Source organism: Microbacterium oxydans (assembly GCF_026559675.1).
GTDB classification, from domain to species: domain Bacteria; phylum Actinomycetota; class Actinomycetes; order Actinomycetales; family Microbacteriaceae; genus Microbacterium; species Microbacterium oxydans_D.
Window position 1 is genome coordinate 793104 of record NZ_CP092891.1, and the last position, 114328, is coordinate 907431.

The following is a 114328-nucleotide window of genomic DNA, read 5'->3' on the forward strand; positions in this document are numbered from 1 at the left end:
ATGAGTCCGGGCCGACCGGCGTCGGCCTGGATGGCGCCCTTCCGCGACACCCACACCTGCCTGCCGTAGTGCTTCTCCGACTCGGTGAAGTTGTGGTGGCAGTTGATGCGCTCCTGCTCATCGACCGGGCGGTCGAGGAACTCGGACACCTGCCGGATGACGCGGTCCATCATCTCCTCCCGGTTCAGCAGGGCGAAGTGCTGTGCCCAGCGGAGCTCCCGGATGTACCGGGTGAACTCCGGAGTCCCCTCGACCAGGTACGCCAGGTCGGGGTCGGGGAGCTCGATCCACCACTGCTTCGCCAGCCTCTGGGCGACGGAGATGTGGTGTCCGGCGATCCGGTTGCCGACACCCCGGGAACCCGAGTGCAGGAACAGCCACACCCGGTCGAGCTCGTCGACCGACACCTCGATGAAGTGGTTGCCCGAGCCGAGCGTGCCCAGCTGCAGGCGCCAGTTCCCCGCATACTTCTCGGGATCGAACTCGGCCGTCTCGGCGAGTGTCTCGAGCTCGGCGATGCGCGGCTCGGCGGTGGCCACGATCTTGCGGTTGTAGCGTCCGGCCGAGAGCGGGATCGCACGCTCGATCTGCTCGCGCAGCTCGGCGAGGTCGCGCCCGTCCAGGTCGCCCCTCGTGAACTGCGTGCGGACGGCGATCATGCCGCAGCCGATGTCGACGCCGACGGCCGCGGGGATGATCGCGCCGAGCGTCGGGATGACCGAGCCGACCGTCGCCCCCTTGCCGAGGTGCGCATCCGGCATCAGCGCCAGGTGCGGGTGGATGAACGGCATGCGAGCCGTGGTGTGCGCCTGATCGAGCGTCTTCTCGTCGATCAGGGACGCCCACGACAGCAGCCGTGCGGAGAGCCTCTCCATGATTCCTTTCCTTGTGGTGATGTGCAGCCACAGGTCAGGGGTCCTCTCCAACGGAAAACGCCCCGGACCTGTCGGTACGGGGCGTTGCGAGAGCGGGTGCTGTCACACGGCGCGTGCCGGAGGATACGACTCGTAGCGGTCATTGCGCTTCGGCTGAAGCTGCAACACCGCTGCGATGGGAAGATTCCGCTGGGCGGTCATCCGTCGACTCCTCGGCTGGCGTGCTGCGCCGGTCGGCACAGCTTTGCCACACTAGGGCCCGACACGCCCGGGCGTCAAGCCGTGTCCCGCGGTGGGTTGTACATGAACTCGACGCGGATGCCGTCCGCGTCTTCGACGAACGAGGCGTAATAGCGCTCCGAATAGCGCGGGTACTCCTTGGGTTCGCGGACGGGGGTCCAGCCGGCGTCGACGGCGACCGCGTGGAGGTGCTCGACCTGCTCACGCGTCGGCACGGCGAAGGCGATGTGCTGCCAGCCGATGCGGCCATGACGATGCGGAGTCGAGTCTTCATCCCACGTGTAGAGGATGATCTCCGTCTCCTCGCCGTTGTGCCACGAGATCGAATGGTCGTTCGCGCCTCCGCTCTGGTATCCGAGAGCGGTGAGGACCGGGTGGAACTGCGCCCGGCCGCGTTCGAGGTCGTCGACGGTGATGCCCAGATGATCCAGAAGAGCCATGCGGCCCAGTCTTCCAGAAAGGGTCGACGACGTCAGGGCGCGATCCGCCCGAATGTGGCGGGGTCGACGGGCCGTTGCCGCCGGGGGAGGTTCTCCACGACGAGGAGGTACGACTCCGTCACCAGCTCGCGGACGAGATCGTGCGGCAGCTTCCCGCCCGGCCGGAGCGTGATCCAGTGCTTCTTGTTCATGTGATAGCCGGGGATGATGTCATCGAACTGCCGGCGAAGCGCGTCGCCGTCTTCGGGCGCCGCCTTGAGGGTCACGATCTCCGCGCCGGTGGTCGACGTGAGCAGCATGAAGACCTTGTCGCGCACCTTGAAGACGTCCCATTCGGGGCCGAAGGGATGCTCGAGCCGAGACCCGGGCAACTCCTCGGCGCGATCGCGCGCGCACTGTTGCAGACGGTCGCCTTTCATGGCACTCCAACCTCGAGACAGCGAGAACCGTGATGCGACCACGGTACCCACGCCCACGGTACCCACCCCCACGGACAGAGCCGCTAGTGCGGGGCGTGGTACTCGGCCTCGCCGCGCTTCCAGTAGCCCTTCACCACGGCGTTCGCGGTGTCGACGCCCCAACGGTCGAGCAGTGCGCGGCCGGGCTTGACGATCGACTGCTCGGCCGCGATGAAGACGAACGGATCGGACCCCACCACGTCGTCGGCGGTCAGCGTCTCGAGGAAGGCGATGAGGGCGGAGCCGGAGGGTGCTTCGCCGCGGTGCAGCCACTCGATGTCGACCGGTGCTTCGATGTCGATCTCGCGGCCCTCGTTGACCGTCTCGATCACGATGCGCGCGGGGGTGCCCTCGGGAATCAGCGCGGCGAAGCGGCGGATCGCGGGGATCGCGGTCTCGTCGCCGACCAGCAGCCAGGAGTCGGGCTCGCCGGTCAGCACCGCCGACCCGCGAGGGCCGCCGACGCCGATCATGGAGCCGAGTGGCGCGGTCGCGGCCCAGGGGGCGGCGACGCCCTGATCGCCGTGCACCGCGAACTCGACGTCGAGCCAGTCCTCGCCCCACGCGAGCGGCGTGTACTCCCGGCTCGGCGAGGCGCGAAGCTCGTCGACGGAGTCGGTGGGGCCGGCGGGGAAGAACAGGCGCATGTGGTCGTCGGAGCCGAGGGAGTCGAAGCCTGCGAGGTCGGAGCCGGTCAGGCGCACGCGCACGAAGTCCGGTGCCAGCCATTCACGGGCGCTCAGGGTCACGTTGCGGAAGCGCAGCTCGAGGCCGCGACGCTCGATCGAGAAGCCGGATTTCGTATCGCTCATGAAGTAAGGCTAACCTAAATATGACGAGGGAAGGTGACCCTAACCTCGTCCTTCCGGCGCCCATGTGTGCGCACCGATCCCGCAGAACAGGAGTCTCTCCATGTCCGTGCCCAGGACCCTCACCGCCACGAGCGCCGCGCTCGTCGGCCTCCTCGCCCTCGCCGGCTGCGCCTCCGGCGGCACCGCCGAACCCGAGAAGACCGAATCCTCCGCGGCATCCGTCACGATCGAGGACAACACCGGCACGCACGAGGTCGCGACCCCTCCGAAGTCCGTCGTCGCCCTCGACAACCGCACGTTCCAGACGCTCTCCGACTGGGGCGTCGAGCTCTCCGCCGGCGCCGTCGCGCTGATGCCCGAGACCGTGTCGTATGTGAAGGACGACGGCATCGTCGACATCGGACTGCACAGCGAGCCCAACCTCGAAGCCGTCGTCGCGGTCGAGCCCGACCTGATCATCAGCGGTCAGCGCTTCACGCAGCACAACGCGGCCATCGCCGACCTCGTGCCCGACGCCACGATCATCGACCTCGAGCCGCGCGAGGGCGAGCCCTTCGATGAGGAGCTCAAGCGCCAGGTCACCGTCCTCGGCGAGATCTTCGGCAAGCAGGACGAGGCCGAGAAGCTCGTGAGCGACTTCGACGCCGCGGTCGAGCGCGCCAAGGCCGCGTACGACGACGCCGACACCGTCATGGCCGTGAACACGTCCGGCGGAGAGATCGGCTACCTCGCCCCGACCGTCGGTCGCTCGCTCGGACCGATCTACGACATCCTCGGCCTCACCCCCGCGCTCGAGGTGGAGGACGCGAGCGATGACCACCAGGGTGATGAGATCTCCGTCGAGGCGATCGCCGCGTCGAACCCCGACTGGATCCTCGTGCTCGACCGCGACGCCGTGTTCGCCGCGGACACCCCCGACTACGTGCAGGCGGCCGAGATCCTCGAGAGCTCCGAGGCCCTGACCGGCGTCACCGCGGTCAAGGAGAAGCAGATCGTCTACATGCCCACCGACACCTACCTGAACGAGGGCATCCAGACGTACACGACGTTCCTGAACGACCTCGCGGACGCTCTCGAGAAGTGACCCGCGCTCGGTCGTCGAGGGAGCGGAGCCGGACGAGACGTCCGTTCGCCCGCTCGACGGCCGGGCCGTCATCATGATCTCCACCGACATCATCCGGCCGCCCCGCTCCGCCGGGCGGCTCTTCGACGTGAAGCTGCTCATCGGCGTGCTCGTCGTCGCCGCGCTCCTGGTCCTCTCCCTCTTCACCGGTGTGTACGACGTCACGGGCGCGGAAGACGGCGCCCAGATGTTCCAGATCACACGCGTCCCCCGCACGATCGCGCTCGTGCTCGCCGGTGCCTCGATGGCGATGGCGGGTCTCGTGATGCAGCTGCTCACTCAGAACCGCTTCGTCGAGCCGACCACCACCGGGACGACCGAGTGGGCGGGGCTCGGGCTCCTGATGGTGATGATCCTCGTGCCGCAGCCGTCGCTGCCGCTGCGCATGGCCGGCGCGGTGCTCGCGGCGTTCGTCGGCACGATGGTGTTCTTCGCGTTCCTCCGTCGCGTCGCCCTCAAGTCCTCCCTCATCGTCCCGATCGTCGGCATCATGCTCGGCGCCGTGGTCGGCGCCCTGTCGACGTACCTCGCGCTGGCCACCAACTCGCTGCAGATCATCGGCGTCTGGTTCGCAGGCAGCTTCACCTCGGTGATGCGCGGTCAGTACGAGATGCTCTGGATCGTCGCGATCATCGGAGTGATCATCTTCATCGTCGCCGACCGCCTGACCATCGCCGGTCTCGGCGAGGAGATCGCGACGAACGTCGGCGTGAACTACAACCGGATCATCCTGCTGGGCACCGTGCTGATCGCGGTCACCACCGGCGTCGTCACGGTGGTCGTCGGCAACCTGCCCTTCCTGGGGCTGATCGTGCCGAACATCGTCTCGATGGTGCGCGGCGACGATCTGCGCAGCAACCTCCCGTGGGTGTGCCTGCTCGGCATCGCGATCGTCACGGTGTGCGACATCATCGGACGCACGATCATCATGCCGTTCGAGGTGCCGGTGTCGCTGATCCTCGGCGTCGTCGGTGCCGTCGTGTTCGTGCTCCTCCTGCTCAGGCAGCGTCGCCGTGGGTAGCGGCGCGATGAGTCGGATGGCGACGGCCGGCCCGGCGCGGTCGGCGGGCGCATTCACGACCCCGCGCGCGCGACGGCGCTATCTGATCGTCCTCGGCGTCCTCCTCGTCCTCGCCGCGGGTTCCGGCTTCGGGCTGCTCGCCTGGGGCAACCCGATGCCGCCGGGATCCACCGGGTTCTGGCGCATCGCTCAGCACCGCGCGACCGACGTCACGGTGATGGCGCTCGTCGCCGTCGCCCAGGCCGTCGCCACGGTGAGCTTCCAGACCGTCACCAACAACCGCATCATCACGCCGTCGATCATGGGCTTCGAATCGCTGTACCGCGTCGTGCAGACCTCGACCGTGTATCTGTTCGGGGTGGCCGGCATCGTGGCGATCCAGGGCATCGGCCAGTTCGCGATCCAGGTGGCGATCATGGTCGGCCTCGCCGTGGCCCTGTACGGATGGCTGCTGTCAGGACGCTACGGCAACCTGCAGATCATGCTCCTGGTGGGCATCGTGATCGGGGGAGGACTCGGGGCGATCTCCACGTTCATGCAGCGTCTGCTCACCCCCAGCGAGTTCGACGTGCTCGCCGCCCGGCTGTTCGGCAACGTGTCGAACGCCGACGCCTCGTACCTGCCGCTGGCGATCCCGCTGGTGGTCGCGGCGTCCGCGCTGCTGTGGCTCCGATCTCGCCGGCTCAACCTCATGGCCCTGGGCCCGGATGCCGCGCGCTCGCTCGGCGTCGACCATCGGCGCGAGCTGTTCATCGTGCTGTTCCTCGTCGCGGTGCTGATGGCGACGTCGACCGCGCTGGTCGGACCGATGACGTTCCTCGGCTTCCTGGTCGCGACGCTCGCGTATCAGTTCTCCGACACGCACGACCATCGGCTGATCTTCCCCGTCGCGGTGCTCACGGCCTTCACGATCCTGGCCGGGGCGTACTTCGTGATGAAGAACATCTTCTACGCGCAGGGCATGGTGTCGATCCTGATCGAGCTGGTCGGCGGCACCGTGTTCCTCATCGTCATCCTCAGAAAGGGCAGGCTGTGATCGCACTCGACGGCGTCCGCCGGGACTACAGCAGCGAGGTCGCGATCGGCCCCGTCGATCTCGAGATCCCCACGGGCGGCATCACCGCCCTCATCGGCCCGAACGGCGCGGGCAAGTCGACGCTGCTCACCATGATCGGACGCCTGAGCGGCATGGATGCCGGTGCGATCGAGATCGCCGGACTCGACGTGGCCTCGACCAAGTCGAAGGACCTGGCGAAGGTCGTGTCGATCCTGCGCCAGGAGAACCACTTCGTCACGCGGCTGACCGTGCGTCAGCTCGTCGGCTTCGGGCGCTTCCCGCACTCGAAGGGCAGGCTGAACCGCGGCGACGAGGAGATCATCAGCCAGGCGATCGACTTCCTCGACCTCGGCGCGCTGGAGGGCCGCTACCTGGATGAGCTCTCCGGCGGGCAGCGTCAGCGGGCGTACGTCGCGATGGTCCTCGCGCAGGACACCGAGTTCGTGCTGCTCGATGAGCCCCTGAACAACCTCGACATGCGGCACGCCGTGCAGATGATGAAGCACCTGCGGCGTGCGGCCGAGGAGCTCGGACGCACGATCGTCATCGTGCTGCACGACATCAACTTCGCCGGGCATTACGCCGACCACATCTGCGCCATGAAGGACGGCGCGGTCGTGGAGTTCGGCCCGCCCGCCGAGATCATGACCGACGAGGTGCTCACGCGCGTCTTCGACACCCCGGTGCGCGTGGTCGACGGCCCGTCGGGACCCCTCGCCGTGTACTACTGAGCGTTCCGCGTGGGCCGGTCAGAGTTCGATGCCGTGGTCCTCGTCGTTGACGCCGGCGTTGTTGCCGCGGCGCGACTCGTAGCCGAGGAACCAGCCCAGCCACACGATCGCGGCGAGCAGCACGCCGAGCCAGACGTTCTGGAAGATCAGCCCGAGCACGACGCCGACGATCAGCAGGCCGACGGTGATGGAGATGCGCAGCGCGGTACGGGACATGGCCTCAGCTTAGAGGGACCGCTCAGCGGTCGCGATGGTCTTCCGGCGCGAGGCGAGGGCCGCGGCGCGGCTCCTGGATGCCGGTGGCGAAGATGAGGCGGATCACCCGCTGACGCTGACCCGCCCACGGCGCGAGGAGCTCGAGCATGCCGTCGTCGTCCGTGCGCTTCCCGGTCAGGGCATGACCCACTTCGTGCGCGAGGTGGTAGTCGCCGACGCTCACCGCATCCGGATCGCCGAGCGCGCGGATCCGGGTCTCGGCCGACGTCCAGACCCCCACGCCGGGAAGGCTCGTGAGGATGCGGTCGCGGTCGGTACCGGTCGCAGCGGCGCGGACGGCCCGGGCGATGCGATCGCCGCGTTCGGCGGCGCGGACCAGGGTGCGCGATTGCGGCGGCTCGACGCCGGCGCGGTGCCACGCCCAGGACGGGATGCGGTGCCACTGCGCGGCGGAGGGCGCGGCGAACATCGGTCGTGGCGTCGGGCCGGGCGCGCGTTCGCCGAATCGGGAGACGAGCCAACGCCACGCGCCGAAGGCCTGCATGCCGGTGACCTTCTGCTCGATGATCGCGCACGCGAGCGCGTCGAACACCTCGTCGGTGCGGGTGAGGCGGAGGCCGGGATGGCGGCGGGCGGACTCGGCGATGAGCGGATGCTGCGACGCGTCGAAGTCCGTGGCGTCGTCGTGGGCGCCGCAGAGTGCGGGCACGAGGTCGAGGGCGTGGCCGGCTCCGGGGCCCCAGGCGCTGGCTCTGACCTCATCGCCCACGGCGCGCAGCACGAGGGTGGAGGGGCCGGCGGGCGTGCGCACGGCGCGCCAGATCGCGGGTCCGTCGATCACGGTCGTCGGATCGCTGCCTCCGCGTCGGAGCATGCCGACGGTCCGGCGGAGATCGAGGTCGTGCGGAGGGCGGTAGACCGTGTCCCGACGGACATCCGCGGACGCGGCATCGGCCGGTGCGGAGTGCGCGGTCAGGGTCATGCGCCCACCCTACGCGCAGGTCCTGACACGGACCCGCGGGCGCTCAGAAGCGGTCGGGCGAGGGGGTGCCGTGACCGTAGCGGATCACGACGTCGGCGTGACGGTCGAAGCGGTAGCCGATGCCGCGCACCGTGCGGACGATGTCCTCGTAGCGGCCGAGCTTGGCGCGCAGGCGACGCACGTGCACGTCGATCGTGCGCTCACCGGGCGTCTCGTCGTCCTGCGCCTGCCAGAGCGCGGAGACCAGTTCGCTGCGCTCGATCGTGCGGCCCTCGCGGAGCACGAGGTACTGCAGCAGCTCGAACTCCTTGTACGTGAACGCGGCGGACTCGCCGTCGATCAGGACGCGCTTGCGGGAGATGTCGACGGTGACGCCGCGCTCCTCGTCGACCGTGTCCTCCTCGGCGGCGGCCTTGGTGCGCGCGATGGCACCGGGCTCCTGCAGGGCGAGGCGGACGACGTCGAGATCGCGGCCTCCCGAGCCGTGCGGGGCGAGGGCGACCGTGGCGTGGGTCTCGGCGCCGGGGGCGAGCTCGGCGAGCGTGCGGCGCAGGGCGTCGACGAGGAGCGGGAGGCTCACGCCGGCTTCGGCGGCCTTGATCTCGTCGAGGCCGACGTACAGGGCGAAGCCGCGGGGGGAGCGGACGGCGGGGAGGTCGGCTCCCGACGTGGGCAGCGGAGCGGCGGCTTCGGACTGCGTGCGGATCGCGGCGGTGGTGGCGGGACGCTCGAGAAGTGCGGTGTTCGACATGATGATGAAGTCCTCAGGACGTGAGCCCGAATCGAGCGGGGCTCTGATGCGTTGCATGAATGACCGGCGGAGCCGGGAAGCGAGCAAGGGTGGATGCTCGGAGACTCTGACCTCGCAGATGGCGAGGAGTCAGGTCAGGCGGGGTGGCTGTTCGTTCAGCGACACATTCGGCAACACATGCCAACGCGACCGGGCATCATCATCCCGGCAGTCCTGTTCGCCTCCTGGGCGGACAAAGGGCTTGCGTTGGTGGTCATGGGGGGATTATGTCCGACCATGACCCCTCATGTCAAAACGCCCGGGCGTCCATGGGCGGGCGTAACGTGGATCGAATGACGATCTCGCACACTGTCGACGGCTTCATCCTGACCGATGAGAAGGATGCCTCGCGCTACACGCTCATGCGCGACGGCAAGCTCGTGAGCGTGCTCGACTATCGCGACGACGGTCACACGATCGCGCTCACCAGGGCCTTCACGGTCCCGACTTTCCGGGGCAAGGGCTATGCCGGGAAGGTCGTGGAGGGGGCGGTGGCGGAGATCGAGGAACGCGGTGATCGCAAGGTCGACGCCGTGTGCTGGTACGTCGCCGACTGGTTCTCCGCACACCCGGAGCATGCCGGGCTGCTGCGGACTCGATGACTTCCTCGTCGTATGACGCACTGTTACGCCCGGTTCCTGCCAGGATGAGGGCATGAAACTCGCCGAGGCCCTCACCGCACGCGCCGATCTGCAGCGCCGCATCGAGCAGCTGCGTGCGCGCATCGTCGCGAACGCCCGGTACCAGGAGGGGGAGGAGCCGGCGGAGGACGCCGCGGCGCTCATCGTCGAGGTCGACGCCGCTCTGACCGAGCTCCGCGAACTCATCCGACGCATCAACGCCACCAATGCGCGCCTCGACCTCGGTGCGGACGGCACCATGACCGATGCGCTGGCGGCCCGCGATGTGCTGCGCCTGCGGCACTCGGTGCTGACCGATTCCGCGGCAGCGGCATCCGGCGCCGGCGACCAGTACCTGCGCCAGATGCGGTCGGAGCTCCGGCAGATCTCGGCGCTTCCGGTCGCGCAGCTGCGATCCAGGGCGGATGCCGTCGCGCAGGAGCTGCGCGAACTCGACAACCGCATCCAGCAGGCGAACTGGTCGAACGACCTCGAGGAGGAGAGCGGAAGTCGGTAGTCGCGACGAAGCGGGCACAACCCTCAGCCGGCGGGGCAAGTCCGGCACCTGTGGGCGGAGGGCAGCCCTGATATCGCATCGCGCAGCCCCGCACGCCGCACAGGTGATGGTGCACAGAGCATCTCGCATCACCACGTGCCGATCGTCGTGGCGAGGGTGGGTCAGGGGACCTTCCGCTTCCTCCTCGAACACCATGCGATAGAATGGAGTTCTGCTCAGCCCCGTTGGCTGAGGTGGTCAGGCGCCCAGCGGGCGCGCTGATCCGAGGCTCGAAACCTCCGGCATCCTCATCAGACACCGGAGGTTTTTCCATGTCGTCTTCCCTGCGTGCCCGTCCCCGTTCCCGGTGGTGGGCGCTCATCGTCATCTCCCTCACTCAGTTGGTCGTCGTCCTCGACGGGACGATCGTGAACATCGCGCTGCCCCGTGCCCAGGCGGCCCTCGGCCTCAGCGACGGGCAGCGTCAGTGGGTCGTCACCGCCTATGCGCTGGCGTTCGGCGCGCTCCTGCTGCTCGGCGGCCGGATCGCCGACTACGTCGGACGCAAGCGCATCTTCCTGGTCGGCATGGTCGGCTTCGGTGCGGCATCGCTGTACGGCGGTCTCGCACAGCAGGGGTGGGAGCTGATCCTCGCCCGCGGACTGCAGGGCGCCTTCGCCGCACTGCTCGCGCCCGCCGCCCTCGCCCTGCTCACCGTGACGTTCCCCTCGGGGCGCGAGCGGAACACGGCGTTCGCCGTCTTCGGAACCGTCGCCGGAACCGGAGCGGCCGTCGGACTCCTCCTCGGCGGGGTGCTCACCGAATTCGCCGACTGGCGCTGGTGCCTGCTGGTCAACCTGTTCTTCGTGGTGGTCGGGGTGGTCGGCGGCGCTCTCTTCCTGACCGAGAGCAGGGCGGAGGGTGACAACCGCTACGACGTCTGGGGAGCGCTCTTCGTGACCCTCGGCCTCGGTGCACTCGTCTACGGCTTCAGCCTCGCCGAGAACGGATGGGGCGAGCCGCTGACCATCGCCTTCCTCGCCATCGGGCTCGCGCTCCTCGGGATCTTCGTGTGGGTGGAGAGTTGGGTCGCGCAGCCGCTGCTGCCCCTTCGCGTGGTGGCCGACCGGGTGCGGGGAGGAGCTTTCCTCATCCAGGGCGTCGCCGGCGCGATCATGATCGGCGCGACGGTCTACCTGACGTTCCACCTGCAGTTCGTGCTGGGGATGGGGGCGCTGCAGGCCGGTCTCGCTAGTCTGCCGTTGCCGCTCGCGACGATGGCGCTCGCCCCGGTGGCTACCAAGCTGCTTCCCGTGATCGGTCCGCGGCCGCAGCTGATCGTCGGGCCCGTGGTGGCCGCGGTCGGCCTGTTCCTGCTCTCCGGCATCACTCCAGACGGCGCCTATCTCGTGCAGATCGCGCCGGGGCTGGTGCTGCTCGGCATCGGCATGGGGTTCATCTTTATCCCGCTGCAGAACCTCGCGCTGTCCGGCGTCGCCCCGTACGACGCGGGGGTGGCGTCGGCCGTCGCGAACTCGGCGATGCAGATCGGCGGATCGATCGGTCTGTCGGTGTTCACGGCGGTCTACGCGGCGTCGGTCGGCGGCCGCGCGCAGGGTGAGGTCTCTCCGCATCAGCTCACCGACGCCTACGGCTGGATCTTCCTCGTCGCCGCGATCCTCATGCTCGCGGCCTCGGTCATCGCGACGGCCATGGTGCGCGGCACGAAGGAGGAGCTGCTTCCCTCGCAGAACGCCCCTGTCGTCGTCGCCGGGCACTGATCCACCGGCCGCGGCGGTCGCGATCCTCAGCCCAGGAGCGACTGCCGCGGCACGCCTCGGACGGAATGTCGGAGGTCGTTCGTACCGTGTGAGTATGCGAATCCTGCACACCTCCGACTGGCACATCGGCCGGACGTTCCATGGCAACTCGACCATGGACGCGCTGGCCGAGGTGCTCGGGGCGCTCACCGTGCAGGTTCGTGAGAACGCGGTCGATGTCGTGATCGTGGCGGGCGATGTGTTCGACTCCGCGACTCCGTCCGGTGCCGCCTACACACTCCTCGGCGACGCCCTGGTGGCGTTGCACGAGACCGGCGCCCGGGTCATCGTGACGAGCGGCAACCACGATTCCGCCGCCCGGCTCGGCTTCCAGGCCCGGCTGCTGCGCGAGGGCATCCACGTGCTTACCGACCCGCTCGCGGTCGGCGTGCCCGTGACCATCGCCGACGCGCACGGACCGGTGCATTTCTTCGGCATCCCCTACCTCGAGCCCGCGATCGTCCGTCAGCACTGGCCGGAGGGCGACAGCGAGGGGCGCCAGCTGCGCACGCAGGCACAGACCATGGCCCACGCGATGGATCTCGTCCGCACGGGCATGCAGGAGCACGAGGGGCGCTCCGTCGCGATCGCGCACTGCTTCGCGGCCGGTGTCGACGCGACGGCCGGACTCGAGCGCGAGGTCCGCCAGGGCGGTCTCGACGTCGTTCCGCTGAGTGTGTTCGACGGGCCCGACTACGTGGCGCTCGGCCACATCCACGGCCGGCAGCAGCTCAGCGACCGCGTCCGCTATGCGGGCGCCCCGCTGCACTACAGCTTCGGCGAGCAGCACAAGCCGCGGGGATCCTGGCTCGTCGACATCGGCGCCGAGGGGCTCGCCGCGGTCGAGTGGCTGGAGCTGCCGGTGCCGCGCCGTCTCGTCACGCTCACGGGAGCGCTCGACGAGCTGCTGTCGCCCGACCTGGTCGCCGAGCATGCGGGGGACTGGGTGTGCGCCGTCTACACCGATGCGGTCCCGCAGACCGAGCCGATGCGACGCCTGCGCGAGAGCTACCCCTACTGCGCCATGGTGCAGCATCAGCCCACCGTCGTGGCCGAAGCCGACGAGCGGTCCTATGCGCAGCGGCTGCGCACCGCGGTCACCGACGCCGACCGCATCGAGGCCTTCCTCGAGCATGTGCGCGCGGGGCACGGTCCGACCGAGGCGGAGGGCGAGCTGATCCGCGCCGTCCTCGACGACCGGGTGCGGGCAGAGGCCCTCGTCTAGATGCGTCTCCATCGCCTGGAGGTCGAGGGGTTCGGCCCGTTCCGCTCGCGGCAGATCGTCGACTTCGACGCCTTCGCCGACGACGGCATCTTCCTCATCGCCGGTCGCACCGGTGCCGGCAAGTCGAGCATCCTCGACGCGGTGTGCTTCGGCCTCTACGGCGGGGTGCCGCGTTACGACGGCGGCGAGAAGCGCCTCCGCAGCGACCACTGCGAACCGGACGACCCGTCCGAGGTGGTCGTGGAGTTCAGCACGCCGGCCGGGCGGTTCCGTGTGACCCGTTCGCCCGAGTACCTCCGCCCCGCCAAGCGCGGCGGCGGCATGACGAAGCAGGCGTCCGCCGTGGCGCTCGACGAGTGGACGGATGGCGGGTGGGTCGGTCGCGCCGCGCGGGCCGTCGACGTCGGCAACGAGCTCGACGAGATCCTGCAGCTCAGCCGCGAGCAGTTCCTCCAGGTGATCCTCCTCGCGCAGAACCGGTTCTCGGAGTTCCTGCTCGCGGGGAGCAAGGATCGCCAGGCGCTGCTGCGGCGGCTGTTCGGCACGCAGCGCTTCGAAGACGTGCAGGCGCGGTTCGACGAACGTCGCCGCGCGGCGGAGCAGGCCCTCGGTGCCCGACTCGCGACGGTCCACGCCCGCGTCGAGGAAGCCGAACGTCTCGTGACCGCCGGCGGGCTGTCCGGCGACGCGGAGGGCGACATCGAGCCGCCGGCGGAGGCTCCATCGGCTCCGCTCCCGGTCGACGAAAGACTCGAGGAACTCCGGCGGGCGAAGGCACGCGCCGACTATCGCGCGGAACGCCGTGGCTCGGAACAGGCCGATGCGGAGAAGCGGTCGGCGGCGGCGGACACGCAGCTGTCCGCGACGCGTGAGGAGCAGCGCGCCCAGCACGAACGCGACCGCGCCCGCGCCGCGCTCGAGCGGCTCGACGCGGAGACCCCGCTGATCGATGCGGCGAGAGCCGAGCTCGCGGCTGCTCGGGCGGCCGAGGCCCTGCGGTCGACGATCGCCGCCGCCACACGTGCTCGCACCGCGCTCGCCGACGCATCCGCGGACGAGCAGCGGGCGCGCGAGGGCTGGGAGGCCCGGGGGATCCCGGTCGACGGCGACCTCGAGACCTGGGCGGCCGAGCGCACCAGGGAGAGCGGTTCCTGGGAGCGGGCGCGCGAGCTCGAGGAGCAGGCGCCGGCGCTCGATGTCGCTCTGCAGTCCGCGGAACAGGCGGTCGTGGCCGCGACCGCGCGCGTCGACGCCGGAGAGGCGGAGCGGTCGTCGCTCCCTGCCGCGGCGGCCGACCTGACGGCGGAGCGCGACGAGACACGGCGCATCGCGGACCGTGCGGACGACCTCCGGGCGGCTGCAGATGCGGCAGCGGCCCGGCACGCGGCGGCACGCGAGGAAGAGCGGCTGCGCGTCGCCCAGGCGGCCGCCGACCGCGATCTCACCGAGGCCACCGCCGCCCACGCCGCCGCGCAGACGGCGCTCGCCCAGCTGCGGCAGCGGCGGACCGACGGCATGGCCGGCGAACTGGCCTCGACCCTGCGCCCGGAGCACCCGTGCCCCGTCTGCGGTGCTCTCGAGCATCCGAGTCCCGCCACGCACGTCGATCCGGTCTCCTCGGACGACATCGCCGATGCCGAAGCCGTCCGCGACGCCGCGGCACAGCGGGAGCGTGAACTCGCCACGGTGTCCGCGAACCTGCTCGCGGAACTCGCGGCAGCCACCGCCCGCGCGGACGGACGGAGCGTCGAACGGGCCGAGCAGGAGCTCGCCGAGAGCACTGCAGCGCGCGCAGGCAGTCTCGCTGCGGCGGAACAGCTGAAGACCCTCGACGCACGGCTGGGCGAACTCGCCGCCCGCGTCGAACGGCTGGAGACGCAGAAGGCGGATGACGCTGCGGCCCTCGCGGAGGCGCGGGAGCAGCACGCCCTGATGCGGCAGCGGAGCACGGAGGCACGCGAGCTGATCGCCGAGGCCCGCGGCGGCTTCGACACCGTCGCCGCCCGCCTCGCCGATACGGCCGAGAAGATCGCCGCGGCGCGCACCCTCGCCGAGGCGATCGCGGAGCGCACCCGTCGCGCGCAGGTTCTCGCCGCGGCGGAGGCCGAGCAGGACGCGGCGCTCGCCGACTCCGCGTTCGACGACGCGTCGGCCGCCGAGGAGGCGCTGCGTTCGAGCGCAGCGCAGGACGCGCTCGACGCGCGGATCGTCCAGCACGCGGGGCAGCGGGAGAAAGAACGCGCCATCCTGTTCGACCTCGAGCTGCGCACGCTTCCCGAGGAGCCGATCGACCTCGCCCCGGTGGAGGAAGCAGCGGCCGCCGCCCGCGCGGTCTGGACGGCCGCTGTCGACGAGGCCGCCCGCGCCGCGAGCGTCGCCGAGCGGCTCGGCGATCTGATCGAATCGGCCGCGACGGAGCATGCACGAACCGCCGCCGAGGCCACGGAGTTCGAGGTGCTGCAGAACCTCGCCGACACGATCGCCGGGCGCGGTGCGAACACCCGGAAGATGACGCTGGAGACCTTCGTCCTCGCCGCCGAGCTCGAGGAGATCGTCGAGGCGGCGAACCGCCGGCTGCACGACATGTCGACGGGGCGCTACCAGCTGCAGCACTCCGACGCCCTCGCCGCCCGCGGTGCGGCCTCCGGCCTCGGCATCGTGGTCTCCGACGCCTTCACCGGGCAGACCCGCCCGCCGCAGTCACTGTCGGGCGGTGAGACCTTCCTCACGTCGCTCGCCCTCGCGCTCGGCCTCGCCGAGGTCGTGACGGCGCGAGCCGGGGGCATCCGCCTCGACACGCTCTTCATCGACGAGGGGTTCGGCTCTCTCGACGGCGACACGCTCGACGTCGCGATGCGCACACTCGACGAGCTGCGGCAGGGCGGCCGGACGGTCGGGGTGATCAGCCACGTCGAGGCCATGCAGGAGCAGATCCCCGCTCAGCTCACGGTGCGCGCGCTGCCCAACGGGCCGAGTCTGATCGAGGCCCGCTGACGCGCGGAGCACAGCGCCGAGCGCCGCTGCTCAGACCCCGTACTCGTCGCGGATGAAGTCCCGCAGCTGCACGCTGCAGCGGGCGACGGCCTCGCGCCAGTCCGTGAGCGCGCCGTCCTCCGCCTGATCGGACACGGCCCGGAACACACGGATCGGCACACCGAACTGCTCGGCGACCCAGATGTAGGCGTAGGTCTCCATGTCGACCAGCGCGGCACCGGAGGGACGGATCACGGCGGTGACCTCGGCGTCCTCCACGAAGTGGTCGCCGGTCGCGATCAGCACGCCCTCGCGCCCGGTCGAGACCCGCGCCGGCAGCGAGACGTGCTGGCCGGCGACGCCGTCGAGGTCGGTGACGTCGTGCTGGAAAGCGGTGCCGACCTCGTGGACCGTGGCCTCGAGCTCGGGGTCGATCGCCCCGGCGGTGCCGACCACCACGATCTCGTCGTAGACCTTGGCGTCGAGCGCACGGGTGAGGGCGAACGTCGCCTGCAGCTTGCCCGGACCGCTCACGAGACGGTCGAAGCCCTCGAGCTCCTGGGGGAAGGCGGACAGTTCGGAGGCGAGAGCAGCGAGGAGGAGTTTCACTGCCCCATTCTCTCAGGTCCGACCTGACAGGATCGCACGCGCCGCGGCGTCACCCGCCCGTAACACGGAGGGGCGATACTGATTCGAGGACAAGACGGAGGATGACATGTCGTTGCAGCAGCAGATCTCTGAGGACCTCGGCGTCAATCCCGAGGTCGAACCCGAGGCCGAGGTCGAGCGCCGGGTCGGGTTCCTCGCCGACTACCTGCGCGCGACCGGCGCGAAGGGTTTCGTGCTCGGCATCTCCGGCGGACAGGACTCGACCCTCGCCGGACGTCTGGCGCAGCTCGCAGTCGAGCGGGTCCGCGCCGAGGGTGGCGAGGCGAAGTTCCTCGCTGTGCGGCTGCCCTACCGCGTGCAGCACGATGCCGCGGACGCCGAGGCGGCGCTGGAGTTCATCGCCCCGGATGCGTCGGTCGAGGTCAACATCCAGAACGGCGTCGACGGGGTCGAAGAGGACATCGAGTTCGCGGTCACGAGCGACATCAGCGACTTCAACCGAGGCAACATCAAGGCCCGCGTGCGCATGGTCACGCAGTACGCCCTGGCCGGCCACGACGGACTCCTCGTGATCGGCACCGATCACGCCGCCGAGGCGGTGACCGGCTTCTACACGAAGTTCGGCGACGGCGCGGCCGACATCCTCCCGCTGTCCGGGCTCAGCAAGCGGCAGGGCCGTGCGCTGCTGAAATTCCTCGACGCTCCGGATCGATTGGCGTTCAAGGTGCCGACGGCCGACCTCCTGGACGGCCAGCCCGGCCGCGCCGACGAGGACGAGCTGGGCCTCACCTACGAGCAGATCGACGACTTCCTCGAGGGGCGGCCCGTCGACCCCGAGGTGGCCGGGCGCATCGAGGCGCGCTACCTCGCGACGCAGCACAAGCGGCACCTCCCGGTGACCCCCGACGACTCCTGGTGGCGCTGACCCCACGGCCCCTGAGGAGCGTCGCTTTCGCCCGTGTCGGATGCCGCGGATAGTGTCGAAGCATCCGACAGAACGGGAGCATCGTGCGGATCGACACTCAGGCGCAGCGCGTCATCTGGAGCGCGAGCGACCTCAAGGCGGCCGCCGAGTGCGAGTTCGCGTGGTGTCGGGCGATCGACGCGAAGCTGGGGCGCGTCCCCGCGGTCGAGGAACCGGAGGACGCGACCCTCAAGCGCGCCGCCGAGCTCGGCGATGTGCACGAGCAGAACGTGCTCGCCCGCTACATCCACGACCTCGGCGACGCGGAGGTGCATCGCATCGAGAAGGTCTCCTCGGTCGACGCCGAGGCCCTTGCCGCAGCCGTCGACGAGACCGTGGCGGCACTGCGCTCCGACGCGCTCGTGGTCTTCCAGGCGGCGTTCGCGACCGAGGAGTTCGTCGGCTTCGCCGACTTCCTGCGCAAGGACGACGACGGGCGCTGGCGGGTGCAGGACTCGAAGCTCGCGCGCAAGGCTCGTGTGACCGCGCTCATGCAGCTCGCGGCATATGTCGATCAGCTCGACCGGCTCGGCATCCCGCGCTCCGACGAGGTCGACCTGATCCTGGGCGACGGCACGCTCAGCACGCACGCCGTGGACGACCTCCTGCCGCTCTTCCAGGTGCGGAGAGCGCGACTGCGCGCGCTCATCGCCGACCGGCGCATCGCCGAGGGGTCGACCGGCGCGCCGCTCGCCTGGGGCGATGATCGGGGCGACCTGCAGGTCGTGGCCTGCGGTCGCTGCGCGACATGCGAGGAGCAGGTGCTGGCGCACCGCGACCTGCTGATGGTCGCGAGGATGCGCCCCGTGCAGCGTGCGCGTCTGCGTGCTTCGGGCATCGAGACGATCGATGCGCTGGCTGCGGCCTCCGAGGCGCCGGAGGGGATGAACACCGACACCTTCGAGAACCTGCGTGCCCAGGCGCGGCTGCAGCTCCGTGCCGATGCGGAGGGCGCGCCGACCTACGACGTGCACTACGCCCAGGCGATCCACACGCTCCCGCTCCCCAGCCACGGCGACATCTTCTTCGACTTCGAGGGCGACCCGCTCTACACCGAGCCCGCCGCCGACGGCGAGGCGCACTGGGGGATCGACTACCTCTTCGGATGGGTCGACAACGCCGACCAGTACTCGGAGCTGTGGGCACACACCTTCGCCGACGAGAAGCGGGCGCTGGAGACCTTCCTCGACTTCGTGAACCTGCGCAGAGCCGCGCACCCCGGCATGCACATCTACCACTACGCGCCGTATGAGACGTCGCACCTCGTGGCGATGGCGGCGCGGTACGGCGTGCGCGAAGGCGAGGTCGACCGGCTGCTGCGGGAAGGCGTGTTCGTCGACCTGTACCCGCTGGTCCTGCGGACGGTGCGCGTCGGGTCGCGCTCGTATTCGATCAAGAAGCTCGAGCCGCTCTACATGGGCGACGACGTCCGCACCAGCGACGTGCAGAAGGGCGATGACTCGATCGTGCAGTACGTCGCCGCCCGCGAGCTCGCGGCGGCGGGGGAGCAGGCCGAGGCCGACGCCGTCCTGGCCGACCTCGCCGACTACAACCGCTACGACTGCGTGTCGACGCGGCGGCTGCGCAACTGGCTCATCGACATCGCCCGGCAGAAGGGCGTGACCCCCGCGCCGCCCGACGACGCCGACGAGGTCATCTACGAGCCGTCGCCGCGGTCGGTCGCGTTGCTCGCCGACGCCGAGCGTGCCGTCGAGTCCGGCGGCGACGGGCTCGTGCACCGGATCGCCGCCGCCGCCATCGACTACTTCCCTCGCGAGGCGAAGAGCTTCTGGGTGTCGCACTTCCAGCGGCTGCGCGAGCCGGTGACGATGTGGGACGGCACGCGCGACGTCGTGCGGGTCGATCGTCCGTCCTCGGTCGTGCGCCGCGACTGGAGCGTCGGGGAGGGGCGCCGGGTCATGTCCCGCGACGTCGAGATCCGCGGCGAGGTGTCCCCGGGGACGACGCTCGGCGTCGGCGCGCAGCCGTTCGCGCTCTACGAGGTGCCGGCACCGTTCGACACCGAGGTGCCGTCGAGGGCGGTCCATGTGCCCCACACGGTCACCGTGGCCGAGGTCCTCGACGACGGCTACCTCGTCACCGAGTCGGCCGTGCAGGGGCAGACGTGGGATGAGCTCCCGCTCGCCCTCACCCCGGCCGCGCCCCCGCGCGTGGTCTCGCTGCAGGGCGCCATCGACGAATGGGCCGACGCCGTCCACGCGGCGGCCCCCGGCTTCCCGGAAGACGCGGCGACCGACATCCTCCGCCGCATCCCCCCGCGCACGGTGTCGGGGAGCGCGCTGCCCGCCTCCGGCGACGACACCATCGACGCGATCGTGCGCGGCATCCTCGACCTCGACCGCAGCTACCTCGCGGTGCAGGGCCCTCCGGGAACCGGCAAGACCTACACGGGGTCGCGGGTGATCGCGCGCCTGGTGAACGAGCACGGGTTCAAGGTCGGTGTCGTCGCGCAGTCGCACGCGATCATCGAGACGCTCCTGGCGCGGGTCGTCGCCGACGGGGTCGCACCGTCGCAGGTGGCGAAGGCCCCGAAGGATCCTCACGCGGACCCGCCCTACACGGTGATCCCGAAGAGCGGCATGGCGTCCTTCCTCGGCGAGCACGCGGGCGAGGGGGCGGTGGTCGGCGGCACGGCCTGGGACTTCAGCAACACCCAGCGCGTCGAACGCGCCGGACTCGACCTCCTCGTGATCGACGAGGCCGGGCAGTTCTCGCTCGCCTCGACCATCGCCGTCGCGGCCGGTGCGAAGCGGCTCCTTCTCCTCGGCGATCCGCAGCAGCTTCCGCAGGTGAGTCAGGGCGCCCATCCCGAGCCGGTGGACACCTCGGCTCTCGGCTGGGTGATGGACGGCGATCCCGTCGTGCGGCCCGAGTACGGGTATTTCCTGGCGCGGTCGTGGCGGATGCACCCGTCCGTGGCCGCCCCGGTGTCGAAACTCGCCTACGCCGGACAGCTCGCGTCAGCACCCGGCACCGAGCTCCGATCGCTGGAGGGCATCGATCCCGGCCTGCATGTCGTGCCGCTCCGCCATCGCGGCAACGCCACCCAGTCGCCGGAGGAGGCGGCCGAGGTCGTGCGTCTCGTCCGCGATCTGCTCGGACGCACCTTCACCGACAACGATCCGGCCGCCTCGTCCCGTCCGCTCGGACAGGCCGACATCATCGTGGTGGCGCCCTACAACGCGCAGCGGCAGCTGATCCTCGACGCGCTCTCAGACGCCGGCTTCCCGGATGTCCCCGTCGGAACGGTCGACAACTTCCAGGGCAAGGAGGCCGTCGTCTCGATCACCTCACTCGCCGCATCCAGCGGGCGGGACGCGCCGCGTGGTCCGGAGTTCCTGCTGCTGCAGAATCGTCTGAACGTGGCGATATCGCGCGCGCAGGTCGTGGCGTATCTGATCCACTCGCCGGCGCTGCTCGACGATCTGCCGTACACGCCGGAGGGCGTCGCCCGGCTCAGCGCGTTCGCCCGCCTCGTGGGGGCGGCGGACTGACGGGTCAGACGGTGCCGTAGAGGCGGTCTCCGGCGTCACCGAGTCCGGGCACGATGTAGCCCTTCTCGTCGAGGCGCTCGTCGAGGGCGCCGAGCACGAGCGTGACGTCGCGGTCGCCGGCCATCGCCTCGATCGCCGCGACGCCCTCGGGCGTGCCCAGCAGGCAGATCGCGGTGACGTCCTTCGCCCCGCGGTCGAACAGGAACTGGATCGCCGCGGCGAGCGAGCCGCCGGTGGCGAGCATCGGGTCGATGGCGAAGCACTGGCGGTCGCTGAGGTCGTCGGGGAGGCGCTCGGCGTAGGTCGTGGGCTCGAAGGTCGTCTCGTCGCGGACCATGCCGAGGAATCCGACCTCGGCGGTCGGGAGCAGCTTGACGAGGCCCTCGAGCATGCCGAGACCGGCGCGCAGGATCGGCACCACGATCGGGCGGGGCTCCGAGATCTTCACGCCCATCGTCGTCGTCACGGGCGTCGTGATCTCGACGGGGCTGACCTTCACGTTGCGCGTCGCCTCGTACGCGAGCAGCGTGACGAGCTCCTCCGTGAGCTGCCGGAAGACCGGCGACGGCGTGCGCGCGTCGCGCAGCACCGAGAGCTTGTGAGTGATGAGAGGGTGGTCGGCCACGTGAACACGCATGGATACAGGGTAATGCGCCGTGCGGCCCGGCACGACATCGGCGCTCCTGCCGGGTTCGGCGGCTGTCGTAGGCTCGACCCATGACCGCTGCCGACGACCTCGCGATGCGGCGTGCGCTCGCGCTCGCGGCGGAGGCGGCGGAGGCGTCGGAGATCCCCGTCGGCGCGGTGGTCCTCGACGCCGACGGGCGCATCATCGCCGAGGGTCGGAACACCCGCGAGGCCACGCACGATCCGACCGGTCATGCCGAGATCGAGGCGCTGCGGGCGGCCGCGCAGTCCCGCGGATCCTGGAACCTCGAGGGCCACACCCTCGTGGTCACCCTCGAACCCTGCATCATGTGCGCGGGGGCGATCCTGCAGGCGCGGATCGGCCGGGTGGTCTTCGGCGCCTGGGACGACAAGGCGGGAGCGGCCGGGTCGATGTACGACGTGCTACGCGACCGGCGCCTGCCCTATCGCGCCGAGGTCGTCGGCGGCATCGAGGCGGAGGCGGCGACGTCGCTGCTGCGCGCGTTCTTCGAGCAGCGGCGCTGAGGCCCGGTCGCCGGGATCACCCCTCGACGGTCCACCACGCGACGGCCACGAGGCACGGGCCGTCATCCGTGTCCTGGTAGAAGACGTCACCGGGGAACTCCGCACCGGCGGCGACCTGCTTCTCCGCGAACGACAGGTTGATGCTCCAGTCCGGGTCGTGCTCGGTCATCTCCGGCCAGTACTCGGGGACGAAGCGCTCCGGCTCCTCGGCCGAAAGCCCTTCCCAGTCGGTCGGTTCGCGGAGCTCCGGTTCGTATCCGGCGCACACGAACGAGTCGGCGTCGCCGGCAGCCGCAGCATCGATGAGTCTCTCGGTCGTCTGGATCACGCCGGCACCGTCCGCGCCCCAGATCACGGTGTCCAGCGAGCAGCCCGACATCGTGACGACGAGCGCCGCCGCTGCCGTGACACCGAGGAGCCGTCTCGGGGAACCCACGGCTTCCTCAGTCCGAGGACTTGAGCACGAAGACGTCGGTCGACGGCTCCGGGTCGATCGCCGGGCGGTACACGTCCGGCTCGATGTAGACGACGCGTGCGACCGGGACGGCCTCGCGGATGCGCGCCTCGATCGCGTTGATGTCGTCGGCCGCCTCGCGCAGCGGCTTGTCGGCGTTGAGCGCGATCTTGGCCGCGACCATGAGCTCGTCCGGCCCGAGGTACAGGGTCTTCATGTGGATGATCTTCTCGATCTCGTCACCGGCGTTGATCGCGTCGACGATCCGGTCGTGATCGGCCTGGGTCGCGCCCTCGCCGACCAGCAGGCTCTTCGTCTCGACGCCCAGCACGATCGCGATGAGGACCAGCAGCACACCGATCATCACGGTGCCGAGCGCGTCGAACATCGGGTTTCCGGTGATCAGGGTCAGACCGACCCCGAGGAGCGCGAACGTGAGGCCCGTCAGCGCGCCCACGTCCTCGAGCAGCACGACCGGCAGCTCCGGAGCCTTCGAGCGGCGCACGAACGACACCCACGACTGGCCCTTCTCGCGCACGAGGTTGCTCTCGCGCACCGCGGTGCGCAGCGAGAACGACTCGAGTCCGATCGCGACGACGAGCACCACCAGCGGCAGCCACCACCACGTCTTGTCGAGCTCGTGCGGGTTCGTGAGCTTCTCGACGCCCTCGTAGATCGCGAAGAGGCCACCGACGGAGAAGAGGATGATCGACACGACGAACGCGTACACGTAGCGCTCCCGGCCGTAGCCGAAGGGGTGCGCGCGGTCGGCCTCGCGGCGGGCCTTCCGTCCGCCGAGCATCAGCAGCAGCTGGTTGCCGGAGTCGGCGACCGAGTGGATCGCCTCCGCGAGCATCGACGCCGAGCCGGAGAGTGCCCAGGCGATGAACTTCGCGAGCGCGATGCCCATGTTCGCCAGGAACGCCGCGACGATGGCCTTGTTGCCTCCGGATGCACTCATGGGACGAGTCTAGAACCGCCTGCCCGGGGAAGTCGGAGTGCCCGCCGTAGGATGACGACATGGCTGACTCGCTTCCCTCCCTCGCTTTCCTCGGTGCCGGCTCGATGGGCGGTGCGATCCTCCGCGGGGTGGTCGCCTCGGGCATCCGGATCGACGGCGGGATCACCGCGACGAACCGCACGCCGGAGAAGGCGGCGGCGTTCTCGGGCCTCGACGGCGTCACGAGCATCGCGCTCGCCGAGCGTCCGGACGGCAATGCCGAGGCCGCGGCCGCAGCGCGCATCGTGCTGGTCGGGGTGAAGCCGGCGATGGTGCCCGACCTGCTCCGCGAGATCGCACCGCACCTCGCCGCCGACGCGATCGTGGTGAGCGTCGCGGCCGGTGTCACGCTGCAGACCTTCGCCGAGGTGCTCGGCGCGGATGCCCGCGTGATCCGCTCCATGCCCAACACGCCGTCGACCGTGCGAAAGGGGGTCACGGGCCTCGCCGCCGGTGCCGCCGTCTCGGACGATGATCTGGCGCTCGTCCGTCGCCTCTTCGAGACCGTCGGCGCGGTCGTGGAGGTGCCGGAGTCGCAGATCGACGCACTCTCCACCATCTCGGGCTCGGGCCCCGCGTATGTCTACCTGCTGATCGAGGAGTTCACCAAGGCCGCCGTCGGCATGGGCTTCGACGAGGCGGATGCCCGGCTCATGGTCGAACAGACGTTCATCGGGGCCACCGCGCTGCTCGATGCCTCGGGGGAGGACCCGGCCGAGCTGCGTCGCCGTGTCACGAGCCCCAAGGGCACGACGGAGCGGGCGGTCGCCGTGCTGCAGGACGCGCACCTCGATCGCACGTTCGCCGATGCCGCGGCCGCCGCGCTCGCGCGTGCCAGGGAACTCGCTGCCGGAGCCTGACCATGCGACTGCGCATCGAGGGCGAGATCTGGTACTGGCGCGGACCCGCGCCGTTCCACTTCGTCACCGTGCCGCCGCCCGAGAGCGAGATGATCCACGAGGTCGCGTCGGTCGTCACCTACGGGTGGGGGATGATCCCGGCATCCGTCACGATCGGATCGACCACGGTGACCACCGCGCTCTGGCCGAAGGACGGCGGGTACATCGTGCCGATCAAGAAGGTGCTGCAGGACCGGGAGGGCCTCGGCGTCGACGACGTGGTCGAGCTCGTCCTCGACATCGACGCCTGAGGCTCGCCCGTCAGCTCTCGCTGGCGACCTCGGCGAGCACCTCGGGCCAGCGACGGTTCAGGACGCTGCCGCCGAGTGCCGTGCCGCCCCACACTGCCAGGGCGCCGATGACGACACCGCACGCGAGGCTCACCCAGCCGAGGGCGGGGTTCCAGATCGCCGCGATGGCGAACCCGAGCGCCGGGGCACCGAGCACGAGGGTGATCGGACCGATGATGATCATCGCCAGCAGCGACTGCACCCCGCCGGACGAACCGCGTCCGAACGGGTTGGCCTCCGGTGCGGGAGCGCGTCCCGGGAGGAAGCTGCCCACCCAGGCTCCGGCGCCCGCGGAGACCGCCGTCAGCCCGATGGCCGACCCGATGCTGGCGGGCAGCAGGTCCGGGCGCCCGGCGACCAGGCAGGTGGCCACGCACAGCGCGAGGGTCACGGGCACGGCGATCAGCCCGAAGCCGAGCAGCCTTCCCGCCCGATCCGCGGCTCCGCTCACGCCGCCCAGGATGTGGGCGGCGATCGCATCGTTGTCGTAGGCGATCGCCATCTGCATGATCGTGCCGGTGAGCAGGGCGTTGATGGAGGGGATCAGGGTGATCGCGGGCGCGAACCCGACCGATTCGTCCTGGAGACCGTTCATCAGCGCGAGCCCGATGAAGATCGCCGGCAGCAGCAGGAGCATCACGATGTTCACGACCTGCCGAGGGTCGCGGCGGAAGTACCGCAGCGTGCGGGCGGCGATGGCTCCGACCGGGGTGGCGGGGAGCATCCGATCCAGGATGCCGCCCGAGCGGACCCGGCCGCCACCGCTGCTCTGGATCGGCGAGACGAGGCGTGCGGCCAGCAGGGCCTTCGACGCGAACCACAGGGCCGCGACCGTCGCGAGGGCGATCAGCAGACGGAGGGCCGCCGCGACCAGGTCGCCCTGAGCGACGGATGCGGGGACCCCGAACACGGCGCCGACCGGCGTCCACGCGGCGATGTCGGCGACTGCGGCGAAGGCTCCGCCCACATCGCCGACCCGGGTGAGGGCCCCGATGCCGAGATTGAGCAGCAGACCCGACGACGCGGCGAGCACCACCCCGAGCGTCAGCACCAGGTCACGGGTGCTGCGCCGTGCCAGCCACCCGGCGAGGATCCCGCTCACGACGCGGGCGCCCAGCACGCAGGTGACGACAGCGACGGGGATCATGACCAGGGCGGTGAGCAGGGCGGGGAGGCTCACGGACCAGCCGAGGAGCATCAGCACCAGGGCGAAGGTCGTGCCGATGCCGCCGATCGTGGTGGTCCCCGCGACAGTGAGGCCCGGGAGCAGCGACCGGGCGGTGACCGGCAGCAGGGCGAACCGCTCGGGAGCCAGCGAGTCGTCACCGCTGACCAGGATCGAGCCGATCCACCAGCCCAGGACGATCACGGAGCCGGTCAGCACGATCGCCGTGACCGCGGCGTCGGGGGCGGCGAAGCGCAGCGCCACGAGTCCCGCGGTCAGGCCGGCGAGGAAGCCCAGGGCGATCATGCCGGTGATGATCAGCGTGACGATCATCCACGGGTTGCGCGACAGCTGATGACGCAGCTGCCGCCAGCGCAGGCTTACGAGGAGCGCAACCACGCGAGCGTCTCCGTCCCGAGATCGTGTGCGCCCACCAGCGCGAGGAACCGCTGCTGCAGCGACAGGCCCGCCCGCACCTCGTCGAGGGGACCGTGCGCGAGCAGCCGCCCCTCGGCGACGATCGCGACCCGGTCGCACATCGACTCGACGAGTTCCATCACGTGGCTGGACAGCACCACCGTGCCGCCGCCCGCGACGAACGCCTTCAGGATCTGGCGGATCGTCTCGCCCGAGACCGGATCCACCGCCTCCAGCGGCTCATCGAGGATCAGCAGTCGCGGCGCGTGGATCAGCGCGCACGCCAGACCGATCTTCTTGCGCATGCCCGCCGAGTAGTCGACGACGAGCTTGTCGCTCGCATCGGCGAGTCCGAGCGCCACGAGGAGCTCTTCGCTGCGCGCCGTCACCTCCGCCTCGGCCATGCCCCGCAGCAGGCCCGTGTACCGCAGCAGCTCCGCCCCGCTGAGCCGGTCGAGCATGCGGATGCCGTCGGGGAGGACGCCCATGTGCGCCTTCGCGGCCGCGGGGTCCTGCCACACGTCCGCGCCGAGGACCCAGGCGGTTCCGGCGTCCGGGCGCAGCAGCCCCGTCGTCATGGCCAGAGTCGTGGTCTTGCCCGCGCCGTTCGGGCCGAGGAGACCCAGCATCGATCCGGCCGGCACGTCGAGCGAGAGGCTGTCGACGGCGACTTTCGGCCCGAACTGCTTGCGGAGCCCGCGAAGGGCGAGGACGGGCGGAGCCGCGGTGGGGTCGGTCATGGCTCCATCCCACCACGCGGCCGGGGTGGAGGACATCCGCCGTGAGGGGGATTAGTCGATCCCGGAGCGGCCGGAGTCAGCGGGCGCGGTCAGCGGTCGAGGGCGGCGAAGCGCTCGATGTCGCTGTTGGTGCCCGACACGATGATGAGGTCGTGGTTCGTGACGATGGTGTTCGCCTCGGCGTAGCGGAACGGCTTGCCGGGGCTCTTCACGCCGACGACGGTGACCTTGTACTTCGAGCGCACGCCCGACTCGTTCAGGCCCACGCCGCGGATGAACTTCGGCGGGTACATCTTGGCCAGCACGAAGTCGTCGTCGAAGCGGATGAAGTCGAGCATCCGCCCGCTCACGAGGTGCGCGACGCGCTCTCCGGCCTCGCGCTCCGGGTAGATGACGTGGTTCGCGCCGACGCGGGCGAGGATCTTGCCGTGCGACTGGGAGACGGCCTTGGCCCAGATCTGCGGCACCTTCAGGTCGACGAGGTTCGCGGTGATCAGCACGGACGCCTCGATCGAGGAGCCGACCGCGACGACGGCGACCTGGAAATCCTGGGCGCCGATCTGGCGCAGGGCGTCGATGTTCTTCGCGTCGGCCTGCACGGTGTGCGTGACGCGGTCCGACCACTTCTGCACGAGCTCGAGGTTGTCGTCGATCGCGAGCACCTCGCGATCGAGGCGGTCGAGCTCCCCGGCACAGGCGGCGCCGAATCGGCCGAGGCCGATGACGAGGACGGGCGCGTCGCCCCGGAGGACTTCAACCAACGATCGGCCTTTCCACGGGCAGTGAGTAGTACTGCGTTCGCGATGTCGCGGCGACTGCCGCGGCGAGAGTCACTGTACCAACGCGCCCCATGAAGATCGTGGCGGCGAGCACGTAGGAGCCGGCGTCCGGAAGCTCGGCGGTGAGACCCGTCGACAGGCCGACGGTCGCGAACGCGGAGATCACGTCGAACAGGACATGGCTGATGTCGTCTTTCGTGATCTGGGCGATGACGATGGTGGACAGGGCGACGATCGTCGCTCCCCACGCGACGACGCTGAGCGCCACGCGCTGCACGTCGCTCGGGATGCGGCGACCGAACGCCTCGACCGACTGACGGCCCTTCGCCTCCGACCACACGGCGATCGCCAGCACGGCGAGGGTCGTGACCTTGATGCCGCCCGCCGTGGAGGCGGAGCCGCCGCCGACGAACATCAGCATGCTGGCGGCGAGCAGGGACGAGCCGTTCAGGTCGTCCATCTCGATGACGTTGAATCCGCCGGATCGGGTCATGGCGGACAGGAAGAACGCCTGGAACGTGGTGTCGGCGGCGTCCATGGAGCCGAAGGTCTTCGGGTTGTCGAACTCGAGGATGACGAACACCGCGGCGCCCAGGATGAACAGCAGCACGGTGGTGACGATGGTGAGCTTGGAGTGCAGCGACCACCGCTTCACGTGCCAGACGTGCTTGGCGAGCGTGTAGATGACCGGGAAGCCGATGCTGCCGAGGAACACGCCCACCATGAGGAGCGAGAGCACGAGGTAGTCGTCGGCGAACACGGCGACGCCGCCGTCGTTCGGCGCGAAGCCGGTGTTCGTGAAGGCCATGGCCGCGAAGTACGGCGCCTCCCAGAGCGCGGCGATCGGATCGACCTTCGCCATCACCAGCGCGGGGTAGAGGAGGACGGCGAGGGAGGCCTCGATGATGAGCGCCGAGACGGCGACCGTGGTCAGCAGCTGGCCGACCTCGCCGAGACGGACCGTCTGGCTCTCGTTGACCACGCCGCCGTGTGCACGCAGCGGGTTCGTGTCGCCCGCGGCCATCAGCTTCGCGCGCAGGCCGAGGCGCTTGGAGATGAGCATGCCCATCAGCGACGCGAGGGTGAGCACGCCGAGAGCGCCGATGTTCACACCGAGGAAGACCAGCACGTGTCCGAACGGCGACCAGTGGTTCGCCATGTCGACGGTCGACAGGCCGGTCACGCAGATCGTGGAGACGGCCGTGAACAGCGCGTCGCTCAGCGGGGTGACCGTCCCGCTCGCCGAGGCCATGGGCAGCGACAGCAGGACGGTGAAGACGAGGATCAGGAGGGCGAAGACGACGATCGCGAAGCGGGAGGGCGAGGAGGTGACGAGGTGCTTCACCCAGCCGGCGGCACTCTTGAGGCTCTGCCGTGGGGACGACGCCGAAACGATGCCCGACATCGCTTCCCCCTTCTCGTTTCTGCCTCACCCGCGCAACGCGGTCTCACGACGTCTGCCGCAGAGCCTTCGTCATGGTACTCCGTGCCGGGGACGACTACCCTGATCTCATGACGGACATCTTCGACGTGATCGCAGACGGTACGAGGCGAGACATCCTCCAGCTCCTGCTGCGACGCACGGCCGAAGGTGAGACCGGCACCAGCGTCAGCCAGATCGTCGCCGATCTGGGCATCAGCCAGCCCACGGTCTCCAAGCATCTGAAGGTGCTGCGCGACGCCGAGCTCGTCACGGTGCGTGAAGACGGACAGCGCCGCTTCTACAGCCTCGCGGTCGAACCGCTCGAGGTCGTGGACGACTGGCTGGTGCCCTTCCTGGTCGACGCCTACGGCGACAGTGCGCCGGACATCGACTACCACGCGGTGCCCGACAGTGCCGCGCATGCCGCCGAGGTCGTGGGCCGCGCGGCCGCCTCCGCGAAGCACGTCGTCGCGAACGCGCTCAAGCGTCTCGGGGCCTGACCCTCGCCCGCGGGCGCAGCATACGGTTTGCCATTGCAGCTACTTAGCTAAGGTGCTAATTTCGGGGCATGACCGATTCCCGAGTGATGCGCCCCTCGTCCGTCGACGCCCCGGATGTCGTCCGGTCCGCGGCCGGCCTCGACACCCTCCGCGGCCGCATGCGGCGCCGTCTCCTGCTGACGTACCGCGTCGATCCCGACGTGGCCCGCGCGATCATCCCCGCCCCGTTCCGGCCGCAGTTGGTGGACGGCAGTGCCGTGGCGGGGATCTGCCTGATCGCGCTGACCCGGCTCCGGCCCGGATGGTTCCGGCCCGAGATCGGCATCTCCACGGAGAACACCGCGCACCGGTTCGCCGTCGAATGGGATGAGGATGGCACCACGCGCACCGGGGTGTACGTGACCGAGCGCCACAGCTCCGGCATGATCCCGGTCCTCGGCGGGGGACGGCTGTTCCCCGGGATGCAGCACCGAGCGCGGTTCGATGTCGAGGAGAGCGACACGCGCTTCCGGGTGCGGATGCGTGCCGACGACGCTGCGGTCACCGCCGATCTCGAGGTCGCCGACCGATGGGACAGCACGCTGTTCCCCACCGTGCAGGAGGCCTCCGACTTCTACCGGTCGGGGGCGATCGGCTGGTCGCCGCGGCGTGGTGGCGGGGCGGCGGAGGGTGTGGAGCTGACCGCGTCGCGCTGGGCCGTGCAGGCCGTACGCGTCAACGAGGTGGCCTCGTCGTTCTTCGACGGCCTGCCGCCGGGGTCCGCGGTGTTCGACAGCGCGCTCGTCATGCGCGACCTCCCCGTGGTCTGGCGTCGGCCGGATGCACCTCGCCCCTGACGACAGGGGGCGTGTCGTCAGGGGCGATTCGCGGATCCCCAGACCCGCGCGGACTCGGCGGTGCCGCACGAGTCCTGGGAACACACTGTCAGTCTCGGCTGGGCGAACGTCGGAGAATGCCTGTGCCTCGGCTGAGATCGGGTGCGGTCGGGGGGATCAGCGGCGCCCTGCCTTGCGGCGGAAGAGCCAGGCGCCCCAGACGACCGCCACCAGGAGGATGGCCAGGCACCAGCCGATCGCCCACCACGCCTCGCCTTGTGTCGGTGCATCGGTCAGCAGCCCGCGGATCGTCTCGACGATGGGTGTGATCGGCTGGTTGGCGGCCACCGGCTGCAGCCAGTCGGGCATGCTCGCCACCGGGACGAAGGCGCTGGACAGGTAGGGGAGGAAGAGCAGCACGAAGCCGTAGCCGTTCGCGCCCTCGGGGCTCCTGGCCGCGAGACCGATCGCGGCGAACAGGTACGTGATCGCGAGGATGTACAGCGCGATCAAGCCCGCGAGCGCGATCCACTCCCCGGCGTTCGCGTCGGGGCGGAATCCGACGAGGACGCCCACGCCGATCACGATCGCCGTGGCGATGAGGTTGCGCAGCACACTCGCGACGACATGGCCCGTCAGCACCGCACCCGACCGCACCGGCATGGTGCGGAAGCGGTCGATGATGCCGGTGCGCATGTCGTTCGCGACATACACCGCCGTCGAGGAGGCCCCGAAGCCGGCGCAGGTGAGGATGATGCCCGGGACGACGTAGTCGACGTAGGCGCCCGAGGGATCGATCGCCCCGCCGAACACCCACGTGAACATGAGCATGAGCATCACGGGCAGCATGATCGCCATGAGCAGTGATTCGCCGTCGCGCAGGGAATGGCGCAGGCTGCGGCCGACGAACACCGCCTCAGCGGTGATGCCACGCAGGCGGGGGCGCGGAGAGGGAGTCGGAAGGGCGGGCCCCGTGGTCCGAGGCGCGGCGAGCGTGATGTTCATGCGGGCTCCTTCACAGTGCGGGTGCTGTCGTCGGGGGAGGTGACGGCGAGGAACACGTCGTCGAGAGTGGGGCGCCGCAGCGTGACCAGGCCGTCCTCCCCCTCTTCGTCGAGCAGATCCAGCGCTCGCCGCAGATCGGCCACGGTGCCGTCGGTGGGGATCTCCCGGCGGAGCCGCCCCCGACCGTCATGGAGCTCGACGGTGTCGCCGCCCACGCGCGCCTTGAGCTCGGCGGGGGTGCCGAGCGCAGCGATCCTGCCGTCGTGCAGCACCGCGATCCGGTCCGCGAGCTGATCTGCCTCCTCCAGGTACTGCGTGGTGAGGAAGACCGTGGTGCCCGCACTCGCGAGCATCCGGATGATGTCCCAGAGCGCACGACGACTGCGGGTGTCGAGGCCCGTGGTCGGCTCGTCCAGGAAGAGCACCTCGGGGGTCACCACGAAGCTGAGGGCCAGGTCGAGTCGGCGACGCATGCCGCCCGAGAACGTGCGGACCACGCGAGACGCGGCATCCGTCAGATCGAACTGGGTGATGAGGTCCGCGGCCCGACGCTTCGCCGCGGCCCGGCCGAGACCGGCGAGCCGCGCGAACATGGCGACGTTCTCTGTCGCGGTGAGGGCGTCGTCGACAGCCGCGGCCTGACCGGTGAGGCTGATCCGCCGCTGGATCTCGATCGCCTGGGTGCGCACGTCCCACCCCGCGACCGTCGCCGAGCCGGCATCCGCAGCGGAGAGGGTGGTGAGGATGTTGATCGTCGTCGTCTTGCCCGCGCCGTTCGGCCCGAGCAGCGCGAAGACCTCACCGCGGGCGACGGTGAAGTCGAGTCCGTCGACGACGTTCTTCTTCTGGAAGGCCTTGCGCAGACCCTGCACCTCGATGGCTGTCTCCATCAGGCGCTCCTTTCTGTGTAGGTAGAAAACTGTGTACGACCAACGCAACTGTGTATGACGGTAACACACTGTTTAGGTAATAAACAGAAGTAGGATGAGCGCATGACTGACACCGAGCCGCCGGAGCTGCCACGGGGGATCGCGCTCGCCTGGGGCGTCGCCGCGAATCCGCAGCGTGGGCCGAAACGCGAGATGAGCGTCGAGAAGATCGTCGACGCCGCGGTCGAGCTGGCGGATGCCGAGGGGATCGGGGCGGTGTCGATGGCCGCGGTCGCCGCCCGCCTGGGCTTCACGCCGATGTCGCTGTACCGCTATGTCACCGCGAAGGACGATCTCCTGCTGCTGATGCAGGAGGAGGCGACCGGGCTCCCGCCTGCCAGCCACCTCGAGGCCGAGGGCTGGCGCGAGCGGCTGCTCTCCCTCTACGAGGAGCAGGTCGTCCTGTACCTCCGCCATCCGTGGATGCTGTCCCTGCCGATCACCGGATCGCCGATCACGCCGCACAGCTCGGCGTGGCTGGACGCGAGTCTCGCCGCGCTCGAGGGCACCCCGCTGACGGCGGAGGAGCGGTTGGCGGTCGCGCTTGCGGTCACCGGTCACGCCCGATGGTGCGGGATCGTCCAGGCCGGATACACCGAGCAGTCCCGCGGCAGCGGCCTCACCCCCGACGAGGTGGCGGCGCGCGAAGCGGCGCTGTTCGACCGGGTGATCACCGCCGAGGAGTTCCCGGCGCTCCGACGCGCGATCGAGGACGACGTGTTCCTCTCGACGGCCGACCCGTTCCGCTTCGCCGTGGAGCGGACGCTCGACGGCGTCGCCTCGTACATGGCGGGCCTCGACCGCGGCGACGCGCATGCCGAGGCGACCGAGTGGATCGACCTCGATCCGGCCGAGCTGGCGGGTGACCGACGGCTCAAGGAAGCGCAGAAGGCGGTGCGTGAGGCGGAGAAGGCGCTGCGCGCGGCGCACAAGATCGAGCGGCAGACGCTGCGCGAGGCGCGCGACCGTCTGGCGAAGGCCAAGAAGTCGGGCTGACCGCTCTCGATGCGCGCGTTCTCGGCGCTCGCGCCCCACTGATCACATGGGTCACACGGGTTTACACGCGTCCCAGCTACCCCATAGAGTGTGCACATCGAGAAAGGGGTACGTGGGATGCCCGAGGTTCCAGACGTCCGATTCCTCACGGTGGCCGAGGTCGCCGAGCTCATGCGCGTGTCCAAGATGACCGTGTATCGGCTGGTCCATGCGGGGGAGCTGCCTGCCGTCCGATTCGGACGGAGCTATCGCGTACCGGAGTCGGCCGTCGCCGACGCCCTGCAGCGACCGATCGCCGACGTGGGCTGAGTCCCGAGCGGACGACAGCGCACAGAGCGGGCCGTCGGGTTTGCTAGACTGACCCGAGGCATTTTCCGTGCCCGTACCCGGGTGTCCGATTTCGGCGACACCCAGCCACTGACTTAGTGAGGTTTCCGTGGGTTCTGTCATCAAGAAGCGCCGCAAGCGCATGGCGAAGAAGAAGCACCGCAAGCTGCTTCGCAAGACTCGCCACCAGCGTCGCAACAAGAAGTAAGCGACCAGACACGAGCGCCTGTCTTCGGACGGGCGCTTTGTGTCTCCGGCCGCATCTCCGCACCGCCGAGAGGATGTCATGAAGTCGATCACCGTCACCGAGCTCGCCGAGCGATCCGGTGTCCCGCTCATCGATGTGCGGGAGGTGGACGAGTTCGCCGCCGGCCACGTGCCCGGCGCCGTCAACATCCCGATGTCCGAGATCGGCGACAGGCTCGAAGAACTGCCGGCAGAGGCGTTCGATGTGATCTGCCAGGCGGGCGGGCGATCGGCCCGCGTCGTCGAAGCGCTCGAGGCCCGGGGCTTCGACGCCACGAACGTCGAGGGCGGGACCGGCGAATGGATCTCGCAGGGGCGCGCCGTCGAGGTACCGTCCGCGTGACCACGCTGACCCTCATCGGCAAGCCCGACTGTCACCTGTGCGACGTGGCGTCCGACGTGATCGACGCCGTCGTCGCAGAGCTGCCCGACGCCGCGGCGGAGCAGATCGAGATCGTCGAGGCGTCGATCCAGGACGACCCCGCGCTGTACGAGCTGTGGTGGGAGAAGATCCCGGTCGTGCTGATCGACGGCGAGCTGCACGCCCACTGGCGGGTGGCGCCCGACCGGCTCCGCGAAGCCCTCGAGGACTCCGTCCGCGACACCGCGGCCACCCGAACGAAGGAATCCCTGTGACCATCCGCCACGTCGTGACCTGGAAGCTCGCCGCCGAAGATGCGGCCGAGCGCGGAGCGCAGGCCGCCGAGGTCGCCCGTCGCCTCAATGCCCTCGACGGCGTGGTGCCGCAGCTTCTCTCGATCTCCGCCGGTGCGAACGCCGCCTACCCGGACACGAACTGGGACGTGACGTTGGTCGCCGACTTCGCCTCCGTCGCCGCGATCGACGAGTACCAGGTGCACCCCGCGCACGAGGAGGTCGCCGCGTACATCCGCTCGGTGGTCGCCTCGCGCGTCGCCGTCGACTTCGAGGTCTGAGACCGCATCGCACGTCGTGCGGCACCGAATCCCACGGTGTGATCGAAGTGGCCGTGAAACACAAACGTGATACGTCTGTCATCTGATGTCATTGGTCACGTGACGAGCCGCATGTTTAGATGATCTCCTACCCGCCTGGGCCCTGCCCTCGTATCACAGGAGCTGACATGCCTCGTCGTAACCTCATCGCCGGTCTCGCCCTCGTGGCGACGGCCACCCTCGCCCTCGCCGGCTGTGCGACCGGATCGAACGACGCGGGAAGCAGTGACGCTCCCGCCGCGGGCGACAAGTACGGTCTGGTCGAGCCGGGCGTTCTGACCGTGTGCTCGGACGTGCCCTACCCGCCGTTCGAGGTGGAGGACCCGTCGAGCGACATCGAGTACTCCGGCTTCGACATCGACCTGCTCGCCGCCATGGCGGCGAAGCTCGACCTCAAGCTCTCCGTGCAGGACGTGGGCTTCGACGCCCTCCAGTCGGGAACGACGCTCGCCGCCGGACAGTGCGACATCGGCGCATCCGCCATGACGATCACCGACGAGCGCAAGGCCAACATCGACTTCTCCGACCCGTACGTCGAGTCGCTGCAGTCGCTCCTCGTACGTGCCGACTCGGGCATCAAGTCGATCGACGACCTCGACGGCAAGAACGTCGGTGTGCAGCAGGGCACGACCGGAGAGACCTACGCGGGCGAGAACGCTCCGGGCGCGCAGCTCGTGCAGTACCCCTCGGACGGTGAGCTGTGGCCGGCCATGCAGGCCGGTCAGATCGATGCGATCCTGCAGGACCAGCCGGTCAACTACGTCCACGAGCAGGACGACCCCGCGTACAAGATCGTCGAGACCTACCCGACTGACGAGACGTACGGCTTCGCCTTCGCCAAGGGGGAGAAGGACGAGCTGCGCGAGGCCCTGAACAAGGCGCTCAAGGAGCTTCAGGACGACGGCGGCTACCAGAAGATCTACGACGAGTACCTCGCGGCCAAGTGACCGGCGGCGTCGGTAGAGCGGGAGGACCTCGACGATGGCGTTGAGGCGTACGACCAAGAGCAAGCTGTATAGGTATTCGGTCTACGCGGTGCTGATCGCGATCGCCGTCTGGGTGATCGTGAGCACCGACTGGGCCAGGATCGCACAGCTGTACTTCAACCCCGAGGTCGCGGTGAAGATGCTCCCGGGCATCATCACCACGGCACTCGTGAACACCTTGTGGTTCACAGCGGTGGCGTTCGTGGGCGGCCTGCTGCTCGGTGTTCTCCTGGCCCTGATGAAGCTGTCGGCGATCGGACCGTTCCGGTGGATCGCGACGTGCTGGATCGAGCTGTTCCGCGGGCTTCCCGCGATCCTCACGATCTTCGCGATCGCGTTCATCCTGCCGATCGGGCTCGGAGTGCCGGCCACGAAGCTCGGCGGACCGGTCGTCCTCGGGCTCATCGGTCTGATCCTGGTCGCCTCGGCCTACATGGCGGAGACGATCCGCGCCGGCATCCAGGCTGTTCCGAAGGGGCAGACGGAGGCGGCGCGCTCCCTGGGCATGTCGCCCATGAAGACGACGTTCTGGATCGTCGTGCCGCAGGGGTTCCGGATCATCATCCCGCCGTTGACCAACGAGTTCGTCCTCCTGTTGAAGGACACGTCGCTGCTCTTCGTGGCGGGTTCCTTCATCTGGTCGAAGGAGCTCACGAACTTCGCCCGTGACGCGAGCACCCAGAACGCGAACGGAACGCCGCTGATCATGGCGGCGATCCTCTATCTGATCGTGACGATCCCGCTCACGCGCTTCAGCGCATGGCTGGAGCGTCGGATGGCGAGGCAGCGATGATCACGGAACTGATTGATGTGCATGCTCCCGCGATCGACGTGCAGGGGCTCGTGAAGTCGTTCGGCGACAACGAGGTGCTCAAGGGCATCGACCTCACCGTCACCCGGGGCGAGGTGGTGTGCGTGATCGGCCCGTCCGGTTCGGGCAAGTCGACCCTGCTGCGGTCGGTGAACCTGCTCGAGGAGCCCACCGGCGGCAAGGTGCTGATCGAGGGGATCGACATCACCGATCCCGATGTGGACATCGACGGCGTGCGCACGCGCATCGGCATGGTGTTCCAGAGCTTCAACCTGTTCCCGCACCTCGACGTGCTCGGCAACCTCACGATCGCGCAGCAGCGGGTGAAGAAGCGGTCCAAGAAGGAAGCCGAGCAGGTCGCGCACGCCATGCTCGAGCGCGTGGGCCTGTCCGAGAAGGCCGACGCCTTCCCCGGTCACCTGTCGGGCGGGCAGCAGCAGCGCGTGGCGATCGCCCGTGCGCTGTGCATGAACCCCGACATGATGCTGTTCGACGAGCCGACCTCGGCCCTCGACCCGGAGCTGGTGGGCGAGGTGCTGCAGGTGATGCGCTCGCTGGCCGACGAGGGGATGACCATGCTCGTCGTCACGCACGAGATGGGCTTCGCCCGGGAGGTCGGCTCGCGCCTGATCTTCATGGACGGCGGGCACATCGTCGAAGAGGGCGACCCGCGCGAGGTGCTCGCGAACCCGCAGCATCCGCGCACGCAGGACTTCCTCTCCCGCGTGCTCTGACTCCGCGTCCGGTCGCACCGCGACCCTCGCGAATGCCGAGACCCCCTGCCGCAGACATCTGCGACAGGGGGTCTCGACGTGAAGCGTGGGGGAGGTCAGGCCTCGACGACCTCGGCATCGGCGGCGTTGCGACGGACGGAGTCGATGCCGTTCAGCGCCGCGGACTTAGACGAGTAGCCCTCGCTGATCGCGATGACCTCGCCGTTGCCGGCCTTGAGGCGGAACCGGTACTCGCCGGCCTTGTCGGTGTACAGCTCGAACGTGCCTGCCATGAGGCTTCCTTTCTCTCGGATGAAGGGAACCCCGCCCCTCGGGCCTCACGCTAGCGCGCGGAGCCGGGCCGGGGGAAGAGCGACGATCAGCCCCGCGGGTGCACGGCGACAGGCTCGGGTGCGACCGCGATGCGCACGCGATCGCCGAACGTCGGATGGATGCCCGGCGCGTGCTGCACGCGAACCAGCTCCCCGGATTCGGTGCGGACGAGCGTGCGGCGCATGCTGCCGAGGAAGGTGCTCTCCTCGACCAGGGCGTCGGTCGCGGCATCCGCCTCCGAGGCGAAGTACACGTTCTCCGGTCGCACGTACACATCGACCGGGCCGTCCGCCGGGGACTGCAGCGGGAGGCGCTGCCCCCACACCGTCACGTGATCGCCGTCGGCGACGCCGGACACGATGCTGGACAGGCCCACGAACGCCGCGACTCCGGCGGTCGACGGCATCGTGTACAGCTGCTCCGGCGAGCCGATCTGCTCGATGCGCCCGGCGTTCATCACGGCGATCCGGTCGGAGACGGCCAGCGCCTCCTCCTGGTCGTGCGTGACGAAGACCGTGGTGATGCCGAGGCGCAGCTGGATGCGGCGGATCTCGTCGCGCAACTGCACGCGCACCTTCGCATCGAGCGCCGACAGCGGCTCGTCGAGCAGGAGCACCTTGGGCTCGGTGACCAGCGCACGCGCGAGCGCGACACGCTGCTGTTGACCTCCGGAGAGCTGATGCGGGAACCGGTCGGCGAAGTCGGCGAGCCCGACCAGTGCGAGGGCATCCACGGCCCGACGCGCGGCCTCCGCCTTGCCGACTCCCCGACGGCGCAGGCCGAAGGCGGTGTTCTCGGCCACCCGCAGGTGCGGGAACAGGGAGTACGACTGGAAGACCATGCCGATGTCGCGCTTGTTGGTCGGCACGCGCGAGACGTCGCCGCCGCCGAGCAGCACGGCGCCCTCGTCAGCGCCCTCGAGACCGGCGAGCACCCGGAGCAGCGTGGTCTTCCCGCAGCCGGACGGGCCGAGGAGGGAGACGAACTCACCGGGAGCGATGTCGAGGTCGACGCCGTGCAGCACCCTGTTGCCGGCGTAGCTCTTGACGATGCCCTGCAGCTCGACGCGGGTGCCCTCGCCGGCCTGGGCGAGCAGCAGGTTGTCCTTGGTGCGCGGCAGCGCGTGGTCGATGGTCATGAGCGGGCCTTTCCGGAGCCGCGGGCGACGCGACCGATGACGAGGAGCAGGAGGAAGACGAGCAGCAGGGCGAGCAGGGTGAAGATCGCCGGTGCATACGGGTCCTGTTTGTTCACGACGACCATGGCGGTCTGGAACACCTGACGGTTCAGGAGCGAGGCGATCGTGAACTCGCCCAGCACCACGGCGATCGAGATGAGTGAAGCCGCGAGGAGGCCCTGGCGCAGGTTCGGTGCGAGCACCTTCAGCACGACCGTCGGCCAGCTCGCTCCGAGCGATCGCGCCGCCTCGGAGAGGGTCAGCAGATCGGCCGCGTCGATCGACGCCTGGATCGAGCGGAACGCGAACGGCAGCACGGTGATCCCGTACGCGAAGGCGAGGGTCCAGGTGCCGGTCCCGAAGGCGCGGCCGATCTGCAGGTAGATCGGTGCGAGGCCGACGACGAGCACGATCGCGGGGATCGAGATCGGCAGCAGCACCGCGAACTCGAAGGCCGGCTTGAGCTTCGGGAAGCGCAGGTTCACCAGGATCATGGTCGGTGCGAGCAGGAGCAGCACGATGGCGACCGTGACGACCGCGAGGATCAGGGAGTTGCCCAGGCCCGTCCAGATGGGCTTGAGCGTGGCCGCGGCCGCGGGGTCGAACAATGCGGCCCAGCGAGCGAACGACAGTCCGCCTTCGGGATCGCGCAGCGTGAAGAGGAACGTCGACAGCAGCGGGACCGCGAAGAACGCGCCGACCAGGATGCCGATGACCCAGCGGGTGGCGAGGGAGGGACCGAGCCGGTTCACGACTGCCACCTCGCCGCGCGTCGCTGCACCAGGGAGTACAGGGCCATCACGACCCCGACGATCACGATCATGCCGAGCGCGAGGGCGCCGGCGAGGTTCTCGCGACCGAGCACCGTCTCGCTCGTGAGAGCCGTGCGGATCTGCAGCGGCACGATCTGCGCACCCTGGCTCGCGAGCGCGGCGGCCGTGGCGTAGGAGGAGAAGGCGTTCGCGAACAGCAGCAGCAGGCTGGCGAGGAACGAGGGCGCGAGCACGGGGATGCCCACGCGCAGCCAGAAGCTCGCCCTGGTGCCGCCGAGTGTGAGGTTGGCCTCGGCCCACTGCGGCTTGAGCGCGGCGAGGGCGGGCATGAAGGTGATGACCATCAGCGGGATCTGGAAGTAGAAGTAGGGGAGGATGAGGCCGGGCAGCTCGTACAGCCAGGTGCCGTTCTCGAAGATGTTGACGCCGAACGTGTCCTTCAGGAACACGGTGATCACGCCCTGGATGCCGATCGTGGCGATGAAGGCGAATGCCAGCATGACGCCGCCGAACTGCGCGAGCACACCGGCGGCGGCGTCCACGGCGGAGCGGGTCCGGCCCTCGGGGTCCATGCCGAGCAGCGCGTAGCAGACGAGCGCACCGATCAGCGCGCCGACGACGGCGGTGAGCAGTGAGAGGCCGGCCGAGTTGCCGAAGGTGTTCAGCACGACGGGATCGGCGAGGGCGGACACGTTCGCCCAGGTGAACGTGCCGTCCTTCGTGAAGAAGCCGGATCCGATCGACAGGATCGTCGGCACCGCGAGGAACAGCACCACGTAGGCGGCGAAGGGGACGAGCCCCAGCCAGGCGAAGGACGGAGCGGACCGCCGGGCCCTCGCATCCTGCGAAGGCCCGGCGGGGGTGACGGGGGCGGACGCCGTGGCATCCGCCCCCGTTGCGGTGAGGGTCGTCACTGGACCGCCGCAGCCCACTTCTCGCCGAGCAGCTTGCCGGCGTTCGTCGACTGCTCCTCGGTCGGGACCACGGTCTCCTCCGGGGCCTCGGGGAGTGCGGCGGCGAGGTCGGCGTCGATCGTGCCGGCGTCCGTCATGGCCTCCATGCGCACCGGGCGGGCGCCACCCTTCAGCCACAGGTTCTGCACGTCGTCGCTGTAGAGGAACTCCTGCCACAGGCGAGCCGCAGCGGGGTGCGGCGCCTCGGCGTTGATGGCCTGGTTGTAGTAGCCGGCATAACCGGTGCCGTCGAACACGACGACCTTCCAGTCCTTGTTGTCGGCCACGTGCGAGGCGTTCAGGTAGTCCCAGTCGAACACGACGGGGGTCTCGCCGCTCGCGATGGTCGCCGTGGTCACGTCGACCTTGAGCAGGTTCCCGGCCTTCTGCAGGTCGGAGAAGAAGTCGATGCCGGGCTGGAAGTCGTCGAGCGTCCCATCGGACTGCACGGTGGCCAGACCGACGGCGGCGAACGCGGCACCGGCCTGCGTCGGGTCGCCGTTGATCGCGACGGCACCCTTGTAGTCGGCCGAGAGCAGGTCGCTCAGCTCCGCCGGCGCAGGGAACTTCGAGGAGTCGTAGCCGATCGACATGTACCCGCCGTAGTCGCCTACGAACAGGCCGGTCGGCTCCTTCAGCTCGTCGGGGATGTCGTCCCAGGTCTGCACCTTGTAGGGAGCGAAGACGTCGGTGTTCTGCAGCGCGACCGTGAGGCCGAGGTCGAACACGTCGGGAGCCGTGTCGAGTCCCTCGTTCGTCTTCGCGGCTTGGATCTCCTCGGCGCTCGACACGTCGGGGGAAGCCTCGTTGATCGTGATCTCCGGGTACTTCTCGGCGAACAGGTCGAGGATCTCGCCGTAGTTCGCCCAGTCGCGCGGCAGCGCGATGACGTTGAGCGATCCCTCGGCCTTGGCGGCGGCCTCGAGGTCGGCGAACGTGCCGAAGTCGGCGACCGACGTCGCGGCGGAGGCGTCGACGTCGGAGTTGCCTCCGTCGGTCGCGTCGGCTGCGCCAGAGCAGGCCGTGAGTGCGAGTGCGGCCGTGGTGGCCAGGGCGATGCCGGCGCCGATGCGCGCGCGGCGGGTGAAGCGAGCCATGAGTGTCCTCTCGGTGTCCGGCGCTGTGAGCCGGTTTCGGGTTGCGAGAGGACACTATGAGGCGGAGGTTGCCGCCCGTCGCGGGTCTGGTGAACGGACGGTGGCGGGCCGGTGGCCGGTCGGGTTGCCGGCCAGGTGCTGCGCGGTTCAGCCCTGCGGAACCGCGTACTTGAAGCCGCGATGGGAGCCCACGTACCCCAGGCGCTCGTAGAACCGGTGGGCGTCGGTGCGCGCCGCATCCGACGTGAGCTGCACCATGGTGGCGCCCACCGCGGGGGCCGCGGCCTCGCCGACCCAGCGCATGACCGCCGAGCCGATGCCCGACGAGCGCAGGCTGCTCTGCACGCGCACGGCCTCGACGAGCAGCCGCCGTGCCCCGCGTCGTGCCATCCCGGGAATCGAGGTGAGCTGGAGCGTGCCGACGATCCGGCCGTCGAGTTCGACGACGAGCAGGTCGTTCGACGGATCGGCCAGGATCTCCAGTAGTCCCCGCTCGTATGCCGGACGGTCCTCCTCGGAGGCCACGTCGCCGCGCGCCGCGCTGATCGGGTCGTCCGCGAGCAGGGCGATCACCGGATCCGTGTCCTCCGCCGTCGCTCGGCGGAGGAGGGCGGTTCCGATGCGCGATTCGAACGGGTGGGGCAGCGGCAGGGCGTCGAGCATGGCACCAGTCTGCCAGCGTGCGCGGCGGGTGTCGGAGCGGATGCGAGCGCGGCGCCGACTCTCTGGAATCATGGCCGGGTGGATATCGGCGCCGTGCTCGGACTGGAGCAGCTCACCTGGGGGATGCTGCTCCTCATCGTGATCGCCGCGTTCTGCGCCGGCTGGATCGACGCGGTCGTCGGTGGCGGAGGGCTCCTGCAGCTCCCCGCACTGCTGCTGATCCCCGGCATCTCGCCTGTGCAGGCGCTCGCCACGAACAAGCTCGCCTCGGTCTTCGGCACCGCGACCAGCAGTGTCACCTACTACCGTCGCGCGAAACCCGACATCCGCACGGCCCTGCCGATGGCGGCCGTCGCGCTGATCGGCTCGTTCGGGGGCGCCGCCGTCGCGACGGTGCTTCCGCCCGCCGCGTTCAAGCCCATCATCGTGATCGCCCTGCTCGTGGTGGCGCTGTTCACCGCGTTCCGGCCGCAGATGGGCGCGGCGACGCAGCTGCGCTTCCACGGCCACAAGCACCACATCATGGCCGGTGCCGCGGGGCTCGGGATCGGCTTCTACGACGGGATGATCGGGCCGGGGACCGGAACGTTCCTCGTGATCACCCTGGTCGCGCTGCTCGGCTACGACTTCCTGCAGGCCAGCGCCAAGGCGAAGATCGTGAACCTCGCCACGAACGCCGGCGCTCTGATGCTGTTCATCCCGCACGGTGCGGTGCTCTGGCTGCTCGGCGGCATCCTCGCGGTCGCGAACGTCGCGGGCAGCTACCTGGGGTCGCGGATGGCGATCTCGCGCGGGACCACTTTCATCCGCGTGGTGTTCCTCGTGGTCGTGATCGCCCTGATCGCGAAGCTCGGTGTCGACGTGTGGAACGAGAACATCGTCCCCGCGCTCGCGCCGATCGGCGGCTGAGGCGTTTCGTCTCGTCGCTGCGCTCCTCGCTCAACGACCGGGATGCGCGGTGCGTCGGCCGTTGAGCGAGCGGAGCGAGACGAAACGCCCGCGAGGACAGCAACGCCGGATCAGGCAGGTCCCTCGCGGAACCGCCTGATCCGGCGTGTGTGCGTCTGCCGCGCGTGGCGGCGGGCGTCAGGCCTCGTCGTCCTCGGGCTCGTAGTCGACGCCGGCCTCGGCGCGCTGCGCGTCGGTGATGGGCGCCGGAGCGGAGGTGAGCGGGTCGAAGCCGTTGCCGGACTTCGGGAACGCGATGACCTCGCGGATCGACTCGGTCTTGGTCAGGTGCTGCAGCACGCGGTCCATGCCGAGCGCGATCCCGCCGTGGGGCGGGGCGCCGAACTTGAACGCGTCGAGGAGGAAGCCGAACTGCTCGTCGGCCTGCTCGTCGCTGATGCCCATGACCTCGAACACGCGCTTCTGCACGTCTTCGCGGTGGATGCGGATCGAGCCGCCGCCGAGCTCGGAGCCGTTGCAGACGATGTCGTACGCGTAGGCGAGAGCGGATCCGGGGTCGGTGTCGAACGTGTCCTGGAACTCCGGCTTGGGACCCGTGAACGCGTGGTGCACGGCCGTCCAGGCTCCCGCGCCGACGGCCACGTCGCCCGAGGCCACGGCGTCGGCCGCAGGCTCGAACATCGGAGCGTCGACGACCCAGGTGAAGGCGAACTCGTCGGGGTTCAGGTAGCCGAGGCGACGGCCGATCTCGACGCGGGCGGCACCGAGCAGCGCACGGCTCTCCTTGGTGGAACCGGCGGCGAAGAAGACGCAGTCGCCGGCTTCGGCGCCCACGAGTTCCGCCAGCCCGGCCTGCTCGGCCTCCGACAGGTTCTTCGCGGCGGGACCGCCGAGCGAGCCGTCCTCGTTGAACAGGACGTAGGCGAGGCCGCGGGCGCCGCGCTGCTTGGCCCAGTCCTGCCATGCGTCGAGCTGCTTGCGCGGCTGCGAGGCACCACCGGGCATGCGCACCGCACCGACGTACTCGGCCTGGAAGACGCGGAACGGGGTGTCCTGGAAGTACTCGGTCGCCTCGACGAGCTCGAGACCGAAGCGCAGGTCGGGCTTGTCGGAGCCGTACTTGGCCATGGCCTCGGCGTAGGTCATGCGCGGCAGGGGCGTGGCCACCTCGACGCCGATCGTCGCCCACATCGCGACGATGAGCGACTCCATGAGCGCGATCACGTCTTCCTGGTCGACGAAGCTCATCTCGATGTCGAGCTGCGTGAACTCCGGCTGGCGGTCGGCGCGGAAGTCCTCGTCGCGGTAGCAGCGGGCGATCTGGAAGTACTTCTCCACGCCGCCGACCATCAGCAGCTGCTTGAACAGCTGCGGCGACTGCGGCAGGGCGTACCAGCTGCCGGGGCTCAGACGAGCGGGCACCAGGAAGTCCCGGGCGCCCTCAGGGGTCGAGCGGGTGAGGGTCGGCGTCTCCACCTCGGTGAAGTCGTCGGCGTGCAGCACGTCGCGGATCGCCTTGTAGACGTTCGAGCGCAGGCGGAGAGCTGCGGCCGGCGACGGGCGACGAAGGTCGAGGTAGCGGTACTTGAGGCGCGCCTCCTCGCCGACGGTCTCGGTGTCGGCGAGAGCCGTGGAGACCTGGAAGGGGAGCGGAGCGGACTCGTTCAGCACCTCGACGTCGGTCGCGATGAGCTCGATCTCGCCGGTCGGCAGGTTCGGGTTCGCGTTGCCCTCGGGGCGCTTCGAGACCTCGCCGGTCACCTTCAGCACGAATTCGTTGCGCAGCGGGTGCGCGATCTCCTCGTCGCGGATGACGACCTGGGCGATGCCCGAGGCATCCCGCAGATCGATGAAAGCGACTCCTCCGTGGTCACGACGGCGATCGACCCAACCCGAGAGGGTGACGGTCTGACCGATGTGCTCGGCTCGCAGAGAGCCTGCCGAGTGGGTGCGAAGCACGGAGTATTCCTTCTGATCTGGGAAATGGGGAACTCGCCCATTCTACGGGGGCGGTTGACCGGTCATCGGCCCCGTCGGCGGCGCAGGAGTCGCCGGATCAGTAGGATCGCCACGACGAAAGGCAGACCCCCATGAACATCTCCGACGGCAACGGCCTCCCCGATCTCTTCGGGGCGATCTTCTCCGGTACCACCGGCCTGATCGCCCTCGTCTTCTACATTCTCGTCGCGATCGGCCTGTGGAAGGTGTTCACGAAGGCCGGGTACGCCGGCATCTGGGCCATCATCCCGATCGTGAACGTCGTGCTCCTGGTGCGCATCGCCGGCCTGTCGGCCTGGTTCGCGCTGCTGTACCTCATCCCGCTGGCGAACCTGATCCTCGCGATCATCGTCGCGTTCAAGCTCGGCGAGCGCTTCAACAAGGGCGGGGTCTTCTCGTTCTTCCTGCTGTTCCTCTTCCCGTACATCGGGTACCTGATCCTCGGCTTCGGGGACGCGCGCTACAGCAAGGCGTGACATGACGGCGTCTCGGCTGCACCTGGTCCGACACGGCGAGGTGCACAACCCGGCTCGCGTGCTCTACGGTCGGCTGCCCGACTATCACCTGAGCACGGCGGGCCGGGAGATGGCGGCAGCGGCAGCCGATCATGTGGCTTCCCTCGACCGATCGGTCGCCGCGCTGTACGCTTCCCCGCTCGAGCGCGCACAGGAGTCGGCCGAACCCTTCGCCGCGCGCTTCGACCTGGTGCCCGAGGTCGACATCCGCCTGATCGAGCCGACGAACGTGTTCGAGGGCGCCCAGATGCGCCGGTCGCTGATGAACCCCCTCAACTGGTGGCATCTGCGCCAGCCGTCGCTGCCGAGTTGGGGCGAGCCGTACTCCTCCATCGCGGAGCGGATGCTGGGCGTGATGGATGAGGCATGGGATGCCGCCCCCGAGGGCGACGTCGTGATGGTCTCGCATCAGGCGCCGATTTGGATCACGCACCTGCGAGTGGCGGGTCTGCCGCTGCGGCACGACCCGCGTACGCGGCGCTGCGCCCTGTCGAGCGTGACCTCGTTCGAGCGCGTCGGCGACGTCTGGCGCGAGGTCGCCTACGCGGAGCCCGCCGCCACGGGCGGCGCGGTGGACGTCGGCGCCGTCTGACGCCCGCGCGGGCGTCTCGTCTCGCTGCGCTCGCTCGACGACCGGGGGCGGAGACCGGTCGTTGAGCGAGGAGCGCAGCGACGAGACGAAACGGCCCGCTCAGGCGAGCGACTGGATGATCCCGATCGCCGCCAGCTGACCGGCGGCCGCGGCCAGCAGCACCGAGGCCATCGGACCCGGCAGCGTCGCTCGGTGCGCGAGGTCCCCGGCCGCGAAGACGCCGGGGAGCGAGGTGCGGCCGAACTCGTCGATCTCGATGCACCCGGACTCGAGCACGCGCAGTCCGAGGCCTGCGGCGAACGGTGCCCGCTGACGCATCGTCCCCGACGCGACGAAGACCCCGGCGACCGCGGCCTCGCCGTCCGCGGTACGCACCCGCACCTCGTCGTCGTCCTTCTCGACGGATGCGACCGGCGCACCGCTCACGCGGGCGCCCTTCGCCTCGAGCAGCCGCCGATCCTCGTCTGAGAACGGCTCGCTCGTCGGGAACACGGTGATGTCCCCGACGATCCTGCCGAGCAGACCGATGAGGTGCTCGGCCCGCGGGGCGGCGCCGAGGATGCCGATCGACTTCCCGGCGTGCTCGTGCCCGTCGCAGAACGGGCAGCTGAACGCGACGGTTCCCCAGAGGTCCTGCAGTCCGGGAACGGCGGGGAGGTCGTCGACGACGCCGGTGGCGAGGACGACCCGGCGCCCTTCGACAGCTGAGCCGTCGGCGAGGTCCACCCGGAAGGCGTCGTCGGCACCCGAGATGCTCGTCGCCGCGGCGTCGCGGATCTCCACGTCGCCGTAGGCGGCGAGTTCCTGACGGGCGTCCGAGCGGAACTCCGCGGGCGGAGTGCCGTCCGCACCGATCATGTTGTGCATGTGCAGGACGGTGCCGTTGCGGTACTCACCCGAGTCCAGCAGGAGGGTCGAGCGGTGCATGCGTCCGAGGGTCAGGGCGGCCTGCAGCCCTGCCGGTCCTGCGCCGATCACGATCGCGTCGTACATGGTGGTCCTTCCGGTGGGATGTTGCGTTCTCGGCCAGTCTGTGACTTCATGTCAACATGAAGTCAAGCGAGGAGCATCCCTGGTCCGTCGGCGACGTCGCCACCCGCTTCGAGCTGTCATTCGTCACGCGACCTGGGGTTTTGATACCTCCAATCTGCACCGGTCGAAGTGACATGACCCGACGCAACCTAGTTGACCCGCGGAATTCCGCGGTTTCGGTGGTTACCGAGGGAGAGTCTTGTGCCTAAGCCCCCGCGCCCGTCGCCTGCTGATCTGACCGACTCTTGGCCGAACACGCCTTCGTTGGACCCTGCTGGTGAGACCGCCCGCCTCCTGGCCGTCAATCTACGTCGGTCTATCGGCATGGCGAGCGTACGATCCGTCGCTGACGATGCGGGTCTCGATGAGGGGACGATTCGCAACCTCCTGTCCGGTGCGCGTTGGTCGGACGTGCGAACGATTGCGCGGTTGGAGGATGCGTTGGGCGTCGCGCTTTGGCCTGTGTACGCGGAGCGAGGGGGTTTGTGGTGAAACTTCTGAGCATCGGTGACGTCGCGCGGGAGATGTCCTTGCCGACCAATGTCCTCCGTCACTGGGAGACCGTTGGCTTGTTGTCGCCCGGCCGTGACTCCGGCGGTCGGCGGAAGTACGACGAGGACCAGATCGTCCGAATCGCTGTCATCCAGCGCAGCAAGAGTGCCGGCATGACATTGGAGCAGATCGGGGTGATGCTCGACGATGGGGCGAGAGAGCGTCATCAGGTACTCCAGCAGCACCTCGACGATATAGACCGGCGCATGGAAGACATGCGACGCTCACGAGAGATGACTGAGCACGCGATGAACTGTCGGTCGCACGATATCGCTACCTGTCCGCGCTTCCGTACTGGCGTCGCAGACGTGATGTCCCGCTTCTAATCTCGACGGCCGATGAGGCGGAGGAGGGGATCCCGTATGCAGCGATCCTCACGATTGCGGACCCGAAGGGGCAGGCTCCGGTGTTCACTCACATGCGCCAGAACCTCAACGCCGTGAACGAGCAAACCGATGACATCAGGACGAGCATCCGCACCCGCGCGACCACGTAGCGCGAGGCTCGGGTCCAGAGGCAATCGAGCGGCGGTTGTGCTCGCTACGCTTCGCGTCGTCGACGTGGATGGTCGTACTCGAAGCGGAGTCCGCCGCCGGTGGTGTGCACGGCATCCGCGTTCGCACGCTCCTCGAACCAGCAGTGTTTGATGATCTCCTCGACGCCGATGCCCGGCACGAGCTTGTCGATGCCGACGACTTCGAGCCCCGCGAAGGTCGTGGCATTGTCCTGCCGGCTGTCGTAGCAGTAGAGCGGCGCCTCGTCGAGGAGGAAGAGGAGAACGGGGCCATGTTCAATGCGGTCATGGTGTCTCGATCTTGGGTTCGCACTTGACGAGGCCCCGCACCACGCGAGTAAAGGGGGCCGAGTCCTGCCACAATGCGGGCACGTGACCGTGAAGACGCGGGATTTCGCGGTCTCCAGGTGGAAGGAGCGCTACCCGTTGGTCTCGGCGATCTGGTCAACCGAAACAGTGCCTTCTACGCCATCTACGTCGCAACCCTCGACGTTGGTCCCGTAGCCGCCTCCGCCGCGGATGGTGTCGCCTACCTCGATAGTTCCAAACTGATCGTTCTCTACGGAAACGGCGTCAGCGCCAAGAATGGTGCCGTACGGCCATTCGATGAGCCAATTGCCAGCGGTGGAGGCCAGGACGAAGCAGCCGTCTCGGAGTTCTACGACACCGTCCACTTCCGCTTCTCGTAGGGCCGAAGGAGCAGAATCCGGAACAAGCACGACTGGGTTCTCGTCGTCGGGCGTATTGCCAGCCCTGTCTGCCGCTGTTGCGCAAGAACTCAGACTGAGGGCGACCAGAACAATTGCGACGAGAGTGGGGAGGATCTTCCTCATGTGCTGATGATTGCATACATATGGGTGAGCCCCTAGGCTCTGGGCACCTTGTACATAGGCGTCAGAAGAATCAATGAAGATTTCAAAGTACAGATCCATAGCCCTGGGTGCATGCGTTGCACTTGTGGCGGCGGCGGTCGGTGTCGCACCGGCGATGGCAGACGAGACGGCCGGTGGTGAAGACGCCACGGTGGTCGTTGGAGGCTCTTCAGCGGCGTCGGCATCGCGGTTGCTGCCGGAGGATGCGAAGGCGCTCGCCGAGGACCTGAAGATCAGCGAAGAGGCTGCTCAACGTCAGTTTGCCGGCCAGCAAGAGTTCCTCGAGGCGCTGACGAAAGCGATAGAGAGTGTCCCCGACAGATATGCCAGCTCCGAGTGGGGAGCTGTCGGTGAAAGCTCCGCATGGGTCTCGTTCACGGGCGCGGAAGACAGCAAGGTTGCCGACTTATTCGCGGACCTTCCCGTCAAAGTAGAAGTCCGGTTCGGGGCAAAGCTCTCCGAGGCCGAAGCAGAGGAGATTCGCCATGAAGCGATGTCCGAGCTCCTGGCTACGGGCACCTTCTCGCAGCTCGTTGGCGAGACGGACCCGACGGCAGGCAGCGTCCGCATTCAATACGAGCTTAAGGATGGAGAGGTAGCCGACTCAGTCATCGCTCGCGCAGTCAGCGCTGTTGTGAAATCCAGCGAGAAGGCCGAAATTGATGTCGTGGAGGCGACCGAAGACATCTCCACCGACCCGGAGCTCATCCGCGGCGGCACGAGCATCTCCGGCTGCACCGCAGGCTTCAACATTCGGATCCTCGGAAGCCCTCAATACAAGGGCTTCGTGACCGCTGCCCACTGTCCCAACGCGGCAGGGACACCGTCTGGCAGCACCTACGGCACGGTCCACCGTGGACAGCACGCGGGCGCTTACGGAGAGGTGCAAAAGCACTCCTCGTCTGATCCTTTGATCGGAAACACGATCATCATCGCCCCCTCCTCCTACCGGTCGATCACGAGCGTGGTCTATCCGTCTGCAGGGCAGTCGATCTGCAACTACGGGAAGACTCGCTCCGCCCATTCATGCACAACGGTCCGGCAGGTCGGGCTTGCGTTCTATGCCAACATTGACGGAACCTCCACCTACATCAGCAGGATGGTGCAGTCCAACGGTGCATTCACCAACCCCGGAGACAGTGGCGGACCCTGGTTCGTTAACAACTCTGCCGTCGGGATTCACTACGGGAAGTTCGGGGGATACTCAACCTTCAGCCAGGCAGGATTCGCTCAGTCCGTCCTAAGTATCGCAATCATCACAGGCTAGGGGCCGCGCCGCTCGTTCCTCCCCAGGGCGCTCCGGGCTGTCGATGATGGAAAGCGACCCCGCAGCGCATCGTCATCATCCGCACGCCGTTCGCGCACGCAGCGCACCAGCGGAGAGCGGAGGTGTCTGCTGAAGATGGGCATAATCCAAAGATTGTGGCGCGCTGTGGGTTGGTCTACTTGTCATCGCTTCCCATGATGTATCGGGTGAGCACAGACGTTCTTCTTGATCCACTCGCTCGTCGCGGCGTGCTTGAGGGACTCGATGCTGAACTGACGAGCTAGGGAAGATGCCCACGCGGAGGGCCGGGAGATCCCGGCCCTCCGCCTCTTCGTGCGAGCGAAAATTCACTCGCACCGGACCAGCTGGTCGTACACTGCGGCGCGCAGAAAGCGCTTGCAAGATGCCCTCGCTCATCGCCAATGGTCTGTGCAAGAACGGATCAACTGTTACGACGAAAGAGTCGGTGCGACTCGGCCATGCGCCGCGTGTTTTCGCGGGTCAGGTGTGTCAGGCGCGAGCCAGGGCGGTCGACGATTGACACGAGCTGCCGACCAACGTCCTGCGGCACTGGGAGTCCGTCGGTCTGCTCCGGCCGCCGCGGGACGGTGCGGGGCGGCGGCGCTACGGCGAGGACGAGGTCGTGCGCATCGCCGTCATCCAGCGCAGCAAGGCCGCCGGGATGACGGTCGAGCAGATCGCGGTGCTGCTCGACGACGGGAGTGCGGGGCGGCATCAGGTGCTCCAGCAGCACCTCGACGACCTCGACCGGCGCATGGAGGAGATGCGTCGATCGCGCGAGATGACCGAGCATGCGATGGGCTGCCGTGCGCACGACATCGCGACCTGCCCGCGTTTCCGGGCGGGGGTCGACGACGTCCTGGCGCGCTTCTGAGACCCCGGCGGAGGGTCCCGTTTCCGGCTCGTGCATAGGAAGCTCTGCGTAAACTCGGAGTCGTGCCAAGCGATTCGACGGTCCGTCCGATCCGCAGCGGCCGCTCCTCCCGCACCCGGCGTTCGCGTCGTGCGGTCGGTGCCGCGCTCGCTGCGGTGCTCGCCATCGGTCTGAGCGCCTGCGCTCCCGATCCGGTCAGCGAATCCTTCCTCAACGGGGAGAACACCGGCTATGTCGCGGCCGACGGCGCGATCGTCGAGATCCCCGTCGCCGAGCGCGGCGAGCCCGTCGAGTTCAGCGGCGTGACCGAGGCTGGCGAGAAATTCGACAGCGCCGACATCGCCGGCGACGTCACGGTCGTCAACTTCTGGTACGCCGGATGCGCGCCGTGCCGCCTCGAGGCCGCCGACCTGGAAGCCGTCTGGCAGGACTACAGCGACCAGGACGTCACGTTCATCGGTATCAACACCCGTGACCAGGCCGACACCGCGGTCGCCTTCGCCTACGAGTACGACGTGACCTACCCGAGCCTGATCGACGTGGACACCGCCCAGGCCAAGCTCGCCTTCGCGAAGGTGACCCCGATCGCCGCGACGCCGACCACGCTCGTGCTCGACAAGCAGGGCCGGGTCGCCGCGCGCATCATCGGACCGATCGACGGGAAGTCGATCCTCTCCACGCTCGTCAAGGACGCACTCGCGGAGAAGTCGTGATCACTGAGGGAGCGTCGTGAACCCTGAAGCGATCATCGGCTCGGGGGCCCTCTGGATCGCGATCCCCGTCGCGATGCTGGCGGGACTCATCTCGTTCCTGTCGCCGTGCGTGCTCCCGCTCGTGCCGGGCTATCTCGGCTTCCTCGGCGGAACGGTCGCGCCGCGCACGGCGTCCGTCTCCGGGGCGGGCTCGCAGGGCCCGGCGACCCAGACGGCGACGCGTGGCCGGCTCGTCCTCGGCGTGCTGCTGTTCATCCTCGGCTTCAGCCTGGTGTTCGTCTCGATCACGGCACTGGGCGGAATCGCCAACGTCTTCCTGCTGGAGTGGGGCGAGCTCATCACCCGCATCCTGGGCGTGGTCATCATCGTCATGGGCCTGGTCTTCCTCGGCCTGTTCGGCTTCGCGCAGCGCGAGCTCCGCTTCCACGTCGACTCCAAGGCCGGCATCATCGGCGCTCCGCTGCTCGGCATCGCCCTCGGCATCGGGTGGGCACCGTGCCTCGGCCCCACGCTCACGGCGATCTTCGCCCTCTCCTTCAACGCGGGTGACCCGGTGCGGGCGGGCTCCCTCGGGCTGGCATACTCCCTCGGGCTCGGCATCCCGTTCCTGCTCGTCGCACTCGGCTTCGGCTGGGCGACGAAGGCGATCGGCTTCCTGCGCCGCCACATCCGCGTCGTCAACGTCATCGGCGGCGTGCTGCTCATCCTGCTCGGGATCCTGATGGTCACCGGGCTCTGGACCGACATCATGTCGCGGCTGACGGCGGTGATGGGCAGTGTCATCCTCCCGCTCTGACCGTTCAGAGAAGTCCGCTCCCTCCGAGAAGACCATGACGAAGAACAAGAGTGCCGTGAACAGCGACTCCAGCGATCCGCTCCGCCCGTCCGACCACGTCGACGGCGACGACTCGATCACCCAGCCGCGGCTCGGCCTCGTCGGCTGGCTGCGTTGGGGATGGCGCCAGCTGACCTCGATGCGCACGGCACTCGTCCTGCTGCTGGTGCTCGCGATCGCGGCCATCCCCGGCTCGATCTTCCCGCAGCGGATGGCCGACCCGAACGGCGTCACGCAGTGGGAGCGCGACAACCCCGACCTCTTCCCGGTGCTCGACGGACTCAAGATGTTCGACGTGTACCTGTCGCCGTGGTTCTCGGCGATCTACCTGCTGCTCTTCGCCTCGCTGGTCGGCTGCGTGATCCCGCGCATCAAGCACCACGCCAAGGCCCTCCGCGCCCGTCCGCCGCGCACGCCCGCGCGCCTGCAGCGCCTCGAGGACTACCGCGCCGTCACTCGCGACCCGTCGGCCGACACCGGCACGAAGACCGGTGACGCCGAGGCCGAGGCCGCCGCGTCGATCGACGTCGCCACGAAACAGCTCAAGGCGCTCGGCTATCGGGTGGAGCGCTACGACCGCGGGCGCACGTTCTCGGTCTCCGCGGAGCGCGGCTACTGGCGCGAGACCGGCAACCTGCTCTTCCACCTCGCGCTCGTCGGCGTGCTGGTCACGGTCGGCGTGGGCGGCGGGTTCTCGTACACCGGACAGCGCGTGCTGGTCGAGGGGGAGACCTTCGCGAACACCCTGCTCGACTACGACTCCATGAACCGCGGCCGCTTCGTGGGGGATGACGCGTTCTCGCCCTACTCGATGCGTCTCGACTCCTTCGATGTGACCTACCAGCCGTTCGGCGAGCCGGGCTCCGGTCAGGCCGGCAACTTCTCCGCCAACGTCACCGTGCAGGAGGACGGCGAGGAGCGCGAGGGATCCGTCAAGGTCAACGAGCCGCTCGCCGTGGCCGACGACGACGTGTTCCTGCTGGGCAATGGCTACGCGCCGACCGTCACGGTGAGCGATCCTGAGGGCAACGTCGTGTTCACGAACAGCACGCCGTTCCTCCCGCAGGACAACAACATGACCTCGCTCGGCGTGCTCAAGATCCCGGATGGTCTGGCCGAGCAGGTGGGCCTCGTCGGGTTCTTCTACCCGACCACCGGCGTGCTCGACACGGGCGCGTTCTTCTCCGCCTACGGCGATCTCACGAACCCGACGCTCACGCTCGACGTGTACACGGGCGACCTGGGCATCAACGAGGGCGTGCCGCGCTCGGTCTACGTGCTCGACACGACCGGGATGACCAAGCTCACCGGCCGCACCACGAACGTCGAGTCGATCGAGCTCACGCCCGGCCAGACCGCGCAGCTGCCAAACGGGCTCGGCTCCGTGACCTTCGAGGATGAGTCGCCCGCGGGCGCGACCGACGCCTCGAAGTCCGTGAAGCGCTTCGCCTCGCTGCAGATCCACCGCGACGAGTCGGGTGTGTGGGTGCTCGGCTTCGCGCTGCTGGCCCTCGGCGGTCTCATGATCGCCCTGTTCGTGCCGCGCCGACGCGTGTGGGTCAAGGCGACCGCGCACGACGGCGAGGTGGCGCTCGAGTACGCCGCACTCGCTCGAGGCGAGGACCCGACCCTCGCCGCCGCCGTCGACGACCTCGTCGCCGGCCACGCACGACTCCTCGACGCCGCGGGCGGCACGACGGCTCGCCCCACCATCGACGACACCGCGGACGAGTCCGCGCAGCCGGAGGCCCCGGCGACCGACACCCGAAAGTAGACTGACACCATGCTCGAGCTCAACGTGATCTCGCCGGTCCTGCTCTGGACGGCGATCGCGATCTATGCGGCGGCCTTCGTGGCCTATGCCTTCGATCTCGCGCGGCGCTCGCAGGCGACGGCCGACGCGCAGACGGTCCGGGAAGCGGTCCTCGTCGGAGCAGGCGGGGGCACCGCCACGGCGTCCTCCGGCGCGCCTGGCAAGGACGCCGCTCCGCAGCGCTTCGTGATGGCCCGGATCGGCACCTCGCTGACGGTCCTCGGCTTCCTCTTCCACCTCGCGGCGACCGTCACCCGCGGCCTCGCCGCCGGTCGGGTGCCGTGGGCCAACCTCTACGAGTTCGCGATGATGGGCACGCTGCTCATCATCGCGGTGTACCTCGTGGTGCTCACGCGCCTCGACCTGCGCTTCCTCGGCACGTTCATCACCGGCCTGGTCGTGGTGCTGCTGGGCCTCGGAGCGACGAACTTCTACGTCGAGGTCTCCCCGCTGATGGACCCGCTGAAGAGCGTCTGGCTGGTCATCCACGTGTTCGTCGCCTCGCTGGCTACCGCGTTCTTCGCGCTCGCGTTCGCCCTCTCGGTGATCCAGCTGATGCAGTCGCGCCGGGAGCGGCTCGTCGCAGAAGGGGCCGCGAAGACCGGGCCCGGCTTCCTCCGCACCTTCCCGCCGTCCGTGCGCCTGGAGAGCCTGGCGTACATGTTCACGATCATCGGCTTCATCCTGTGGACCTTCACGCTCATCGCGGGGTCGATCTGGGCGTACTACGCCTGGAGCCGCTTCTGGGGCTTCGATGTGAAGGAGACCTGGACGTTCGTGATCTGGGTGCTCTACGCCGGCTACATCCACGCTCGGGCGACGCGCGGCTGGCGCGGCAACCCCTCCGCGTGGCTGGCGATCGTCGGCTTCTCGGCCGTGATCTTCAACTTCACGATCGTCAACGTCTTCTTCAAGGGTCTGCACGCCTACTCCGGCCTGAGCTGACCCTCGTCGGGTGACACCGAGACCCGTCCGCGCTGACCTGCGCGGGCGGGTCTCGTGCGTCCGGGCGCTGCGGCTTGGACTGTGAGGGACCATGGCTGAGGCGGGGCGGTGCCGAAACCCAGAGAGAAAGCCCTCGGCCCGGCGCGTCGTGTGCTGACGCGCCGGGCCGAGGGCGGATGCTCTCCGTTCTGGCCGGAGAGGTGCGGGTCAGGCGGTGGCGAGCACCGCCTTGGCCGAGGTCGTGCGACGCATGGTCACGGCGAGCGTGGTGGCCACGAGGGACAGCACGCCCCAGACCACCAGCGCCGCCACTGCGGAGCCGCTCCCGGCGATCAGGCCCGCGAACGCGGGGGCCGTCGGCAGTGCCGCGCCGATGCCGGCCAGCCAGTCGGGCACGGTCGAGATCAGCCCGGTCGCGACGGCCAGCACGCCGATGAGGGCGGAGATCCATCGTCCGACACCACCGAACAGCGCGACCAGCGCCTGGTTCACCGCGGCGAAGACCACGCCGGCCAGCACGGCCGTTCCCGCGAAGGCCCACCAGGTTCCCGCGTCATAGCTCGCCACGATCTGCACGATGAGCGACACCAGCAGACCCTGTCCGGCGCCGATCAGTGCCGCCGGCGCGAACGCCCGCAGCGTGAGCGTCGCGGACGAGCGACGGGAGGTCAGGGTGCGCGCCGTGTGGGCGCGCATCACGACGAACGTCGCGAGCCCGCCGAACCACAGCACGACGGCCGCGAGAAGGGGGATGGCGGTCGGCCCGAAGATCGCGTTCATCGACGAGTTCGACGACACCGGGTCGGCGATCACCGTGGCGAGGGACTTCGAGTCGCTGTCGCTGAACGAGGGGAGCGAGTCGGATGCCGTGCGCAGCCCACCCGCGAGGTCACCCGTTCCGGTCGCCAGGGTGTCGAGCCCGGTCGCGAGCTCGGTCGTGCCGTCGGCGAGAGCGGTGGCGCCCTCGGACAGCTGGGTCGCACCGGAGGCGAGGCCGCGAGCGCCGGTCGCGGATGCGCCGATGCCCTGGTCGGCGAGCTGGGTGAGGCCGCCCGCGAGCTGCGTGGCCCCGGCCCCGGCCTGGGTCATGCTCGATGCCAGCGTGGTGAACGTGCCCGGGAGGGCGCCGACGCCGCCGGCGACCTTCGGGTCGTTGAGGATTCCGGATGCGGTCCCGGCGTTCGTCGCCACGGCGCCCGCATCGTCTCGGAGGGAGGTGAGCAGATCGCACTGCGCCTGGTCCGTCACCGGAGTGGCGCATGCGGTAGCCGCCAGTCCGGCCAGTTTCTGCGCGAGCGCGGCCGAGCCCGATGCCGCCGACTTCGCGGATGCCGAGGCCCCCTGAATTCCGCCCACGAGCTTCTGCACGTCGGCGACGCTTCCCTGCAGCTTCGTTCCCCCGGCGGTCAGCCCGGACCCGATCTGCGCCGCACCATCCGCGGCCTCGCGGGTCTTGCCCGCGATCGTGTCGAGCCCGGTCGCGAGCGACGAGGCGCCCGTCCCGAGCTGTCCTGCGCCGGAGGCCAGCTTGGTGGCGCCGTCCGGGATCTCGGCCGCGCCGGTCGCGGCATCCCGCGCGCCGTTCGCGAGCTTGAGGGCACCGTCCGCCGCATCGCCGATCTGGTCGCCGATCGTGGTGAACCCGACGAGGATGTTCTCGGTCGTCGCCTCGGTGAGCATGGTGCCCATGGTCGAGGCGGCGACGTCGGCGATCTGCCCCGTGATGAGGTCGTCCGCGACGAGTCCGTCGTCCGGGGTGGTCACGGTGATGGTCGCCTTCTCGGCCTTGCCGCCACCGTCGGAGATCGCCTGACCGGCCGAGGTCGCCGCCGCGGAGAAGTCCTCCGGGATCGTGATGACGGCCTGGTACGAGCCGTCGGCGAGTCCGTCGGCGGCGTCGTCCTTGTTGGAGATCACCCACGTGAGGTTGGAATCCAGGTCGTCCGAGCCCTCCACGAGTCCGGAGGCGAGCTGACGTCCGAGCGGGGTCATCTGCCCGTCGATGGTCACGGGCTCGTCGAGGTTGACGATGGCCGCGGTCATCGAGTCCAGGCGCTCGGTCGGGTTCTGCAGGGCCGCGACCAGGATGCCGCCGACCGCCGCCGGCAGCAGCAGCACGCCGAGGATGGTCAGCCACGTGATGGGCTTGCGGGAGCGCGCGCGCTCGATGGGGAGGGTCATGCCGTCACCTCGGTGGATTCTGCGGTGCTCCGGCGAGGAGCGCGCGTGTCGAGAGTCTGTGCGTCGGGCCAGCCGGCCTCGGCGAGAGTGGTCCGTGCCGAGTCGGCGTCGGAGGCGGTGGCGAACACCGCGAGCGATCGGGAGGCTGCGGCATCTCGCAGCATCGCCGTCGCCTGGTCGCGCTGGCCACCCGAGAAGCGGTCGAGGCCGTCGATCACGACGATCTGCGACTTCCCGCGCAGGGCCTCGGCCAGGTCGGCGAGTGCGGCATCCGCGTCGTCGACCAGGACGCAGCCGACGTGCGATCGCACCCAGGCGGCGCGTCCGGGGAGCAGGTGGCCCGCGACGCGGAGCCGTCCGTCCGTGGGCGTCAGGCGTCCCGCGATCGTGAGGGCCAGAGCCCGACGCGTCCGTAGGTCGCCGCCGGTCGCGATGACCGCGCCGCCGTTCGGGATGCGCATCGTCAGATCCTCGACGAGGGGCGCATCCGCGCTGATCTCGAGGCTGTCGGCGGCGACCACGGACCCGTCGCCCGGCCACTCGGCCAGATGGCGTTCGCGCTCCACGGCCTCGCCTTCGACGTCGACGCGGGGAAGGATCTTCTCCAGCCAGCGCGGGAGCTCCCAGGCGCGCTCGCCGAGGATCGCCATGAGGGCGGGGATGAGCGTCATCCGCACGAGGAAGGCGTCGATCGCGATACCGGCGGCGAGTCCGAGCGCGATGGGTTTCAGGGACGAGTCACCCTCAGGGACGAAGGCCACGAACACCGCGAACATGATGAGACCCGCCGCGGTGACGACCTTGGCCGAGCCGGTGAACCCGCTGCGCACGGTGCGCAGGGCTGCGGCGCGGCGCTTCGCGCGATCCGGGCTCTTCGAATCCGGGTCGTGCACGAAATCCTCACGCATGCGGGAGACGAGGAACACCTGGTAGTCCATCGCGAGCCCGAACAGCACGCCCATCAGGATGATCGGCATGAAGCTGATGATCGGTCCGACCTTGGCGACGTGCAGCAGGTCGGCGAACCAGCCCCACTCGAACACGGCACCGACCACACCGAAGGCGGCGACGATCGAGAGCAGGTATCCGGCGGCCGCGGTGATCGGCACCCAGAGCGAGCGGAACACGATGGTCAGCAGGATCAGCGAGAGGCCGATGACGAAGATGCCGAACGGCAGCAGTGCGTGGCCGAGCTGATCGGAGATGTCGATGCCGACGGCCGTGAATCCGGTGACCTTGAGATCGATGCCGAACTCTTCGAGCCACTCGTCGTGGTGGCTCCTCAGCTCGCGCACGAGGTCGGCGGTCGCCGGGTCGTCCGGGGCGGTCTCCGGGATGATCTGCACGATGCCGGTGTCCGCGGTCTCGTTCGGGGTCGCGAGTGCGACCTCCTTCACGCCGGGGATCTTCTCGACGGCATCCCCGAGGTCTTCCATCAGGGTGAGCGGGTCGGTGGAGGTGACGATCGTTCCGGTGAGGATCAGTGGTCCGTTGAACCCGGGGCCGAACTGCTCGCCCACGAGGTCGTAGGTCTGCCGTGCCTCGGAGTCCTTCGGGAGCACGCCGGCGTTGGGGAGCGCGAGGTTCAGGCTCAGCGCGGGGACGGCCACGATGCCGAGGCCGATCACGACCGCGAGCGACACCAGGATCGGGCGCTTGGTGACGCCGTTCACCCAGCGGGTGCTGCCCGCGACGCGGACCGGAGCGGCGGGCGCGTCCCCGGAGCCGTCCTTCGCGCTCTTCTTCTTCGCCTTCGGGGCGCGCTTCGGTCGGCCCACGACCCGGCCCTTCACGAAGCCGAGGAGCGCCGGGGTGAGCGTGACGGCGATCGCGACGGCGACGGCCACGGCGACGGAGGCCGCGATGCCCATCGTGGTGAGGAACGGGATGCCCGCGAACCCGAGGCCGATGAGCGCGATGAGCACGGTGACGCCGGCGAAGACCACGGCGGACCCTGCGGTGCCGACTGCGCGAGCAGCGGATTCCTCCGGATCGACCCCCTCGCGGACCTGGTCCTGATGTCGGGCCATGATGAACAGCGCGTAGTCGATGCCGACGGCGAGGCCGAGCATGAGCGCCAGCAGCGGGGTGGTCGAGGAGACCGTGGCGAACGCGGTCGCGGTGAAGATGCCGGCCATCGAGATGCCGACGCCGAGGATGGCGGTGAGCAGCGGGAGTCCTGCCACGACGAAGGAGCGGAACGTGACGATCAGGACGAGGAGCGCGATCAGCAGTCCGACGGCCTCGGTGAGCGTGACACCGGGGATCGAGATCGCGAACAGGTCGCCGCCGAGCGAGGTCTGCGAACCCGCGGGGAGCTCGGAGTCGAGGTCGCTGACGACGGTGCGCAGTGCGTCTTTCGTGTCGTCGGAGACGTCGGTGGACTCGCCGTCGAACTGCACGCGGACGATCGCCGCGGTGTCGTCCTCGTTGATCATGCCGCTGACCATCTCGTCGTACGGCGAGGTGGCTGCGAGCACGCCGTCGAGGTCACCCAGCTCGTCGACGGCATCCTCGATGTGATCGCGGTAGTCGTCATCCGTGATCTTGTCGCCGTCGGCGGCCACCACGATGAACTGCGCGTTCGTCCCGCTCACCTGCGGGAAGGAGCGGGAGAGCTGCTCGAGTCCGGCCTGCGATTCGGTGCCGGGGATGGAGAAGGTGTTGTCGGTGCCCGCCCCCAGCACGAGTGCTCCGGCGCCGGCGATGCCGAGCGCGAGCAGCCAGGACACGAGGACTCGCCAGGGGTGCCGGAAGGACCAGCGTCCGAGCGAGGACAGGAGTGTGGACACGCGTTCCTCCGAGGGGTACGAGGTGGATACACAGGTGTATCCAATACATAGATGTATCGTAAGGTGACCCGCCCGGCTCAGCCTGTGTGCGGGGTGTGAATCATGCGAGAGTGAGGGGTCAGGAGGTTTCGATGTCGATACCCGCAACCCGCAGCCGAGAGAACACGCGGGCCCGCCTGCTCGAAGCGGCGGCCCAGGTCTTCGCCGAGGTCGGCCTCGACGGCGCGTCCGTCGAGGCGGTGTGCGAGCGCGCCGGCTTCACCCGTGGCGCGTTCTACTCCAATTTCGAATCCAAGGACGAGCTGTTCCTCATGCTCGCCGCGAGCGTCTCCGAGGTGCGCGTGAGCGCGGTGCGCCAGCGCGTCGAGGAGCTGACGGCCGCCGGTGCCCTGGTCGAGGGGTGTGATCCGATCGACCTCGTGCAGCAGATCATGGAGCTCGGCGGAGACGACCGTCTCGGTGTCATGCTGCTCAGCGAGATCCGCATCCGTGCGCTGCGCGACGCGAAGTTCGGCGAGGCCTACCTCATGCAGGAGCGCGAGATGGTCTCGAGTATTGCGCAGATCGTCGACGACATCGTCACTGCCGGCCTGCTGCGCCTTCGCCTTCCGGCCGAGACGGCTGCTCGCATGCTCATGATCATCTGGGAGGGCATGACGGTGCGCGGCGCCATGGCCGGCCAGGACGATGCGCAGCTGCGGCACTCCGGTGGCGAAGAGCTCGGCCGTCTGGTGCAACTGCTCATCGAGCCGTAGTCCGCAAGATCGCCGGGTGGAGGGCGGAGAGGTCCACCGGCTCAGTTCGCGGCGGCCGCCAGTTCGTAGTGGCAGCGGGCGAGTCGGGCGATCCACCATTCACGGCGCTCGTCGGATGCGGCCAGGCGGGTGAGGGCATCCGCGTCCGGCGTCACCCGGCCGACCGGGATCGAGCCGTCGACCGGGCGCCGGTCGGCCACGTCGTCGAGGAAGAGTGACGCCGTTCCGAGTCCGCAGTCGTAGTCGAGCGTCGGGAGCGCGGCAGCGAGAGCGGCGCCCTGGGACAGTCCGATCGCGGTGTCCAGTGCGCTCGACACGACGACCGGGAGTCCCGCGGCCGTGACGATCTGCAGTGCGTGCGTGACACCGCCGAGCGGCTGAGCCTTGACGACGAGGAGGTCGGCTGCGCCCGCGCGGGCCACGGCGAGCGGATCGGACGACTTGCGCACGCTCTCGTCGGCGGCCACCGGGATGCCCATGTGCTTCACGCGCCGACGCAGATCGGCGAGCTCCGGCACCGTCGCGCACGGCTGCTCCACGTACTCCAGGTCGTATTCGCCCAGGGCGTGCACCGCGTGCTCGGCCTCGTCGACGTTCCAGGCGCCGTTCGCATCGACGCGGATGCGCCCCTCCGGGCCCATCGCCTCGCGCACCGCACGGACGCGGGCGACGTCGTCGGCGAGCGTCTGCCCCGGCTCGGCGACCTTGACCTTGGCCGTGCGGCACCCCGCGAACCGCGCCAGCAGCTCGGGGACCCGTGCGGCATCGATCGCCGGGACCGTCGCATTCACGCCGATCCGGTCACGCAGCGGCGCCGGCTGCGGACACCACGCGTAGTCGATCGCCGCGGCGAGCCAGGTGGCGGCCTCGGCGTCTTCGTATTCCGTGAACGGGGAGAACTCCGCCCACCCCTCCGGCCCCTCGAAGAGGAGCGCCTCCCGCACGTCGACGCCGCGGAAGCGACTGTGCATCGGGAGGGCGACGACCCTGGCCGAGTCGAGCAGGTCTGCGAGCGGCGGGATCATGTCAATCGTTCTCCAGGATCTTGGGGAGGTGCCCCAGTTCGTTGAGGCGTCGGATGAGACGTGAGGCAAGGGGCCCCCGGCTCAAGGAGAGCAGATAGAAGCGGGGGCCGTCCTCCGCCTGGCGGAGCAGACCGCGATCGAGGAGCGCCCGGATGACCCGGGATCGTTGTGAGGCGGTGCCGGGGATCACCGATTCGAGATCGCCGGCCTTCACGACTCCTGCCGCGAGAACCGCGCGAAGCACCGTCTCGTCTGCGCGGCTGATGACCCCGTCCCGCGTCAGCTGCGCCAGCGCGGGGCCGACGAGGACGGACTCGACGAATTCATGGTCCTGCAACTGGACGAGTCGGGCGAGGTCGTCGCGGATGCCCCGCGCGAAGAACGTGACCCAGGAGACGGTGCCCTCTTCGTCCAGAGCGTCGGCGGATTCGAGGGCGGCGATGTACGCCGACCGATCGTTGCCGAAGACCGCTGCAGGATTCAGCGCGTTGTACCCACGCGTGGCGAAAACCGTCTTGCGGAGCATCGCGTACGTGAAGAGGCGGGACACGCGTCCGTTGCCGTTGCGGAATGGGTGGATCCACACGAAGCGGTGATGTGCGAGTGCGATCTGCATCATCTGCTCGTGCATCGGTCGCTCGGCGTTCGCGAAGTCGAGCAGGTCCGACATCTCCGCGTGCACGGTGACCCAGGAGGGTGGGACGTGGGCGGAGCCGGCGATCGCGACCTCCTGATCGCGATAGGCCCCGGGCGTCGGATCCCCTTCGCGGACGAGACCGTCGACGGTCCTCGTGTGCAGGTCTCGGAGGAGACGGTGGGTGAGTGGGTGGCGAGGATCGAGAGAGTCGAGGTGACGTACGGCCTCGACGATGTTGGAGATCTCGCTGAGATGGTCGGCGAGGTTTCGCGTTCCCGCTTCGCCCAAGGCCTCGACGGCCTCGTACACGGTCGTGTGGTTGCCTTCGATGCGGGCGGAGATCACGCTCATCACGGTGTCGAAGAGCAGATGCAGCTCCGAGACGATCTCGCGGTGCGCCGTACCGACGCCGACGTCGGCGCGAAGACGCTCGATCTCGAAGAGCAACGGGACGAGTTCGGAATCGAACGCGGGCTGCGGCAGCCGGTACAGGTCGGTCATCGAGACTTCTCCGATCCGTCGCGGGAACTTTCTCTGATTCTGTCAGACTTCTTGCCGGAAGTGCAGGTGGATCCCTTGTTTCATGCGGAACTTGCGCTTTTGCGCGCCGTGAAGAATTTGCTCGGGCGGTGAGCGTTTCTTGCGCCCGCCGGGCGGGTGAGTCGTCGGACGCTCAGCCTAGGCGCTTCTGCAGTTCGCCCATCCGCTCGGTCGGCACGAACCCGAGCAGCGTGTTCACGGCGAGCATGTGCGCATTGGATTCGGCGTTGCAGGTGTACACCGCCGGGACCTGCGGGGCCTCGTGCTGCAGCAGTCGGAGGTTCGCGAGCTTGACGGCGGTGCCGAGCCGGTGGCCGCGGTCGGACGTGCGCACGAGCGTGCCCCATTGGTACGCGTTGCCGTCGTCACCGGAGATCACCAGCTGCGTGTAGGCGGCGGCCTCGCCCTTCGGCGTGACGGCGACCGTGCCGATCGACGTCCGATGCTGCCGGCCCAGGAGCTCCTCCTGTTCCCGGATGGCGGCGACGTCGGGCTTCGCGGGTTCGATGTCGAGGTCGCCGCTGGGGGCTTCCGTCTCGACCGAGGCGTCGAGGATCGCCCAGCCTTCCACCACGTCGTCCGGAACCGGGCCGATCCAGCTGCGGAGCTCGTATCCGCCGGTCGCGGCGGCGATGTCCGCCTCGACGCGGTCGAGCAGTGCAAGGTCGACGGGGAGGGTGAGACGGTTCTGCACGTCCCCGAGTGCGAGCGCGTATCCGTGTCGGCGGGCGAACTCGCGGCCGGGGGCCCCGGCGCCGTCCGTGCCGAGTTCGTAGCGCCAGGAGGTGCTCCCCTGCAGGGTGGTGCGCCCGTCGGCCGTCGCCTCCTGCTCGAGGAAGGCGAGGGCTGCGGATCCGATGCCGCGCCGACGATGCTCGGGCGGCACGTCGATCGCGAGGTGCGCGATGTGGGTGTTGTCCTTCTGGGGGAGTGCGAGCGACGCCGATCCCACGACGACCTCGCCGTCGCGCACCAGGAACGCGCGGCGCTCGACGACCTGCGACTCCTGCTGCAACTCGCTGCGGCTCTCCTCCCGCGTCCAGACGGGAGTGTCCTGCCCGCGGTCCGCGCGCTCGGCGGCGGCATAGGCGTCCCACCAGGCGTCCACGGCGTCGGCGTCGAAGGGATCGATGCGCGTGGTCTCGATCGTCATGTCTCCACGCTACGCCGTCGGATTTCGGGAGTCACCCATCGACGTGTGATTGACAATGGTGTGTGACGCACAGTAATGTGACGAACATGAACGAAGCCCTCGACACGCACCTGCAGGAACTGCGCCGCGGCACCGTGGTGCTCGCGTGTCTGCAGCTGCTGCGCACGCCGGGCTACGGCTACGGGCTGCTCGAGCAGTTGGAGCAGCGCGGCTTCGCGACCGACGCGAACACGCTGTATCCGCTGCTTCGCCGGCTAGAGAAGCAGGAGTACCTCACGAGCGAGTGGAACACCGACGAGGCCCGACCCCGCAAGTTCTACCGCACCTCGGATGCCGGCATCCGCCTCGCCGACACCCTCACCGACGAATGGCGATCCCTCACCACGGCGATCGCGACCCTCACCTCCGAGGAGATCTGACATGACGACGACGACTTCGCTCACGGAGCGATACATCAGCGCGACGATCCGCAGCCTCCGCCCCACCGCTCAGGCCGACGTCCGCGCCGAACTCGAAGCCTCCATCGCCGACGCGATCGAGGCACGGGTCGAGCAGGGCGAGGCACCCGAGACCGCCGAGCGTGCGGTCCTGACGGAGCTCGGCGACCCCGGCATCCTCGCTGCGGGCTACGCCGATCGCCCGCTGCACCTGCTCGGACCCCGCTATTACCTGATCTGGTGGCGGCTGCTGAAGCTGCTGCTGATCATCGTTCCGGCCTGCGCCGCGTTCGGCGTCGCAATCGCGAAGCTCATCGAGGGCGCGACCGTCGGAGAGGTGATCGGGACGATCGTCGCCGTCACCATCTCGGTCGTCGTGCACGTGTGCTTCTGGGTGACCCTGGTCTTCGTCGTGCTGGAGCGCACCGGCGCCGACACGGGGGAGAAGTGGGACGTCGACCAGCTGCCCACGCCGACCGAGAACGGAGCCGCGCGCAGCGACATGATCGCTTCGCTCGTGTTCGTGGGCATCCTCATCGCCGCGGTGCTGTGGGACGCGACGCGCGGCTTCTTCCCGACCGGCGGCGACCCGATCCCGGTTCTGAACCCCGGGCTCTGGCCGTGGGGGATGATCGTGCTCCTCGGGATCATGGTCGCCGATGCTCTCCTGGCCGTCGCCGTGTACGTCCGCCGGAGGTGGACGGTCGGACTCGCCGTCGTCAACACCGCGCTCTCGATCGCCTTCGCCGTCTGGGCGGTGACGCTGCTGGTGCAGGGCGAGCTGCTGAACCCGGAGTTCGTGCAGTTCGCGTTCTCCGACAACGGTGTGGAGGCCGACACGCTGCGCGTCCTCGCGGTGATCACCGGCGTCGGCATCGTCGCCGTCCAGGTGTGGACCATCGTCGACGGGTGGATGAAGACCTGGCGCGCCCGTCGCATCTGACGGCGGCGCGTGCCGTGTGCCGGGGAGACCGCGAGGAATAGGCTGGATGCCGTGACCGATGCCTTCGTCTCCGACCTGTTCGACCCGGCCGAGTGGGTGCTCGCGCCCGGTGCCGAGGACTACACCGACATCACCGCGCACGTCTCGCGCGACGGCGGGGTCGCGCGCATCGCGTTCCACCGTCCGGAGGTGCGCAACGCGTTCCGGCCGCACACGGTGGACGAGCTCTATCGCGCGCTCGACATCGCCCGCCAGGACGCCCGCATCGGCGCCGTGCTGCTCACCGGCAACGGCCCGAGCCCGAAGGACGGCGGCTGGGCGTTCTGCTCCGGCGGCGACCAGCGCATCCGGGGTCGCGACGGGTACAAGTACTCCGATGCCGAGACGGCGATCGTCGACGGAGCGAGCCGCGCGGCGGTCGGCCGCCTCCACATCCTCGAGGTGCAGCGCCTCATCCGCTTCATGCCCAAGGTCGTCATCGCCGTGGTGCCGGGGTGGGCGGCCGGTGGCGGGCACTCCCTGCACGTGGTGTGCGACCTCACGATCGCGTCGGCGGAGGAGGCCCGCTTCAAGCAGACGGATGCCGACGTGGGCAGCTTCGACGCCGGATACGGCTCCGCGTACATGGCCCGCCAGACCGGACAGAAGTTCGCGCGCGAGGTCTTCTTCCTCGCCGAGGAGTACTCCGCCCAGCGCGCCTACGAGATGGGCGCCGTCAACCGCGTGGTACCGCACGCCGAGCTCGAGCGCGAGGCCCTGAAGATGGCCCGCACCGTGCTGACCAAGTCGCCCACCGCGATCCGCATGCTGAAGTTCGCCTTCAACGCGGTCGACGACGGGCTGGTCGGCCAGCAGGTCTTCGCGGGGGAGGCCACCCGCCTCGCCTACGGCACCGACGAGGCCGTCGAGGGCCGCGACTCGTTCCTCGAGAAGCGCGACCCCGACTGGTCCTCCTTCCCCTGGCACTACTGAACCCCTCGGGCACACGGAGTCGGAGACGCGCATGACCGCCCTGATCCCCACGGATGCCGAAGATCCGGCGCAGCTCCGCGACGCGTTGCAGCGTGCACTCGACGGCGGCCCGGCCCTCGGCCTCGGCATGCTGGCGGGGGCTCCGGCGAACGTGGCGGACGGCATCGCGGCCGTGATCGCGACCTCGGGGTCGAGCGGCATCCCGAAGCGGGTGGCCCTGAGCGGCGAGGCGCTGCGGGCGAGCGCCGAGGCCACGGCGGCACGGATCGGCACCGGACGCTGGCTGCTCGCCCTCCCCGCGGGCTACGTCGCGGGGCTGCAGGTCGTGGTGCGCTCGATCCTGGCGGGCACGGAGCCCGCGCAGCTGGACGGCCGGTTCTCCCCGATGTCCTTCGCCGAGGCGACGCTCGCGATGCTGCGGCCGTCGGCGGGCGCGGGCGTACCGGAGCTCTTCACCTCGCTCGTCCCCGCTCAGGTGGCGACCCTGCTCGACGCGGCGGACGACACCGCGGTGCGGGCCGCGCTCCGGGCGTATCGGGCGATCCTCGTGGGTGGGCAGTCGCTCCCCGAACCGCTGCGGGAGCGGGCGGCCGACCTCGGTGCGCGGCTGGTCCGCACCTATGGCTCGACCGAGACCAGCGGCGGCTGCGTCTACGACGGGGTGCCGCTCGACACGGTCGGAGTGCGCACCGTCGACGGTGAGCTGCGCATCGCCGGCCCGATGCTCGCCGAGGGGTATCTCGGTGACGGGTCGCTGACCGCGCGCACCTTCGTCCGTGACGAGCACGGCATCCGCTGGTACCGCACCGGCGACCTCGGGATCGTCGAGGACGGCGTGGTGCGGGTGCACGGCCGGGCCGACAACGTGATCGTCTCCGGGGGGATCAACATCTCGCTGGACCGGGTGGAGCGCATCGTCCGGCGGATCGCGGGGCTGCACGAGGCGGTCGTGGTCGGGGTGGACGACGAGCGCTGGGGCGAGGCCTCCGTGATCGTCGCCGCGCGGGGCGAGGTGCTCCGCCGCAGCGAATCCGAGCAGCTCGCCCACGCGCGCGAGGCCGTGGAGGACGAGCTCGGCAGGCATGCGCGCCCGTCGCGCCTGATCATGGTGGACGAGATCGAGGTGCTGTCCTCCGGCAAGCCCGACCGCGATGCGATCCGTCGCATGGTCGCCGAGCTGCACTGAGCGCTCCTGCCAGAATGAAGCGCATGGCCTCGTACACGCATGGACACCACGAATCCGTCCTCCGGTCGCACAACGTGCGCGACATCGCGAACTCCGCAGAGTACCTCCGCCCGCACCTCACGGCCACGACGCGACTTCTCGACGTCGGTGCGGGCCCCGGCAGCATCACGGTCGACTTCGCCGGCATCGTGGGGCATGTGACGGCCACCGAGATCGACGAGAACGCCCTGTCGCTGTCCCGGTCCCTCGCGGCGGACCGCGGCCTCACGAACCTCGCCTTCTCGGTCGAGGACGTGCATGCGCTGAGCTTCCCCGACGACTCCTTCGACGTCGTCCACACGCACCAGGTGCTCCAGCACGTCGGCGACCCGGTGCAGGCGCTCCGCGAGATGCGTCGCGTCACCGCTCCCGGAGGCATCGTCGCCGCGCGCGACGCGGACTACGCGGGCTTCCTCTGGTTCCCGGTGCTCCCCGAGCTCGACCGCTGGCTCGCCCTCTACCGTGCGGCCGCACGGGCCAACGGCGGAGAGCCGGATGCCGGACGCCGGCTGCTGTCCTGGGCACGTGCTGCGGGCTTCGAGGACGTCACGGCGACGGCCTCCACCTGGTGCTACGCCTCCCCGGAGGAGCGCGCGTGGTGGGGCGGGATGTGGGCGGACCGCATCCTGGAGTCGGCGCTCGCGCGGCAGCTCGTCGACAGCGACATGGCGACCCGTGCCGATCTGGAGGAGATCAGCGAGGCGTGGAAGCGCTGGGCCGACGACGGAGACGGGTGGTACCTGGTGCCGCACGGCGAGATCATCGCCCGCGCCTGACCCCGATGGGATACATCCCGCGACGGATGCCCGCGGCGGAGCGCTCGCGTAGCGTGGGGGAGTGATCCGCCCGCTCTCCCGCACGGCGCTGATCCTCGACATCGTCGGGGCGGCGCTGCTCTTCCTCGTCCTCACGCCGATGTCGCTCGTGTTCTACGGGCCGGGGACGGGGAACACCGCGATCGGCGGCGTCGCGGTCGGCGGTGTCGTGATCGCGAGTGTCCTGATGTTCGGCGGCGTCGCGATCGGGCGGCTCGCGCCGGGCCTGTCGCTCGCCGCCGCCTGGGCGGGCGCCGTGCTGCAGATGCTGGCCGGTTTCGGGCCGCTCCCGATCGACGTCGCGATCCTGCTCGTGCTCTACGCCACCGCGGCCTGGGGCACGCGGCGGGTGCTCTGGTGGGGATTCGTGTCCGCGCTCTTCGGCGGACTCATCGCGGCCGTGTACATGGTCATCGTGAACGGTGTCGCGTTCGGCACGGGCACCGGGTGGGAGAAGGTCACCACCGGCACGCTCCTGCTCGCGATCTCCGTCATGGCGCTCGGATTCGCGTGGGTGTGCGGGTTGCTGTGGCGCGTCGTGCTGCGCGCCCGGAGTACCCGCACGGCTCAGCTGCAGGCCGAGTCGCTCGCCGCCGAGGAGCAGGAGCGGGTGCGCATCGCCCGGGACATGCACGACATCGTCGCCCATTCCCTCGCCGTCGTGATCGCCCAGGCCGACGGCGCCCGATACGCGGCCGCCGCGAAGCCCGAGGTCGCGACCGAGGCGCTCGGCACCATCGCGCAGACCGCGCGCGGGGCGCTGAGCGATGTGCGGATGCTGCTCACCCAGCTCCGGCACCGGCAGGGCGACGGCCCGCAGCCGACGCTCGCCGATCTCGAGGCCCTGTTCGCGCAGGTGCGCCAGGCGGGGATCGAGCCGCGCGTCACGGTCGACCCCATGCCACCGGGCGAGCCGCCCGGGGCCATCCAGCTCGCGGTGTACCGCATCCTCCAGGAGGCGCTCACGAACGCCATCCGGCACGGCGACGGGACCGTCGACGTGCACCTCGCCTGGCTCCCGGACCGGGTCGACATCGACGTGCGGAACACGCTCGCGCACGATGCGGAGACCGCCCCCGGCGGCCACGGCCTGATCGGCATGCGCGAGCGGGCGCAGCTGGTCGGCGGTAGTCTGCAAGCCGAGCGCCGAGGGGCGCAGTTCGTGGTCCACGCCTCTCTCCCGATCGGAGCCTCCGCATGATCAGAGTCGTGCTCGTCGACGACCAGGCGCTGTTCCGCGCCGGCATCCGGATGCTCGTCGCCTCGCAGCCCGACCTCTACGTGGTGGGGGAGGCCGGCGACGGCAGGGAGGCGCTCGACGTCATCGGTGCGACCCGTCCCGATGTGGTGCTGATGGACATCCGGATGCCGGTCATGGACGGGCTCACGGCGACCGCCGAGATCCTCGCCCGGCCGGAGCCGCCGCGCATCGTGATGCTCACGACCTTCGACCTCGACGAGGCCGCGGCCCGCGCGATCCGGCAGGGTGCGAGCGGCTTCCTCCTGAAGGACGCCGACCCCGAGTTCCTGCTCGCCGCGATCCGCACCGTGCACTCCGGGTCGAGTGTGATCGCCGCATCCGCCACCCGCGACCTGTTCGCGCACTTCGCCGAGGCGCCCAAGCCGGTGCCGCCGCAGTACGTCACGCTCACCGACCGCGAGAAGGAGATCTTCGCGCTGGCCGCCCGCGGCCTCTCGAACGCCGAGATCGCCGGCCGCGAGTACCTGAGCGAGGCGACCGTGAAGACGCACATCAGTCGCATCCTCACCAAGCTCGCGCTGCGCGATCGGGTGCAGCTGGTCGTCTTCGCGTTCGAGCACGGTCTGGCCTGACCCGCAGCCGGGATCATCCTTGCGATGTACGCGGATGATCCGGATGGGCGATGACGCCGACATGCCTCGGAAAATAGCGTCGAAGGCATGGAGATCACGACCACCGACCTCGGGCTCGCCGCCCGCGTCCAGCACCTGAAGAAGACCTACGGCTCGGGCGAGGGCACCGTCCACGCGCTCGACGACGTCAGCGTGGGCATCCGCCGCGGCCAGTTCACCGCGATCATGGGCCCCTCCGGCTCGGGCAAGTCCACGCTCATGCACATCATGGCGGGGCTCGACAGCCCGACCGAGGGGCGCGCGTGGATCGGCGACACCGAGATCACCGGCCTCGGTGACATCGACATGACGATCCTGCGCCGCCGTCGCGTGGGGTTCATCTTCCAGGCCTTCAACCTCGTGCCGACGCTCGACGCGCTGGGCAACATCATGCTGCCGTTCGAGCTCGACGGCCGTCGCCCGAGTGCGCTCGAGCGGGCCCGCATCGACGGCCTCATCGAGACGCTCGGGCTCGGTTCGCGCCTGAGCCATCGGCCGCATCAGCTGTCCGGCGGTCAGCAGCAGCGCGTCGCGATCGCCCGCGCCCTGGCCACCGCTCCCGACCTCGTGTTCGCCGACGAGCCCACCGGCAACCTCGACTCGAAGACCGGGCGCGAGGTGCTGGGCCTGCTCGCGGCCGCGAGCCGCGAGCACGGCCAGTCCATCGCGATGGTCACGCACGACGCGATCGCGGCGAGCCACGCCGACCGGGTGCTCTACCTGGGCGATGGCCGGATCGTCGCGGACCACCCGCGTCAGACCGCCGAGCAGATCTCCGCGTACATGCTCGCCGCGGAGGTGGCGGCATGACCGCGCTCGCCACGGTCGTCCCCGAGACGAGGGCGACCGGACCCCGGCTGGGCTGGCTGCGCGATCGCGGCATGGGCGCCAGCATCCTGGTCGCGGCGCTGTCGGCCGCGTTCGGGGTGCTGCTCGTCGAGATCACCGCGTACATCGGCGCCGTGCTGCAGGCCGATCCCTTCATCGGAGACAGCGAGACGCTCGCCTTCGTCGTCGCGCTGCTCTCGGTCCTGCTGACCGTCGTCGCGATGTACGTCGCCGCGATCGTCACCGCGAACACGTTCTCGACCATCATCGCCGGCCGCACGCGCCAGATCGCGCTCCTGCGACTGATCGGGGCGACGGCGCGCTCGCAGCGGGCGCAGGTCGGGAAGCAGGGACTCGTGGTCGGCCTCCTCGGGGCGGCGATCGGTCTGCTCGCCGGCCTCGTGCTCTCGATGGTGGGGGTGCAGATCGGCGCGCAGCTGATCGCGAACGCCCCCTCCGACTTCTCGCTCGCCCAGCCTTTCATCGCGCTGCCGGCGATCGGTGTCGCCCTCACCACGTGGGCGGCGGCGTGGGCAGGATCCCGGCGTGTGCTCTCGGTCACCCCGCTGCAGGCGCTGGGCGGATCGGTCGAGCGCACGCACGACGAGGTCTCCGGCAAGCCCGGCCGTCACGTGGGCGCCTGGGTGCTGCTGATCGCGGGGGCCGTGCTCCTCGCGGGCGGTGTGCTCATCGGTCTCGTGACCCCGCTCGGCGTCGTGGTCGCATTCTTCGGCGGTGTGCTCTCGTTCACGGGACTCGCCCTCGGGTCGGTGCTGTTCATGCCCCCGGTGCTGCGCCTGGTGGGTCGCATGTTCGGGTCGAGTGCGACCTCGCGTCTGGCAGCCGAGAACGCGCTGCGCTACCCGGAGCGCTCGTCCCGGATGGCGATCGGCGTGGTGATGGGGGTGACCCTGGTGACGTTGTTCGCCGTGGCGCTCGAGTCGGCCAAGCGTCTGATGATGAGCCAGGTCACGGGGGAGGTCCCCGAGGAGTTCTTCGCGCCGATGGACGCCTTCGCAGGCGTGATGATGGTGCTGGTCGCCGTCTCCGCCGTGATCGCCGCGGTCGGGCTGGTGAACCTGCTCACGATCGGTGTGGTGCAGCGTCGCCGCGAGCTGGGACTGCTGCGGTCGATCGGCCTGTCCAACCGCCAGGTGCGTCGGATGGTCCTGCTCGAGGCCACGCACATCACGGTGGCGGCGACACTCACGGGACTCGTGCTGGGGGTCGTGTACGGCTGGATCGCGGCGCAGTCGCTGCTCGGCTCGGTGCCGACTCTGCCGGACTTCATCCCGGCGGGGCTCGTGGCTCCGCAGATCCCGTGGATCCCGGTGGCGATCATCGTCGTCGCCACGGCCGTGCTCACGCTGGTGGCGGCCGCGACGCCCACCCGCCTGGCGACGAGGGTGGCCCCGGTCGAGGCGCTCGCCGCGGACTGACGCCTCTAGGCTGGTCGGATGCCGTCGCCGTTCGATCAGTCCACGTATCAGGTCCGTCTCGACTGGGGCACCGCGGGGCTCGCCCGCCTCGCACCCGCCGACATCGTCGTGGTCGTGGACGTGCTGCGGTTCTCGTCCACGGTCATCGACGCGGTCGACTCCGGCGCCGATGTGAGCCTGGAGGCGTCCGCGTCATGGTCGCGGAACGGCGCGGCCGTGGCCCTTGCCGCCGCTCCGGACGCGACCGTGCTGGTCGGGGGCATCCGCAACGCGGCCGCGGTGGCCCGAGCCGTTCAGACGATCCAGGAGCGTCGACAGGAGCGTACCTCGGTCGCGGTCATCGCCGCCGGTGAGCTCGACGCCGACGGGACGCTGCGGTTCGCGGTCGAGGATCAGCTCGGCGCGGGAGCGATCGTGCTGGCACTGTCGGATCGGGGCATCGACCACACTGCTCCCGATGCGGCCGTCGCCGCCGAGGGGTTCCGCGCCCTGCGCGGTGCGCTGCGACACATGATCGGTGCGAGCGGATCCGGGCGCGAGCTCGCCGTCGGCGTCGCTTCGACCGCTCGCATCGAGGAGTCCGGGCTGGTGCCGACGTCGACCGCGGATGCCGCCGTGCTCGACGCCACCGACGTCGTGCCGGTTCGCGACGAGGGCTCGTTCATCCGCTTCGAGTGAGTGGTGCCGTCCGTTCCGGCACGGAGATCTCGGCCGGATGCCGCGGGGCAGGGGCTCGTGCGGCTCGGGACACGTAGGGTCGTGGCATGAGGTACCTCCCCGCAGTCATCGTCGACGTCGTGCTCGTGCTGATCTTCGCCGCGATCGGACGTGCGTCGCACGACGAGAACCCCGCCGGCTTCCTGCTCACCGCCTGGCCCTTCCTGATCGCACTGCTCCTCGGGCATCTCCTCGCCGCTTTGCTCCCCGGTCGCCCGCGCCGGCCGTGGTCGCTGCTGTGGGGCGCGGTCGTGTGGGTCGTGACGGTCGCGGGCGGCATGCTCATCCGCGTGCTCAGCGGTGACACCGCCGAGGTGCCGTTCATCATCGTGGCGACGATCGTGCTCGGGGTGTTCCTCGTCGGCTGGCGCGCGATCACGGCCCTGCTGCGCCGCCGCCGCGCTGCGGGCACGTCGGACGCCGGCATCGCCGCGGACGTGTCGGACGCCGCGGACGTGTCAGACGACACCGTGTCGGACGCCGACGTCACCACGACGCACGACGACCCGGAGGATCAGGCGCGCTGACGGGCTGTCAGCGCGGCATCTGGGCGGCGAGGCGCGCGTCGGTCGAGATCTCGCGGCGCGTCCAGGCGAACAGATGTCTGGCATCGAATGTGCGTGAACAGCGTGCGCACGACGTGGCCCTCGAGGGGCGACGGTGCCGGTACGTCACGTGCCCTGCGGGGCACCGGCCGACCCACGGCGCGAGCTCCACGGCGGTCTCCCCGCGATGCGTCGTCCCACCCACGTAGCCGAGCTCATGCGCGACGCGCTTCCACGCCGGACCGTGCGCGGCGGCGTGCCCGGCGAGCGCGTGCGCGACCTCGTGCAGCAGCACCTGATGGATCTCGTCGTCGTCGAAGCGCGCGGCGAGGTAGCGCGACACCGTGATGCGCTTCTTCGTGTAGTCGCACTGCCCGGCCCGACGCTTCGCATGATCGAATCCGAAGGACCAGCTGTCATCGAGATGCAGCGTGATCAGTGCCTCGCCCCAGACGCGCACACGGTCAAGTTCCGCCATGCGCTCAGGCTAAGCCATGCGACCGACATCGCGGTCGACGACAGGCTCAGCCCGCGACGAGCTGCGAGGGACGACGCCGCTCGGCGGCCTCGATCGCGAGCAGCGCTGTCTCGAGCTCACTGTCTTCCGCACCGCCCTCGCGGCGCAGGAACAGCGACTGCTTGAAGCTCTCCCGAGCCGTCTCGAAGTCGCCGGCGTCATACGCGTTCTTGCCATGGTGCTGATAGGCGAAGGCCGCGATCGACAGCCATCGCTGCCCCTCGGCCTCGGTCGCACAGGTGTCCAGCTCCTGCTCGGCGGCGGCGTGCGCTCCCCGGTACTGCAGGATCGTCGCGTGCAGCACTCGTGCGCGCAGCACGTCCTTGCGGGTGCCGGCCATGCGCGCCTGGCGCACCGTCTCGTCGGCCAGCGTGAGCGCCTCGTCCAGGCGGTCGAGCACCTTCAGCAGCCAGACCCGTTCCAGCAGAGCGGGCAGGCTGCGCTGCGACTCGATCTCTGCGAGACGCGTCGCGCACTCGTGCAGATCGACCACTTCGCGGAGGGTCTCCTGGTCGTATCCCCGGATGAAACTCATTGCTCTCCTTCCGCAGCGTCCCCGTCCAGTGTGCCTTCCGGTCGCACCGTCTGCGGGGCGGCGCGCCCTGGTCTGCGCATCCCGTCTCCGACACGCCGAGGGCGCCCGGGAGCTCGACTCCGAAGCGGACGGATCGGGTGGGGATCAGCGCAGGAAAAGGGAGGCGTCGGGCCGCGGCGAGGCCACGGCGTCGGCGTCGGTGACGACCCGTGCGCCCTGGATGAAGGCCACCACCTCGGCGCCCTGTGCGATCTTGGCGGGATGCGGACCGGCAGCCAGAATCCGCGGCAGCCACTCGGTCGGCAGGGGAGCGGCGGATGCGGCGATCACGAGGTTCCCGAACCGACGCCCTTTGAGCACCTGGGTGTCGGCGAGGACGGCGACCTCGGGGAGCACCTCGGCGATCGTCGCGGCCTGACGGCGGGCGAAGGCGAGCCCCGGGCCGTCGGCGACGTTGACGAGCAGCACTCCCCCCGGCGCGAGCAGTTCGGCGAGTTCGCGGTAGAACTCGACGCTGGTGAGGTGCGCGGGCGTCTGGGCACCGGAGTACACGTCCGACACGACGAGGTCGCAGCTCGCCTGCAGGGCGCTGGGCAGCTTGCGGACGCCGTCGCGCGCATCGCCGATCCGGATGCGGATCGCGGAGCCCTTCGGCAGCGGCAGGTGCTCGCGCACGAGCTGGGCGAGCGGCGCTTCGAGCTCGATGACCTGTTGGCGGGAACCGGGGCGGGTGGCGTCGACGTACCGGGGGATCGTGAGCGCACCGGCACCGAGGTGCACGGCCGTCAGCGGTCCCGGCGAGAGCTGGTCGATGACCGCGCCCATGCGCACGATGTACTCGAAGTGCAGGTGGGTGGGATCGTCGAGGTCGACGTGCGATTGCGGGGTGCCGTCGACGATCAGCTCGAAGCCGCTCGTGAACTCTGACGGGACGATGCGGGCGACTCCGCCGTGATCCAGGCGGACCTCGGGGTGCTCGGTGTCTCGCGCTCTCGTCCGGCCCATGGCACGAGCCTACGCGTCGGGCGTAGAGGTCAGCGCTGGTTGCCGACCGAGCAGGTCTCCTGCTCCAGCGTCTGCCCGGTGATGTCGGGAGGCAGCGTCGTCCTGACCTCCGGCGCCGCGGTCGCCTCGGTCGTCGGCGCGGGAGTCGCCCCCGGCGTCGGGGTCACGAGTTCGACGCCGCGGTGCGACGTGACGTCACCCGTCAGCTGGAGCGGCTGCCCCGACTTGATCGCGGCCCACAGCGCCTCGGCATCCGCCTCGTTCGGCACCACCTTGTCGTCGTCGTCAGGGTCGGCCACGTTCGGGTACTGCACGAACACGAAGTCGCTGAAGCGCACGTCCTTGAGCGCGAGGGCGAACTGGGCGAGACGCAGCGGGTCGTTCAGCGATTCGCTCGGGTCGATGTTGTCGGCGATGGCTCCGGCGATGCCGAGGACCTTCGTCACGTCGGTCAGCGTGTCCTCGCTGAGCACCTTCTTCGCGAGGCGCGACATGTACTGCTGCTGATTGGAGATGCGCGCGAGGTCGCTCTCGTCGCCGACGCCGTGCCGCGTGCGGATGAACTGCAGGGCCTCGACTCCGGAGACGGTGCGCGTTCCGGCGGGCCAGTCGATGCCGGTGTGCCGATCCTTGATGCCGTCGCCGGCGATGCAGACCTCGACGCCGCCGATCGCATCGGTGACGGCCATCACACCGTCGAAGCTGATCTTGGCGGCGTACTCGATCGGGATGTCCCCGAGCTCGCTCACCGTCTTCACGACGCAGGAGAGCCCGGCGTGCTCGAAGACGGAGTTGATCGAGGCCTTCCACATCGACGAGGCGACCGAGCCGTCCGGGCGCGTGCATTCCGGGACCGCGACGCCGAGGTCGCGGGGGAGGGAGACGACCGTGACGTTGCGAGGCTCCGCCGACACGTGCACGAGGAGGTTGACGTCGTTGCGGCTCAGGCCGTCGGCCTCGGAACAGCGCTCCGCGAACAGCGCCGTGGCCTTCGCCCCGCACTCGTCCGTTCCGATGATGAGGATGCTGAACGACTTGTCGGCCGGGTAGGCGCCGAGAGCCGGCGGGTCGACCTCGGGTGCGCCCTCCAGCGCCACGGCCCCGTCTCCCACGCGGTTGAACACATCGACGACCACGAAGGCCGCGACGGCGACAGCCGACACCGCCACCACGCCGAGCGCGATGCCGAGGAACTTCAGCAGCGTCGAGACGGCGCTGGGCGTGGGCAGGGTCGCATGGCGCGCGACCGTCGAACGGTCGGCATCGTCTCCGCGGCGAAGCATGCTGGCGAGCCTACCGGCGGCGGGTGATGTTACGGCCGCATGACGATTGTGGGAGGAACTTGCAGGTAATTAGTTAGTCGTGGATACTTTTTCCTAACCCCCGGTGAGTACCCGATGCTCGCCTGGACTTTTTCAAAGAGGAGATCCCTTCATGCACAAGCGCATTCTTCCGGCCGTGGCGCTCGGCGCCGTGGCCACGCTCGCCCTCGCCGGCTGCGCCGGCGGCAGCGACAACAGCTCCACCGACGGAGAGGGCAAAGAGCTCACCGTCTGGATCATGAAGGGAACCAACCCTGACGCCAGCGCCTTCTACGACAAGGTGTCCGACGCCTTCGAGAAGGAGACCGGCGCGACGGTCAAGATCGAGGAGATCCAGTGGGCCGACGCCCACGACCGCTTCGTGACGTCCATCGCCGGTGGCACGACCCCCGACATCGCCGAGACCGGCACCACCTGGACCGCCGAGTTCGCCGACGCCGGCGCGCTCCTCCCGATCGACGAGTACGTCGACGGTGAGAAGGGTCTGCGCGACGACCTGGTCGAGGGCCTCGAGGTCGCCGGCACCTACGACGACGAGCTCTACGGCATGCCGTGGTACGCCGGCGTCCGTTCGCTGGTCTACCGCGCCGACGTGTTCAAGGAGCTCGGTCTCGACGCTCCGAAGACGTGGGACGACATCGTCGCCGCGGGCGACGCCATCAAGGCCGCCAAGCCCGACATGCTCCCCTTCCCGGTCCCCGGTGACGCCGAGTTCCAGGTCTACCCCTGGGTCTGGGGTGCCGGTGGAGAGATCGCCACGAAGGACGGCGACACCTGGACCAGCGAGCTCGACAGCGCCGAGTCGCAGGCGGGCATCGAGTTCTACACGGGCCTGGCCACCGAGCACGGCTTCTCCTCCGCAGGTGCCACCACCTGGAAGGAGACCGACCTTCGTGACGCGTTCACGCAGGGCAACGTCGCCATGATGCTCTCCGGCTCCTGGACGCCGAACTCGCTGATCGAGGCGAACCCCGACCTCGAGGGCAAGATCGGTGCCGCGGTCATCCCCGGCAAGGACGGCGGCATCGCCCCGTCGGTGCTCGGCGGATCGCACCTCTCGATCTTCAACACGACGAAGAACGCCGACCTGGCGTGGGAGTTCGTGAAGCTCGTCACGACCGGCGAGTTCGCGGAGCAGTGGTCGGATGAGACCGGCTACTTCCCGGGCGTCCAGTCCGCGATGGAAGAGGCCCTCGCCTCGACCGACCCGCTCGTCGCACCGTTCGCCGAGCAGATGGTCGACGGCGGAGCATCCGTCCCGGTCACCCCGAACTTCGGCGCCGTGCAGGCGAAGAAGACGACCAACTCCATGATCCAGGCCATCCTCAGCGGACAGAAGGACGTCGCGACCGCGACGAAGGACGCCGCTGCCGAGATGACCGATCTGCTCAACCAGTAAGGAAGCATCCCTTCCATGTCGATGGTGCAAGCGCCACTGCCGGCCACGAAGGCGGAGTCCACCTCCGCCTCCGTGGCCGGCGGCCGGAAGCGACGCGGTCTCTCGGTCGTCGCGGCCCGCCCCTGGCTCCTTCTCGCGCCCGGGCTGGCCATCCTCGCGGTGCTCATGCTCTGGCCCCTCATCCAGGTGTTCATCTACTCGCTGCAGGACTACGGCCTGCGCGAGATCAACACCGGTGAGAACAACTGGATCGGTCTCGACAACTACGTCGAGGCGCTCACCAACCCGACTCTCTGGACGGTGGTGCTGCCCAACACGGTGGGGTTCGCCGCCGTGGCGGTCTTCGTGACCGTGGCGGTCGGCACGCTCGTCGCCCTGCTGCTCGCGCGGCTCGGCACCACGTGGCGTGTCATCGTCTCCAGCTGCATCATGGTCGCGTGGGCGATGCCCGCCGTGACCGGCACGTACGTCTGGACCTTCATCTTCGATGCCGATCGCGGTATCTTCAACGCGGTCCTCAAGGACCTGGGTCTGATGGACGCGTCCGTCAACTGGTTCACGAACCAGTGGTCGTTCTACGCCATCGTGCTCCTCAACGTCGTCCACCACGGCTTCCCGTTCGTGGCGATCACGGTGCTCGCCGGTCTGCTCGGCGTCTCCAAGGAGATGCTCGAGGCCGCGGCTCTCGACGGCGCCGGCGCCTGGCGTCGTTTCTGGAAGATCATCTTCCCGACGCTCAAGCCCGTCTTCTCGGTCGTGATCATCCTCTCGACGATCTGGGACTTCAAGGTCTTCGCCCAGGTGTACCTGATGCCGGGCGGTGGCGGCGGCAACCGCCAGGTGCTGAACCTCGGTGTCTGGTCCTACGTCGAGTCCTTCGGTCAGAACCGGTACGGCTTCGGTGCGGCCCTCGCCGTGCTGCTCACGCTCGTGCTGATCGGCATCACGATCGTCTACATCCGCTCCCTCATGAAGGAGGACGAGCTGTGAACCCGCGCCCGAGGCTCCGCTCCCGCATCGGAATCGGAATCGCGGTCGCCGCGGTCCTGATCTTCACGCTGTTCCCCGTCTACTGGATGGTCTCCAGCGCGTTCGACGGCAAGGCCTCCAGCGGTGGGCAGTCGCTGCTCCCGCAGGAGTTCACCTGGGACAACTTCGCCTTCGTCCTCACCGACGGCGGCTTCGGCACCTACCTGCGCAACTCGGCGATCGTGGCACTCGTCACGGTTCTCGTGAGCGCACTCGTGTGCCTCCTCGCCGCGGTCGCCGTGGCGCGGTTCAAGTTCAAGTTCCGCACCACGATCCTGATGATGATCCTGATCGTGCAGATGGTGCCGCTCGAGGCGCTCGTCATCCCGCTGTTCCTCCAGGTCAAGAGCCTGGGCCTGCTGAACAGCATCCTCGGCCTGATGGTCGTCTACGTCGCCCTGTCGCTCGCCTTCGGCATCTGGATGCTGCGCGGTTTCGTCGCGGCCGTCCCGGTCGAGCTCGAGGAGGCCGCGTACATCGACGGTGCGAGCTGGTGGCGCATGTTCCGCTCGGTCCTGCTGCCGCTCGTCATGCCGGGCCTCGTCGCGACCAGCATCTTCAGCTTCATCACGGCGTGGAACGAGTTCATCTTCGCGATGACGATCCTCGGCGCCCAGACCGACCAGTACACGGTCTCGATCGGCCTGAAGTCCTTCTTCGGTCTGCACTCCAACGACTGGGGCAGCATCATGGCCGCGTCGACCATCATCACCGTCCCGGTCATGATCTTCTTCGTGCTGGTGCAGCGCAAGCTCGCCTCCGGCATGGTCGCGGGAGCGGTGAAGGGATGACCGACGACCTCGAGCGCCTCGCGAACGGCGTGCTGTGGCCGGGCTTCTTCGGCACCGAAGCGCCCGAGTGGCTGCGCGATGAACTGCGTGACGGACTGGCCGGAGTCGTGTACTTCGGCCAGAACGTCGGCGAGGGGCTTCCCGCCCTCAGCGCCGCGATCCTGGACGCGAACCCCGACGCCCTGATCGGGATCGACGAGGAGGGCGGCAGCGTCACCCGCCTCGAGTCCGCCACCGGGTCGACCGTGCCGGGCGCGGCCCAGCTCGGTCTGCTCGACGACCTCGTCGCGTCCGAGAAGACCGGCGCGGAGCTCGCCCGACGGGTGCGCGCGGTCGGCGCCAACGTGGTGCTCGGTCCGGTCGCCGACGTCAACACCGACCCCCGCAACCCGGTCATCGGCGTGCGGGCCTTCGGCGACGACGAGGCGCTCGTCTCGCGGCACGTCGTCGCGACGATCGACGGCATCCAGGATGCTGCGGTGGCCGCCTGCGTGAAGCACTTCCCGGGCCACGGCGACACCCACATGGACTCGCATCACTCGCTCCCGGAGATCACCCTCGATCTCGAGGAGTTCGAGCGGGTGCACCTCGAGCCGTTCCGGGCCGCAGTGGATGCCGGTGTGGATGCCGTCATGACGGCGCACATCGTCGTCCCGGCGTGGGGCGAGCAGCCCGCCACCCTCAACCCGCGCGTGCTCGGCATGCTGCGTGACTGGGGCTACGACGGGGTCATCATCACGGATGCGCTCGACATGGCCGCCATCCGCGAGACGGTCGGACTCGGCGGGGGAGCAGCGCTGGCACTCGCGGCCGGCGCCGACCTCCTCTGCATCGGGAACCCGACCAACCCGGGTGATGCCGCGCTGCCCGACCAGGACGAGCGGGACTTCCGCGCCGCACGGGACGGGATCGTCGCCGCGCTGCGTGACGGCTCGCTGTCTCGGGAGCGGGTCGAGGAGGCGGCCGCTCGCGTCGCCGCACTCGCGACGAAGCTGCGCGTGGCGGCCGAGAGCGAGCACGAGCCCGTGGCCGAGCTCGACGCCGCCGAGATCGTGCGCCGCGTGGTGACGGTCTCCGGCGAAGCCCCGGAAGTGGTCTCCGAACTCGCCGTGATCGATGCACGGCGCCGCTCGACGCTCGCCGTCGACAGCGCAGGTTCCTATGTCGCGAACGCCCTCGCGGGAGACGGTCTGCGCGTGCGCCTCGACGTCGCCTCCACTCCGGAGTCGGAGCAGGATCGTGTGCTCGACGAGGTCGTCGCGGCCCCGGGCACCACGGTGCTCCTGATCGACCGGCCCGACACGGATGCCGCACAGCGGGCCCTCGTGGAGCGGGCCGCCGCGCGCGATTCGGCCGCGGTCGTGGTCAACGTCGGGCTTCCCGCCCGGGGTGCACTGCCCCTGCCGACGGTCGAGGTCGCGGCAGCCAGTAGGCTCGGTGCGCAGATGGCGCGCGAGGTCCTCCTCCGCAGCAGAGGGTGAACAGCGCCGACTGAGACAGGATCCTTCCATGGACGATGACGTTCTGGCTCGGGTGCGCAGGTCGCTCCCGAAGCTCAGCGCTGCCGAGGCGCGGGTCGCGGAGACGATGCTCGGCGACCCGACGCTCGTCGTCGACCTGGCGATCAACGATCTCGCGCAGCTGTGCCGGACCTCGCTGTCGACCGTGGCGCGCTTCTCGCAGTCGCTGGGGTACAGCGGCTACCGGGAGCTGCGGGTGTCGGTGGCGAGGGCGATCACGCTCGCGCAGGCGCAGCAGGCCCGGTTCGGGCTGGACACCACCGCGATCGATCCGGACGACGGACCCACGGCGATCGCCGCCAAGCTCGCGGCGCAGGAGATCGATGCGATCGAGAAGACCGCTCTCGCGCTGGATGCGGACGCTCTCGACCGGGTCGCCCTGGCCCTGGTCGACGCGCGCCACATCGATCTCTTCGGCCAGGCCGCGTCGTCGCTGACCGCGCAGGACCTGCTGCTGAAGCTCTCGCGCATCGGCTGCTCGGTGTCGCACTCGCCGGATCCGCACCTCGCGATGACGACGGCTTCACTGAGGACGACGGGCGACGTCGCGATCGCCTTCTCCCATGGTGGGGAGACCACGGAGACGCTGCGGGCGCTGGAGGTCGCACGGGACGCCGGGGCGCTGGCGGTCGCCGTGACGAGCGTCGCCGAGTCGTCCCTGGCCCTCGCGGCGGACATCGTGCTGCTGACGCAGGCGCGCGAGTCACCGTTCCGGATGGCGGCGATGTCGAGTCGGATCGCCCAGCTCGCCCTCGTCGACGTGCTCTTCGTGCGGGTCGTGCAGCACCGCGGTGAGCTGGTCACCGTCTCGCTGCAGCTGACCCACGACGCCGTCCCCCCGCGCCGACACTCCTGACCGCCCGGTCGCCGGCGAGGTCCACCGCGACGAGCCCCCCTCTCACCCACCGGCTCGCACGAGGGCGGAGGCGCGGGCGCGGGAGGCATGAAGGGGCGTCACGTCTCGCTTCGCTCGCTCGACGACCGGGGTGGCAGGGCGGGGGCGTCTCGTCTCGCTCCGCTCGCTCGACGACCGGGGCGATCAGTCGACGTGGTCGCGGGTGCTGAGGAGCGCCCGGGTCGCGATGCGGTGACCGCGGGAGAGGCTGCCCGTCAAGGACAGCCCGGTGAGGACGCCCGCGAGGAACCCCGCCGCGAACGCGTCTCCGGCGCCGATGGTCTCCACGACGGGCGCATCCAGCGCGTCGCTCTCGGCCTTCTCCGCTCCATCGAAGGCGACGGCGCCACCCGGGTCGGTGACGAGCAGGTACCTCGGCTGGGGGAACAGCGCGCGCAGTTCCTGCGGATCGCTCGTCCCGAACACCGCCTCGGCGTCGGGACGGGTGCAGAACACGATGTCGGCGCGGCGCGCGAAGTCGGTGACGACGGCTCGACCCTCGTCCTCGCGACCGCGCCAGAGCGCGGGACGCCAGTTGAGGTCGAAGCTCAGCAGCCGGTCGGGCCGGGCCGCCGAGAACAGTGCATCCTGCGCGGCGAGCGCCGACGGAGACAGCGCCGGGGTGATCCCGGAGGTGTGCACCAGCGCGGCCTCGGCGAGGAGGGCGGATGCCGGCGCCGCGGACAGCGTCTGCGGCGAAAGGCGAGCGGCTGCGGAGCCTGCGCGGTAGTAGTGCATCGTCCCGTCGACCGCGCCGTCCGGGCGCGCGGAGAGCTCTTTCACGTAGAGCCCGGTCGGGGCGTCATCGTCGACCTCGACCGCGGAATCGTCGACGCCGTGTGCGCGCAGCTCCGCCGTCAGGAAGCGGCCGAATCCGTCGTCGCCCACCCGCGACACGACGGCGGTGCGGATGCCGGCGGACGCCAGGGCGATGGCCGTGTTCCACTCTGCTCCGGCCAGTGATCTGTCGAACGTCCGGGACTGCTCGAGCGGTCCTGTGGAGGCGGCGACGAGGGCGACCATGCCCTCACCGAAGCAGACGGCGAGCGGGGTGGAGTCGGGCACGATCTGGACACTACCGGATCGTCGACCGTCGCATTTGTATACCGGATCGCAACGTGAATCGTTTGGCATCTGAGGATTCGCTGGGTACCGTCGAAGCATCACCGTCCCCGAGGCGAAGAGGCCTCGGGACGCGCAACGAAGCGCCCGACAGGGAAGGTCACACAATGCACCAATCAGTCACGCGTCGGCGAGGACTCATCGCCGTCACCGGAGCCACGATCGCCGCTCTCGCCTTGGCGGGATGCGTCGCGAGCGAGCGAGGCGACGAAGGCTCGGAAGGCTCGGGCGATGTCGACGGCACGTTCGTGTTCGCCGCGTCCTCCGACCCGGCGAGCCTCGACCCCGCCTTCGCGCAGGACGGCGAGAGCTTCCGTGTCTCGCGTCAGATCTTCGAGGGTCTGGTCGGCACGAAGCCCGGCACGGCCGACCCCGCCCCGCTCCTCGCCGAGTCGTGGGAGCCGTCGGAGGACGGCATGTCGTACACCTTCGCGCTCAAGGAGGGCGTGACGTTCCAGGACGGGACGCCGTTCAACGCCGAGGCCGTCTGCGTCAACTTCGACCGCTGGTTCAACTGGACGGGCCTCGCCGCTTCCGAGGCGTTCGGCTACTACTACAACAAGCTCTTCAAGGGGTACGCGTCCAACCCGGCCGACGCCGTGTACAAGTCCTGCACCCCCGACGGCGACAACTCGGTCACGATCGCGCTGAACAAGCCGTTCGCCGGTTTCGTCGCCTCGCTCTCGCTCCCGTCGTTCTCGATGCAGAGCCCGTCCGCCCTGAAGGAATTCGGCGCGGATGACGTCAGCGGCTCCGCAGAGGCGCCGGTCCTCTCCGAGTACGCGATGGGGCACCCGGTCGGCACCGGGCCCTACCAGTTCGACGAGTGGGCTCCGGGCGAGCAGGTCACGCTCAAGTCGTACGACGGCTACTGGGGTGACAAGGGCCAGATCGACGAGATCATCTTCCGGACCATCGACGACCCGACCGCCCGCCGCCAGGCGCTCGAGTCGGGCTCCATCGACGGCTACGACCTCGTCGGCCCCGCCGACACCAAGGCTCTCGACGACGACGGCTTCACGATGGTGTCGCGTCCGCCGTTCACGATCCTCTACCTGGCGTTCAACCAGGCGGTGCCGGAGCTGCAGGACCCGAAGGTCCGCGAGGCTCTGTCCTACGCGGTCGACAAGGACGCCCTGATCAGCCAGGTGCTCCCGGAGGGCACCGAGAAGGCGACACAGTTCGTCCCGGACAGCGTCAACGGCTACAACCCCGACGTCACGACCTACGACTACGACCCCGAGAAGGCGAAGTCGCTGCTGGCCGAGGCCGGTTACGACGAGGCGAACCCGCTGAAGCTCACCTTCAACTACCCGGTCAACGTCTCGCGTCCGTACATGCCGGACCCCGAGCAGATCTTCACGGTGCTGTCGTCGCAGCTCGCCGAGGTCGGCGTCGAGACCACCCCGGTCTCGGAGGAGTGGGTCGAGTACCTCGACCGCACCACCGGCACTTCGGACCACGGCATCCACCTGCTCGGGTGGACCGGTGACTACAACGACACCGACAACTTCGTCGGGGTCTTCTTCGGGCAGAAGAGCTCGGAGTGGGGCTTCGACAATCCCGAGCTGTTCAAGAAGCTGACGGAGGCGCGTGGCGTCTCCAACCTCGAAGAGCAGACGCCGCTGTACGAGGACATCAACGAGATGGTCGCCGAGTTCATCCCCGGCGTCCCGCTCGCGCACCCGGCGCCGACCCTGGCGTTCGACCCGCGCGTGAAGAGCTACCCGGCCAGCCCGGTGAACGACGAGGTCTTCACGGACATCGTCCTCACCAAGTAACGGCCACCAGCCATCCTCGCTCGGTCGTCGAACGAGCAGAGCGAGACGAGACGCGGTCTCCGGACGGATTCCGCGTCTCGTCCCCTCGCTCCGCTCGCGCTCGGCGACCGTGCGGGGTGACCGGAATCAGGTAGGAGATCTTCGTGCTGCGCACCATCGGCAGGCGACTGCTGTTCCTCATCCCCACCCTGTTCGGGCTCAGCATCCTGCTGTTCGCCTGGGTCAGGGCCCTCCCCGGCGGCCCCGCGGTCGCCCTTCTCGGCGAGAAGGCCACACCGGAGGCCGTCGCCAGGGTCAACGAGCTCTACGGGTTCGACAAGCCCCTCATCGAGCAGTACTTCATCTGGATCGGACGTCTCCTCCAGGGCGACTTCGGCACCTCGATCCAGACGAACCGGCCCGTGGTCGAGGAGTTCATGCGCCGCTTCCCGGCGACACTCGAGCTCAGCGTCATGGCGCTCATCTTCGCGATCGGCGTCGGCATCCCGCTCGGGTACTGGGCTGCCCGTCGACACGGGAAGTTCACGGACCACGCCTCGGTCGTGTTGAGCCTGGTCGGCATCACCATCCCGGTGTTCTTCCTCGCGTTCATCCTGAAGTACGTCTTCGCGGTGCAGCTGGGCTGGCTGCCGTCGGACGGACGGCAGAACCCGCGGATAGACGCGACCCATCCCACCGGGTTCTACGTGTGGGACGGCATCATCACGGGTGAGTTCGATGCGGCCTGGGATGCGATCCTGCATCTCATCCTGCCCGCGCTCGCGCTCGGCACCATCCCGCTCGCGATCATCGTCCGCATCACCAGGGCCAGCGTCCTGGAGGTGCAGAACGCGGACTACGTGCGCACGGGACGAGCCAAGGGCGTCGGCGCGCCGACGCTCCGCAACCGGTTCATCCTGCGCAACGCGATGCTTCCGGTGATCACCACGATCGGCCTGCAGACCGGGCTCCTGATCTCGGGGGCGGTGCTCACCGAGACGGTGTTCGCCTTCCCCGGCATCGGCTCGTTCCTGGCGAGGGCGATCTTCACCAGGGACTTCCCGGTCCTCCAGGGATTCATCATCTTCATCGCGATCGCGTACGCGCTGATCAACCTGGCGGTCGATGTCTCCTACAGCTTCATCGACCCGAGAGTGAGGGTGCAGTGATGTCCCTCTCCATCGTCCGAAAGGAGGCGGTCGCATGAGCATCGCACTCCCGCCCGCCCAGGGCCCGTCCTCGGAGAGCGGCGGCAGCATCGACACCGTCGCGATCGCCCAGGCCGACCTGAAGAACGGCTCCGGCGGCTTCTGGGCGGATGTGTTCCGCCGCCTCCGCCGCAATCCGACGGCATGGATCGGCGCGGCCATCGTGCTGGCGTTCCTCCTGGTCGCCGCGCTCGCGCCCCTCATCGCCCCCTATCCGGAGACGGCGCTTCCGGGAGCGAAGTACATCACCCCGACGCACATCCCCGGGCCCGGCGAGCTGCCCGAGTTCCCGCTCGGACTCGACCGCTTCGGCGGTGACGTGCTGTCCAAGCTCATCTGGGGTGCCCAGGCATCGCTCCTGATCGGTGTGATCTCGACCGCGATGGGCCTGGTCGGAGGAATGATCCTCGGGCTGCTCGCCGGAACCTTCGGCGGGTGGGTCGACACGCTCATCATGCGCATCGTCGACATCATCCTCTCGGTGCCGAACCTGCTGCTCGCGGTGTCGATCGCCGCGATCCTCGGGCAGACGCCGTTCGCGGTGATGATCGCGATCGGGGCGTCCCAGGTGCCGATCTTCGCGCGCCTGCTCCGGGCGTCGATGCTGCAGCAGCGATCGAGCGACTACGTGCTGTCGGCGCAGACGCTCGGCCTCGGCCGCGGCAAGATCACGATGTCACACGTGCTGCCGAACGCCATCGGTCCCGTGATCGTCCAGGGGACCCTGACGCTCGCGACCGCCGTCATCGACGCCGCGGCGCTGTCGTTCCTCGGTCTCGGCGGCGGACGCCCGGAGACGGCGGAGTGGGGGCGCATGCTCACCTATGCGCAGGCGGAACTCGCGATCGCCCCGTGGCTCGCGTTCCTCCCCGGCATCTGCATCGCCGTCACCGCGCTCGGCTTCACCCTGCTGGGTGAGGCGCTGCGCGAAGCGATGGACCCACGGACGAGGGCGCGATGAGCGCTGCGAAGGAGAATCAGATGGAGCCGCTGCTGTCGGTCCAGGGGCTGGCCGTGGATTTCGCCACCATGGACGGGGTGGTGCACGCCGTCGAGGGCGTCGACCTCGAGATCCGTCCCGGCGAGACCGTGGCGATCGTGGGCGAGTCGGGGTCCGGCAAGTCCACGACGGCGATGGCCATCATCGGGCTGCTCGCCGGGGGTGGCAGGATCGCCGCCGGCAGCATCCTGCTCGACGGGAAGGACATCGCCCACGCGCCCGAGCACGAGCTGCGGTCGATCCGCGGTCGCGACATCGGCCTCGTGCCGCAGGACCCGATGTCGAACCTGAACCCGGTCGCGAAGATCGGCACGCAGGTCGCGGAGACGTTGCTCGCGCACGGTCTGGCCACTCGGCAGAACGTGCAGTCGAAGGTGGTCGAGGCGCTGACCGCGGCCGGGCTGCCCGATCCGGAGCGTCGGGCCAAGCAGTATCCGCACGAGTTCTCCGGCGGCATGCGTCAGCGCGCGCTCATCGCGATCGGTCTGGCGTGCAATCCGCGGCTGCTGATCGCCGATGAGCCCACGAGTGCGCTCGACGTCACGGTGCAGCAGACCATCCTCGACCAGATCGGGCAGATGACGCGCGAGCTCGGTACCGCGGTGCTGCTCATCACGCACGACCTCGGTCTCGCGGCCGAGCGCGCGGAACGGGTGATCGTGATGCATCGCGGCAAGGTGGTGGAGCAGGGCGATGCGCGACAGATCCTGGAAGATCCGCAGCATCCGTACACGCAATCGCTCGTGAAGGCGGCGCCCTCGGTCGCCGCGGCTCGCCTGCGGCCCGAGGCGTTCCGCACGGCGGAGGCCGTCTCGTCTCCCTCCGCCGACGCGACGACCGAGGAGCGTCCGTCGACCGAGGAGCGCCCCTCGACCGTCGGGCGCGGTGCGGAGGCGGAAGACGCGAAGCCCGACTACATCGTCGAGATCGAGAACCTCACCAAGGTCTATCCGGTGCGGGGACGGGGTGAAGACTTCGTCGCCGTCGACGACGTGTCGCTGGTGATCCCGCGGGGAGAGACCGTCGCGATCGTGGGGGAGTCCGGCTCCGGCAAGACCACGACCGCGCGGATGCTGCTCAAGGTGATCGAGCCGACGAGCGGGCTGATCCGCTACGGGGGGAAGGACATCGCGACACTCTCCCGGGCGGAGACGCGCGACTTCCGGCAGCAGGTGCAGCCCATCTTCCAGGACCCGTACTCGAGCCTGAACCCGATGTTCACGATCGAGCGGCTGATCGGCGAGCCCCTGGACTTCTACAAGCGGGGGAGCGGTGCCGACCGGCGCCGGCGGGTGCGGCAGCTGCTCGACGACGTGGCCCTGCCGCAGTCGATGCTGCGGCGGTACCCCTCCGAGCTGTCGGGTGGACAGCGGCAGCGCGTCGCCATCGCCCGTGCCCTCGCGCTCTCGCCGGACCTGATCGTGTGCGACGAGCCGGTGTCGGCGCTGGACGTGCTGGTGCAGGACCAGATCCTCAGGCTGCTCGGCGACCTGCAGCGGGAGTACGGCCTGAGCTACCTGTTCATCTCGCACGACCTCGCGGTGGTGCGGCTGATCAGCGACTACGTGTGCGTCATGAAGGACGGCCGGCTCGTGGAGGCGGCGACCTCGGAGGAGATCTTCACCAACCCGCGCGACCCGTACACACGGCGACTGCTGGCCTCGATCCCGGGCAACGAGCTCAACATCGCCTCCTGAGAGCACCGCTCGTCGAGACCCCTCCCGCCGTCGAGACCCACCCGCGCAGACAGCTGCGGGGTGGGTCTCGACGCGGGAGGTGAGCCTCGGCGCGCCCGGATGGGCGCTCATACCGCAGCTTCCCAGATTGGTCAAGGACTGCGCTTGCCATGTCGCACAATCGTGCGTATAGTTAGTAGTTGCGCTCGTTTCTCCCTGCCCTCATATGGTGGTCGGCATCTGTTGAGTTCCCGGGCGCACACTCCACCTGACGACAAAGGAATCGAGAAGCCCTGCGGGGCTCACGGAGGTTATTCCCTTGGCTGCTGCTCGCAACGCATCCACATCCACCACCACCAAGAACGGACGCGGAGCTTCCCGTCTTTCGTTCGCCAAGATCTCCGACACGCTGACGGTCCCTGACCTTCTCGCCCTGCAGACCGAGTCCTTCGGTTGGCTGGTCGGCAACGACGCCTGGAAGGCGCGCGTGGCCGAGGCCAAGAAGCAGGGTCGCACCGACGTCAACGAGAACAGCGGTCTGGGCGAGATCTTCGAGGAGATCTCTCCGATCGAGGACCTCGGCGAGACGATGCAGCTGTCGTTCACGAACCCCTACCTCGAGCCGGAGAAGTACTCGATCGAGGAGTGCAAGGAGCGTGGCAAGACCTACGCCGCTCCGCTGTACGTCGAGGCCGAGTTCATGAACCACCTCACGGGTGAGATCAAGACCCAGACGGTCTTCATGGGCGACTTCCCGCTCCAGACCGACAAGGGCACGTTCATCATCAACGGCTCCGAGCGCGTCGTCGTCTCGCAGCTCGTGCGCTCGCCGGGTGTCTACTTCGACAAGACCCCCGACAAGACGTCCGACAAGGACATCGTGTCGGCTCGCGTCATCCCGAGCCGTGGTGCATGGCTCGAGTTCGAGATCGACAAGCGCGACCAGGTCGGCGTGCGCGTCGACCGCAAGCGCAAGCAGTCGGTCACGGTCTTCCTCAAGGCGCTGGGCATGACCAGCGAGGAGATCCTCGCCGAGTTCGCCGGCTACACCTCGATCGAGGAGACGCTCGCGAAGGACACGATCGTCACGAAGGAAGATGCGCTCCGCGACATCTACCGCAAGCTCCGTCCGGGCGAGCAGGTCGCCGCCGAGGCCGCCCGCGCGCTCCTGGACAACTTCTACTTCAACCCGAAGCGCTACGACCTGGCCAAGGTCGGTCGTTACAAGATCAACCACAAGCTGGGCCTGGACCAGCCGCTGAACTCGTCGGTCCTGACCGTCGAGGACATCGTGGCCACGATCAAGTACCTGGTGCGTCTGCACGCCGGCACCGAGGAGACCTTCACGGGCATCCGCGGTGGCAAGAAGGCCGAGATCCGTCTCGCGACCGACGACATCGACAACTTCGGCAACCGTCGCATCCGCGCGGTCGGCGAGCTCATCCAGAACCAGGTCCGCACCGGTCTCTCCCGCATGGAGCGCGTCGTCCGCGAGCGCATGACCACGCAGGACATCGAGGCGATCACGCCGCAGACCCTGATCAACGTGCGCCCCGTCGTCGCCGCGATCAAGGAGTTCTTCGGAACGTCGCAGCTGTCGCAGTTCATGGACCAGAACAACCCGCTCGCGGGTCTGACGAACAAGCGTCGTCTGTCCGCGCTCGGCCCCGGCGGTCTCTCGCGTGACCGCGCCGGCGTCGAGGTCCGTGACGTCCACCCCTCGCACTACGGCCGCATGTGCCCGATCGAGACCCCGGAAGGCCCGAACATCGGTCTGATCGGTGCTCTCGCGACCTTCGCGCGCATCAACTCGTTCGGATTCATCGAGACCCCGTACCGCAAGGTCGTCGACGGTGTCGTGACCGAGCAGATCGACTACCTCACGGCTTCCGAAGAGGTCGACTTCAACATCGCGCAGGCCAACGCCCCGCTCGATGCCAAGGGTCGCTTCATCGAGAGCCACGTCCTGGCCCGCCCCAAGGGCGGCAGCGGCGAGGTCGACATGTTCCTCCCGGAGGACATCGGCTACATCGACGTCTCGCCGCGCCAGATGGTGTCGGTCGCGACCTCGCTCGTGCCCTTCCTCGAGCACGACGACGCACAGCGCGCCCTCATGGGTGCCAACATGCAGCGTCAGGCTGTGCCGCTGCTGCGCAGCGACTCGCCGCTCGTCGGAACCGGTATGGAGGGCTACACGGCCATCGACGCCGGTGACGTGCTCACCGCCGACAAGGCCGGTGTCGTCTCCGAGGTCTCCGCGGACCGCGTCGTCGTCATGCTCGACGAGGGTGGGACGCAGGAGTACCACCTGCGCAAGTTCGACCGCTCCAACCAGGGCACGTCGTACAACCAGAAGGTCGTCGTCAACGCCGGTGAGCGCGTCGAGGTCGGAGAGGTCATCGCTGATGGCCCCGCCACCGAGAACGGCGAGCTGGCCCTCGGAAAGAACCTCCTCGTCGCGTTCATGACGTGGGAGGGCTACAACTTCGAGGACGCGATCATCCTGAGCCAGGACCTGGTGAAGGACGACACCCTCTCCTCGATCCACATCGAGGAGTACGAGGTCGATGCCCGCGACACCAAGCTCGGCAAGGAGGAGATCACCCGTGACCTCCCCAACGTCAGCCCGGAGCTGCTGAAGGACCTCGACGAGCGCGGCATCATCCGCATCGGTGCCGAGGTCCGCCCCGGCGACATCCTCGTCGGCAAGGTCACGCCGAAGGGTGAGACCGAGCTGTCGGCCGAGGAGCGTCTGCTCCGCGCGATCTTCAACGAGAAGAGCCGCGAAGTCCGTGACACCTCGCTGAAGGTGCCCCACGGTGAGCAGGGCACGATCATCGCCGTCAAGGAGTTCAACGCCGAGGACGGCGACGACGAGCTCGGCTCGGGCGTCAACCGCCGCGTCGTGGTCTACATCGCCCAGAAGCGCAAGATCACCGAGGGTGACAAGCTCGCCGGCCGTCACGGCAACAAGGGTGTCATCGCGAAGATCCTCCCGATCGAGGACATGCCGTTCATGGCGGACGGCACCCCGGTCGACATCGTGCTGAACCCGCTCGGCATCCCCGGTCGAATGAACTTCGGTCAGGTCCTCGAGACCCACCTCGGGTGGATCGCGAAGCAGGGCTGGAAGGTCGAGGGCACCCCGGAGTGGGCGTCCCGTCTGCCGGAGCAGGCCTTCGAGGCGGCTCCCGGTACGAAGGTCGCCACCCCGGTGTTCGACGGTGCGAGCGAGGAGGAGATCGCCGGTCTCCTCGACGTGACCACCCCGACCCGCGACGGCGTGCGTCTGATCGACTCCAGCGGAAAGGCCCAGATGTTCGACGGCCGCTCCGGCGAGCCGTTCCCGGCGCCGATCTCGGTCGGCTACATGTACATTCTGAAGCTGCACCACCTGGTCGACGACAAGATCCACGCACGTTCCACGGGTCCGTACTCGATGATCACCCAGCAGCCGCTCGGTGGTAAGGCGCAGTTCGGTGGACAGCGCTTCGGTGAGATGGAGGTGTGGGCCCTCGAGGCCTACGGCGCCGCATACGCGCTCCAGGAGCTCCTCACGATCAAGTCCGACGACATCCTCGGCCGCGTCAAGGTGTACGAGGCGATCGTCAAGGGCGAGAACATCCAGGAGCCCGGCATCCCCGAGTCGTTCAAGGTGCTCATGAAGGAGATGCAGTCGCTCTGCCTGAACGTCGAGGTCCTCTCGGCCGACGGCACGCTGGTCAACCTCCGCGACACCGACGACGAGGCGTTCCGCGCCGCGGAAGAGCTCGGTATCAACATCTCCAGCCGCTTCGAGGCCGCCTCGATCGACGAGATCTAACCCTTCGGGGGCCCGGGACACGCGTCCCGGGCCCACCGAAGCAGACTTCTCAAAAAGAATTTCCGACACAGGAGAACTAGTGCTCGAGTCCACAACTTTCGATGAGCTTCGCATCGGCCTGGCGACCGCAGACCACATCCGCGCGTGGTCCTACGGCGAGGTCAAGAAGCCCGAAACCATCAACTACCGCACCCTGAAGCCGGAGAAGGATGGTCTCTTCGGAGAGCAGATCTTCGGCCCGTCCCGCGACTGGGAGTGCGCCTGCGGCAAGTACAAGCGCGTCCGCTTCAAGGGCATCGTCTGCGAGCGCTGCGGCGTGGAGGTCACCAAGAGCTCCGTCCGTCGTGAGCGCATGGGTCACATCGAGCTCGCCGCTCCCGTCACCCACATCTGGTACTTCAAGGGTGTTCCCTCGCGTCTCGGCTATTTGCTCGACATGGCGCCGAAGGACCTCGAGAAGGTCATCTACTTCGCCGCCTACATGGTCATCTCGGTCGACGAGGATGCTCGTCACCGCGACCTGGGCACGCAGGAGAACAACATCCGTCTCGAGCTGAAGACGCTCGGCGACCGCCGCGATGCCAAGATCGCGGAGCGCCTGGCCAAGCTGGAGGAGGAGCTCGCCGCTCTCGAGGCCGAGGGTGCCAAGGCCGACGCCAAGAAGAAGGTCAAGGACGCCGCCGAGAAGGAGATGTCGCTCATCCGCAAGGGTGCCGACGAGGCGATCCTGAAGCTGGAGCGCGTGTGGGAGGACTTCCGCACGCTCGAGGTCGGTGCACTGCGCCCGGAGGACGACGTCTTCCACGAGCTGCAGGACCGCTTCGGCCAGTACTTCGAGGCCTACATGGGTGCCGAGTCGATCCAGCGTCGCCTCGCGGCGTTCGACCTCGTCGCCGAGGCGGAGAACCTGCGTCTGCAGATCTCCGAGGGCAAGGGCCAGCGCAAGATCCGTGCGATCAAGCGCCTCAAGGTCGTCAGCTCGTTCCTCGAGACCGGCATGAGCCCGGCCGCGATGGTCCTCGACGTCGTCCCGGTGATCCCGCCGGAGCTCCGCCCGATGGTGCAGCTCGACGGTGGCCGCTTCGCGACCTCCGACCTGAACGACCTGTACCGCCGCGTGATCAACCGCAACAACCGTCTTCGTCGTCTGATCGACCTCGGTGCCCCCGAGATCATCGTCAACAACGAGAAGCGCATGCTGCAGGAGGCCGTCGACGCACTGTTCGACAACGGTCGCCGTGGTCGCCCGGTCACCGGTACCGGCAACCGCGCCCTGAAGTCCCTCAGCGACATGCTGAAGGGTAAGCAGGGTCGTTTCCGCCAGAACCTGCTCGGCAAGCGCGTCGACTACTCCGGCCGTTCGGTCATCATCGTCGGCCCGCAGCTGAAGCTGCACCAGTGCGGTCTGCCCAAGCAGATGGCTCTGGAGCTCTTCAAGCCGTTCGTCATCAAGCGCCTGATCGACCTCGGTCACTCGCAGAACATCAAGGCCGCCAAGCGTGCCGTCGAGCGCACCCGTCCCGAGGTCTGGGACGTGCTCGAGGAGATCATCCGTGAGCGTCCGGTTCTGCTGAACCGCGCACCCACGCTGCACCGCCTCGGCATCCAGGCGTTCGAGCCGCAGCTCGTCGAGGGCAAGGCCATCCAGCTGCACCCGCTCGTCTGCGCGGCGTTCAACGCCGACTTCGACGGTGACCAGATGGCTGTGCACCTGCCGCTGTCGGTCGAGGCTCAGGCCGAGGCCCGCGTGCTGATGCTCGCGTCGAACAACATCCTGAAGCCGTCCGACGGACGTCCGGTCACCCTGCCCTCGCAGGACATGATCATCGGTCTGCACCACCTGACCACGGTCAAGGCGGGGGCTGCCGGTGAGGGCCGTGCGTTTGGTTCGGTGGGCGAGGCGATCCTGGCCAAGGACGAGGGCACCCTCGACCTGCAGGCGAAGATCCGCATCCGCATCCCCGGTCTGACGTTCCTCGAGGGCGAAGCTCCCGAGGGCTACGAGCGCCACGGTCTCGTGGACGCCTCGCTGGGTCAGGCGATCTTCAACGACACGCTGCCGAAGGGCTACCCGTTCGTCCGCGAGCAGGCTGACAAGAACAAGCTGTCGCAGATCGTCAACAAGCTGGCCGAGGAGTACCCCAAGGTCGAGACGGCCGCTTCGCTGGACCGCATCAAGGATGCCGGTTTCTACTGGGCCACGCGCTCCGGTGTGACCGTCGCCCTGAGCGACATCCTGACGCCGCCGAACAAGGCGGAGATCGTCGCCGGCTACGAGAAGCAGGCCGCGAAGGTCCAGTCGCAGTACGAGAAGGGTCTGACGACCGACTCCGAGCGTCGCCAGGAGCTCATCAAGATCTGGACCGAGGCCACCGACGAGGTGCAGGCCGCCATGAAGGCGCACTTCCCGGAGGACAACACCATCAACCGCATGGTGTCCTCGGGTGCTCGTGGTAACTGGCTGCAGATCCGGAACATCGCCGGTATGCGTGGTCTGGTGAACAACCCCAAGGGTGAGATCATCCCGCGTCCGATCATCTCCTCGTACCGCGAGGGTCTGTCGGTTGCGGAGTACTTCATCGCGACGCACGGTACCCGTAAGGGTCTCGCCGACACCGCTCTGCGTACTGCCGACTCGGGTTACCTGACCCGTCGTCTGGTGGACGTCTCGCAGGACGTCATCATCCGCGAAGAGGACTGCGGCACGTCGAAGGGCCTCGAGCTCCCGATCGCCGCTCCGAACTCGCAGGGCGAGCTGGTGCGCGACGCGAACGTCGAGAACTCGGTTTTCGCTCGTACGCTGGCCTCCGAGGTCGTCGACAGCAAGGGCGAGGTCCTCGCCGCTGCCGGTGACGACGTGGGCGACGTGCTGATCGACAAGCTGGTCGCTGCGGGCGTCGAGAGCATCAAGGTGCGCTCGGTCCTCACGTGCGACTCCGCCGTCGGTGTCTGCGCGCAGTGCTATGGCCGTTCGCTCGCGACCGGCAAGACCGTCGACATCGGCGAGGCCGTCGGCATCATCGCGGCCCAGTCGATCGGTGAGCCCGGTACCCAGCTGACGATGCGTACCTTCCACACGGGTGGTTCGGCATCGGCGGATGACATCACGCAGGGTCTGCCCCGCGTGCAGGAGCTCTTCGAGGCGCGTACCCCCAAGGGCGCGTCGCCGATCGCCGAGGCCGATGGCCGCATCGCGATCGACGAGACCGACAAGGGCAAGAAGGTCATCCTCACGCCCGACAGCGGTGAGGAGCCGGTCATCTACCCGGTGCTGAAGCGTGCGACGCTTCTCGTCGAGGACGGCCAGCACGTCACGGTCGGTCAGCCGATCCTGGTGGGCACGCTGGACCCCAAGGAGATCATGCGTGTCATGGGTGCTCGCGAGGTGCAGCGTTACCTCGTCGGCGGCGTCCAGGGCGTGTACCGCTCGCAGGGTGTGCCGATCCACGACAAGCACATCGAGGTCATCGTCCGTCAGATGCTCCGCAAGGTCACCGTCGTCGATCACGCCGACACGACCCTGCTCCCGGGTGAGATGGTCGACCTCAAGCGCTACCAGTCGATCAACCGCGAGGCTGTGGCCGAGGGCAAGCGCCCCGCGTCCGGCCGTCCGGAGCTGATGGGTATCACGAAGGCGTCGCTCGCGACCGAGTCGTGGCTGTCGGCCGCCTCCTTCCAGGAGACGACCCGCGTGCTCACCGAGGCTGCGATGCAGGGCAAGCGCGACCCGCTGGTCGGTCTCAAGGAGAACGTCATCATCGGTAAGCTCATCCCCGCCGGAACCGGACTCTCGAAGTACCGCGACGTCACGGTCGAGGCCACCGAGGAAGCCAAGAGCGAGCGCTACCCGAACCGGATCTTCGCATCCGACGGCGCGTACGCGGACGGCGACTTCGGCTACGTCGACTTCGACGCGTTCTCGACGGACGACATCACCCCCGGTACCTACAACTGATACCGAGTGAGTGAGTGAGAAGGCCCCGGGGTTCGCCCCGGGGCCTTCTTCGTGCTCCGCTCCCGCCGCGCCGCGTGCACAGGATGCTGCCGAGTGCCCGGGATGCTGCCGAGTGCACCGCCTGTTCGCGTGGCGAAGCCGTGCGCTCGGTGCGAAGCCGTGCACTCGGCGGAATGGGGGAGGGAGAGGGAGAGGGAGGGGAGGGGCGCGATAAGGTCGGCGGGTGAGCAACCAGACCTCTCCCGCAGCATCCGTCGTCGTGATCGGTGACGCCCTGATCGACGAGATCCGCGATGGGGCGGGCGTGCGGGAGCTGGTCGGAGGCGCCGCCCTCAACGTGGCGGTCGGCCTCACGCGGCTCGGCGTCACGACGACCCTCCTCGCGATGGTGGGTGACGACGAGGCGGGCGACCACATCCGCGAGTACCTCGCCGACCACGGAGTCGCGCTCATCGCCAGCGAGGCGCCCCACGGGTCGTCGCGGGCGGTCGTGCGGCGCGCGGCGAACGGTGAGCCCGAGTACGTCTTCAACGAGGCTGCCCAGCGGCGTAGCATCCGTTACACGGCGGAGGCGCGAGCGGCCATCGAGCGCGCGGATCTCACCGTGATCAGCTGCTTCCCCTTCGATGTGCCGGCCGAGGTCGAGGCGCTCGTGGACGCGCTGGCCGGAGCCGCGGTGGCGATCGACCCGAACCCGCGGACGGGGATGCTCCACGATCGTGCCGAGTTCGTGCGCGGGTTCGAACGCCTCGTGGAAGGCGCCCAGCTCGTGAAGGTGGGCGCGGACGACGCGGCCGTGCTGTACGACGGTGACCTCGACGGGCTGCGTGCGCGTCTGCGGGCGCGTGGTGCTCGGGCCGTCGTGGCGACGGCGGGAGCGGACGGCGCGGTCCTCGAGACGGATGCCGGGGCCGTGGCGGCGCCGATCGCGGAGCTTCCCGGCCGGATCGTCGACACGGTCGGGGCAGGAGACGCGACTCTCGCCGCGGTCGCCGCCGGTCTCGTGGCGGGCGCACCCACGAGCCGCGGAGAGTGGACGGCGCTCTTGCGGCGGGCCATGGACATCGCGGCCGCGACGTGCCGCGCGGAGGGTGGCCTGCTGCGCACGCCGGAGTCGCTCGCCGATGCTGCGCGAGGAATCCACGGGAGCTGAGCACTCGATTTCACCCGCCCGGCTCTGGCGGGTATGATGATTTCTCGTGCCCCCGGTTGGCTGTTCAAGTCGGACGGGTGCGCTCTGGCGAGTTACCCAAGCGGCCAAAGGGATCTGACTGTAAATCAGACTGCTCTGCATTCGGGGGTTCGAATCCCTCACTCGCCACCAGTGAAACGCCCCCGTTGTCGGGGGCGTTTTCGTCTCCGCGATGTGGCCGGATCCGTACGGCGCGAGTGGGACTGTTGAACAGGCGATTCATCGTATACTGTGAGCGAAGTCTCAGGTTGATGGCGGGTTAGCCCGGGGCATTACCGAAGGGTATGCTCATGCAGCTCCCGTCCCGCGCGCCTTTTTCCGGTCGCCCGACCCGCCACGTTCGCACACGTCGCACGTTGCTGTCTCGCCTGAGGCGCAGCTCCGGTCAGCGCAAGCCTTGGGCGATCACGGCCCTGCTGACGCTGGTCCTCGCGACCATCGTCGTCCCCGCCGGCCCCGCGGTCGCCGCGCCGGGCGACGCGGCTGCGGTCTACCTGGCACCCTCGACGGCGGGCGCGACCATCGGATCGAACAAGGATCTCGTCGGGCCGACGGAGTGCCCCTCGAACTCGGTGCTCACCGGTGTGCAGACCGAGAACCGTCAGAACGTCGCGCCGACCAGTGCGAACTCGATCCTCGTGCGCGTCAGCATCCAGTGCGCCACTCTCGCGGTGAGCAACGCCGGGGTGATCAGCGGGACGGTCAACCCGACGTGGATCACCGGTCCGGTCTGGGATGAGAGTCGAGGAAACGTGCAGACCGGAGTCTGCCCCGCGAACACCTTCGTGCATCGGATCACCGGCACGACGTTCGTGGGCGACGGCGGGTTCCGGTGGCCGTCATCGGTGCAGATCACGTGCCGGCCGATGACGTTCGACGCGACCGGGGCGTTGCGGGTCAACCTCGCCGCGACGCCGACCGTGCTGACGATCGGCCAGAACTTCAACACCACCGGCGGACTGCAGACCCCGACCGCGCAGTGCGGCCCCGGGGGCACGACCGGCACCAGCGACATCCTCGTCCGCGGCTACCGAGCGCAGGGCGGCGGCGAGGGCTTCGACGGGTTCACTCCGTCCTGTGCGACGATCCCGGACGACTTCGGCGATGCACCGGCCACCTACGGTTCGGCCTCTCACGAGCTCAACGGCGCCACGTACCTGGGGTGGTCGGCCGATCCCGAGACGGCCATGCAGTACAGCGCCGCCGCGACCGGCGACGACCAGGTCGGCGGCACAGCGCCGAACCAGTTCATCGACGACGAGAACGGCGTGGCATCCTTCGGTCCGATCATGGCCGGTGTCACCGGCACCTACTCGGTGTCCGTGCTCACCTCGAACAAGGTCGCGGGTGTTCCGGCGACCCTCGTGGGCTGGATCGACTTCAACCGCAACGGGGTCTTCGACGCGAACGAGGGAGCATCCGTCGCGGTGCCAGCCGGAACCGCGGACGGCGCGTCGGTGACGCTGAACTGGACAGGGCTGGCCGCGCGCACCGTCGCCGGCCAGACATTCGCCCGGTTCCGCATCGCCAGCGGGACGGGACTGACGACGTCGACGCCGACCGGCGTGATCGCGCCGGGAGAGGTGGAGGACTACGCCCTCACCATCACCGCCGCACAACCGGCACTGTCCCTGGTGAAGACCGTCACACCGACCACGGTGACTGCGGCGGGGCAGGACGTCACCTACACGTTCGCGATCGCCAACACCGGCAACGTCGCCGTCTCGAACATCGGGATCACCGAGACCGCGTTCACCGGCACCGGCGCCGTGGGGCCCATCACGTGTCTGGCGACGGCTCTCGACGTCGGACAGAGTACGACCTGTTCGGCGACCTACACGACGTCTCAAGCCGACTTCGACGCCGGATCGATCACGAACACCGCGATCGCGACGGGGACCTCGGCGGCGAACACGCCGGTGCAGAGCTCGCCCGGGACGGCGGTCGTCACCGCCACGCGGGCGACATCCCTGACTGTGGTCAAGTCCGCGACCCCCTCCGGTCCGGATGACTTCACCGTCGGCCAGGTCATCGACTACTCCTTCGTCGTCACGAACACCGGAAACGTGACCGTGACGGGCCTCGCCATCGCGGAGACCGCGTTCGACGGCTCGGGCGCGATCAGCGCCGCGGTATGCCCGACGACGCCCCTGGCACCGGGCGGCCAGGCGACCTGTACGGCCACATACACGCTCACGCAGGCGGATATCGACAGCGGGTCGGTGACGAACACGGCCACGGCGACCGGCGTACCCCCGGGTTCGCTCACCCCTCCGGTCTCGCCGCCGTCGACGGTGACCGTCCCCGCCGAGTCCGCTCCGGCCATCACGATCGAGAAGACGGCCGACACGACGGAGATCACCGCTGCCGGTCAGGCGATCGCGTACTCGTTCCTGGTCACCAACACCGGCAACGTCACCTTCACCGACGTCGCCGTCGACGACGCCGACTTCAGCGGCTCCGGCCCTCTCATCGTCGACTGCCCGCGCGGCGCGGCATCGCTCGCACCCGGTGCGCAGGTGACGTGCACGGCGGACTACACCGTCACCGCCGCCGACTACACGACGGCCGCTCTCACGAACACGGCGACCGCGACCGGCACACCGCCCACCGGCGAGCCGCCCGTCGCCCCGCCGTCCACCGTCGAGATCCCGGTGATTCCGGCCCCGGCGATCACCGTCGCGAAGACCGCCGACGTGACCGAGCTCACGGCTGCCGGACAGACGGTCACCTACTCGTTCCTGGCGACCAACACCGGCAACGTGACCCTCACCGACGTGGAGGTCGCGGAGTCCGACTTCACGGGTACGGGCACGGCTCCGGTCATCGACTGTCCGGACGGTGCGGCCTCGCTCGCTCCAGGTGCGTCGGTGACGTGCGAGGCGACGTATGTCGTGACGCAGGCGGATCTGGATGCCGGTGGTGTGACGAACACCGCCACGGCGACCGGCACGCCTCCGGGCGACCTCGAGCCGCCGGTGTCCCCGCCGTCGACCGTCGAACTCCCTGCGGACTCCACACCGGCGATCACGGTGGTGAAGTCTGCGGATCCGACGTCGATCGATGCGGTCGGTGACACGGTCGCGTACGCGTTCCTGGTCACGAACACCGGCAACGTGACACTGGCCGATGTCGCCGTGACGGAGACGGCGTTCACCGGCACCGGCACGCCGCTCGCGATCGAGTGTCCGGCCGGCGCGGCATCGCTGGCGCCGGGTGCGTCGGTGACGTGCGAGGCGTCTTACACCGCGACTCAGGCTGATGTCGATGCCGGACAGGTCACCAACACGGCGACCGCGACCGGCACTCCTCCTGGTGGGCTCGAGCCGCCGGTGTCTCCGCCGTCGACCGCGATCGTCACGGTTCCCAGCACGCCGGGGATCACCGTCGTGAAGTCGGCCGACCTCACGGAGCTGACCGCAACCGGGCAGACGATCACGTATTCGTTCCTCGCGACGAACACCGGCAACGTGACGCTGACGGATGTCACGGTCACGGACACGGACTTCACGGGTACGGGCACCGCGCCTGTGGTCGAGTGCCCGGACGAGGCCGCGTCGCTGGCACCGGACGCATCGGTCACGTGCGAGGCGACGTACGTCGTGACCCAGGCGGACATCGACGCGGGTGGTGTGACCAACACGGCCACGGGCACCGGCATCCCGCCGGGAGACCTCGAGCCTCCGGTGTCTCCGCCGTCGACCGTCGAGGTCCCCGCCGTGCAGACACCCGGTGTGACCGTGGTGAAGTCCGCCGACCCGAACACCGCGGCCGACTACGACGTCGGTCAGGAGATCACCTACACGTTCGTGGTCACGAACACAGGCAACGTCACGCTCACCGATATGGAGGTGACGGAGACGGCGTTCACCGGATCCGGGCCGGCGCCGGTCATCGAGTGCCCGGCGGAGATCGCATCGCTCGCGCCCGACGCGCAGGTCATCTGCACCGCGGTCTACACCCTCACCCAGGCCGACGTGGATGCCGGGCAGCTCACGAACACGGCGACCGCGACCGGGACACCGCCCGGAGACCTCGAGCCGCCCGTGTCCCCGCCCTCCACGGTGGAGATCCCCGGTGATCCGGCCCCGGCCCTCACCGTGGTGAAGTCGGCGGACCTCACCGAGATCACTGCCGCAGGACAGACCATCGCCTACTCGTTCCTCGCGACGAACAGCGGCAACGTGACGCTCACCGATGTCGAGGTGACGGAGGCGGCGTTCACGGGCACAGGGTCGGCTCCGGTCATCGACTGTCCGGACGAAGCGGCACTGCTGGTGCCGGGTGCGTCGGTGACGTGCGAGGCGACCTATGTCGTGACGCAGGCGGACATCGATGCCGGCGGTGTGACGAACACGGCCACCGGCACCGGCACTCCGCCCACGGGTGAGCCGCCCGTGTCTCCGCCGTCGACGGTCGAGGTGCCTTCCACGTCCGCCCCGGCGATGACCGTGGTGAAGGCCGCGGACCTGACGGAGATCACGGCCGCGGGGCAGACGATCACCTATTCCTTCCTGGCGACGAACACCGGAAACGTGACGCTGACCGATGTCACCGTCACGGAGACGGCGTTCACGGGCACAGGGTCGGCTCCGGCGATCGAGTGCCCGGACGAGGCGGCTTCGCTGGCTCCGGACACGTCGATCACCTGCGAGGCGACCTATGTCGTGACCCAGGCGGACATCGATGCCGGCGGTGTGACGAACACCGCGACCGGCACCGGCACTCCGCCCACGGGGGAGCCGCCTGTGTCGCCGCCGTCGACGGTCGAGGTGCCTTCCACGTCCGCTCCGGCGATGACCGTGGTGAAGTCCGCGGACCTGACGGAGATCACGGCCGCGGGGCAGACGATCACCTACTCCTTCCTCGCGACGAACACCGGCAACGTGACGCTCGCGGATGTGACCGTCACCGACGCGGACTTCACGGGCACCGGAACCGCGCCTGTGATCGAGTGCCCGGACGAGGCGGCTTCGCTGGCTCCGGACACGTCGATCACCTGCGAGGCGACCTATGTCGTGACCCAGGCCGACATCGATGCGGGTGGTGTGACGAACACGGCCACCGGCACGGGCACTCCGCCCACCGGGGAGCCGCCGGTGTCGCCGCCGTCGACCGTCGAAGTCCCCTCGGACGCCGTCCCCGCACTCACCGTGATCAAATCGGCGGACCTCACCGAGCTCACGGCCGCGGGGCAGACGATCACCTATTCCTTCCTCGCCACGAACACCGGCAACGTGACGCTGACCGATGTCGAGGTGACCGAGACGGCGTTCACCGGCACCGGAACCGCGCCGGTCGTCGACTGTCCGGCCGCAGCGGCATCGCTGGCGCCGGATGCATCGGTGACCTGCGAGGCGACGTACGTCGTGACGCAGGCCGATATCGATGCCGGCGGGGTGACGAACACGGCCACCGGAACCGGCACTCCGCCCACGGGGGAGCCGCCCGTGTCTCCGCCGACGACCGTCGAGGTCCCGTCCGCATCCGCTCCGGCGTTGACCGTGGTGAAGTCGGCGGATCTGACGGAGATCACGGCTGCAGGCCAGACGGTCACCTATGCGTTCCTCGTGACGAACACTGGCAACGTCTCGGTCGCCGACGTCGCCGTCACGGAGACGGAGTTCACCGGCACGGGCACGGCTCCGGTGATCGAGTGTCCGGACGAGGCGGCGTCGTTGGCGCCGGACGCATCGGTGACGTGCGAGGCGACGTATGTCGTGACGCAGGCCGATATCGATGCGGGTGGTGTGACGAACACCGCGACCGCGACCGGCACACCGCCCACGGGCGAGCCCCCGGTGTCTCCGCCTTCGACGGTCGAGGTTCCTGCGACCGGCGCGCCGGCGATCACCGTGGTGAAGTCTGCGGATCCGACGTCGATCGATGCGGCTGGTGACACGGTCTCGTATGGGTTCCTGGTCACGAACACCGGCAACGTGACACTGACGGAAATCGTCGTCGCGGACACGGACTTCACCGGTATGGGGACCGCGCCTGTGATCGCGTGCCCGGACGAGGCCTCGTCGCTGGCGCCAGGGGCGTCGGTGACGTGTGAGGCGTCTTACACCGCGACTCAGGCTGATGTCGATGCCGGACAGGTCACCAACACGGCGACCGCGACCGGCACTCCTCCCGGGGATCTCGAGCCGCCGGTGTCTCCGCCGTCGACCGCGATCGTCACGGTCCCCAGCACCCCCGGGATCACCGTCGTGAAGTCGGCCGACCTCATCGAGATCACCGCTGCCGGGCAGACGATCACGTATTCGTTCCTCGCGACGAACACCGGCAACGTGACCCTGACGGATGTCACCGTCACGGACACGGACTTCACCGGTTCCGGAACCGCGCCTGTGGTCGAGTGCCCGGACGAGGCCGCGTCACTGGCACCGGACGCATCGGTCACGTGCGAGGCGACCTACGTCGTCACGCAGGCGGACATCGACGGGGGTGGTGTGACGAACACCGCCACCGGCACCGGCACCCCGCCGTCGGGGGAGCCACCCGTGTCTCCGCCGTCCACCGTCGAGGTCCCGGCCACGTCGGCCCCGGCGCTCACCGTGGTGAAGTCGGCGGATCTCACGGAGCTGACCGCTGCCGGGCAGACGATCACCTACTCGTTCCTGGCGACGAACAGCGGCAACGTCACGCTCACCGACATCGTGGTGACGGAGACGGACTTCACCGGTACCGGCATCGCGCCCGTGATCGAGTGTCCGGACGAGGCGGCGTCGTTGACGCCGGGTGCCTCCATCACGTGCGAGGCGACCTACGTCGTGACCCAGGCTGACATCGACGGGGGTGGTGTGACGAACACCGCCACCGGCACCGGCACCCCGCCGACGGGGGAGCCGCCCGTGTCTCCGCCGACGACCGTCGAGGTCCCGTCCACGTCCGCCCCGGCGATCACCATCGTCAAGACGGCCGATGTGGTCGAGATCACCGCAGCGGGACAGACCGTCACGTATGCGTTCCTGGCCACCAACACCGGCAACGTGACGCTCGCCGACGTCGCCGTCACAGAGACGGCCTTCACCGGCACCGGGACGGCACCCGTCATCGAGTGCCCGGACGAGGCGGCGTCGCTGGCGCCGGAGGCATCGGTGACCTGTGAGGCGACCTATGTCGTGACCCAGGCCGACATGGACGCCGGCGGGGTGACGAACACCGCCACCGCGACCGGGACACCGCCCACGGGTGAGCCCCCGGTGTCCCCGCCGTCCACCGTCGAGGTTCCGGCGACGGCCACCCCGGCGATCACGGTGGTGAAGTCGGCGAGCCCCAACACTCCGGACGCCTATCAGGTCGGCCAGGAGATCACCTACTCCTTCGTCGTCAGCAACACGGGCAACGTCACCCTCGCGGACATCACCGTGACCGAAGGCGACTTCTCCGGGACGGGCGACATGTCCGCGATCGAGTGTCCGGACGGCGCCGCCTCCCTGGCGCCGAGCGCGCAGGTGACCTGCACGGCGACGTACGTCCTCACCCAGGAGGACGTCGATGCGGGGGAGGTGACGAACTCGGCGACGGCGACGGGCACCCCGCCCGGGGACCTCGAGCCGCCCGTCTCACCGCCGTCCGAGACGCAGGTTCCCGTGCTGCCGGCTCCCGCGATCAGCGTCGTGAAGTCCGCGACGCCCGCGACGATGACGTCCGTGGGGCAGGTGCTCACCTACTCGTTCGTGGTCACGAACACGGGCAACGTCACTCTCGGCGACGTCACCGTCGAGGACACCGACTTCTCCGGCGAGGGGGAGCTGTCGATGATCGCGTGCCCGGTGGCGACGGAGAGCATGCTGCCCGGCCAGACCGTCACCTGCACCGCCGACTACACCACGACGCAGGCGGATGTCGACGCGGGGCTGCTGACGAACACCGCGACCGCGACCGGCACTCCGCCGTCCGGAGAGCCGCCCGTCTCGCCGCCCTCGACCGTGGAGGTGCCGTTCGACGGCACGGACTCCCTGTCCATCGAGAAGCGCGCGACGAGCGTCGACGTGAACCACGACGGCGTCGTCGACCTCGGCGACCGTGTCGAGTGGACGATCGTCGTGAGGAACACGGGAGCGCAGACGATCAGCGACATCGTGGTGTCCGATCCCACCGCCGGCGCCGTCACCTGTCCGTCCACCGCACTCGGCTCGGGCGCGCAGATGACCTGTACGGTCCCCGCGCACACGATCACGGCCGGCGACGTCCGTCGTGGAGAGGTGCGGAACGTGGCGACGGTGACGGGGGACAGCCCCACCGGTGATCCGGTGGATCCGCCGTCCTCGCGGGCGACGACGGCGATCTCTCCGACGCCTCCGCCCGCTCTCGCCGGCACCGGCGGTGCGCTGTCGACCGGTCTGCTGCTGGGAGGGCTGCTCCTGCTCTTCGGCGCGGCGGTCATCCCGGTCGCCCGGCGACGCCGCCTGTCCCAGAACTAGAGCATCTCTGCGGTGGGCGCTGACCGTGCCCGCCGCAGAGGCGCTCCCGCACGAAAGGTTGTTGTCATGGCACCAGTCCGAAGAGGGGTGACAGCGGTCGGGATGACGGCCGTCATCCTCGGCGCCGCCTTCCTCACCGTCGGGTGCACGCCCGCGCCCGTCCGCCCCGACCCCAGCCCGTCGGCATCCGTCGCCGCCGGCGTCCAGCTCCCGGGGGAGAAGGCGGGTGTGGTCGGGGAGACGTCGTTGCCGACGGACATCCCCGACTCCCCGGAGGCTCGGGCCAGCACGCAGATCACCTCCTGCACCGCGACAAACGACGGGTGGGCCGCGGAGGGGACCGTGCGGAACCCGACCGACGCGGATGCCTCCTACGTCGTGACGGTCTTCTTCACGAGCGCCGCCGCGACCGTCGTCGGCACCGGACAGAAGAGCGTCGACGTCGCCGCGGGCGCCGAGGCGACCTGGTCCGTCGCCGCAGAGTTCACCGCCCCGGACGAGACTCTCTGCGCTCTCCGTGCCGTGGGGTGAGGGGATGACGCGAGAAGGGCGGATGCCGGGAGTTCACCCGGCATCCGCCCTTCTGGTTCAGCGGTGGTGCTGCTCGATCAGTTGAACTCGAGCGGGTGCGTGCCGACGCGGCCCGAGCCGTCGAGCGGGTCGAGGGCGTCGATGGCGGCGATCTCGGCGTCGGTCAGCTCGAAGCCGAACACGTCGAAGTTCTCGACCATGCGCTCCTTGCGGGTCGACTTCGGGAACACGATGATCCCCTTCTGCAGGTGCCAGCGGATGACGGCCTGCGCCGGGGTGACGCCGTGCGCCTCGGCGGCCGCGACGACGGCGGGGTTCTCGAACAGCGGGTACTTGCCCTGGCCGAGGGGGCCCCACGACTCGATCTTCATGCCCTTGTCGGCACCCCACGCGAGCACATCGCGCTGCTGGTAGGCCGGGTGCAGCTCGATCTGGTCGACGGCGGGGACGATGCCGGTCTCGGCGACGAGGCGGTCGAGGTGTTCGGGCAGGTGGTTCGAGACGCCGATGGAGCGCGAGAGGCCGGCGTCGCGGATCTCGATGAGCTTCGTCCAGGCGTTGACGAACGTGTTCTTCTCGGGGGTGGGCCAGTGCGTCAGGTACAGGTCGACGAAGTCGAGGCCGAGCTTGTCGAGGCTCTCGCGGATGGCGTCGTGCGGCTGCTCGCCGGACTGACGGTCGTTCCAGAGCTTGGTGGTGATGAAGAGCTCGTCGCGCGGGATCCCGCTCTTCGCGATCGCGGCGCCGACCCCTTCCTCGTTCTTGTAGATCGCGGCCGTGTCGATGTGACGGTAGCCGACCTCGAGAGCCTCGGAGACGGCCTTCTCGGCCTCATCGGCGGGCACGAGGAAGACACCGAAACCCAGCTGCGGGATGGTGAAGCCAGAGTTCAGGGTGATGGTGGGAACTGTCATGTGTCTTAGCCTAGGAACCTTACGGCTTAGAAGTCCAACAGTTGAGAGTCATGGCAATCAGAACTGGGAGCGATCAATGGAACTGCGTCAGATGGAGTACGTCGTCGCGCTGGCGGATGAGCGGCACTTCACCCGCGCCGCCGAGCTGTCCGGCGTCTCGCAGTCAGGGCTCTCCGCCGCCGTCCGGAGCCTGGAGAACGAGCTGGGTGCGGTGCTGTTCGACCGGACGACTCGCCGCGTCGAGCCGACCGTCGCCGGGCGCGCGATGATCCCGCACGCCCGCGCGATGCTGGAGGAGGCGGCCCGCGCGCGCGACGCCGTGGTGCAGTCGAGTCAGTCGGTCTCGGGGGCCCTGCGCGTGGGGGCGGAGCAGTGCCTCGGGATCGTGGATGCCGCGGCGCTCCTCGAGCGGTTCCACCGCCGCTACCCGCTGGTCGAGACGGAGTTCGTGCAGGCGGGCTCGCATCAGCTCCTCGATTCGATGCGCGCCGGCGAGCTCGACGTCGCGTTCGTCGCTGCCCACCGCCACCTCGGAGCGCTGCGCCGGCAGATCCTCGGGCAGGAGCCGCTCGTCCTGCTCGTCCATCCGGACCATCCGCTCGCCGGTGCGGGAAGCGTGGACTGGGAGAGCCTCGACAACGAGACGTTCGTGGACTTCGGCACCTCGTGGGGAGTGCGAGCCATGAACGACGAGACGTTCACGGCGAAGGGCCTCAACCGTCGCGTGCGGTGCAGCGTGAGCGACGTGCACACGCTGCTCGGACTCGTCGGGCGGGGGATGGGGATCGCGGTCGTCCCGCAGCACGTCGCCGCCAAGCCTCAGGCGGTGGGGCTCTCACGCCTCACCCTGAAGAACAGCGCGTCGGCGGAGTGGACCGTCAGCGCCGTGACCGCGACGCAGGAGTCGACCAGCGTGCCGGCCGTGCTGCTCCTCGAACTGCTCCAGGACATCGAGCCACGTCGGGACGTGGTCACCGCGGCCTGACGCGCGACGTCGCTACCCGTCCGTCTCGACGGTCGGGCCGCTGCCCGTCAGCGCGTACTCGGAACCGTCGGAACGGCGCTCGACGAGCTGATAGTCCACCAGGTAGCGGCGGAGCACGGCGACGTCGTCCGAGTAGGGGAGCAGCCGGCTGTTGACCTCGCGCTCGGTGAGCACCTCGTCGGTGTCGAAGACGCCGCGCGCGACCCACGCGAGGAGCTCGCCCCGCTCCTCGAGGTTCGCCGGGTACTGCCTGATCCGCCCGTCGTCGACGAAGCGCTCGATTCCGTCCCGTCGCGGAACCGGTGCGGACTCGAGGATCGCGCGGAAGGCGTCCGGCGCGAGCGCTCGGGTGGCGGGGTCGACCAGACCACTCCGCAGCACGGCCTCGGTCGCACGCCGGCGTCTCGACGGGGAGAGCCCGTCCGTCGCGGTCTCCAGGTCGGCTCCCAGCATCACCCGGGCGGCGATGCGTCGGGTCTCCGGATTCGCGAGGATCGCGATCAGCGGTCGCCAGCGGTTCGAGTGCTCCATCTGCGTCTCCCCTCCTTCGGTCCAGGCTACGTCCGTGACACCGGGGCCCTCCATCCGCCACACTGGGTCCCATGGGATCAGCGTTGACCACCATCGGACTGCCCGTCGCTCTGGGCATCATCATGCTGGGCCTCGGGCTCAGCCTCACCCTCGCCGACTTCGCGCGGGTGCTGAAGCAGCCGAAGGCGGTGATCATCGCCCTCCTCTGTCAGCTCATCCTGCTGCCGGCCATCTGCTTCGGCCTGGTGCTCGCGTTCCAGCTTCCGCCGGTACTGGCTGTCGGCATGATGATGCTCGCGGCCTCCCCGGGCGGCACCACCGCGAATCTGTACAGTCACCTGTTCCGCGGCGACATCGCCCTCAACATCTCCCTGACCGCGGTGAACTCGGTGATCGCCGTGATCACCCTGCCGATCATCACCAACTTCGCGATCGCCTACTTCGAGCCGTTCGACGATCGACTGGGCCTGCAGTGGTCCAAGGCGCTCGAGGTCTTCGCGATCGTGCTGCTCCCGGTGGCGCTCGGCATGCTCGTGCGCCGCTTCTGGCCGGCCTTCGCGGCGGGCATGGACAAGCCGGTCCGGATCGCCTCGGTCGTGATCCTGGTCGTCGTGATCGCGGGTGCGGTCGCCTCGAACTGGAGTCTCCTGGTCGCGAACTTCACGCAGCTGGCGCTGATCACCGTGCTCTTCTGCCTGATCAGCCTCGCTGTCGGCTTCCTCGTTCCGCGGATGCTCCGGGTGGGGAAGCGCCAGTCGATCGCGACCTCGTTCGAGATCGGCATCCACAACGCCACGCTCGCGATCGTCATCGCGCAGTCCGTCCTCGGGTCCGTGGAGTTGAGCCTCCCCGCAGCCGTCTACGGCGTCCTGATGTTCTTCATCGCGTTCGGCTTCGGCTTCCTGATCCGGGACCGGTCCGTGGGGGAGGCCGCGGAGGTTCCCGCGTCCGCATCGGGCTCGGCTTCATAGACTGGAGCGATGCGACCGCTCACCGAAGCCGACGTCCGGGCATCGTTCGTCAATGCGGATGCCGACGAGCTGCACGTCATGGAGATGCCCCACGACTTCCTTCTCGTCGACTGGGACTACCTCGACTTCTTCGCCTGGCAGGACCCGGGCGCGAGCCGCCGCGGCTACGTGCTGATCCAGCAGGAGGACCGCGTGGCCGGCATCGTCCTGCGTGCCACGGAGCCCGGCCGCGGGCGCTCGGGGCTGTGCGACATCTGTCACACCATGCAGCCGGGCAACCAGATCGCGCTCTTCTCCGCGCGCCGCGCCGGAGAGGCGGGACGCCGCGGCGACTCGTTCGGGGCGTACATGTGCGCGGACCTCTCCTGCCACGAGAACGTGCGCCTGGCTCACCCGCTCGCCCCGAACGAGGTCCGGGCGCCGGGGCAGGCCGACCTCCGCCTCGACGGCACGCGACGCCGGATGGAAGGGTTCGTCGCGCGCGTGTGGGACGGCTCCTGATCGCGGTTACGCTGGACCCACACGTCCTGCGCTCGAAGGAGAAGCCATGAGTGATGCCATCCTGTTCGCCGTCGAAGAGGGGATGGCGCGGCTCACGCTGAACCGTCCGGCCCGTCTCAACGCGTTCAACGCCGACCTCGCCCATGCCTGGAAGGATGCGACCGCCGAGGCGACCTCGCGGCCCGATGTGAAGGCGATCCTCCTCGACGCATCGGGTCCCGCGTTCTGCGCGGGCGGCGACGTCATCGACATGGCGACGACCATGGGCGCATCCGGATCGGAGATCACCGCGCTCGCCGAGGTGATCAACTCCGGCATCCGATCGCTGACCGAATCCGCGATCCCGGTGGTCGCCGCGGCGCACGGGACGACGGCGGGTGGCGGACTCGGCATCCTGCTGTGCAGCGACTACGCCGTGGTCGGGTCGCGCTCCAAGCTGGGCAGCCTGTACGCCAACATCGGCCTGACCCCCGACCTCTCGGTCTCGGCGCAGCTCGCGCGTGCGGTCGGTCAGCGCCGCGCGCTCCAGCTGGTGCTGCAGGACCGTCTGCTGTCGTCGGCGGAGGCTGTCGAGTGGGGCCTCGTGGCCGAGGCCGTCGAGGGCGAGGATTCCGCCGCGGAGGCCGCACTCGTGAAGGCGCGCGGCGAGGAGATCGCCCGCTTCTGGCTCGCGGGAGCTGCCGACGCCTACGGACAGGCGAAGCGCCTGGTGCGTGCGCAGCCGGAACGCACCTTCGTCGAGCAGCTGAGTGAGGAGGCGCGCTCGATCGGCGCGGCTCTGGAGACCCCGGATGCTCAGGCCCGGGTCGCGGCCTTCGCCGCAGCCTCCGCCAAGAAGGCCGGCTGACCTCTCCTGCCTCTTCGACGGGAGCGCGGCGACTTTCCCCACACCGGGCGACAGCCGTCGGATCGTCCGGCACGCGTGGCAGTATGAAGGCATCGCCGCTCGACGAGAGGATCGCCATGTCCCAGCCGGACATCACCACGCAGCAGCCGCAGGGTGAGAAGAAGAACATGTCGCTGCTGATCCGAGGTTCCCTCTGGATCGCCATCGGCGCCCTGATCGCCGCGGCGCTCGTGTGCGTCATCTGGGTGCTGATCGGGGACCAGGACGGCCTGATCGGACGGGCCTTCCTCACCATCCTGCTGCTGGCGGCCTTCGCCGGGATCGCGATCCTGGAGGCCGGCCTGGCGCCCAACCGCCCCGACTGGCTGCAGCTGGCGAGCATGGTGAGCTGGATCGTCGCGCTGCTCGTCGGCGCAGTGAAGATCTGGCTGCCGGAAGACGGCTACTACTTCGGAGCCGAGCGCTTCTTCCAGCTCCTGCTCGTGATCGGCATCCTGCAGCTCGCACTCCTGCACGTGCGACTGTTCACGCCGGCCGCACAGCGGTACGTCACCACGTTCACGCGCGTGATCTACATCGTGACGATCACGTTCCTGGCCGCCCTCGTCGGCATGCTCGTGTTCTTCCTCGCCTTCCCGAACACCTTCCACTACGGCGAGCTGTACTGGCGCATCGTGGTCGCGCTCACGATCCTCGTCGCTGTCGGCACCACGCTCATCCCGTTGCTCAACGCCCTGTTCGCTCCGAAGAAGAAGGAGCCCCGGGCGCCTGCCGCCGCGGCTGCTCCCTCGTGGCCGACGTACGCCGACGGGATCAGCCCGCTGCCCGCGCTGCACGACGGGTCGCCGGATTGGAACGCGTACTACACCGGGTACCCCACGGTCACTCCGCCCCCGCAGGCGCTCGCACAGGCACCGGCCTCGTCGTTCCCGAT

General features: G+C 69.2%; 105 protein-coding genes and 1 tRNA gene (2 of these 106 only partly in view). 68 read left to right on the forward strand and 38 right to left on the reverse strand.

Features of this window, described 5'->3' with window-relative positions; translation table 11 throughout:
- The 4 genes from MME74_RS03740 to MME74_RS03755 form a co-directional block, all read right to left on the reverse strand.
- Window positions 1–875: the 5' portion of an RtcB family protein gene (locus MME74_RS03740; protein WP_267417358.1), read on the reverse strand. The gene continues 295 nt to the left of window position 1, outside the view; 875 of the gene's 1170 nt are visible here — the first part of the coding sequence; its start codon is at window positions 873–875; its stop codon lies beyond the left edge, outside the window.
- 275 nt (window positions 876–1150) lie between these two features.
- Window positions 1151–1555, reverse strand: a complete 405-nt coding sequence (locus tag MME74_RS03745; RefSeq protein WP_267417359.1) for a VOC family protein — start codon at window positions 1553–1555, stop codon at window positions 1151–1153.
- Between the two features lie 32 nt (window positions 1556–1587).
- On the reverse strand, window positions 1588–1974 hold the full coding sequence (locus tag MME74_RS03750) for an MmcQ/YjbR family DNA-binding protein (protein WP_267417360.1): 387 nt from the start codon (window positions 1972–1974) through the stop codon (window positions 1588–1590).
- Between the two features lie 83 nt (window positions 1975–2057).
- Window positions 2058–2825, reverse strand: a complete 768-nt coding sequence (locus tag MME74_RS03755; protein ID WP_267417361.1) for a siderophore-interacting protein — start codon at window positions 2823–2825, stop codon at window positions 2058–2060.
- A gap of 100 nt (window positions 2826–2925) precedes the next feature.
- Here MME74_RS03755 and MME74_RS03760 point away from each other — a divergent pair, with 100 nt between their 5' ends.
- From MME74_RS03760 to MME74_RS03775, 4 genes are all read left to right on the forward strand, one after another.
- Complete coding sequence (locus MME74_RS03760) at window positions 2926–3909, forward strand: siderophore ABC transporter substrate-binding protein (RefSeq protein ID WP_267417362.1); 984 nt, start codon at window positions 2926–2928, stop codon at window positions 3907–3909.
- Between the two features lie 73 nt (window positions 3910–3982).
- Entirely contained in the window at window positions 3983–4969 is a 987-nt protein-coding gene (locus MME74_RS03765; RefSeq protein WP_267417364.1) for an ABC transporter permease, read from the forward strand.
- Window positions 4970–4976: 7 nt separating this feature from the next.
- Complete coding sequence (locus tag MME74_RS03770; RefSeq protein ID WP_267417365.1) at window positions 4977–6005, forward strand: iron chelate uptake ABC transporter family permease subunit; 1029 nt, start codon at window positions 4977–4979, stop codon at window positions 6003–6005.
- A complete protein-coding gene (locus MME74_RS03775) occupies window positions 6002–6757 on the forward strand; it encodes an ABC transporter ATP-binding protein (RefSeq protein ID WP_267417366.1) in 756 nt (251 codons plus the stop codon). Before MME74_RS03770 ends, MME74_RS03775 begins: the two co-directional genes overlap by 4 nt.
- An 18-nt stretch (window positions 6758–6775) precedes the next feature.
- On the opposite strand, the gene MME74_RS03780 is transcribed toward MME74_RS03775, so the two are convergent.
- The 3 genes from MME74_RS03780 to MME74_RS03790 are packed head-to-tail and all read right to left on the reverse strand — an operon-like array spanning window position 6776 to window position 8706.
- Window positions 6776–6973 (reverse strand): hypothetical protein, encoded by a 198-nt coding sequence (locus tag MME74_RS03780; RefSeq protein WP_267417367.1) that lies wholly within the window; start codon window positions 6971–6973, stop codon window positions 6776–6778.
- A 22-nt stretch (window positions 6974–6995) separates the two neighbouring features.
- Complete coding sequence (locus tag MME74_RS03785) at window positions 6996–7955, reverse strand: DNA-3-methyladenine glycosylase family protein (protein WP_267417368.1); 960 nt, start codon at window positions 7953–7955, stop codon at window positions 6996–6998.
- 43 nt (window positions 7956–7998) lie between these two features.
- Entirely contained in the window at window positions 7999–8706 is a 708-nt protein-coding gene (locus tag MME74_RS03790; protein WP_267417369.1) for a winged helix-turn-helix domain-containing protein, read from the reverse strand.
- A gap of 332 nt (window positions 8707–9038) precedes the next feature.
- On the opposite strand from MME74_RS03790, the gene MME74_RS03795 reads away from it, so the two are divergent.
- The 5 genes from MME74_RS03795 (at window position 9039) to MME74_RS03815 (ending at window position 15900) form a co-directional block, all read left to right on the forward strand.
- Window positions 9039–9347: a GNAT family N-acetyltransferase gene (locus MME74_RS03795; RefSeq protein ID WP_267417370.1), complete on the forward strand. Its 309-nt coding sequence runs from the start codon at window positions 9039–9041 to the stop codon at window positions 9345–9347.
- A 52-nt stretch (window positions 9348–9399) separates the two neighbouring features.
- Window positions 9400–9882 (forward strand): DIP1984 family protein, encoded by a 483-nt coding sequence (locus MME74_RS03800; RefSeq protein ID WP_267417371.1) that lies wholly within the window; start codon window positions 9400–9402, stop codon window positions 9880–9882.
- A gap of 311 nt (window positions 9883–10193) precedes the next feature.
- Complete coding sequence (locus MME74_RS03805; protein ID WP_267417372.1) at window positions 10194–11642, forward strand: MFS transporter; 1449 nt, start codon at window positions 10194–10196, stop codon at window positions 11640–11642.
- Between the two features lie 94 nt (window positions 11643–11736).
- Entirely contained in the window at window positions 11737–12906 is a 1170-nt protein-coding gene (locus tag MME74_RS03810) for an exonuclease SbcCD subunit D (protein ID WP_267417373.1), read from the forward strand.
- Window positions 12907–15900, forward strand: a complete 2994-nt coding sequence (locus MME74_RS03815) for an AAA family ATPase (RefSeq protein ID WP_267417374.1) — start codon at window positions 12907–12909, stop codon at window positions 15898–15900.
- A 30-nt stretch (window positions 15901–15930) separates the two neighbouring features.
- On the opposite strand, the gene MME74_RS03820 is transcribed toward MME74_RS03815, so the two are convergent.
- Window positions 15931–16488, reverse strand: coding sequence for a nucleoside phosphorylase (locus MME74_RS03820; RefSeq protein WP_267417375.1), 558 nt, complete (start codon window positions 16486–16488; stop codon window positions 15931–15933).
- A gap of 106 nt (window positions 16489–16594) precedes the next feature.
- Between MME74_RS03820 and nadE the strand changes: the two genes are divergently transcribed.
- Together nadE and MME74_RS03830 are read left to right on the forward strand one after the other, a co-directional pair.
- Complete coding sequence (gene nadE / locus MME74_RS03825; protein WP_267417376.1) at window positions 16595–17413, forward strand: ammonia-dependent NAD(+) synthetase; 819 nt, start codon at window positions 16595–16597, stop codon at window positions 17411–17413.
- Window positions 17414–17496: 83 nt separating this feature from the next.
- Complete coding sequence (locus MME74_RS03830; protein ID WP_267417377.1) at window positions 17497–20967, forward strand: TM0106 family RecB-like putative nuclease; 3471 nt, start codon at window positions 17497–17499, stop codon at window positions 20965–20967.
- Between the two features lie 4 nt (window positions 20968–20971).
- Here the strand turns inward: MME74_RS03830 and upp are convergent, their stop codons facing one another.
- Window positions 20972–21604: a uracil phosphoribosyltransferase gene (gene upp / locus MME74_RS03835; RefSeq protein ID WP_267417378.1), complete on the reverse strand. Its 633-nt coding sequence runs from the start codon at window positions 21602–21604 to the stop codon at window positions 20972–20974.
- An 80-nt stretch (window positions 21605–21684) separates the two neighbouring features.
- On the opposite strand from upp, the gene tadA reads away from it, so the two are divergent.
- Window positions 21685–22140, forward strand: a complete 456-nt coding sequence (tadA, locus tag MME74_RS03840; protein ID WP_267417379.1) for a tRNA adenosine(34) deaminase TadA — start codon at window positions 21685–21687, stop codon at window positions 22138–22140.
- A 16-nt stretch (window positions 22141–22156) separates the two neighbouring features.
- Here the strand turns inward: tadA and MME74_RS03845 are convergent, their stop codons facing one another.
- Together MME74_RS03845 and MME74_RS03850 are read right to left on the reverse strand one after the other, a co-directional pair.
- Window positions 22157–22576, reverse strand: a complete 420-nt coding sequence (locus MME74_RS03845) for a hypothetical protein (protein WP_267417380.1) — start codon at window positions 22574–22576, stop codon at window positions 22157–22159.
- A 7-nt stretch (window positions 22577–22583) separates the two neighbouring features.
- Window positions 22584–23555 (reverse strand): cation diffusion facilitator family transporter, encoded by a 972-nt coding sequence (locus MME74_RS03850; protein WP_267417381.1) that lies wholly within the window; start codon window positions 23553–23555, stop codon window positions 22584–22586.
- A gap of 59 nt (window positions 23556–23614) precedes the next feature.
- Between MME74_RS03850 and proC the strand changes: the two genes are divergently transcribed.
- Both proC and MME74_RS03860 read left to right on the forward strand, forming a co-directional pair.
- Window positions 23615–24454 (forward strand): pyrroline-5-carboxylate reductase, encoded by an 840-nt coding sequence (gene proC / locus MME74_RS03855; protein WP_267417382.1) that lies wholly within the window; start codon window positions 23615–23617, stop codon window positions 24452–24454.
- Between the two features lie 2 nt (window positions 24455–24456).
- Complete coding sequence (locus MME74_RS03860; protein WP_267417383.1) at window positions 24457–24744, forward strand: DUF1905 domain-containing protein; 288 nt, start codon at window positions 24457–24459, stop codon at window positions 24742–24744.
- 10 nt (window positions 24745–24754) lie between these two features.
- Here the strand turns inward: MME74_RS03860 and MME74_RS03865 are convergent, their stop codons facing one another.
- The 4 genes from MME74_RS03865 to MME74_RS03880 all read right to left on the reverse strand — a co-directional run bounded on the left by MME74_RS03865 (window position 24755) and on the right by MME74_RS03880 (window position 29289).
- Window positions 24755–26347 (reverse strand): hypothetical protein, encoded by a 1593-nt coding sequence (locus MME74_RS03865; RefSeq protein ID WP_267417384.1) that lies wholly within the window; start codon window positions 26345–26347, stop codon window positions 24755–24757.
- The gene (locus tag MME74_RS03870; RefSeq protein WP_267417386.1) at window positions 26329–27105 is read right to left on the reverse strand and encodes an ABC transporter ATP-binding protein; all 777 of its coding nucleotides are present in this window, start codon (window positions 27103–27105) and stop codon (window positions 26329–26331) included. Before MME74_RS03870 ends, MME74_RS03865 begins: the two co-directional genes overlap by 19 nt.
- A gap of 89 nt (window positions 27106–27194) precedes the next feature.
- Window positions 27195–27866 carry a potassium channel family protein gene (locus MME74_RS03875; RefSeq protein WP_047520565.1) on the reverse strand — a complete coding sequence of 224 codons (672 nt, stop codon included), beginning with the start codon at window positions 27864–27866 and terminating at the stop codon, window positions 27195–27197.
- The gene (locus MME74_RS03880) at window positions 27859–29289 is read right to left on the reverse strand and encodes a TrkH family potassium uptake protein (RefSeq protein ID WP_267417389.1); all 1431 of its coding nucleotides are present in this window, start codon (window positions 29287–29289) and stop codon (window positions 27859–27861) included. The genes MME74_RS03875 and MME74_RS03880 overlap by 8 nt, the downstream gene beginning before the upstream one ends.
- A gap of 107 nt (window positions 29290–29396) precedes the next feature.
- On the opposite strand from MME74_RS03880, the gene MME74_RS03885 reads away from it, so the two are divergent.
- Both MME74_RS03885 and MME74_RS03890 read left to right on the forward strand, forming a co-directional pair.
- Complete coding sequence (locus MME74_RS03885; RefSeq protein WP_267417390.1) at window positions 29397–29807, forward strand: ArsR/SmtB family transcription factor; 411 nt, start codon at window positions 29397–29399, stop codon at window positions 29805–29807.
- Window positions 29808–29875: 68 nt separating this feature from the next.
- On the forward strand, window positions 29876–30643 hold the full coding sequence (locus MME74_RS03890; RefSeq protein WP_267417391.1) for a DUF2071 domain-containing protein: 768 nt from the start codon (window positions 29876–29878) through the stop codon (window positions 30641–30643).
- A 156-nt stretch (window positions 30644–30799) separates the two neighbouring features.
- On the opposite strand, the gene MME74_RS03895 is transcribed toward MME74_RS03890, so the two are convergent.
- Entirely contained in the window at window positions 30800–31627 is an 828-nt protein-coding gene (locus MME74_RS03895; RefSeq protein WP_267417393.1) for an ABC transporter permease, read from the reverse strand.
- The gene (locus MME74_RS03900) at window positions 31624–32517 is read right to left on the reverse strand and encodes an ATP-binding cassette domain-containing protein (RefSeq protein ID WP_267417394.1); all 894 of its coding nucleotides are present in this window, start codon (window positions 32515–32517) and stop codon (window positions 31624–31626) included. The genes MME74_RS03895 and MME74_RS03900 overlap by 4 nt, the downstream gene beginning before the upstream one ends.
- A 102-nt stretch (window positions 32518–32619) precedes the next feature.
- Here MME74_RS03900 and MME74_RS03905 point away from each other — a divergent pair, with 102 nt between their 5' ends.
- The 9 genes from MME74_RS03905 to MME74_RS03945 all read left to right on the forward strand — a co-directional run bounded on the left by MME74_RS03905 (window position 32620) and on the right by MME74_RS03945 (window position 37630).
- Window positions 32620–33552: a TetR/AcrR family transcriptional regulator gene (locus tag MME74_RS03905; RefSeq protein WP_267417395.1), complete on the forward strand. Its 933-nt coding sequence runs from the start codon at window positions 32620–32622 to the stop codon at window positions 33550–33552.
- A gap of 117 nt (window positions 33553–33669) precedes the next feature.
- Window positions 33670–33861, forward strand: coding sequence for a helix-turn-helix domain-containing protein (locus MME74_RS03910; protein ID WP_017204627.1), 192 nt, complete (start codon window positions 33670–33672; stop codon window positions 33859–33861).
- 127 nt (window positions 33862–33988) lie between these two features.
- Window positions 33989–34087 (forward strand): 30S ribosomal protein bS22, encoded by a 99-nt coding sequence (locus MME74_RS03915; protein ID WP_003792170.1) that lies wholly within the window; start codon window positions 33989–33991, stop codon window positions 34085–34087.
- Window positions 34088–34165: 78 nt separating this feature from the next.
- Entirely contained in the window at window positions 34166–34468 is a 303-nt protein-coding gene (locus MME74_RS03920; RefSeq protein ID WP_267417396.1) for a rhodanese-like domain-containing protein, read from the forward strand.
- Window positions 34465–34761, forward strand: coding sequence for a glutaredoxin family protein (locus MME74_RS03925; RefSeq protein ID WP_267417397.1), 297 nt, complete (start codon window positions 34465–34467; stop codon window positions 34759–34761). Before MME74_RS03920 ends, MME74_RS03925 begins: the two co-directional genes overlap by 4 nt.
- The gene (locus MME74_RS03930; protein ID WP_267417398.1) at window positions 34758–35060 is read left to right on the forward strand and encodes a Dabb family protein; all 303 of its coding nucleotides are present in this window, start codon (window positions 34758–34760) and stop codon (window positions 35058–35060) included. The genes MME74_RS03925 and MME74_RS03930 overlap by 4 nt, the downstream gene beginning before the upstream one ends.
- Before the next feature lie 167 nt (window positions 35061–35227).
- Window positions 35228–36046, forward strand: coding sequence for a basic amino acid ABC transporter substrate-binding protein (locus tag MME74_RS03935; protein ID WP_267417400.1), 819 nt, complete (start codon window positions 35228–35230; stop codon window positions 36044–36046).
- Window positions 36047–36080: 34 nt separating this feature from the next.
- Complete coding sequence (locus tag MME74_RS03940; protein WP_267417401.1) at window positions 36081–36878, forward strand: amino acid ABC transporter permease; 798 nt, start codon at window positions 36081–36083, stop codon at window positions 36876–36878.
- A complete protein-coding gene (locus MME74_RS03945; RefSeq protein WP_267417402.1) occupies window positions 36875–37630 on the forward strand; it encodes an amino acid ABC transporter ATP-binding protein in 756 nt (251 codons plus the stop codon). Before MME74_RS03940 ends, MME74_RS03945 begins: the two co-directional genes overlap by 4 nt.
- Before the next feature lie 95 nt (window positions 37631–37725).
- On the opposite strand, the gene MME74_RS03950 is transcribed toward MME74_RS03945, so the two are convergent.
- The 6 genes from MME74_RS03950 to MME74_RS03975 form a co-directional block, all read right to left on the reverse strand.
- Window positions 37726–37902 (reverse strand): YegP family protein, encoded by a 177-nt coding sequence (locus MME74_RS03950; RefSeq protein ID WP_267417404.1) that lies wholly within the window; start codon window positions 37900–37902, stop codon window positions 37726–37728.
- Window positions 37903–37988: 86 nt separating this feature from the next.
- Window positions 37989–39080: an ABC transporter ATP-binding protein gene (locus MME74_RS03955; protein WP_267417405.1), complete on the reverse strand. Its 1092-nt coding sequence runs from the start codon at window positions 39078–39080 to the stop codon at window positions 37989–37991.
- The gene (locus MME74_RS03960) at window positions 39077–39871 is read right to left on the reverse strand and encodes an ABC transporter permease (protein WP_267417407.1); all 795 of its coding nucleotides are present in this window, start codon (window positions 39869–39871) and stop codon (window positions 39077–39079) included. Before MME74_RS03960 ends, MME74_RS03955 begins: the two co-directional genes overlap by 4 nt.
- Window positions 39868–40806, reverse strand: a complete 939-nt coding sequence (locus MME74_RS03965) for an ABC transporter permease (RefSeq protein ID WP_267417409.1) — start codon at window positions 40804–40806, stop codon at window positions 39868–39870. Before MME74_RS03965 ends, MME74_RS03960 begins: the two co-directional genes overlap by 4 nt.
- Complete coding sequence (locus MME74_RS03970; protein WP_267417410.1) at window positions 40803–41942, reverse strand: ABC transporter substrate-binding protein; 1140 nt, start codon at window positions 41940–41942, stop codon at window positions 40803–40805. The genes MME74_RS03965 and MME74_RS03970 overlap by 4 nt, the downstream gene beginning before the upstream one ends.
- Before the next feature lie 147 nt (window positions 41943–42089).
- Entirely contained in the window at window positions 42090–42605 is a 516-nt protein-coding gene (locus tag MME74_RS03975) for a GNAT family N-acetyltransferase (RefSeq protein ID WP_267417411.1), read from the reverse strand.
- A 123-nt stretch (window positions 42606–42728) separates the two neighbouring features.
- Here MME74_RS03975 and MME74_RS03980 point away from each other — a divergent pair, with 123 nt between their 5' ends.
- On the forward strand, window positions 42729–43514 hold the full coding sequence (locus tag MME74_RS03980) for a sulfite exporter TauE/SafE family protein (RefSeq protein WP_267418515.1): 786 nt from the start codon (window positions 42729–42731) through the stop codon (window positions 43512–43514).
- Window positions 43515–43691: 177 nt separating this feature from the next.
- On the opposite strand, the gene aspS is transcribed toward MME74_RS03980, so the two are convergent.
- Complete coding sequence (gene aspS / locus MME74_RS03985) at window positions 43692–45473, reverse strand: aspartate--tRNA ligase (RefSeq protein WP_267417412.1); 1782 nt, start codon at window positions 45471–45473, stop codon at window positions 43692–43694.
- A 131-nt stretch (window positions 45474–45604) separates the two neighbouring features.
- Between aspS and MME74_RS03990 the strand changes: the two genes are divergently transcribed.
- Entirely contained in the window at window positions 45605–45988 is a 384-nt protein-coding gene (locus tag MME74_RS03990) for a DUF5684 domain-containing protein (RefSeq protein ID WP_267417413.1), read from the forward strand.
- Between the two features lies 1 nt (window position 45989).
- Window positions 45990–46619, forward strand: a complete 630-nt coding sequence (locus MME74_RS03995) for a histidine phosphatase family protein (protein WP_267417415.1) — start codon at window positions 45990–45992, stop codon at window positions 46617–46619.
- Between the two features lie 99 nt (window positions 46620–46718).
- Here the strand turns inward: MME74_RS03995 and MME74_RS04000 are convergent, their stop codons facing one another.
- Window positions 46719–47612, reverse strand: coding sequence for an NAD(P)/FAD-dependent oxidoreductase (locus tag MME74_RS04000; protein ID WP_267417416.1), 894 nt, complete (start codon window positions 47610–47612; stop codon window positions 46719–46721).
- A 527-nt stretch (window positions 47613–48139) separates the two neighbouring features.
- Here MME74_RS04000 and MME74_RS04005 point away from each other — a divergent pair.
- Both MME74_RS04005 and MME74_RS04010 read left to right on the forward strand, forming a co-directional pair.
- Window positions 48140–48529: a MerR family transcriptional regulator gene (locus MME74_RS04005; RefSeq protein ID WP_267417417.1), complete on the forward strand. Its 390-nt coding sequence runs from the start codon at window positions 48140–48142 to the stop codon at window positions 48527–48529.
- Between the two features lie 238 nt (window positions 48530–48767).
- A complete protein-coding gene (locus tag MME74_RS04010; RefSeq protein ID WP_267417418.1) occupies window positions 48768–49034 on the forward strand; it encodes a hypothetical protein in 267 nt (88 codons plus the stop codon).
- Between the two features lie 102 nt (window positions 49035–49136).
- On the opposite strand, the gene MME74_RS04015 is transcribed toward MME74_RS04010, so the two are convergent.
- The gene (locus MME74_RS04015) at window positions 49137–49550 is read right to left on the reverse strand and encodes a hypothetical protein (RefSeq protein WP_267417419.1); all 414 of its coding nucleotides are present in this window, start codon (window positions 49548–49550) and stop codon (window positions 49137–49139) included.
- Between the two features lie 73 nt (window positions 49551–49623).
- On the opposite strand from MME74_RS04015, the gene MME74_RS04020 reads away from it, so the two are divergent.
- The 6 genes from MME74_RS04020 (at window position 49624) to ccsB (ending at window position 56057) form a co-directional block, all read left to right on the forward strand.
- Window positions 49624–50856 carry a S1 family peptidase gene (locus MME74_RS04020; protein WP_267417421.1) on the forward strand — a complete coding sequence of 411 codons (1233 nt, stop codon included), beginning with the start codon at window positions 49624–49626 and terminating at the stop codon, window positions 50854–50856.
- Window positions 50857–51403: 547 nt separating this feature from the next.
- Complete coding sequence (locus tag MME74_RS04025) at window positions 51404–51751, forward strand: MerR family transcriptional regulator (RefSeq protein WP_267418516.1); 348 nt, start codon at window positions 51404–51406, stop codon at window positions 51749–51751.
- Window positions 51752–51813: 62 nt separating this feature from the next.
- On the forward strand, window positions 51814–52464 hold the full coding sequence (locus MME74_RS04030; protein WP_267417422.1) for a TlpA family protein disulfide reductase: 651 nt from the start codon (window positions 51814–51816) through the stop codon (window positions 52462–52464).
- 16 nt (window positions 52465–52480) lie between these two features.
- Window positions 52481–53260 (forward strand): cytochrome c biogenesis CcdA family protein, encoded by a 780-nt coding sequence (locus MME74_RS04035; RefSeq protein WP_267417423.1) that lies wholly within the window; start codon window positions 52481–52483, stop codon window positions 53258–53260.
- A 34-nt stretch (window positions 53261–53294) separates the two neighbouring features.
- Entirely contained in the window at window positions 53295–55073 is a 1779-nt protein-coding gene (gene resB, locus MME74_RS04040) for a cytochrome c biogenesis protein ResB (protein WP_267417424.1), read from the forward strand.
- A 9-nt stretch (window positions 55074–55082) separates the two neighbouring features.
- On the forward strand, window positions 55083–56057 hold the full coding sequence (ccsB, locus tag MME74_RS04045) for a c-type cytochrome biogenesis protein CcsB (protein WP_267417425.1): 975 nt from the start codon (window positions 55083–55085) through the stop codon (window positions 56055–56057).
- Window positions 56058–56264: 207 nt separating this feature from the next.
- On the opposite strand, the gene MME74_RS04050 is transcribed toward ccsB, so the two are convergent.
- The gene (locus MME74_RS04050) at window positions 56265–58238 is read right to left on the reverse strand and encodes a YhgE/Pip family protein (protein ID WP_267417426.1); all 1974 of its coding nucleotides are present in this window, start codon (window positions 58236–58238) and stop codon (window positions 56265–56267) included.
- The gene (locus tag MME74_RS04055; RefSeq protein WP_267417427.1) at window positions 58235–61030 is read right to left on the reverse strand and encodes an MMPL family transporter; all 2796 of its coding nucleotides are present in this window, start codon (window positions 61028–61030) and stop codon (window positions 58235–58237) included. Before MME74_RS04055 ends, MME74_RS04050 begins: the two co-directional genes overlap by 4 nt.
- 131 nt (window positions 61031–61161) lie before the next feature.
- Here MME74_RS04055 and MME74_RS04060 point away from each other — a divergent pair, with 131 nt between their 5' ends.
- On the forward strand, window positions 61162–61785 hold the full coding sequence (locus tag MME74_RS04060; RefSeq protein ID WP_267417428.1) for a TetR/AcrR family transcriptional regulator: 624 nt from the start codon (window positions 61162–61164) through the stop codon (window positions 61783–61785).
- A 41-nt stretch (window positions 61786–61826) separates the two neighbouring features.
- Here the strand turns inward: MME74_RS04060 and MME74_RS04065 are convergent, their stop codons facing one another.
- From MME74_RS04065 to MME74_RS04075, 3 genes are all read right to left on the reverse strand, one after another.
- Complete coding sequence (locus MME74_RS04065; RefSeq protein WP_267417429.1) at window positions 61827–62810, reverse strand: o-succinylbenzoate synthase; 984 nt, start codon at window positions 62808–62810, stop codon at window positions 61827–61829.
- Between the two features lies 1 nt (window position 62811).
- Complete coding sequence (locus MME74_RS04070) at window positions 62812–63948, reverse strand: Fic family protein (RefSeq protein WP_267417430.1); 1137 nt, start codon at window positions 63946–63948, stop codon at window positions 62812–62814.
- A gap of 172 nt (window positions 63949–64120) precedes the next feature.
- The gene (locus tag MME74_RS04075) at window positions 64121–65140 is read right to left on the reverse strand and encodes a GNAT family N-acetyltransferase (protein WP_267417432.1); all 1020 of its coding nucleotides are present in this window, start codon (window positions 65138–65140) and stop codon (window positions 64121–64123) included.
- Window positions 65141–65226: 86 nt separating this feature from the next.
- On the opposite strand from MME74_RS04075, the gene MME74_RS04080 reads away from it, so the two are divergent.
- From MME74_RS04080 to MME74_RS04130, 11 genes are all read left to right on the forward strand, one after another.
- Window positions 65227–65559: a PadR family transcriptional regulator gene (locus MME74_RS04080; RefSeq protein WP_267417433.1), complete on the forward strand. Its 333-nt coding sequence runs from the start codon at window positions 65227–65229 to the stop codon at window positions 65557–65559.
- A 1-nt stretch (window position 65560) separates the two neighbouring features.
- A complete protein-coding gene (locus tag MME74_RS04085; RefSeq protein ID WP_267417434.1) occupies window positions 65561–66520 on the forward strand; it encodes a permease prefix domain 1-containing protein in 960 nt (319 codons plus the stop codon).
- A 51-nt stretch (window positions 66521–66571) separates the two neighbouring features.
- On the forward strand, window positions 66572–67492 hold the full coding sequence (locus tag MME74_RS04090) for a 1,4-dihydroxy-2-naphthoyl-CoA synthase (protein ID WP_267417435.1): 921 nt from the start codon (window positions 66572–66574) through the stop codon (window positions 67490–67492).
- 31 nt (window positions 67493–67523) lie between these two features.
- The gene (locus MME74_RS04095) at window positions 67524–68678 is read left to right on the forward strand and encodes an AMP-binding protein (protein WP_267417437.1); all 1155 of its coding nucleotides are present in this window, start codon (window positions 67524–67526) and stop codon (window positions 68676–68678) included.
- 23 nt (window positions 68679–68701) lie between these two features.
- Entirely contained in the window at window positions 68702–69493 is a 792-nt protein-coding gene (locus tag MME74_RS04100) for a class I SAM-dependent methyltransferase (RefSeq protein ID WP_267417438.1), read from the forward strand.
- Window positions 69494–69554: 61 nt separating this feature from the next.
- Window positions 69555–70733 (forward strand): sensor histidine kinase, encoded by a 1179-nt coding sequence (locus MME74_RS04105; RefSeq protein WP_267417439.1) that lies wholly within the window; start codon window positions 69555–69557, stop codon window positions 70731–70733.
- On the forward strand, window positions 70730–71365 hold the full coding sequence (locus MME74_RS04110; protein WP_267417440.1) for a response regulator: 636 nt from the start codon (window positions 70730–70732) through the stop codon (window positions 71363–71365). Before MME74_RS04105 ends, MME74_RS04110 begins: the two co-directional genes overlap by 4 nt.
- Before the next feature lie 87 nt (window positions 71366–71452).
- The gene (locus MME74_RS04115; RefSeq protein ID WP_267417441.1) at window positions 71453–72214 is read left to right on the forward strand and encodes an ABC transporter ATP-binding protein; all 762 of its coding nucleotides are present in this window, start codon (window positions 71453–71455) and stop codon (window positions 72212–72214) included.
- Window positions 72211–73671 (forward strand): ABC transporter permease, encoded by a 1461-nt coding sequence (locus MME74_RS04120; RefSeq protein ID WP_267417442.1) that lies wholly within the window; start codon window positions 72211–72213, stop codon window positions 73669–73671. The genes MME74_RS04115 and MME74_RS04120 overlap by 4 nt, the downstream gene beginning before the upstream one ends.
- An 18-nt stretch (window positions 73672–73689) precedes the next feature.
- On the forward strand, window positions 73690–74349 hold the full coding sequence (locus MME74_RS04125; protein WP_267417443.1) for a 2-phosphosulfolactate phosphatase: 660 nt from the start codon (window positions 73690–73692) through the stop codon (window positions 74347–74349).
- A gap of 86 nt (window positions 74350–74435) precedes the next feature.
- The gene (locus tag MME74_RS04130) at window positions 74436–74915 is read left to right on the forward strand and encodes a DUF3054 domain-containing protein (protein ID WP_267417444.1); all 480 of its coding nucleotides are present in this window, start codon (window positions 74436–74438) and stop codon (window positions 74913–74915) included.
- 7 nt (window positions 74916–74922) lie between these two features.
- On the opposite strand, the gene MME74_RS04135 is transcribed toward MME74_RS04130, so the two are convergent.
- From MME74_RS04135 to MME74_RS04150, 4 genes are all read right to left on the reverse strand, one after another.
- Window positions 74923–75411 (reverse strand): SprT-like domain-containing protein, encoded by a 489-nt coding sequence (locus MME74_RS04135; protein WP_267417445.1) that lies wholly within the window; start codon window positions 75409–75411, stop codon window positions 74923–74925.
- Between the two features lie 46 nt (window positions 75412–75457).
- Window positions 75458–75985, reverse strand: coding sequence for a hypothetical protein (locus MME74_RS04140; RefSeq protein ID WP_267417446.1), 528 nt, complete (start codon window positions 75983–75985; stop codon window positions 75458–75460).
- A 144-nt stretch (window positions 75986–76129) separates the two neighbouring features.
- Window positions 76130–76990: a spermidine synthase gene (locus MME74_RS04145; RefSeq protein WP_267417447.1), complete on the reverse strand. Its 861-nt coding sequence runs from the start codon at window positions 76988–76990 to the stop codon at window positions 76130–76132.
- 29 nt (window positions 76991–77019) lie between these two features.
- A complete protein-coding gene (locus tag MME74_RS04150; RefSeq protein ID WP_267417448.1) occupies window positions 77020–78273 on the reverse strand; it encodes an LCP family protein in 1254 nt (417 codons plus the stop codon).
- Window positions 78274–78424: 151 nt separating this feature from the next.
- On the opposite strand from MME74_RS04150, the gene MME74_RS04155 reads away from it, so the two are divergent.
- From MME74_RS04155 to MME74_RS04175, 5 genes are read left to right on the forward strand one after another with little or no spacing between them, the layout of a single operon-like run.
- Entirely contained in the window at window positions 78425–79711 is a 1287-nt protein-coding gene (locus MME74_RS04155; protein ID WP_267417450.1) for a sugar ABC transporter substrate-binding protein, read from the forward strand.
- A gap of 15 nt (window positions 79712–79726) precedes the next feature.
- Window positions 79727–80701 carry a carbohydrate ABC transporter permease gene (locus tag MME74_RS04160; RefSeq protein WP_267417451.1) on the forward strand — a complete coding sequence of 325 codons (975 nt, stop codon included), beginning with the start codon at window positions 79727–79729 and terminating at the stop codon, window positions 80699–80701.
- Window positions 80698–81531: a carbohydrate ABC transporter permease gene (locus tag MME74_RS04165; protein WP_017828171.1), complete on the forward strand. Its 834-nt coding sequence runs from the start codon at window positions 80698–80700 to the stop codon at window positions 81529–81531. Before MME74_RS04160 ends, MME74_RS04165 begins: the two co-directional genes overlap by 4 nt.
- Window positions 81528–83012, forward strand: a complete 1485-nt coding sequence (locus MME74_RS04170; protein WP_267417452.1) for a glycoside hydrolase family 3 N-terminal domain-containing protein — start codon at window positions 81528–81530, stop codon at window positions 83010–83012. The genes MME74_RS04165 and MME74_RS04170 overlap by 4 nt, the downstream gene beginning before the upstream one ends.
- A 28-nt stretch (window positions 83013–83040) precedes the next feature.
- Entirely contained in the window at window positions 83041–83907 is an 867-nt protein-coding gene (locus MME74_RS04175) for a MurR/RpiR family transcriptional regulator (protein WP_267417453.1), read from the forward strand.
- A 183-nt stretch (window positions 83908–84090) separates the two neighbouring features.
- Here the strand turns inward: MME74_RS04175 and MME74_RS04180 are convergent, their stop codons facing one another.
- Window positions 84091–85011 (reverse strand): sugar kinase, encoded by a 921-nt coding sequence (locus MME74_RS04180; protein WP_267417454.1) that lies wholly within the window; start codon window positions 85009–85011, stop codon window positions 84091–84093.
- A gap of 164 nt (window positions 85012–85175) precedes the next feature.
- On the opposite strand from MME74_RS04180, the gene MME74_RS04185 reads away from it, so the two are divergent.
- The 10 genes from MME74_RS04185 (at window position 85176) to MME74_RS04230 (ending at window position 108645) form a co-directional block, all read left to right on the forward strand.
- A complete protein-coding gene (locus MME74_RS04185) occupies window positions 85176–86849 on the forward strand; it encodes an ABC transporter substrate-binding protein (RefSeq protein WP_267417455.1) in 1674 nt (557 codons plus the stop codon).
- 143 nt (window positions 86850–86992) lie between these two features.
- A complete protein-coding gene (locus MME74_RS04190; protein WP_267417456.1) occupies window positions 86993–87997 on the forward strand; it encodes an ABC transporter permease in 1005 nt (334 codons plus the stop codon).
- A 34-nt stretch (window positions 87998–88031) separates the two neighbouring features.
- Window positions 88032–88997: an ABC transporter permease gene (locus MME74_RS04195; RefSeq protein WP_267417457.1), complete on the forward strand. Its 966-nt coding sequence runs from the start codon at window positions 88032–88034 to the stop codon at window positions 88995–88997.
- Complete coding sequence (locus MME74_RS04200) at window positions 88994–90733, forward strand: ABC transporter ATP-binding protein (protein WP_267417459.1); 1740 nt, start codon at window positions 88994–88996, stop codon at window positions 90731–90733. The genes MME74_RS04195 and MME74_RS04200 overlap by 4 nt, the downstream gene beginning before the upstream one ends.
- A 298-nt stretch (window positions 90734–91031) precedes the next feature.
- Window positions 91032–94535 (forward strand): DNA-directed RNA polymerase subunit beta, encoded by a 3504-nt coding sequence (locus tag MME74_RS04205; RefSeq protein WP_267417460.1) that lies wholly within the window; start codon window positions 91032–91034, stop codon window positions 94533–94535.
- Window positions 94536–94614: 79 nt separating this feature from the next.
- Complete coding sequence (gene rpoC / locus MME74_RS04210) at window positions 94615–98490, forward strand: DNA-directed RNA polymerase subunit beta' (RefSeq protein WP_267417461.1); 3876 nt, start codon at window positions 94615–94617, stop codon at window positions 98488–98490.
- Between the two features lie 223 nt (window positions 98491–98713).
- Window positions 98714–99643: a PfkB family carbohydrate kinase gene (locus MME74_RS04215; RefSeq protein ID WP_267417462.1), complete on the forward strand. Its 930-nt coding sequence runs from the start codon at window positions 98714–98716 to the stop codon at window positions 99641–99643.
- Window positions 99644–99729: 86 nt separating this feature from the next.
- Window positions 99730–99814, forward strand: a tRNA-Tyr gene (locus MME74_RS04220).
- Between the two features lie 224 nt (window positions 99815–100038).
- A complete protein-coding gene (locus MME74_RS04225; protein WP_267417463.1) occupies window positions 100039–108114 on the forward strand; it encodes a DUF7507 domain-containing protein in 8076 nt (2691 codons plus the stop codon).
- Between the two features lie 66 nt (window positions 108115–108180).
- Window positions 108181–108645: a hypothetical protein gene (locus MME74_RS04230; protein ID WP_267417464.1), complete on the forward strand. Its 465-nt coding sequence runs from the start codon at window positions 108181–108183 to the stop codon at window positions 108643–108645.
- A 77-nt stretch (window positions 108646–108722) separates the two neighbouring features.
- Here the strand turns inward: MME74_RS04230 and MME74_RS04235 are convergent, their stop codons facing one another.
- Window positions 108723–109559 carry an aldo/keto reductase gene (locus MME74_RS04235; protein ID WP_267417465.1) on the reverse strand — a complete coding sequence of 279 codons (837 nt, stop codon included), beginning with the start codon at window positions 109557–109559 and terminating at the stop codon, window positions 108723–108725.
- Between the two features lie 76 nt (window positions 109560–109635).
- Between MME74_RS04235 and MME74_RS04240 the strand changes: the two genes are divergently transcribed.
- Entirely contained in the window at window positions 109636–110544 is a 909-nt protein-coding gene (locus tag MME74_RS04240) for a LysR family transcriptional regulator (protein ID WP_267417466.1), read from the forward strand.
- 12 nt (window positions 110545–110556) lie between these two features.
- On the opposite strand, the gene MME74_RS04245 is transcribed toward MME74_RS04240, so the two are convergent.
- Window positions 110557–111075 (reverse strand): DUF2087 domain-containing protein, encoded by a 519-nt coding sequence (locus MME74_RS04245; protein ID WP_267417467.1) that lies wholly within the window; start codon window positions 111073–111075, stop codon window positions 110557–110559.
- 71 nt (window positions 111076–111146) lie between these two features.
- On the opposite strand from MME74_RS04245, the gene MME74_RS04250 reads away from it, so the two are divergent.
- From MME74_RS04250 to MME74_RS04265, 4 genes are all read left to right on the forward strand, one after another.
- Complete coding sequence (locus MME74_RS04250) at window positions 111147–112046, forward strand: bile acid:sodium symporter family protein (RefSeq protein ID WP_267417468.1); 900 nt, start codon at window positions 111147–111149, stop codon at window positions 112044–112046.
- A 9-nt stretch (window positions 112047–112055) separates the two neighbouring features.
- Window positions 112056–112547, forward strand: coding sequence for an FBP domain-containing protein (locus MME74_RS04255; protein WP_267417469.1), 492 nt, complete (start codon window positions 112056–112058; stop codon window positions 112545–112547).
- 46 nt (window positions 112548–112593) lie between these two features.
- Complete coding sequence (locus MME74_RS04260) at window positions 112594–113394, forward strand: enoyl-CoA hydratase/isomerase family protein (RefSeq protein WP_267417470.1); 801 nt, start codon at window positions 112594–112596, stop codon at window positions 113392–113394.
- A 116-nt stretch (window positions 113395–113510) separates the two neighbouring features.
- Window positions 113511–114328: the 5' portion of a hypothetical protein gene (locus MME74_RS04265; RefSeq protein ID WP_267417471.1), read on the forward strand. 172 nt of this gene lie beyond the right edge of the window; 818 of the gene's 990 nt are visible here — the first part of the coding sequence; its start codon is at window positions 113511–113513; the stop codon falls past the right edge of the window.

Excerpts from the sequence above, each read along its gene's own strand:
- MME74_RS04115 (WP_267417441.1), top strand. The coding sequence starts at position 71,453 with ATGGAGATCACGACCACCGACCTCGGGCTCGCCGCCCGCGTCCAGCAC.
- MME74_RS04200 (WP_267417459.1), top strand. The coding sequence starts at position 88,994 with ATGAGCGCTGCGAAGGAGAATCAGATGGAGCCGCTGCTGTCGGTCCAG.
- MME74_RS03755 (WP_267417361.1), bottom strand. The coding sequence starts at position 2,825 with ATGAGCGATACGAAATCCGGCTTCTCGATCGAGCGTCGCGGCCTCGAG.
- proC (WP_267417382.1), top strand. The coding sequence starts at position 23,615 with ATGGCTGACTCGCTTCCCTCCCTCGCTTTCCTCGGTGCCGGCTCGATG.
- MME74_RS04175 (WP_267417453.1), top strand. The coding sequence starts at position 83,041 with ATGGACGATGACGTTCTGGCTCGGGTGCGCAGGTCGCTCCCGAAGCTC.
- MME74_RS04260 (WP_267417470.1), top strand. The coding sequence starts at position 112,594 with ATGAGTGATGCCATCCTGTTCGCCGTCGAAGAGGGGATGGCGCGGCTC.
- nadE (WP_267417376.1), top strand. The coding sequence starts at position 16,595 with ATGTCGTTGCAGCAGCAGATCTCTGAGGACCTCGGCGTCAATCCCGAG.
- MME74_RS03950 (WP_267417404.1), bottom strand. The coding sequence starts at position 37,902 with ATGGCAGGCACGTTCGAGCTGTACACCGACAAGGCCGGCGAGTACCGG.
- MME74_RS04185 (WP_267417455.1), top strand. The coding sequence starts at position 85,176 with ATGCACCAATCAGTCACGCGTCGGCGAGGACTCATCGCCGTCACCGGA.
- MME74_RS04010 (WP_267417418.1), top strand. The coding sequence starts at position 48,768 with ATGGTCGTACTCGAAGCGGAGTCCGCCGCCGGTGGTGTGCACGGCATC.
- MME74_RS04170 (WP_267417452.1), top strand. The coding sequence starts at position 81,528 with ATGACCGACGACCTCGAGCGCCTCGCGAACGGCGTGCTGTGGCCGGGC.
- MME74_RS04155 (WP_267417450.1), top strand. The coding sequence starts at position 78,425 with ATGCACAAGCGCATTCTTCCGGCCGTGGCGCTCGGCGCCGTGGCCACG.
- MME74_RS04110 (WP_267417440.1), top strand. The coding sequence starts at position 70,730 with ATGATCAGAGTCGTGCTCGTCGACGACCAGGCGCTGTTCCGCGCCGGC.
- MME74_RS04145 (WP_267417447.1), bottom strand. The coding sequence starts at position 76,990 with ATGGGCCGGACGAGAGCGCGAGACACCGAGCACCCCGAGGTCCGCCTG.
- MME74_RS04000 (WP_267417416.1), bottom strand. The coding sequence starts at position 47,612 with ATGTACGACGCGATCGTGATCGGCGCAGGACCGGCAGGGCTGCAGGCC.
- MME74_RS03920 (WP_267417396.1), top strand. The coding sequence starts at position 34,166 with ATGAAGTCGATCACCGTCACCGAGCTCGCCGAGCGATCCGGTGTCCCG.
- MME74_RS03955 (WP_267417405.1), bottom strand. The coding sequence starts at position 39,080 with ATGACCATCGACCACGCGCTGCCGCGCACCAAGGACAACCTGCTGCTC.
- MME74_RS03970 (WP_267417410.1), bottom strand. The coding sequence starts at position 41,942 with ATGGCTCGCTTCACCCGCCGCGCGCGCATCGGCGCCGGCATCGCCCTG.
- MME74_RS03850 (WP_267417381.1), bottom strand. The coding sequence starts at position 23,555 with ATGAGTGCATCCGGAGGCAACAAGGCCATCGTCGCGGCGTTCCTGGCG.
- MME74_RS03945 (WP_267417402.1), top strand. The coding sequence starts at position 36,875 with ATGATCACGGAACTGATTGATGTGCATGCTCCCGCGATCGACGTGCAG.
- MME74_RS03795 (WP_267417370.1), top strand. The coding sequence starts at position 9,039 with ATGACGATCTCGCACACTGTCGACGGCTTCATCCTGACCGATGAGAAG.
- MME74_RS03760 (WP_267417362.1), top strand. The coding sequence starts at position 2,926 with ATGTCCGTGCCCAGGACCCTCACCGCCACGAGCGCCGCGCTCGTCGGC.
- MME74_RS03890 (WP_267417391.1), top strand. The coding sequence starts at position 29,876 with ATGACCGATTCCCGAGTGATGCGCCCCTCGTCCGTCGACGCCCCGGAT.
- MME74_RS03810 (WP_267417373.1), top strand. The coding sequence starts at position 11,737 with ATGCGAATCCTGCACACCTCCGACTGGCACATCGGCCGGACGTTCCAT.
- MME74_RS04120 (WP_267417442.1), top strand. The coding sequence starts at position 72,211 with ATGACCGCGCTCGCCACGGTCGTCCCCGAGACGAGGGCGACCGGACCC.
- MME74_RS04150 (WP_267417448.1), bottom strand. The coding sequence starts at position 78,273 with ATGCTTCGCCGCGGAGACGATGCCGACCGTTCGACGGTCGCGCGCCAT.
- MME74_RS03910 (WP_017204627.1), top strand. The coding sequence starts at position 33,670 with ATGCCCGAGGTTCCAGACGTCCGATTCCTCACGGTGGCCGAGGTCGCC.
- MME74_RS04235 (WP_267417465.1), bottom strand. The coding sequence starts at position 109,559 with ATGACAGTTCCCACCATCACCCTGAACTCTGGCTTCACCATCCCGCAG.
- MME74_RS04255 (WP_267417469.1), top strand. The coding sequence starts at position 112,056 with ATGCGACCGCTCACCGAAGCCGACGTCCGGGCATCGTTCGTCAATGCG.
- MME74_RS04075 (WP_267417432.1), bottom strand. The coding sequence starts at position 65,140 with ATGACGATCGAGACCACGCGCATCGATCCCTTCGACGCCGACGCCGTG.
- upp (WP_267417378.1), bottom strand. The coding sequence starts at position 21,604 with ATGCGTGTTCACGTGGCCGACCACCCTCTCATCACTCACAAGCTCTCG.
- ccsB (WP_267417425.1), top strand. The coding sequence starts at position 55,083 with ATGCTCGAGCTCAACGTGATCTCGCCGGTCCTGCTCTGGACGGCGATC.
- MME74_RS03905 (WP_267417395.1), top strand. The coding sequence starts at position 32,620 with ATGACTGACACCGAGCCGCCGGAGCTGCCACGGGGGATCGCGCTCGCC.
- MME74_RS03805 (WP_267417372.1), top strand. The coding sequence starts at position 10,194 with ATGTCGTCTTCCCTGCGTGCCCGTCCCCGTTCCCGGTGGTGGGCGCTC.
- tadA (WP_267417379.1), top strand. The coding sequence starts at position 21,685 with ATGACCGCTGCCGACGACCTCGCGATGCGGCGTGCGCTCGCGCTCGCG.
- MME74_RS03900 (WP_267417394.1), bottom strand. The coding sequence starts at position 32,517 with ATGGAGACAGCCATCGAGGTGCAGGGTCTGCGCAAGGCCTTCCAGAAG.
- MME74_RS03940 (WP_267417401.1), top strand. The coding sequence starts at position 36,081 with ATGGCGTTGAGGCGTACGACCAAGAGCAAGCTGTATAGGTATTCGGTC.
- MME74_RS03935 (WP_267417400.1), top strand. The coding sequence starts at position 35,228 with ATGCCTCGTCGTAACCTCATCGCCGGTCTCGCCCTCGTGGCGACGGCC.
- MME74_RS03800 (WP_267417371.1), top strand. The coding sequence starts at position 9,400 with ATGAAACTCGCCGAGGCCCTCACCGCACGCGCCGATCTGCAGCGCCGC.
- MME74_RS03870 (WP_267417386.1), bottom strand. The coding sequence starts at position 27,105 with ATGACCGACCCCACCGCGGCTCCGCCCGTCCTCGCCCTTCGCGGGCTC.
- MME74_RS04100 (WP_267417438.1), top strand. The coding sequence starts at position 68,702 with ATGGCCTCGTACACGCATGGACACCACGAATCCGTCCTCCGGTCGCAC.
- MME74_RS03980 (WP_267418515.1), top strand. The coding sequence starts at position 42,729 with ATGCTGCTCCTCATCGTGATCGCCGCGTTCTGCGCCGGCTGGATCGAC.
- MME74_RS04015 (WP_267417419.1), bottom strand. The coding sequence starts at position 49,550 with ATGAGGAAGATCCTCCCCACTCTCGTCGCAATTGTTCTGGTCGCCCTC.
- MME74_RS04160 (WP_267417451.1), top strand. The coding sequence starts at position 79,727 with ATGTCGATGGTGCAAGCGCCACTGCCGGCCACGAAGGCGGAGTCCACC.
- MME74_RS04245 (WP_267417467.1), bottom strand. The coding sequence starts at position 111,075 with ATGGAGCACTCGAACCGCTGGCGACCGCTGATCGCGATCCTCGCGAAT.
- MME74_RS03860 (WP_267417383.1), top strand. The coding sequence starts at position 24,457 with ATGCGACTGCGCATCGAGGGCGAGATCTGGTACTGGCGCGGACCCGCG.
- MME74_RS03750 (WP_267417360.1), bottom strand. The coding sequence starts at position 1,974 with ATGAAAGGCGACCGTCTGCAACAGTGCGCGCGCGATCGCGCCGAGGAG.
- MME74_RS04195 (WP_267417457.1), top strand. The coding sequence starts at position 88,032 with ATGAGCATCGCACTCCCGCCCGCCCAGGGCCCGTCCTCGGAGAGCGGC.
- MME74_RS04250 (WP_267417468.1), top strand. The coding sequence starts at position 111,147 with ATGGGATCAGCGTTGACCACCATCGGACTGCCCGTCGCTCTGGGCATC.
- MME74_RS04070 (WP_267417430.1), bottom strand. The coding sequence starts at position 63,948 with ATGACCGACCTGTACCGGCTGCCGCAGCCCGCGTTCGATTCCGAACTC.
- MME74_RS04065 (WP_267417429.1), bottom strand. The coding sequence starts at position 62,810 with ATGATCCCGCCGCTCGCAGACCTGCTCGACTCGGCCAGGGTCGTCGCC.
- MME74_RS04125 (WP_267417443.1), top strand. The coding sequence starts at position 73,690 with ATGCCGTCGCCGTTCGATCAGTCCACGTATCAGGTCCGTCTCGACTGG.
- MME74_RS03790 (WP_267417369.1), bottom strand. The coding sequence starts at position 8,706 with ATGTCGAACACCGCACTTCTCGAGCGTCCCGCCACCACCGCCGCGATC.
- MME74_RS03785 (WP_267417368.1), bottom strand. The coding sequence starts at position 7,955 with ATGACCCTGACCGCGCACTCCGCACCGGCCGATGCCGCGTCCGCGGAT.
- MME74_RS03745 (WP_267417359.1), bottom strand. The coding sequence starts at position 1,555 with ATGGCTCTTCTGGATCATCTGGGCATCACCGTCGACGACCTCGAACGC.
- MME74_RS04060 (WP_267417428.1), top strand. The coding sequence starts at position 61,162 with ATGTCGATACCCGCAACCCGCAGCCGAGAGAACACGCGGGCCCGCCTG.
- MME74_RS03995 (WP_267417415.1), top strand. The coding sequence starts at position 45,990 with ATGACGGCGTCTCGGCTGCACCTGGTCCGACACGGCGAGGTGCACAAC.
- MME74_RS03885 (WP_267417390.1), top strand. The coding sequence starts at position 29,397 with ATGACGGACATCTTCGACGTGATCGCAGACGGTACGAGGCGAGACATC.
- MME74_RS03990 (WP_267417413.1), top strand. The coding sequence starts at position 45,605 with ATGAACATCTCCGACGGCAACGGCCTCCCCGATCTCTTCGGGGCGATC.
- MME74_RS04230 (WP_267417464.1), top strand. The coding sequence starts at position 108,181 with ATGGCACCAGTCCGAAGAGGGGTGACAGCGGTCGGGATGACGGCCGTC.
- MME74_RS03765 (WP_267417364.1), top strand. The coding sequence starts at position 3,983 with ATGATCTCCACCGACATCATCCGGCCGCCCCGCTCCGCCGGGCGGCTC.
- resB (WP_267417424.1), top strand. The coding sequence starts at position 53,295 with ATGACGAAGAACAAGAGTGCCGTGAACAGCGACTCCAGCGATCCGCTC.
- MME74_RS03780 (WP_267417367.1), bottom strand. The coding sequence starts at position 6,973 with ATGTCCCGTACCGCGCTGCGCATCTCCATCACCGTCGGCCTGCTGATC.
- MME74_RS03895 (WP_267417393.1), bottom strand. The coding sequence starts at position 31,627 with ATGAACATCACGCTCGCCGCGCCTCGGACCACGGGGCCCGCCCTTCCG.
- MME74_RS04130 (WP_267417444.1), top strand. The coding sequence starts at position 74,436 with ATGAGGTACCTCCCCGCAGTCATCGTCGACGTCGTGCTCGTGCTGATC.
- MME74_RS03770 (WP_267417365.1), top strand. The coding sequence starts at position 4,977 with ATGAGTCGGATGGCGACGGCCGGCCCGGCGCGGTCGGCGGGCGCATTC.
- MME74_RS03815 (WP_267417374.1), top strand. The coding sequence starts at position 12,907 with ATGCGTCTCCATCGCCTGGAGGTCGAGGGGTTCGGCCCGTTCCGCTCG.
- MME74_RS04020 (WP_267417421.1), top strand. The coding sequence starts at position 49,624 with ATGAAGATTTCAAAGTACAGATCCATAGCCCTGGGTGCATGCGTTGCA.
- MME74_RS04240 (WP_267417466.1), top strand. The coding sequence starts at position 109,636 with ATGGAACTGCGTCAGATGGAGTACGTCGTCGCGCTGGCGGATGAGCGG.
- MME74_RS04135 (WP_267417445.1), bottom strand. The coding sequence starts at position 75,411 with ATGGCGGAACTTGACCGTGTGCGCGTCTGGGGCGAGGCACTGATCACG.
- MME74_RS04095 (WP_267417437.1), top strand. The coding sequence starts at position 67,524 with ATGACCGCCCTGATCCCCACGGATGCCGAAGATCCGGCGCAGCTCCGC.
- MME74_RS03975 (WP_267417411.1), bottom strand. The coding sequence starts at position 42,605 with ATGCTCGACGCCCTGCCGCTGCCCCACCCGTTCGAATCGCGCATCGGA.
- MME74_RS04085 (WP_267417434.1), top strand. The coding sequence starts at position 65,561 with ATGACGACGACGACTTCGCTCACGGAGCGATACATCAGCGCGACGATC.
- MME74_RS04140 (WP_267417446.1), bottom strand. The coding sequence starts at position 75,985 with ATGAGTTTCATCCGGGGATACGACCAGGAGACCCTCCGCGAAGTGGTC.
- MME74_RS04080 (WP_267417433.1), top strand. The coding sequence starts at position 65,227 with ATGAACGAAGCCCTCGACACGCACCTGCAGGAACTGCGCCGCGGCACC.
- MME74_RS04050 (WP_267417426.1), bottom strand. The coding sequence starts at position 58,238 with ATGACCCTCCCCATCGAGCGCGCGCGCTCCCGCAAGCCCATCACGTGG.
- MME74_RS03880 (WP_267417389.1), bottom strand. The coding sequence starts at position 29,289 with ATGTCGGGCATCGTTTCGGCGTCGTCCCCACGGCAGAGCCTCAAGAGT.